Consider the following 113,377-nt stretch of genomic DNA (forward strand, 5'->3'; position numbering starts at 1 on the left):
CCTTCGTCACTACGACGAAGCCCAAACCCTCCTTAATTACAACCTCAAATCTGTGCCATGGGTGCTGACGGGGAACAATCAGACTGGCCGCACAATGAGGAATATCTCCATGAACCGCAGAAAAATGGCGATCATCGCCGGGATTGCCATTCTCGCTGCAGCGCTGCTGATGTTGCTCTGGCCTGACAGCGAAGCTGAAACCTACGCCGAGGGCGAAGCGCACGCAGGAGAAGAAGGCGGCGAAGCGGAGCAGCCTGAAGGACTGGTCCTGCTCACCGAAGAGCAGATCCGCACCGCGGAAATCGAGCTTGCCACTGTCCAGACAGGCGCCGCGGTCGAACTCGTCTTTCCAGCCACCGTCGCGGCGAGCCCCACCGCGAGCGCGCGGATCGATGCACGGGCATCGGGCGTCGTGCGCAGCATCGGCAAGACGCTCGGCGATTATGTCCGTCAGGGGGAAACAGTGGCACGCATCGAAAGCGCCGATGCTGCAGCGCTCGCCTCGCAACTGAGTACTGCCCGCGCGCGCGTTACCGAGCTTTCGGCCGCCTATGAGCGCGAGCGCCGCCTGTTCGAGGCCAATGTAACCGCACGGCAGGACCTGGAGGCCGCCCGCGCCAATCTCGATGTTGCCCGGTCCGAACTGAACCGCGCCCAGGCCGCGGTCGCCGCCGCTGGTGTCAGCGGCGATGGCCGTTCGCTCGCCGTAACAAGCCCGCTTTCAGGCCGCGTGACAGCAGCTCCGATCGTGCTCGGCTCTTTCGTCGATGCTGGTGAAGAACTCTACCGCGTGGTCAATCCAAACGGCCTGCAGATCGAGGTGGCGTTGCCTTCGGAAGATGCGGCGCGCATCCAACCGGGCGACGAGGCGGCGCTGATCGTCGGCGATGGCCGCGAGATCGGTGCGCGCGTGCGCTCGGTCACCCCTTCGCTCGATACGGAAAGCCGCAGTGCTACCGCCGTGCTCAGTCTGACGCGAGCAATACCGGGTCTTCAACCTGGCGCTTTCCTCCAGGCACGCATTCGCCCGTCCGGCGAAGTCGATCAGAGCCGCATCGCGGTTCCAGAGGACGCCGTGCAAGTGCTCGAAGGGCGCGATGTCGTTTTCGTGCGCACACAGCGCGGCTTCCAGGCGCGTGAAGTGGCCACAGGCAGCCGGTCCGCCGGAATGGTGACCATCCTTTCCGGTCTCCAGCCCGGTTGGCGGATCGCCAGCGACAATGCCTTCCTGCTGAAGGCCGAACTCGAGAAGGAGAACGTCGAAGATGACGACTGATCACAGTTCGACGCCATCAGGAGAGGGCGGCCACCGCCACGGTTTGATCGGGATAGTTCTTGATGTCGCCGTGCGCTTTCGCTGGGCGATTATCGCTCTCACCGGGCTCGCGGCCATTAATGGCGCGTTCAATCTGCTGCGACTACCGATCGACGCGGTTCCAGACATCACCAACACACAGGTGCAGATCAATACCACTGCGCCTGCTCTTTCGCCTTCGCAGGTGGAGACACAGGTGACCTTTCCCATCGAGACTGGGCTCGCCGGGATAGAGGGCCTGGAGATGACCCGCTCGATCTCGCGCAACGGCTTCAGCCAGGTCACCGCGATCTTCGAGGAAGGGACCGACCTCTATTTCGCCCGGCAACAGGTGAACGAACGCCTCGCGCCTATCGGTGCTACGCTGCCCGAAGGCGCCGAGCCTGCGATGGGGCCGATCTCGACGGGACTCGGCGAAGTCTTGATGTATACAATTGAATACGAGCATCCCGGAGGGCGCGGTGCCACCCCCGGCGGCCGTACCGGCTGGCAGTCAGATGGCAGCTTTATCACCGAACGCGGCGACCGGCTCGAAAGCGAGATCGCCAAGGCGGCCTATCTGCGGACCGTGCAGGACTGGGTCGTGGCACCGCTGATGCGTTCGATCGATGGGGTGGCGGGGGTCGATTCCATCGGCGGCTTCGAGAAGCAGTTCCTCGTTCAACCCGATCCGGCTCGCCTTACCGGTTATGGCCTGTCTTTCGATTCACTGATCGATGCACTTGAGGCTGCCAATCTTGCAGCGGGCGCGAACTTCGTGGATCGTGCGGACGAGGCTCTTCTCGTTCGGTTAGACGCGAGGCTCGGCAGCATTGCCGACATCGAAGAAGCAGTGGTCGCCACGCGCGAGGGTGTGCCTATCCGAATCGGCGATGTGGCCGATGTCGAAATTGGGGGCGACCTTCGAACCGGCGCGGCCTCACTGAACGGCGAAGAGGCTGTCGTTGGCACCGTGCTGATGCGTGCGGGCGAGAACAGCCGGACCGTCGCAGCCGGCGCTGCCGAGCGGCTCGAGGACGTTCGCGCGTCGCTTCCGGAGGGTGTGGTTGCCGAGATCGTCTACAACCGGTCTTCGCTCGTCGACGCGACGATCGCGACGGTCGAAAAGAACCTGCTCGAAGGCGCATTGCTGGTCATCGCTGTGCTGTTCCTTTTGCTTGGCAACATCCGCGCAGCCATCATCACAGCCCTGGTCATCCCGATATCGATGCTCATGGCGGCCATCGGCATGAACCGGCTGGGGGTCTCCGGTAATTTGATGAGCCTCGGGGCGCTGGATTTCGGTCTGATCGTCGATGGTGCCGTCATTATCGTCGAGAACAGTGTCGCACGTCTGGCGGCGCGACAGCATCACGAGGGGCGTCTGCTAACCTTGGGTGAACGGCTGGTTGAAACACGCCTTGCGGCGCAGGAAATGATCAAACCGACCGTCTACGGGCAGGCAATCATTTTTCTCGTCTTTGCACCACTGCTCACCTTTACCGGCGTCGAGGGCAAGACGTTCTCGCCGATGGCGATCACGATGATGCTCGCGCTTGCCTCGGCTTTCGTGCTGTCGCTGACCTTCGTGCCGGCGATGATCGCGGTGCTGCTCAACAAGAAGCTTACCGAGACGGAGGTAAAGCCGATCCGGCTCGCCAAGGAGCGCTACCGCCCGGCGCTGCGCAAAGCCATTGCACGACCCTGGCCGGTGATCGGCACCAGCGTCGGTATATTCGCCTTGGCGGCGTTCATATTCAGTTTTCTCGGCAGCGAGTTCACCCCGCAACTCGACGAGCGGGATCTGTTGATTCAGTCCATACGCATTCCCTCAACCCCGACAGAGCGCTCGGTGGACATGCAACGTCAGGTCGAGAAGCGGATCGTGCAGTTCCCCGAAGTGGCGTTGGTTTTCTCCAAAACCGGCACAGCTGAAGTCGCGAGTGATCCTATGCCGCCAAACATATCCGATGGCTTCGTGATTCTCAAACCACGCGAAGACTGGCCCGAGCCGTCCAAAAACAAGGAACAACTTGTTGCCGAGCTTGAGGACGCTCTTAACGGCTTGGTCGGCAATCTTTATGAGTTCACTCAGCCGATCGAGATGCGTTTCAACGAGTTGATTGCAGGAAGCCGTAGCGACCTCGCAGTTAAAATCTATGGTGATGACCTTACACAATTGACTGCTGCGGCTGACGATGTCGCTGACATACTGCGGGAGACCGAGGGCGCGGCCGATGTACGAGTGCAACAGGTCACGGGCTTTCCAACGCTTGACATCGCCTTCGACCGCCCGACCATTGCCCGATATGGCCTGACGGTAGAAGATGTCGCCCAGTCCGTTGCCATCGCACTCGGCGGGCGGCCTGCTGGTCTGGTCTTCGAAGGCGATCGCAGGTTCGAGGTTATCGTTCGTCTGAAAGCCGCCGCGCGTGACGATTTCGACCAGCTCGGGGCCCTTCCGATCGTCCTCGAAAACGGCGTCACAGTTCCACTGCGGGCGCTGGCCGATTTCCGCGTGGTCGACGGTCTGGCTGAAGTGCGCCGTGAACAGGGACGCCGGCTGGTGATCGTCTCGGCCAACGTGCGCGAGCGCGATCTCGGTTCGTTTGTCGAGGAAGCTCAGGAAAGCGTCGCTGCCCAGGTCGATATACCACCTGCCGCGTTCATCGAATGGGGTGGCCAGTACCAAAACTTGCAGGCGGCCCAGGCGCGGCTCGCTATCGTCGTGCCCGTGTGCTTCGCTCTCGTTCTGCTTCTGCTGTTCATGGCTCTCGGCGGCTGGGTTCCTGCCCTGGCGGTGTTCAGTGCCATTCCCATGGCCTTGGCGGGCGGCATCTTTGCACTTGCTTTGCGGGGACTGCCGTTCTCGGTATCGGCTGCAGTAGGCTTCATCGCGCTTTCGGGCGTGGCGGTGCTCAACGGCTTGGTGATGATGACTGCGATCCGGCAGCGTCTCGAGAGGGGCATGGAACTTGATGAGGCGATCGAGGACGGTGCCCTGGCACGCATGCGCCCCGTGCTGATGACCGCGCTGGTCGCGTCGCTTGGCTTCGTGCCGATGGCGATCGCGACCGGAACCGGTGCCGAAGTGCAGCGTCCGCTGGCCACCGTCGTCATTGGCGGGCTGATCACTGCGACGATCCTCACCTTGTTCGTCCTGCCGGCGATTGCGCGGCTCGTGCTGCACCGTTCCGACGACGATCTCAGCTGGCGCGAGAAGTGGTGGGATCGCTTGCGCCGCAATGTCACGGGGGAGGAACGCGACGAATTGCGAGAGGTTACATGAAGAAGAGGGGCCTCAAAGAATCGGACCGAAGAGGTTATTGTGCTGGAGACCGAAGAAGAGACTGGGCTGATCCGCGTTAAAGCCGGCGGAACCCTTGAAAGCTCGGACTACGACCGCTTCGTACCCCTGTTCGAGCGCATTGCTGCGCAAGAGCAGGGAGCGGTCCCAATGGTCATCGAGCTCGGGCCGGATTTCTTGGGATGGGACCTTGGCGGAATCTGGCGCGACCTCCGCTTCGACGTGAAGCACAAGGACCAGTTCGGCCGTATCGCCATCATCGGCACAAGAGACTGGCACGGATGGGCCACCAAACTATCCGACGTTCTCTTCCCGCCGGCCGAAATGCGCTGTTTCGATCCGGATGCCGGAGGGCGCGCCGAACGCTGGGCGCGGACCGGTGCCAAAGGTGAGGGGAAAATCGAATGAGCGAAACCGACCTCGATCTCGGCTCCGCCGACAAGCGCCGTACCCTGTGGATCGTCCTTTGGCTCAACGTCGCCATCGCAGTCGGCTTCTTCATCACCGGCGCGATAGGGGATTCCAACGCGCTGATTGCGAACGGCCTCGATAATACGTCCGACGCGGTGGTCTATGGGCTGACCTTATTTGCCCTCACCCGCTCGCGAGTTTGGAAGCGCGGGGCGGCGCGCGTTTCCGGTTTCATGCTCCTGATCTTTGCGGTCGGCGTCGTGCTCGATGCCATACGCCGTTTCCTCGAAGGATCGGAGCCTGCCGGCGTAATGATGATGGCGATGGCTGCCATCGCAGCGATTGTGAACCTTCTTTCGCTCTACCTGCTTAAGAAACTGCAGAACCGCGACGTGAACCTGCGCGCGGCCACTACCTTCAGTTTCAACGATTTCGTGGCCAACGGCGGCATCATCATTGCCGGCGTCGTCGTGCTTTTCACCGGTGCCAACTGGCCCGATCTTGTTGTCGGCATCGCAGTTGCCTGTATTGCGCTTTATGGCGGCATCGAGATCCTCCGCGATGCGCACATGGACATTCACGAGGAGAGGGGCACCAAACACCGCGGTTTCTGGAAAAAATGACAGCGGTCTGGGCAGGGGTTCTTCTAGCCGCCGTGTGGGCAGCGCACTGGGGCGCGGAACGGCTGTCTGGGCCCCTCAAAAAGCTTCGCAAGCAGTGGGGCTTCTCGGTTGCCGCGGGTGGCTCCTTTCTGGGCATCGCCGCAGCTTCGCCGGAAATCGGCATCAATCTCACGAGTGCGGCGCGCGGCGTCTCCGAGATCGGACTGGGCGCTATGCTCGGCTCGAACGTCCTCGCCATCCCGCTGATGGTGGCGACTGCCTACCTTGCCACCCGCAAGTCCGGCTTGAAGGAAACAGGGAGCAAGGATCACGAAGAGCACCGGCGAAAGCACTATGTTGCAGTCGATGAGGATGCCGTCACCGTCCAGGCGCTTCCTTATCTCGGCATCCTTGCCGCCTTCGCTCTGCTGACGCTGCCCGCCGCGTGGCGGGGCCTGCAACCGATCGATGGCTGGCTGCTGCTGATCGCCTATCTGGCCTACCTCGTCCAAGCTCTGGTGCGCGGCCGCGAGCAAGGCGAGAACGTCGATTGGAGCCGCAAGGAACGGTGGATGGCGATCGCAGGCGTCAGCGCTCTTGCAGTCGGTGCCTATTTCACCGTTTTCTCCAGCGAGAAGATCATCAGCGCACTGGGCATCCCCAATGTGGTGGGGGGCCTCTTCATCACTGCCACTGTCGCAGCCTTGCCGGAGGTCTTCGCAACTTGGAGCGTCGCCCGCTCCGGCCAGGTCACCTCGGCCAGCACCAGCGTGATTGGCGATCATGCGGTGACGATGACGCTCGCCTTTATACCGCTCACGATCATCGGCACGCCGATCGAGGATTTCCGCCTCTTCTGGGTCAGTCTGGCGTTCGTCGCGCTGATGCCGGTACTCTATGCGATGTTCATCCACTTTTCGGGCGAGCGGGCGAGGGGATTCCATCGCTGGACGATCTTCGGCTTCGCCGCGGCCTACGCAGCGTTCGTCGCGGTAGTCGTGTTCTGGGTGCAGCCGTTTCAAGGATCGGGAGGCGGAGCGTGAGCAGCTGAGACGTGCTCTCCACGCGAACTTAACGATCAGCTGTTTCCGCCCGCTCAGCGTCGAGGAGCACCGAGCGCTAATTGAGCCTGCTGTAGCGGCGTCTATGGAGCAGCCAAAACGAGCTCATGCGCGCTCGGCCACTGTCAGCCCTGCGCCAGCTCCCGGCGCGCCTGTGTGAAGACTTCGCTGCTGCCCCAGATGGCGAGGCCGGCCATGATGCCGGCGACAAGCAAGTCGGGCCACGCCTGCCCGGTGCCGAACACGCCCAGCGCGGCGGCAAGCACGGCGATGTTGCCGAGCGCATCGTTGCGCGAGCAGATCCAGACAGAACGCATGTTTGCGTCGCCTTCGCGATATCGGAACAGCAGCAGCGCGACCGCCGCATTGACGAGCAGCGCCAGCGTGCCGATCAGTCCCATCGTCTGCGGCTCCGGGCTCGAGCCGACAGCCAGGCCATAGATCGCAAAGCCGATCACCCACAGGCCGAAGGCGAGCATCGTGGCGGCTTTGAGCAATGCCGCTTTCGCTCGCCAGGCCAGAGCCATGCCCGCAACACCGAGACTGATCGCATAGTTGGCTGCATCGCCGAAGAAGTCGAGCGCATCGGCCTGGAGCGCGCGGGAATCGGCTGCGATACCCGCGACGATCTCCACCACAAACATTCCGGCGTTCGCTATCAGAGCGATCCACAGGATCAGCCGCCAGCGCGGATTGTTGTGCGCGCTCGGGTCGGTATCTGTCGTCTGGCAGCAGGACTTGCCCATGCCGCTCTCCTTGCAACGTTCGAGTCGCAGGGACATATGCACCTTGTAGCAGCTACAAGGTCAAGCCATGCGTATCGGCGAACTGGCGCAAGCAACCGGCACCAAGGCGGAGACGATCCGCTATTACGAGCGCGCAGGGATCCTGCCTGCCGCGGACCGCACCGACAGCAACTATCGCGACTACTCCGACGAGCATTTGGCGACGCTGACGTTCGTTCGGCGGGCCCGCGCGCTCGGCTTCAGCATGGCGCAGGTGCGTGAATTGCTGGCGTTGTCCGATCACGACGACAAGCCCTGCGAGAATGTCGACCAGCTTGTCCGGCAACAGCTGAGTGAGGTCGACAGCAAGATCGCCGATCTGACCGCGCTGCGTGAGGAATTAGGCCAGTTGCTACAATCCTGTGAGGCGGACCGTATCGGCGATTGCCGAATTGTAGAGAGCTTGAGTGCTTCGCGCGCCAGACCATAGCCAGCGCCGAAGGTCGCTTCTCGAAACCTGCAAAGGCCTGGATGCATGGTAAGAGAGATCAACTGGCGGTCGATATGTCAATTTCGGACAGGAAAGCGCCGGCAATCTAGGTGGCTGAAGAATAGTGCCTGACCGCGAAATCGCCAAGCGAAGCGGATCGTTCGATGCTCAATGTGATGGGGCCTCCGCGATGGCACCGATGACCTGGCAATCGGCCATGCGGCCGCCGTCGCAGTTGGCGGCCACTCTCTCCAGCTCACGCCGCATCAGCATCAGACGAGACATCCTCGCTTCTACAGCGAGAAGATGACGGCGTGCGATCGCAGCCGCCGCTCCGCAATCGAGGTCCGGGTGCTCCGAGAGAGCAATCAGTGACTTCAGCTCCTCCGTTGAAAAACCAAGGTCACGCCCGTTCCGTATGAACTTCAGGCGCTTTACATCCGCTTCGCTATAGGTGCGGCGGCCGGAATCGGTACGCGCCGCCTTCGGCATCAAGGCGATATCCTCGTAAAAGCGGATGGTGTTGACCTTGACGCCAGTGCGCCTCGCCAGCTCGCCGATCATCAGCATCGCCATAAGTCTTGATCCTCCAGTGACTGGAGGATGTATCCTGTGCCTTCTTGAGTCAATCGTCAGGAAGGCCGGATGGACCCCACGAACTTCACGCCGGCACTGGGCCGGCCAAAACTGACCGGCGCATACGATCTCGCCATCAGGCTGCTCACGCGCGAAAAGACATGGCGCTCAGCCCTGCTCGACCAGCTCGCTCCCTCCGGGGACGATGTGATCCTGGACGTCGGCTGCGGCACCGGGACGTTCGCTTTGCTCGTCAAGGAGGCGGTGCCGAACGCACGAGTTGTCGGACTAGATCCGGATCCCGCGGTGCTGGAGATCGCCGCCGGCAAGGCATCTGCAGCGGGCATCGAGATCGAGTGGCGGCAGGCGTTCGCGCATGAAGCGGATCGATATGGCGACCCCTTCACAAAGGTCGTCTCGAGCCTTGTCTTCCATCAAGTGCCAATGGAGGAAAAGAGGCGCGGGATCGCAGCCATGGTCGGTGCGGTAAGATCCGGCGGCGAAGTCCATATCGCCGACTATGCGCGACAGCGCTCCAGACTCATGCGCGCATTGTTCGGCTTGGTGCAGCGCTTGGACGGGTTTGAGAACACAGAACCGAACGCTCGCGGAGCAATGGAAGCGATCCTCGCTGATCTCGAGCCTGACAGCGGCCGCCCGCGCCGGGTCGTCCGCACGCCGACGGGGGAGATCAGCCTGTTTCGCCTCAAAGTAGGACCTGCGTTGCAAAAGAGGCTTGCTCCTCCAGTGACTGGAGGTTCTAGAGAGGCGTCATGACAGAATCGAAAGGAGAAACCGGCTGCGGCTGCCACGGGGATACAAATAGAGCTGCCGTCGATCCCGCCTATCGCCGCGCGCTCTGGATTGTCGTCATCCTCAATGCCGGGTTCGGGATCATTGAACTGTTTGGCGGCTTCCTTGCGAATAGCCAGGCACTGAAGGCGGATTCGCTCGATTTCCTGGGCGACGGGTCGATCACCTTTATCGGGCTGCTCGCGCTGGCCTGGGCCGCGTCCACTCGCGCGAAGGTTGCGCTCACCCAAGGCGTATTCCTCGCGTTGCTCGGTGTATGGGTGCTCGGGATGGCCGCATGGCGCGCGATGAACGCCGTCGCGCCCGAAGCGGAGCTGATGGGCGGCATCGGGATCGCGGCTCTGGCTGTTAACGTCACGGCTGCTCTCGTCCTGGCCCGCTTCCGGGATAGCGGCGATGCCCAAGCGCGAGCAATTTGGCTGTTCTCGCGCAACGATGCGATCAACAATGTCGCGGTCGTCATAGCCGCCGGCCTGGTCTACTGGCTGCAGAGCGCTTGGCCGGATCTAATCGTCGCAGCCATCATCGCCGTCATCTTCCTTCACTCGGCCTGGGAGATCATCCGTGGCGCCAGGCGGGAGCTTGCGGAGGAACGATGAGGGCTCAATAGACCCTTCGCGCCGGAGCCTGAACCTGCAACTCGTCTGCGCTGCGACACGTGCGAGGATCGTGTCTTTTCGTACCAACAACCATGCGAGATTGACAGTTACAAGCCGCCGATAGCGACCGCGCCGGGACTTTGGCGAACAGCTCGTACGCGGAGTTGCGCCGGCTGGACCGCAGCTGCGTGAACTTGGCTTTGGCCGCCCATTTTGCAATTGATTATCAGTCGCATCTTTTATAAGAGCTTTCCATGCCCGATCGCAGTTTGCCTTCCTGGGGCCGCAATGGCCGAGTGCTTGTCCTCATCGTTGTTCTCCTCCTAAGCGTTGTGGCTTCTGGCGCAGCGCGCGCTGGCGCACCGGGAGTCGCGACTACTTGGCGAATGCTTGACTATGTGGCTGTCGACTACGGCGCAGCGGTTACCGACGGTAAGGTGTCCAACCAGTTCGAATACGACGAGATGATCGAGTTCTCTGCGTCGGTCGCCGAGCGGATCGGCAGCCTTCCGGCCAGTCGGAACAAGAGCATTCTCCAAGAACGCGCCAGAGAATTGAGGGAAGCCATTGCGGCCAAGCGGCCGGCCGGCGAAGTCGCACAACTGGCGCGTAGTCTTGCCGCCGCCCTGCTCGCGGAACACCCGGTCCCGCTCGCCCCCAGCGAGGCGCCTGACCTGACGCGTGCAACAACTTTGTTCGCCCAGAACTGCGCCGCGTGCCACGGATCGGCTGGCGAGTCTCCGCCGTCGCAGCTGATGAACATCGATCCCCCTCCGATCGACTTCACCGATCAGGAGCGCGCGCGGGAGCGCAGCGCGTTCGGGCTCTACCAGGTCATCACCCAGGGTCTTGAAGGCACGACCATGCCGAGCTTTGCTTCCCTCCCGGATCAGGACCGATGGGCGCTGGCCCTCTACGCTGGCGGCATAGCCTTCCCGCACGAAGCAGAAGGCCAGCGCATCTGGGAGGAGAACGCCGAGATCCGCCGTCTCGTACCCGATCTCGAAGCGCTGGTCGCCTTGACGCCAGCGGCGTTGGCGCAGCAGATCGGGGAGGACCGGGCATTTGCCGTCATGGCTTACTTGCGAGCCAATCCGCAGGTTATGGAGACGGCCGAAGGCTCGGGGTCACTGGATTTCGTGCGCCAGAAACTCCAGGAAAGCCTTGCCGCGTACGGGCGTGGGGACCGCGCGCAAGCCAACGAACTCGCCCTTTCCGCCTATCTCGACGGGTTCGAACCGCTTGAGGCGGTTCTGTCTACCCGGGACGGAGATCTGATGCTGCAGGTTGAGCAAGCGCTTAGCGGCTTTCGCGCGAGCATCAACTCGGGTGTTCCGCCGGCGGACCTACGCAGCGAGCTCATGGAGATAGATCCACTGCTGGACCGGGCGGAGACCGCCTTGTCGCCCGAAGCGGCGACAGACATTTCGACGTTCCTCGGCGCCTTCACGATCCTGCTGCGCGAGGGGCTCGAGGCGCTGCTGGTGGTGATAGCGATGATCGCGTTTGTCCGGAAGTCGGAGCGAACCGAGGTCATGCCCTACGTCCACGGCGGGTGGATTTCTGCCCTGCTCGCCGGTGTGGCGACTTGGGCTGCTGCGACCTATTTCGTGACCATAAGCGGCGCCAGCCGTGAGCTTACCGAAGGGTTCGGCGCGCTACTGGCGGCCGTGGTGCTCGTTTCGGTCGGCATCTGGATGCACGGGAAAAGCCAGGCCGACGAGTGGCGGCGGTACATTCAGGAAAAGATGGGTAAGGCTCTTTCGCGCCGGTCTGCCTGGTTCCTGTTCGGGCTCGCCTTCGTGGTGGTCTACCGCGAGGTATTCGAGACGATCCTGTTCTACGCGGCCTTGTGGAATCCTCAGAACAGCGGGACCATTCTTGCCGGTGCGCTGTCAGCACTCGTCGTCCTCGCGGTCCTCGCCTGGATCATGCTCCGCTACAGCCGGAAACTCCCAATTACACAGTTCTTCAGGTACAGTGCGTGGCTGGTCGCAGTCCTCGCCGTAGTACTCGCCGGCAAGGGAATTGGCGCGCTTCAAGAAGCGGGGATGCTGGGCGTAACCCTCCTCGAAGGTCTCCCACGGGTCGATTTGATTGGGTTCTATCCAGCCGTCGAGCCGATTGCTGCGCAGGTGATCACCGCAGGAATCCTGTTTTTCGGGTTTCGGAGCAGCGGAGGCCAGCGAAGAGCTGCCGCGATGCAAGCCTAGTCAAGAAGATGAATGGCGGCGCTCGGTACATCGGTGCGAGCTTGCCCGGTGCTAATCTGCGCGCGCAGGCTTGTCGCCCGAACGATTACTTTGGATCGGCGCCGTGTCGCGATGTGTTTCCTCTGATGCGGCGTGCAGCAGCCATGGGTGGCGCGTTGCAAAAAACGACAAAAGCGACGCCGAGTCCCTAGTTCACTCCCATCCTGCGCGTCATCCACAGTGCCACCGTAGGAACGATGATCCACATGGCCACCGGGACCGCACCTATATCTAAGATGGGCACGAGCGGCATGGCCGGACTGTAGGTCCACCCCCAGTCGCTTCGCACGGCCAGCATCTCAATGGCCGCCGTGACGCTGAGGCCAATGATCAGATAGGCTACGAAGCGGGAAACCGGCCACGCGAGCAGCCAGGGAGTCTTTCCGCTGCCGATCGAAGCCCCGAGATACGCTGCCACCATGATTCCGGCATCGCCCAGCGCTGCAAGAGCGCAGCGACGCGCAGCCGCAGCAGGATTAAGATCGCCGGTCTCATAGAAGGGAAGTTGCAGCATTTCCCACGCAAACGCGATGAGCACTCCGAATATGGCGAGCCAAAGAGCGGGATGCGCGCCGCGCCAGGTCATTCGTTGTGGATCTCGGGTGCTGCGGTCCAGAGCCAGTGTCTCCTGTTCAAGTTCTGCCAAGTGCCCGAGAGTTCGATCCCCGGTTCCTACGCTGCTTATACAAGCATCTTAGACGACGAAGCGGTCCCAGCTCCCGTAATGCTCGTCGCTCCGGCGCCCTCTCGGCAGGCTCAGTCCTATCAGCAATGCTCCGAGTACCGTACCGACGATGTTGCCCGTGAAGCTTGTGCCTCCGCCCATCAGCCAGGGAGCCGCCATCAGCCAGAGACCAAACGCTACGTTCAGAAAACGCAGCGGTCTTGCAACTTCCGCCATCGCTATCACCGCAACCGTGATGACGAGCGCCCCCACCACATGGTCGCTGTCGGCCAGTGGTGGTTCTGTGCCGAGAACGAGCCTTGAAAACATGAGGAAAGCGCCGATCAGCACACTGATGGCCAATGTCCAGGGGACCGTGACCCCGCGCGCCGCCGAACCGCCGATCGCCGCGAGCGGGGCATCGAAGCCGGGATGCTTGTCCTTGCTACCGCCCGGCAACGCGTCGCCGCGGAAAAAAGAACGCCAGAACGGTCGCCCGCGCGGCGTGTTCAGAACGAGGAACTGACCCATCGCGACGAGTTCATCGAGCGAGTAGGGGATCATGATCAGCATCGCAGCGGCCGCCATGAGGCAGATCGTGCAGTAGGTCCCGATCATGATCGGCTGGATGATGATGAAATAGATGCTGATCACGCCCAGCGGCACCACGACGATACCGAACAGCGTCACCATCCACGGCATGGTCCGCCAGCGAGCGCGGCCGCCCATCACCCCCATCAGGATCTCGAACATGTAACTCATCGCGCCGATACCACCGTCGGCCACCGGCCAGGCTTTGGATACATCCGAAGTGATGATGTATTCGGTGCCGTTGAGCGCAATGGGCGAGGCGAAAAAGGGCTCCCACACGCCGTCGATATGGCCAAGCTGATACGCCGTGAGAATGCGTGAAAGGAAGAACCCGACGGCGCCAAGAGCAATGATCGGCATGCGCTGGACATAGGTCGAAGGCGAATAGGTCCAGCCCGGCGGCACGTCGCTGTCGTCCATCATGCCCTCCGGCGCCATGCCCGGCATCATCGGCACCAGGATGGTGAAAGCGATCACCAGCGCGCCGATGAAGGTGTCGTTGGCATAGACGGCCGCATCGGGCGTCCAGAACAGCAGCGGGGCGCCGAGCAGCCAGATGCCGATGCAGGTGTTCGCCCATTGCGCCCAGCCTCCGCGCGGCGAGAGCGAGATGGCCGCAAAGACCATGATCAAGATGCCGCTCACGACATCGTTCCAGGCTGTCAGCCAGCTCCGCAGCGCCGGATCCCAGAGATTGCGGTCCTCGGTTACACGCATGACCGCGGAGTCGAATTCGCTCTGGTCGAAGGTTCCGAAGACGAAGGGTGTGGTCGCGAGCCAGAGGCCGAGCGCCATGGTCAGCCAATGAACCCACAGCATGCTGAAGTGCATCTTGCGCATGTGGCTGGAATGGTCCGCCAGAGCGTTTTCGCTTAGCGGGGTTGGCTTTGCATTGTCGGCTTCCTCGAAATTGCTACCGGCCACGCGTGCGGAGTTGAGCTTGTTTTCGCCATACCAGGCTGCAGGGTCGGCTTTCAGACTTTCAACGATCCGCGGAAGCGTGGTCCTCAGCTTGTGTTGCGGGGTCCAGTCCAGCTTTTCCCGCGCGTTGCTGAGATCGAGTTCGTAGTGATCGTCCGAAATGTCGACCATCCAAGGACGGATGAAGGCCTCCTCGCCGAGCACTTCGTTTTCGACCCAGGCCCCCGTCTTGGCCAAACCCTTCGGGACCGAGCGGGTCGTCCAGTCCTCGTCGTGAATCAGGCGACCCAGCGCCTTTTGCAGATCGCCGTACGACATCACGTCGTCTTCGCCGAGAAGGACCGGCCATTCCTCCGGCAAGTCGCCTCGGCGGTCGACGATCCGCTCTAATGCATCGAGCAGGTCGTCGAGATGCAGATAGGGCTGCCCGGTGCCGAGATCGCCGGGATAGACACGCGCGCTGGGCCGCTTCTCGTAGATGCGTGCGACCTGCTGTGCGAGGAACGCAGAATGGCCTTCGTCGTCGTAGACGCCCGCAGGCCGTACGAAGACCGCATTGATGTCGCCGCGCTGCTTGCGGATCAGTTGCTCCGTACGGACCTTCGATTCCCGGTAGGGGAGATGCGTATCAAGTGGCGAGGCCTCATCAATCAGCTTGCCGCGTTCGACCGGCGCGTGGACCAGCATCGTGCTGACGAACACGAACTGGTCGATATCGAAATCCTGCAGCGCATCGAGCAGCCGGCCAGTCCCCTTGACCGTCACTTCGTCATATTTGGAATTGGGTTCGCCTGTGAGATCGAAATACGCGGCCAGATGGATGAAGGACGCAATTCTGGCGCCATAGGCAATGCGCACGCGTTCGAAGGCCGCATCGATGCTCGTCTGGTCGGTGACATCGACACAGACGCACTCGGCTTCCTTCGGCGGGTGCGGCGACGCATCGCGATCGAAGCCGATCACGCGATAGCGAGCTGCGAGTCTTTTTACGATCGAGGAGCCGATGTAGCCGCTCGAACCGGTGACGATTACGACAGGACTGTCGGAACTTTCATTCAAGATGTGATCCTTCCTCCGACTTTCTGCGACGCGCGGTCTTCCCTTCATACCATAGCGCTGGCGGCTTGAGCACACACGGAGACTGCGGCCGTTCCTTCTGCTACGGATTGACGGCCTGTTTCCCCTCATATCTGGCATGACTTTTTGGGACCGGCTTCGGCATGTGCTTCGTCTCGAGGACACCTTGGCGCTTCGGTCCAAGGTGAGGGTCCGAATCCGCTGGGCGACTGGATAAATCGCCGCAGACGGCCAACGGGTTGTCCTTCAAACCGGAACCGAGCGCGATGGCGCTTCATTCTCTTGTCGTATCCAAACTCGAATTTCTGAAAAGCAGGAGACACGACATGCAAGCGCAAGACGTAATGACCGCTAATCCCGCATGCTGCCGGCGTTCGAGCAGCGTAAAAGAGGCAGCGAGTCTCATGGTTGATAACGATTGCGGCGAAATCCCTGTCGTCGACGACGATGGCGCGCTCGTCGGCGTTGTCACCGATCGCGACATCGCCTGCCGCTGCGTCGCACAGGGCAAGGGTTCCGACACTCCGGTCGAGGAAGTCATCTCGGCTTCCCCCGTGACGGTGGGGCCGGAGGCAAGCGTGGACGAATGCTGCAGCAAGATGGAGGCGAACCAGATCCGCCGCCTTCCCGTCGTCGATCGCGAAGGAAAGTGCTGCGGCATCGTTTCGCAGGCGGACATCGCCCGCCACGCAGATAAGAAAGAAACCGGCGACCTCGTGCGGGAGGTTTCGGAACCAACGCTTTAAGCCGCGAGCGGCGGCTGCTGCTGACAGAGACTTAAGGCTGCAAGCGTTCGAGCGCATGGCGCAGGCGGTCGGCCGACTTGCACTTGGCTGGTAGCCGGACTATTTGCCTCGAGTGAGATTTCTTCGCGCCTTGGCATTTATATGTTTCAGCTTCGGCCTGTTCGTTCAGGTTGCGGCTCAGGCGGCTGTTCCGCGGAGCGAGCCGGCGGAGATGGCGGAATGCGCCGAAATGGCCCAAGCGTCAGCTGAGCACGGCATGGGCAGCCAGGATGAATCCGATCGCGAAGGGCCTTGCCCGGACATGGCGCTCGACTGTCTTGTCGCCATGAATTGCCTGCCGCCGCTGGCGCTTTCAGGTGGTGGTTCGATGCAAGCCGCGCCATTCCCGGCCGCCGCATCTTATCTCACCCGCGACGCTGTTCGGCTCGTAAGCGAACCGGTGCGGCCGGAGTCGCCGCCTCCACAAACCCGCCTCACCGTCTAGTTTTCGAATGGCGGCGCGCTGCGTCGCTAAGCGAGCTGGCTGGATGACTGCGTCTGGGCGCCGCGGCACGACCGCGATGGCATGTGCATCGTCTCACCGGCCCGCTCTGAACGAGCGAGGTTTATTCAATGTCTTGGCGGATTTGCTGGGTGCCTTTGGCAGCCATGATCGCCGCGCAGGCTGCACAGGCGCAGCCCGTCGGCTACGAGGAAGCGCTTGAAGCCGCGCGGGCGGAGCAGCCCGTTCTGGAGGCGGGCGCGTTGCGCGTGGAAGCAAGGCGGGTGGCGGCGGATGCTGCCGACGAACTGCCCGACCCGCGCCTCCGCGCTGGCGTCATGAATCTGCCGGTCACCGGGCCAGCCGCCTTCGAGATCGACCGGCAGCTTCCGAGCCAGATCGCGATCGGCATCGAGCAGGAAATCCCCAACCTCGCCCGCCGCCGCGCACGGTCGGGTCTCGCCGGTTCGGAGATCCGGCTCGCCGAAGCGCGTCTCGGCATGGCGGAACGCAATATTCTCGCTGATGCCGGAGGTGCCTGGATCAGCCTCTATTATGCACAGCGACGGATGGATCTTGCGCGCACCGCGCTGTCCGACCTTCGGGAGTTCGTTCCGGTCGCCAACAGCGCGGTCGCATCGGGATCGGCAAGGCCCGCCGAGAGCCTGATGATCCGGCGCGAACTGCTCGAGATCGAGGACGCCATAACTGCCATCGAGGCAAGCCGGGAAACGGCGCAGGCTCGCCTTTCGCGCTATATTGCCGCTGACCAACCCGTGGCGCAGGGCATCGCTCCCAGCGTCGATGTGGATTCGGAACGGCTACGGCTCGACCTGGAAACCAACCCCGAGCTGATCCTTGCGGACGCCGAGAGTGAGCGGTCCGAAGCGGGCGTCCGGTTGGCTCGCTCCGAAAAGCGGCCCGACTTCGGCGTGAGTGTAACCTACGGCCGCAGAAACCCCGATTTCGGCGATGTCGTGTCGGTCATGGGATCGGTCACGCTGCCGATCTTCACCGATCGGCGCCAGAACCCGCGTATCGCGGCAGCCGAGGCAGACGCAGCTGCCGCGCTGGCCGAGCGCGACGACCGCCTGCGCGGGGTCACTGCCCGGTTCGAGGCCGACCTTGCCGCCTGGCGCAGCGCGGTGCGGCAATGGGAGCGGGCGCGCGACGAGCTTCTCCCGCTCGCACGTGATCGAACCGCACTCGAGACGGCCAGCTTCGCCGCCGGCCGCGCCGATCTCGTCGACGTGATCGCGTCAAAATCTGCGCTAGCACTTCTCGAACTCGAGATTCTCGAACGCGAGCAGGCCGCGGTCGAGGCGGCTGCGACGCTGCGACTTACCTACGGGGAGGACAGGCCGTGAGAGCTATGTTCGAACGTCTGACGCCGCGCCAGCGCTCTTATGCGGCGGCGGCCGGTATTGCTTTGATCAGCCTAGGGGCCGGTTACGGTCTGTCGATGCTCGGCGAAGGTGGCGGTGCTAATGAAGATGCTGCTGCCGAGACCGGATGCGAGGAAGTCCTTTACTGGTACGATCCGATGGTGCCCGACCAGCGCTTCGACGAGCCGGGCAAATCTCCGTTCATGGACATGCAGCTGGTCCCGAAATGCGCCGGAGGCGAGGCGCAGGGCGGCGAAGGAGTCAGCATCGATTCCACGATGGTTCAGAATTTCGGGATCCGCACCGCCGAGGTCGAATTCGGCGTGCTGGAGCCGGAGACGACGGTTACCGGCACGCTCGCCTATAACGGGAGCGAAGTCGCAATCGTCCAGCCACGCGCGGGCGGCTATGTCCAGCGGACCTACGGCCACGCCCCGCAAGACCTGATCGCAAGGGGCGCGCCGATCGCCGATCTTCTGGTGCCCGAATGGGGCGGCGCGCAGAACGAATATCTGGCCGTCGCCGCGACCGGGGACCAAGCCTTGACCCGGGCCGCTCGCGAACGTCTGCGCCTCCTCGGCATGCCGGATTCGGTGATTGCTTCGGTCGCACGAAGCGGCAGGCCACAGTCGACGATTACAGTCACCGCGCCGCAATCCGGGGCGATCACTGCCCTTGGTGTGCGCCCGGGCATGACGGTCATGGCGGGCCAGACCCTCGCGGAAATCAGCGGCTACAGTCCGATCTGGCTCGAGGCAGCGGTGCCAGAGGCGCTGGCGGGGAGCGCCCGCGTTGGACAGCCGGTAAGTGCGACCCTCACCGCCTTTCCCGGCGAACGCTTCGCCGGCCGGATCATCGCCATCCTGCCCAGCGCGCAGGATGCCAGCCGGACGATCACCGTGCGCGCGGCGATGCCCAATCCCGGGCTGCGTCTGAAGCCGGGAATGTTCGCGCAGGTCACGCTTGCGCCCGAGCGGCAACAGGCCTTGCTGGTGCCGTCCGAAGCCGTGATCCGCACCGGCGAACGCACCCTGGTGATGATCACTCAGGAGCGTGGGGGCTACCGCCCTGCCGAGGTGCGGATCGGACGCGAAGCAGGCGGTCGGACCGAAGTGCTTGCGGGCCTCGCGGCGGGCGAAGAGGTGGTCGTTTCGGGCCAGTTCCTGCTCGACTCCGAGGCCAGCCTTGCCGGTATCGATGTGCGCGCCATTGACGAAGCGCCATCGACCGTCGGCGAAGGCGAAACGCAGAACGACGCGGATAGGCCGCGGACCTATCGCGCCACCGGCACGATCGAGCGGATCACTGCCCGCGGTGTCACCTTGCGGCACGGGCCGGTGCCCGCGCTCGAATGGCCGGCCATGACGATGGGGTTCGCCACCGAGGGTCCGGCGCAGCTGCGCGGGTTTCAACGCGGCGACCGGGTTGCCTTCACCTTTGTCCAGGCCAGAAGCGGACCTCAAATCGTCTCGATCCGGAAGACCGGCGAATGATCGCGCGGATCATCGACAGTTCCATTGCCAACCGCCTTTTCGTGGTTCTGGCTGCAATCGGTCTGGCGCTCGCCGGCTTCTGGGCGGTGCGGACCACCCCGGTCGATGCGCTGCCCGATCTCTCCGACGTGCAGGTGGTGATCCGCTCGAACTACGCCGGGCAGGCCCCGCGCATCGTCGAGGACCAGGTCACCTACCCGCTGGCGACGACGATGCTTTCGGTTCCGGGAGCGAAGACCGTGCGCGGCTATTCGTTTTTCGGCGACAGCTATGTCTATGTCATTTTCGAGGACGGGACCGATCTCTACTGGGCGCGTTCGCGCGTTCTGGAATATCTCAACCAGGTCCAGAACCGTCTGCCCGAAGGCGTCGAGAGTACACTCGGCCCGGATGCGACCGGGGTCGGGTGGATCTACGAATATGCGCTGGTCGATCGCAGTGGAGGGCACGATCTTGCAGGGCTGAGGAGTCTGCAGGACTGGTTCCTGCGCTACGAGCTGAAGACCATTCCCGGCATTGCCGAAGTCGCCAGCGTCGGCGGCATGGTCAAGCAGTACCAGATCGTACTCGATCCCTATCGCGTGGCCTCGCTCGGCGTGACCCACGCCGAGGTGGTGAGCGCGGTCCAGGCAGGCAACCAGGAGGCGGGCGGCTCCATCGTAGAGATGGGCGAAGCCGAATTCATGGTTCGCTCGTCGGGCTATCTCGGGAGCCTGGAGGATTTTCGCGTCATACCGCTGCGCACCGAAGCGGGCGGTGTTCCGATCACGCTGGGCGATGTCGCCAATGTCCAGATCGGGCCCGAACTCCGCCGCGGCATCGCCGAGCTTAACGGCCAGGGCGAAGTTGCAGGCGGGATCGTCATCCTGCGGCAGGGCGCAGACGCGCGCGGTGCGATCGAGGCGGTGGAAGCGAAGCTCGATCAGTTGCAAGCGAGCCTGCCCGAAGGGGTCGAGATCGTCACGACCTACGATCGCTCGCAGCTGATCGACGCCTCGGTCGAAAACCTCACCACCAAGCTGATCGAGGAGTTTATCGTCGTCGCGCTCGTCTGCCTGCTGTTCCTGTGGCATGCGCGCTCGGCGCTCGTGGCGGTCGTCACATTGCCGCTGGGCATCCTCGCCGCCTTTCTCGTGATGCGCTTCCAGGGCGTCAACGCCAACATCATGTCGCTGGGCGGCATCGCTATTGCGATCGGCGCGATGGTCGATGCGGCGGTGGTGATGATCGAGAATGCGCACAAGCATATCGAGCGCTGGACCGAGGAGAACCCGGATACCGTGCTTTCGGTTCAGGAGCGCTGGCGGATCGTCGCGGACGCATCGAAGGAGGTTGGGCCGGCGCTGTTCTTCAGCCTGCTGATCATCACGCTTTCGTTCCTGCCGGTCTTCACCCTGCAGGCGCAGGAGGGACGGCTGTTCGCCCCGCTCGCCTTCACCAAGACCTATGCCATGGCGGCGGCGGCGATCCTGTCGATCACGCTGGTGCCGGTTCTGATGGGCTGGCTGATCAGGGGCAAGATTCCCGCCGAAGACAGCAATCCGATCAACAGGGCGCTGACCCGCGCCTACCGGCCCGGGCTCGATTGGGTGATGCGCCGTCCGAAGGCAACGCTGGTCATCGCCGGGCTGATTTTCGCAACGACGCTCGTTCCTTTCTCGCGCCTTGGCGGCGAGTTCCTGCCCCCGCTCGATGAGGGCGATCTGCTCTACATGCCGAGCGCGCTTCCCGGTCTGTCTCCAGGCGAGGCCTCGGCACTGCTTCAGCGGACCGACCGCCTGATCAAGACGGTGCCAGAAGTCGACACCGTCTTCGGCAAGGCCGGCCGCGCCGACACGGCGACCGATCCGGCGCCGCTGACGATGTTCGAGACCACGATTCGCTTCAAGCCGCGCGAGGAATGGCGCGAGGGCATGACGACCGACAAGCTGGTCGAGGAGCTCGATCGCGTGGTGCGGGTGCCGGGTCTCGCCAACGTGTGGGTGCCCCCCATCCGCAACCGCATCGACATGCTCGCAACCGGCATCAAGAGCCCGATCGGGGTCAAGGTTTCGGGCGAGGATCTGGATGAGATCGAACGCGTCGCGCTCCAGGTCGAGCGGATCGCCAAGCAGGTGCCGGGGGTTAGCTCGGCGCTGGCTGAAAGGCTTTCGGGGGGCCGCTATGTCGATGTCGATATCAATCGCCTGGAAGCAGCGCGCTACGGGCTCAACATCGCCGACGTACAACAGATCGTCTCGGGCGCGATTGGCGGCGCGAATGTCGCGCGCACGGTCGAAGGGCTGGCACGCTATCCGGTCAATGTCCGCTATCCGCGCGAGATCCGCGACAGCGTCGATGAACTGCGCAATCTTCCGGTACTCACCCCTGCGGGACAGCAGATTACGCTTGGCACCGTCGCTGATGTTCGGGTGACCAGCGGCCCGCCCATGCTCAAGAGCGAGCAGGGACGCCCGACCAGCTTCGTCTACATCGATGTACGCGGGCGCGATCTGATCTCGGTGGTGAGCGACTTGCAGGAGGCGATCGCGGCCGAGGTCGATCTGCCCGCGGGCGTCAGCCTGTCTTACGCCGGGCAGTTCGAGTATCTGACCCGCGCCTATGAGCGCCTGAAGATTGTCGTGCCGGCGACGCTCGCGATCATCTTCCTGCTGCTTTATCTTATCTTCCGCCGCTTCGACGAGGCGCTGCTGATCATGGGTACGCTCCCATTTGCGCTGACCGGCGGGTTCTGGCTGCTCTACCTGATGGGGTACAACCAATCGGTCGCGACGGCCGTGGGGTTCATCGCGCTCGCAGGCGTGTCAGCAGAGTTCGGCGTGGTCATGCTGATCTACCTGAAAGCCGCGTTGGAGCGGCGCGAAGGCGACCTCGACGCCAATGAGGTATCGGCGGCGATCCGCGAAGGCGCCCTGCTGCGCGTCCGCCCCAAGGCGATGACCGTGGCGGTCATCCTCGCCGGCCTTTTTCCGATCCTGATCGGCACCGGCGCCGGGTCCGAAGTGATGAGCCGTATCGCGGCCCCAATGATCGGCGGCATGATCACCGCCCCGCTCTTGTCCATGTTCCTCTTACCTGCCGCATATCTGATGATGCGGCGTCCCCGGTCGGATCGGCCAAACCCCTCCCAAGGAGATGAAGAATGCGTTTTGCAACCCTCATGATAATGCTGGCCGCGCCGCTCGCGCTCGCTGCGTGCGATAATGGCAACGACAGCGCGGAAACCGCCGACATGCCTATGGCGGACGAAAAGATGGCCATGGGCGGCGAGGACATGCCCATGATGCAATCTGGCGAAAGCGCAGAAATAGGCCGCGGTGAAGGCACCGTCACAGCGGTGGATGCCGAAAAAATCACGATCGATCATGGCCCGATTCCCGAGGTGAACTGGCCAGCAATGACCATGGCCTTCGAGGCTGATGAAACAGCACGCGAGGCTGTGGCCGTGGGCGATGCCGTTACATTCGCTTTCCGCAAAACCGACAGCGGCGGAGAGATCACTTCGATCACCAAAAGATAGGCCTTTGAAAGCTCGAATGGCGGGCGATGCCCGTCGTTCGGGCTTTCTCGGGATATAAGCCGGCGTGACGACGTAGCTTCGACAAGGCGATGGCTTCGAAACCAACGGCGAGCTGGTCGATGCCGGCGATTTCCCCACGACCGCGAGGATTTCGGCATGAAACAGACAAACGACAGTCGCGGACCTGACGAGTCCAAAACGCCCGGCACGGCGATCGATCCGGTCTGCGGGATGAGCGTCAAGATCGATGGCGCTAAGCACGTGGCCGAGCACAAGGGCTCCGAGCACTATTTCTGCTCTTCGCGCTGCCACGACAAGTTCCGAGCGGATCCAGAAATCTATCTATCAGGCGCTCATCTCGATGCCGTGGAAGAGGTGCCCGAGGGCACGATCTACACCTGCCCGATGCATCCCGAGATTCGCCAGCCCGGACCTGGCTCCTGCCCGATCTGCGGCATGGCGCTCGAGCCGGAAACCGTCAGCCTCGACGAAGGCCCCGATCCCGAGCTTGTCGATATGCGCCGCCGCTTCTGGTGGAGCGCGCTCCTGACCGTGCCGCTATTCGTCTATGCGATGAGCGACATGGTTTCGGGGCTCAGCTTCGATCGGCTGATCGAGCCTGCCCGAGCACAATGGGCGCAATTGCTTCTCGCCACACCGGTGGTGCTCTGGGGCGGCTGGCCGTTTTTCGTGCGTGCCCTGCAATCGCTCAAGACGCGCAATCTCAACATGTTCACGCTGATCGGTATCGGCGTCGGCATTGCCTATCTGTTCAGCCTGGTGGCGACGGCGCTGCCGGACCTGTTCCCGCCGGCCTTTCGCGATCATTCGGGTCGGGTGGGCGTGTACTACGAGGCAGCGGCGGTCATCACCACGCTTGTCCTCTTGGGGCAGGTATTGGAATTGAAGGCGCGCGGCTCGACGTCAAGCGCCCTTCGCGCGCTGCTCGAGCTCGCGCCGCCCTCTACTGTGAAGATCTTCAGCGAAGGCGAGGAACGCGAGGTGCCGCTCGATGAGCTGGCCACCGGCGACCGCTTGCGCGTGCGGCCTGGTGACAAGGTCCCGGTCGATGGCGAAATCGAGGAGGGATCGAGCGCAATCGACGAGTCGATGGTGAGCGGCGAACCCCTGCCGGTGACCAAGCGCGCGGGCGACACGGTCATCGGCGGAACGGTCAACCAGACGGGGGGCTTCGTCATGCGGGCCACCAACGTCGGCAAGGACACCATGCTGTCCAAGATCGTCCAGATGGTCGCCGAAGCGCAGCGCAGCCGCGCGCCGATTCAGCGATTGGCCGATCAGGTCGCGGGCTGGTTCGTGCCCGCCGTCGTCGTGGTCGCAATCGTCACTTTCGTGGTCTGGGCGATCTGGGGGCCGGCACCGGCTTTCGCCTATGCGCTGGTCAACGCCATTGCGGTCCTGATCATTGCCTGCCCCTGTGCGCTGGGGCTCGCCACGCCGATGTCGGTGATGACCGGCACCGGCAAGGGCGCGCAGCACGGCATCCTGATCCGCAATGCCGAGGCGCTGGAGACGCTCGAGAAGATCGACACGCTTGTGGTCGACAAGACCGGCACGCTGACGATGGGCAAGCCCGATCTGGTGGCGGTCGATCCTGTGCAAGGCATCGATGAAACCGAGTTCCTTGCCGCGGTCGCGGGCGTCGAGCTGGGCAGCGAGCATCCGCTGGCGCATGCGATCGTCGAGGGCGCGCGGGCACGGGGGATCTCGCCCGCCAATGCGACGGACCTGGCGTCGACTACCGGCGAAGGCGTCGAAGCGACCGTGAATGCTCGCCGGGTGGCGATCGGGAACGAGAAGATGATGCGCCGCGTCGGGATCGACGACGAGACCTGGCTGGGCTCGGCCGAAGCCGGACGCGCGCAGGGGCAAACGGTGATGTTCGTTGCATTCGACGGGCGCCGTGCAGGTCTGATCGCCGTGGCCGACCCCATCAAGCCGACCAGCGCGGCGGCGATCGCTGCACTCCACGCGCGCGGTATTCGCGTGGTCATGCTGACCGGCGACAGCCGGGGCACGGCCGAAGCGGTGGCGCGGGAAATGGGCATCGACGAAGTGCACGCCAATGTCTCGCCCGAAGACAAGCATCGCGAGGTGGAGAGATTGAAGTCCGAGGGGCGCCGCGTTGCCATGGCCGGGGATGGGATCAACGATGCGCCCGCCCTGGCGGCCGCCGATGTCGGCATCGCCATGGGCACCGGCACCGACGTGGCGATCGAGAGCGCCGGCGTCACGCTGGTGCGCGGCGATCTGACGGGAGTGGTTCAGGCGATCGTCCTGTCGCGCGCGACCATGCGCAACATCCGGCAGAACCTGTTCTTTGCCTTCGCCTACAACACGCTGGGTATTCCGGTTGCCGCCGGTGTGCTGTTTCCCTTTACCGGCTTGCTGCTGAACCCGATGATCGCTGCGGCGGCGATGAGCCTGTCCTCGGTTTCGGTGATCGGCAACGCGCTGCGCCTGCGTGGTCTGCGATTGTCGGCCATCGACGGCGTCGCAGAACAGTCCTGAGGAAAGCGTTTGGCGAAACTCGATAGACCCGAAATCTGGCTGGCGATTCACGGCTACTTGATCGCGTTTCTCTGGGAGATGCTGCAGATGCCGTTCTACGCGATGGGCGAGCTTTCTGCATGGCAGGTCACCGTCAATTGCAGCCTCGCTTCATTCGGAGACGCGGGCATTATGGTTTTCGCCTATCTCATCGCATCCTGGGCGGCGAATGATCGCTACTGGCTGCACAGCCTGAAGCCGCGTCCGCTGATTGTCTTTCTGGGAACCGGACAACTACTCACGCTTGTCATAGAATTCATCGCGTTACGCGCGCCATGGGGTTGGAACTATTCCGAGCGGATGCCCGTATTGTTGGGGATTGGACTGATCCCCCTGATGATGTGGACGGTCGTCCCGCTGCTCGCGCTCGCCCTCGCTGCCCGCTCACTGCGTGAACCGCCTGTCGATCGATGAAATAAATGGCAAGGAGGTTGTATGGCAGAGCATAAAACGAAAGGCGGAGGCGGAGGAAACTACATCCGCTTCATGGCGATGATCGGCACCTCGACCGTCGTGATGTTCATCCTCATGTACCTGAACACCTACGATGCCGATCACATCTTCTGGAGCGAGACCCGCTTCTGGATGGCCTTCGTCATGGGCGCGGCGATGATGGTGGTGATGCTGCTCTTTATGTGGGGTATGTACAAAAGCACTGCCAAGAACTTCGTTATTCTGGGTGTCGCCGCGCTCGTCTTCGCGCTCGCGCTGTGGCTGGTGCGCAGCCAGACCACGATCACCGACAGCGAATATATGCAGGCGATGATCCCGCATCATTCGATCGCGATCATGACCAGCGAGCGCGCCCATATCCGCGATCCTCGCGTGCGCAAGCTTGCGCATGACATCATCCTCGCCCAGCGGCGCGAGATCGCGCAGATGAAATACCTGATAGCCGACATCGAGGAGAACGGTGTGCGAACCATCGAGCGCCTGCCCGAGGAGGCGGAACAATGAGAATACTCGCGACGATCGCCGCCCTGACGCTACCCCTGGTCGCGTGCAACCAGAACACCGCCGTCGGCAATGATCGCGAGTCGCAGCTCGAACCGGCCCCCACACCCGCGCCGATCATGGGTGCCGCGTCAGCCTTGGAGAACGTCGCCACCGCGATCATAAAGCCGGAAACGATGAGCGGTGTCGATATCGAAGCACTCGGCGGAAAGAACGGGCGCTGCGCCGTCAAGCTTACCGAGGTCGGATTTCCGTCATTCCTCTACGAGCCCGATGGGCCCGGTGCCATCAAGCTCAACGGAAAGTTGATCGTCCTGCCGCATACGGGCGACGGGCGCTACGAGGACGGCGGGCTCATCGTAACGCTCCGGTCTGTTGACGCGATCGGCAACGCCGGCCTGCAGGCGATGGATATGATCGTCGTCCCGCCGCAAGCCAGCGACGAAATCGGTTATCGCGGTTACGTCCGGTGCTACGAAGGTGCCGCGGCATGAGCAAGACCTGGCGAGGCGTCCTGCTAGGTGTCGTCGGCACCCTGCTGGTGCTGATTGTAATAGGCCTGCTGGTGATTCTCACTGGCAGTTACAACGTCGCGGCAACCGACCGGCACACCGCGCTGGGTGAGTGGGCGCTGACGACGTCCATGCGCAACGCAGTGCAGGGAGCTGCCGACGACATCGAGGCGCCTGCCGAACTTGCACCGGCGATGATAATGGCCGGCGCAGGGGAATACAAAGCCATGTGCGTTCAGTGCCATGGCGGTATCGGCGAAGGTCGCGCGGAATGGGCCGAAACGATGCGCCCCAAGCCGCCCGCCCTTGCGCATGCTGCCCGGGAATGGAGTTCGGAAGAGATTTTCTGGCTGGTCAAACACGGTGTGAAAATGAGCGGAATGCCAGCCTTCGGTCCGACGCATGATGATCGGACGTTGTGGAATATCGCTGCGTTCGTAAAGGCGATGCCGGAGATGAGCGAGCAGGAATACTCGAGCTATGCGGTTGGCCATGTGGATCCGCCCGGCGCAGCGCCGCATCAGCATTGAGGGGCGGCTGAGTTGGACTTGCACAACATCTCCTTGGCAGAAGTACCGAGATGAGCGTGTGTCCCGTATGTGATTTCAGCTGGCACGTGAGCTCGGTCGGCTGCCCGCCAGCTCCGCTTTATCGACGGGGGTCTCCACTGGTCGATCCTTGTCCTTCCGCTCCGAATACCTGTCGACCAGCCGCTCCGCATGCGGCCGCAGAAGAACAGTGAACCGGACCAGCTCCTCCATCACATCCACGATGCGATCGTAATAGCTGGATGGCTTCATTCGGCCTGCTTCATCGAATTCCTCGTAGGCCTTGGCGACCGACGATTGATTCGGGATCGTGAACATACGCATCCACCGACCAAGGACGCGCAGCGTATTGATCGAGTTGAAGCTCTGCGAGCCGGCGCTGACTTGCATGACCGCGAGCGTCCGGCCCTGCGTCGGCCTAAGCCCTTTATAGGCGAGCGGAAGATGGTCGATCTGGGCCTTCATGATGCCGGTCATCTGGCCGTGGCGTTCGGGGCTGCACCAAACGTGTCCTTCCGACCAAAGTGAATGCTCGCGCAGTTCATGAACCGCGGGATGGTCGTCATCCTCTATCTGGTCGGGCAGCGGCAGGTCAGACGGGTCGAAGATCCGCGTCTCGCAGCCGAACAGCTGCAGGAGGCGCGCGGCCTCTTCCACTGCGAGCCGCGAATAGGACCGCTCCCGCAGCGAGCCGTAGAGCAACAGGATGCGCAGGGGTGGATCGACCGCGCCCAGTCCGAGCGCTGGGCTGCGATGGACATATTCGGAGTGCAAAGCGGGAAGGTAATCGGGATCGGACAGGGTGCGCAGACGGGTCATGGGCTCGCTTGAATTCAGGAAGCAGGGAAGCGGTTGCGGGTTTGGTTGGCGATGGCCACCAGCGACAGCATCACCGGCACCTCCACCAGCACGCCAACGACGGTTGCAAGGGCAGCGCCGCTGGTCAGGCCGAACAGCCCGATGGCAACCGCGACGGCGAGTTCGAAGAAGTTGGACGTCCCGATCATCGCGCAGGGCGCGGCGATGTTGTGCGGAATTCTCCAAGCGAAAGCCCAGGCATAGGCGACGGCGAAAATGCCGTAGGACTGGATGATGATCGGGATTGCGATCAGCCCGATCAGCAGCGGGTTAGAAACGATGGTTTCCGCCTGGAAAGCAAAGAGCAGAACCACCGTGGCGAGCAGACCGATGATCGACCACGGCTTGAGACGCTCGGTAAAGGTGTCGACCGACGCCGTTTCGCCTCCGTGACGCGAGATTACCCTTTGCCGGGTCAGGGCACCCGCTGCCAGCGGGACGACCACGTAGAGCACCACTGAAAGGAGCAGCGTGTCCCACGGAACGACTATGTCGGTTACGCCGAGCAGCAGCGCCACAATCGGTGCGAAAGCGACAATCATAATGAGGTCGTTCACCGACACCTGCACCAGCGTGTAAGCCGGGTCGCCCCTTGTCAGCTGGGACCAGACGAACACCATCGCGGTGCAAGGGGCAGCGCCCAGGATGATCAGTCCGGCGATATACTGATCGGCATCGCCTTCCGACATCAGTCCGGCATAGATGTAATCGAAGAACAGCACCGCGAGCGCCGCCATCGTGAACGGCTTGACCAGCCAGTTCACGACGAGGGTGATCACCAGCCCCTTGGGCTTGCGGCCGATGTTCTTGATGCTCGAGAAGTCGACACCGACCATCATGGGATAGATCATCGCCCAGATCAGCACTGCGACGACGAGATTGACCGAACCGTATTCCAGCCCAGCCAGCACGCCGACGGCGTCGGGCGCCCCCAAGCCCAATGCAAGGCCTGCCAGGATCGCAAGCAGCACCCACAGCGACAGGAAGCGTTCGAAAGTACCGAGCGGCGAGGCCGCCGGAGCGGGGTCAGCGATGGTCTGAGTCAACTTTTGCTTGTCCTGTATCGGTCAGAGCGCGCGCTTGCCTGCGGCATCCACAACCTGTTCGCCATCTTCCTTGGCAAAGGCGCCTCGTTGCTCGGTCGGAATGAGATCGAGAACTTCTTCCGACGGACGGCACAGTTTGACTCCGAGCGGCGAGGCCACCAGCGGCCGATTGATCAGGATCGGGTGGTCCATCATGGCATCAATCAGCTGGGCATCGGACAGGGCAGGATCGTCGAGGCCGAGCTCGGTGAAAGGCGTTCCTTTGTCCCGCAGCAGGTCTCGCGGCGAAATGCCTGCACGAGCCAGGAGGCTTTCGAGCATGGCGCGGGAGGGCGGCGTCTTCAGATACTCGATGACGTGAGGTTCAATCCCGGCGTTACGGATCATGGCGAGCGCATTGCGCGAGGTTCCACATGCGGGATTGTGATAGATGACGATGTCGCAGGTCATTCGGATAGCTCTGCACCGAACAGGGTGGAGTAGAACGCGATCGACTGGCCAAGGTCGGCTGCGCCCACGTGCACGTGTAACCGTCTCATGCGGACTTCCTTCTTTCTGATTGGACTGCTTGGGTCCCTCTAGCCTTCGGGGAGGCGCAGTCCGCGCCGCCGCAGCAATTTTCCATCAGGAAGCCCACCAAGCCATTCATTGCGCCGTAGTCGGCGGTGTAGATGAGCGAGCGGCCTTCCCGGCGCTGCTGGATCAGCCCCGCGCGCGTAAGGTGGGCCAAGTGAAACGATAGCGAGGAGTTCGGAAGGTCGAGCGCTTCGGCGATGCCGCCCGCCGGCATGCCGTGTTCGCCCGCCTGAACGAGTAGGCGAAACAGTGCCAGGCGGTGCTCCTGGGCAAGGGCGCCAAGAGCCTTGACCGCCGAAGAAGAGTTCATTTCCATGAAACTAGAAATGTAGGATCGGACATTTGGCGTCAAGAATTATTTCGATAATGATCGAAATACGTGCGATGGCATCGGATCTTGATGGTTGAATCGGGGCCCGCAAGTACGCTCAGCTAACGCCAAAAAGCGCTTCAAAAATTGCTGTCGAGTCCCAAAAAAGGCATCGAACCAATACCTTAGTGGACGTTTGCGGGCCCTTTCCGGGCTTTTTCAGAAAGCCGAATTGGGGAAGCGCCTGTTATTACGGCAGAAAGTACCCTGAATTGGATGCCTCTTTTGTCATTCGCGTCGAGAGCGAAATTTATCGGAGAGAATTCGCCTCCCGTACTTCGCTTTTCATGATCCGGTCGATCCGATTTCCGATCTTTTGCATGAGCGCGGCGTGCTCTTCCCGATATCGCGACTTGTTATACCCAGCAATGAGCTGGCCTCCGATGTTGGAGTGCCCGAGCATTGCAGAAATGACGTGGGGCGGGGCACCTAAGTCGCCGGCAATTGTCGCTGCTGTCCGCCGCAACGCATGAGCCGACCATCCGGTTACGGCACCCCTTTCCGCATTTCCTCTTAGCCATCGGCTCCAATTGATGAGCGGGCCGCCCTGTTCAGTCGTGAAGATTCGATCGAAAGGCTCAGGCCCGATATGCCCATCATCTGCATTTTCACTCCTCGCGCGGAGGAGATGCTTCTGTTGCTTCAGGACCTTGAGCGCCTGCTCGGAAAGTGGGATCTCCAGAGCCTCCTTCGGTTTGCCCTTCCGCCGCACTTGCTCGCGTGTGTCTTTCCGGCCCTCGCCCGGGATGATCCAGATCTTCTTCTTGAGATCGATCTGGTCCCAAGTTGCATTGGCAGCTTCGCTTCGGCGTGCCGCCGTCAGCAGAAGGAACAGGCAACAGCGGCCATATGCGTCATCAAGCGTGGGGAGCAGCTTCTTGAGTTCAGCCTCCGATAGCACCCGCTGGTGCGGTGCACCGGTAATAGGCTTCTCCAGATTAAACGGGCCGCGCATCAGGTCACGCTTGCTCGCCCATTTTATGACCGGACCTATGTAACCGGCCGCGCGGGCGGCCGTCACCTTGGCTGGATGAGCGTCGATTGCCAACTGAATCTCGGCCGAGCGCAGGTCGATTGCAGGTCGAGCCAGCATGGATCCGAAGAATGAGCGAAGATGCTTTTGCTGCACCTTGCCGGTCTTGAGCCCCGCGCCATTGCCAATCGTGAAGTAGGCATCAATGACCGAGCCAAATGTGCCTACGCCTTCGACAGCAGACAGCGCCTTGAGCCGAGCCGTTCGTCTGTCGGCCGTGGGGTCTGCACCATCCTTGATTGCGAGCCGAAGTTCTTGGGCCTTCTTGCGTGCATCTCCAAGACCGAGGCCATTGCCAACATCAAACCGCCGCATGATGCCACTGGCGCGCATGGCGAGCGACCAGGACTTTCCGCCTGACGGCGCTATTCGCAATCGCAGACCCGGGACGGCGCCGTCCACGAGCTCTATCGTGCGACTGGGGTGCGGCCTAGTCTTCGAAATCTGAAGGGCTGTAAGTGGAGCAACGCGTCTGGCCATAAGGAGATCAGTGGGTCAAAAAAAGGATTCACCTAGGATTCACCGTATGCGCGATTGCCCGGAACAATGCAAGAACAATCGGGAATGGGCTGAGCACAAAAAGTGTGGTCATATCAGCAGACTAAGAGACAACCTGGGACGCTACGGGGCGAGCCGGAAAGTGCCTGACCTACGGCTTTTAATCAGTAGGTCGCTGGTTCGAACCCAGCAGGGCTCACCACTATATTTATGATTTTCAACGAAAATCTTGAAAATTCCCGAACAATCCAAGCGTGAGGTTCGCCTCTAGGTAGCTCCCTAGGTAGCTCTTGGCTTTCATAAAGTTTTTTGATCCCGACGCGTCCATATGGGGCGTTTGGCGGTTTTGCGGGCGGTCCGGTGTGTTTGATCGGAGTCTTTCCGACTCGGCGATCAATAAACGACAAGCTATTTCAGCTGCGCGAATGCCCGAACCAACTCTGGTCAGCTCTTACGATTGGATCGGCATCTGAATTTGCGATCAGGCGACCAGCATCAAGAATCAGCGTGGAACTTATGAGATCCGTGTGGTTCTACAGCCGCCAGTGACGCAACACGTCCCGCACATATCGCGGTGTTTCGCCATTCTTCGGAATCCCGCCAGCGCGCCGCACCGCACCGGGACCGGCATTGTAGGCGGCGAGGGCGAGGTGGACTACCCCGAACTCGTCGAGCATCTGCCGCAGATAGCGGGCCGATCCTTCGAGGTTGGCGCGCGGATCGAAGCGGTTGGCGACCCCCAATTCACGCGCCGTACCCGCCATCAGCTGACCCAGACCACCAGCCCCTGCCTTGCTGACGGCCAGTGGATTGTAGCGCGACTCGGTCCAGACGAGCGCGTCGAGAAGTCCGCCGGGAAGACCAAATCGCGCCTCCATGGCAGCGACCTGCGGCAGGTAGATTGCGCGTCGATAGCTTGTTGCCTTGCTGCTTCCTGAGGGCCGGGCAGCGACTGTCGCCAAGGGCTGGGTGGTAGGCAGGGTCGCGGCGCTCCCTTCGGCGTTGACCTGACTCTGTCGGCCCCAGATCCCATGCTCGACCAGCCGGAATTCTCCGTCGAGGCCTTTTACCCGATAGCCATCATCGGCGGACGCCGGGAAAGCCCAAGCTATGGCGACCCCGAGGGCCATTGCAAACAAGCAGTTTCGTGTGCGCATCTTTCCTGATCCCGACTGGACGACTCGAATTAGAACATATATAGAACATTGATTGTTGGAAAGACCATGCGAGCGTGCAGAGTGGAGGCTGCACCGGGACGGGCATCGCTCACTTCGAAAGGCGCGCCCATGTTCCGAAAGTCCTCGATTTCACCGCTCGAACGCCGTGCCAGGCAGATCGTCGAAAAACTCGATGGGACTTGGCGCGGCCGGAAGGGCATGTGCTGCTGCCCCGCCCATGACGACCGCACGCCGTCGCTGAGCGTGACCCTGGGACGCCAGGCAATCCTGTTCCACTGCTTTGCCGGCTGCAGCAACGATGCGGTCCTTGCCGCACTTAATCACACCGGCGTCCGGTCGCGGGACCTGTTTGATGCTGACCAGACCGTCGATGAGAGCGATATCCGGCAGTCGGGCCCTGACCGGAATGCCTGCCGCCTGTGGCGCGAGGCCAGTGCTCTCTCTGAATCCCCGGCTGAAGCCTACCTGTGGGCCCGCGCGATCAAGGTGGGCTCGTCCGACCTCCGCTATCACAAACGCACACCGCTCGGCCCGAAAGGCGAGGCTCTGTTCCTGCCAGCCATGCTGGCTGCGGTGCGCAACGATGAAGGCGTCATCGCAGTCCATCGGACCTTCCTCGATCCGCAGCGTCATCGTCTTGCGGCGTTCGACCGGCCCAAGCGCGCACTGGGCAGCTTGCAGACCGGCGCGGTCCGTCTTGCCATGGCCCGGGGCGGCAGGCTGGGCCTGGCCGAGGGCATCGAGACCGCGCTCGCCGCAACCCAGCTTTCGGGCATCTCATGCTGGGCGACACTCGGCAACGAACGCTTTGGCCTTGTCACGATCCCTGACAGCGTGCGCGAACTGTTTCTTTTTCTCGATGCCGATGAAGGCGGCAATCTCGCGCAGGAACGTGCCTGCGGTGCCTATGCGGCTCCTGGTCGCCGGATCGTGATCCGGCGCCCGCGCAAGGCGGGCTATGACTGGGCCGATGTCCTGTCGGCCAGGGAAGGCAAGACCCGGTCCCGACAGACCAGAGGGGAGGAAGCTCCTGCCTGATTGAGGCCCCGACGAGGTGAGGGGCTCTTTCCTCAGGAGATCCTTATGTCCCAATCAGCCCTGCAGTTCGAATTTTCCGAGCCTTCGGAACCACTGGACCTTTCGGCGGCGCGCCAGCTTGCCGCGTTTCTCGCATCGGGTGCGGCGCTGACCCGCCGCGTCATCAGCGATGCGCTGAGCGAACAATTCGGTGGTAGCGATGCCGACGGACGCTGGTCACTGACCGAAGCGCACGCCGCGCTCGAAATGGCACAGGTCCTCTGGCTGATGAGCAGATCCGACCTTGTGGTCACCACGCCGCCCGACTCCGCCGAACAGGTTTTTGCCGGACTCGAAGACCGTATTCCAACCCAAACGAACCGTAGCGAGGAGCAGGTCGAGCTCCAGCAGTTCGCGACGCCGCCACGACTAGCCTGGCTGGCTGCGCGCGCCTGTGCCATGAACAAGGGCGATCGCTTGCTCGAGCCTTCGGCCGGCACAGGTATGCTGGCGCTCTGGGTGGCAAAATCGGGCGCTACGCTCGATCTCAACGAAATTTCCGCATCGCGCCGCGCCTGTCTTGCCGCGTTTTTTCCGCAGGCGACGGTGACCAGTCACGATGGCGAACTGATCGACGAACTGCTGTCGCCCGATTGCTCGTCAAGCGTGGTACTTATGAACCCGCCCTTTTCATGGAGCGCCGAACGCGGCCATGACGGCCGGACCGGTGCACGCCATCTGCGTTCGGCCTTTGCCCGCCTCCGGCCCGGCGGGCGTCTGGTTGCGATCATGCCCGAATGGTTCGACCTGCACCGGTTCGTGGCGAAACTGCGCGGCCCGGTCGTACCTCTGCTCAACGTCACGATCGACGGCGGTTTCCGAAAGTCCGGCACAGGGATCGCAACGCGCCTGCTGGTGATCGAAAAGGCCGACCGCGATGTCGCGATCGCCACGGCCCGCACAAGCAATTTCGCCGAGCTTGCGGAGATGATCGATGCACTCCCCGTTCGGGAGCAGCCGGGTTCCACACTGCCTCTCATCCCGGTCCGTCCGATGGGTGCGCTCCGGTTGGTTCCGCTGGCGCGACGAACGACGCTAGCTCCTCCCGTTCGTTCTGCGCCAACCTCGGAAGCGGCACCGGTCTGTTACGAGGCGCTTGCCGAACCTGCGCCGATTGACGAACAGGTCGGGCATTACCTGCCCTATCGCCCGAGCCGGGTCGTCATCGCAGATTCGGCCATGCACCCCACCGCACTGGTGGAATCGGTCGCGATGGGCTCGATCGCCGCGCCGATCGCCGAAGCAGTGCCGCAATTGCCGGCGGGCCTTATCGCCAAGGGCCTGCTCTCGGCAGCCCAGGCCGAAACGCTGATCTACGCCGCCAATGCCCATGCGCGCGATATCGCCGGAACCTTCGAACCCGACGACGAGGGTTGCGTTCTCAAACCCAGTGCCGATGGCAAGGCCTTTCGCATGGGCTATTTCCTCGGCGACGGAACCGGTGCCGGCAAGGGCCGACAGGTCGCCAGTATCATTGTCGATCGCTGGGTGCGCGGCGAGCGCCGCCATATCTGGATCTCGAAGCACGAGGCCTTGCTGGAAGACGCACGCCGCGACTGGAGCGCGCTCGGCGGCTTGCCGCTCGATATCCAGCCGCTTGCCACCTGGAAACTCGGTACATCCATCACGATGCCCGAAGGCATACTGTTCGTCACCTATCCGACGCTGCGTTCGGGCCGCGGCGATGCCACGCGGCTCGAACAGATCCTCGCCTGGGCGGGCGATGACTTCGATGGCGTCATCGTGTTCGATGAAGCCCATGCCATGGCGGGCGCAGCGGGCGGCGAGGGCGCGCGCGGCAAGGTCAAGGGATCCGAGCAGGGCATTGCCGGCATTCGCCTGCAGAACCTGCTCCCGCGCGCCCGCGTCGTCTATGCCTCCGCCACGGGTGCGTCGGACGTCAACAATCTCGCTTATGCCACCCGGCTCGGTCTCTGGGGTCCCGAGACCGCGTTTCCCGATCGCACGAGCTTCGTCGCCGAAATCCGCCAGGGCGGGATCGCGGCGATGGAACTGGTTGCCCGCGACCTGAAGGCGCTCGGTCTCTATACGGCGCGTGCACTGTCGTTCGCCGGCGTCGAATACGACGTGCTCGAGCAATGCCTGACGCCGGACCAGATCGCGGTCTACGATGCCTATGCCGATGCCTGGGCGATCATTCATGCGAACCTCAAGGACGCGCTCGAGGCCACACGGATCGTCGATGCGGACAGCGGCGACACGCTCAATGGCGGCGCCAAGGCTGCCGCACTATCGGTCTTCGAGGGAACCAAGCAGCGCTTCTTTGCCCAACTGCTGCTCTCGATGAAATTGCCAAGCCTGCTCCCGGCCATCGAACAGGCGCTTGCGGCGGACAATTCGGTCGTCATCCAGCTGGTCTCGACGTCGGAGGCCATGCTCGATCGCCGGCTTGCCGAACTGTCCGATGCCGAACGCGCTTCACCCGAGATTGATCTGAGCCCGGCATCCTTCGTGATCGACTACCTCGAAAAGAGTTTTCCGGTTCGCCTGATGGCGGTCTTCACCGACGAGAACGGTACCCCACGGTCCGAGCCGATGAGCGCCGAGGAGGGCCATCCGGTGCTGTGCCGCAGCGCGCTTGCGGCCCGCGACCGCATGATCGAGCAGCTCTGCGCCCTGCCGCCGATCGCCACCGCGCTCGACACAATTCTTGAGCGCTTCGGTACCGACAAGGTCGCCGAAGTGACCGGGCGCAGCCGCCGCCTCGTCATCGGACCGGACGGGAGCCAGGTTCTCCAGTCGCGCTCGGCCCGCTCCAATGTCGCAGAGACGCGCGCCTTCATGCATGGCACGAAGCGTATCCTGGTATTTTCCGATGCGGGCGGAACGGGGCGGTCTTACCATGCCGATCTCGATTGCCCAAACCAGGAACGCCGGGTGCATTTCCTGCTCGAGCCGGGCTGGCGTGCTGATGCCGCGATCCAGGGTCTTGGTCGCACCAACCGCACCAACCAGGCCTCGGCCCCGCTGTTCCGCCCCGTCACCACCGATGTGCGCGGCGAGCGCCGCTTCATCTCGACGATTGCACGCCGGCTCGACAGTCTGGGTGCGCTCACCCGCGGCCAGCGCCAGACCGGCGGGCAGAACCTGTTCGATCCCGCCGACAATCTCGAAAGTTCTTATGCAAGGGAAGCGCTGGTCCGCTGGTTCGGCCTCCTGTTCGAAGGCAAACTCGACGCCGTCAGCCTCGACCGCTTCGAGGAATTGACGGGCTTGCGCATTGCGGCACCCGACGGCGGCATGGTCGACGACCTGCCGCCGATCCAGCGCTGGCTCAACCGGATCCTCGCCCTGCCGATCGGCTTGCAGAACGCGATCTTCGATGAATACCTTGCCCTCGTCGAAGCGCGCGTCGATGCGGCGCGACAGGCCGGCACGCTCGACCTTGGCGTCGAGACGATCCCGGTCGAAAGCTTCGACATCCTGTCCGATACGTTGCTGCGCACCGATCGCGTGTCCGGCGCCACCACGCATCTTCTCGAAATCGAAATCGCCCGTGCGCTTCGCCCGTTGTCGCTCGACCGGCTCGATGCGTTTCACGGGATTGGCGACAAGCACCATCGCTGTTTGCGCAACGCGCGTTCGGGCCGGGTTGCGCTCCTCGTGCCCGCCCGCAGCCTGCTGACCGACGAGGGCGAACGCATCCGCCGTCACGAACTGATCCGCCCGCTGAAGCGCACCTACCTGTCCGACGAGGCTCTGGCTGAAAGCAGCTGGGAGGATATAGGCGTTGCCGCGTTCCGGACAGCATGGAACGAGGAGGTGGCCGAGGCCGGCGCCAGCCTGAAGCGCGAGCGGCTTTATCTTGCCACCGGCCTGCTACTGCAGGTCTGGGACAAGCTTCCCGCCGAACATGTGCGGGTCAGCCGGATTGCGGCGAGCGATGGCCGCTCGCTGATCGGCCGCGAGGTGCCGGTCGCTTTCGTTGCCGACTTGTGCCAGGCCCTCGGTATCGAGGGCCGGCAGGCGCTGCCGGTCGGCGAGGTTGTCACGGCTGTCCTGCAATCCGGGCGCCGACAGGACATCGCCGGACCCGATGACCTCATGTTGAAGCGCAGCCTCGTCAACGGTTCGCAGCGGCTCGAGGTTACCGGGTGGTCGGCCGCGCGGCTCGACTGGTACAAGGCGCAAGGCTGCTTCACCGAGATCATCCGCTACAAAACACGGCTCTTCGTGCCGACCGACGGGGCAGCCCAGATCATCGAGCGGCTTGCCGTTCGCTAGTTCGCATGTCGGGGGGATTGGCTGTTACTCGCAGCCGATCCCGTCATTGTCGCGGTCAAGGTGCCGCCCGTAACCGGGATCACCCCGCCTGACCGGTGCTGCGCCTGCCGCCCGTGCGGCGGCGCAGTTCGGAAAATAGGTGCTCGATCCACTGCTTCGTTGCGGCGGACTGGCCGGCGCGGCGCTGGATCCGCGATGGCAGTGCCGGGTTCCGGCCTTGCGGTCGTAGTGGCAGCCATCCGCGGCAAGGCCGCCGCCATGCGCCTGAACCGGACCCGCGTTGCCGAGCGTGGCAAGCGGGGCCGCGAAGAGCAGGGCGAGCGGCCAGGCCTTCATGTCATTTCTTGCAGGTCGTGCAGACGACCGACGATGTGACCGCAACGGGTGCCGCCGACGCCTGAAGAGCAGCGCCTTCACCGGGTACGGCCTGCACAACCGGCTGTGCTTTCAGCACGGAGGGTGCGACCGGTGCCGCAACGGGCAGGGCTGGTGCAGCCGCTGCGACCGGCAGCTCGATCGCCAGCGGAATGTCGCTCTTCGTATAGGCCATGAGTTCGCGGCCCTTGGGGATCGTCCCGCTCTTGCCGGTAATGAAAGCGGCAAAGACACCGGCCGCGACCACGCCGCCCACGGTAGCGAGCGTATTGCCATCGCCTTCCTGGCGATATTCGCCGGAGACATCGATACGTTGCCCTGCAACTTCGACATATTCGAGTTCGATGTTCATCTTGCCCGACTTGCCGAATGCGCCCTTGTTGGTGAGCCAGGTAATCCGGCCAACACCCCGGCTGCCCCGCGGGATCACGATGTAGTCGCCGTAGCGCACGTCATGAACGACGCTCATGTTGAAGGTGTCGCCTTCGGACCAGCCCTTGCCCTTGGTGGTCACGTCCTGGTTCATCGAGAGCAGGATTTCGGTATTGGCCGGCAGAACCGCGCGCGGTTTCTGCTCGCTGGCGACCGCAACCGGAAGCGGCGTGATTTCCTCGGCCATGGCCGGAGACGCAAGCAGGATAGCCGCGGCAAGCGGCGCAAACAATTTCATGGATATTTCCCCCCAAATGCGATGACGAATCGCAAGATGATGCTAGCTCTAGCCCACTAACGCATGATGAAGACAGGAAAATACCGAACCCATGGGGCCAAAGCGGCAGATTGCAGGAGCGCTCTTCATGTTGCTGGCGCTGACCGCGATGATGCTCGTTATTGGTGAAGGGTGGATCCCGATGAGGAAGTAGACGCGATGTCGAGAGAACCCGAGCCGAAGAAGAGCTTCGCGCTTCGCGTCGAGTTTTGCCTTTTGCTAACCGCATGGATCCTATCGCTGGTCTGGATGATCGCGAACGTGGTGCACTGGCTGAACTGAATGCGGCAGGATAATCCGATCTGCAGTCACCGTATCACGGCTTTCTGCAACTGGCTCGAGACGGTGCCGTTCGGCGACGAGTTCGACGAGCGGCCCGAATATGCCTTCTTCACCGACCTCACCGAAGACGAGCTGGTTGCTGCCGAGCATGAACTCGTGCGCCGCTATGCCCGTCTCGCCCACCGCGAGGACTTCAAAGCGCTGACTGCCCAAATGGCGGGATTGCGCGCGCTTGCCTCCGACAACGACCCCTGACGGTCCGATAGACAGATGCGCTCACGCTAACGGCGGTTCGCGGGACCAATATTAGAGGGGAGGGGGCTTTGCCCTGATTGCGCCCAAGGCTGCCGGTTGTCGGCACGCCCGGTCGCCCAATCAGGAGTATATGCCATGATCAAGACCATCCCGCTCAACAAGCTCGCCCCTTCGCCGCGCAATGTACGGAAACATGCCGATCCTGCCGCCGATGCCGAGCTGAAAGCCAGCATCGCCGCCAGCGGCCTGTTGCAGAACCTGATCGTGCGTGCCGGTTCCAAGGGCAAGTTCGAGGTCGAGGCCGGCGAACGTCGCCGCCGCGCGCTCGTCGCTCTTGCCGATGACAAGGTCCTGCCGCGCACGCACCCGGTGACCTGCCTGGTGCTCGACGAGACGGCGAGCGATGCGGTCGAGACCAGCCTTGCTGAAAACTTCCATCGCCTCGCGATGAACCCGGCCGACGAAGCCCAGGCATTTGCCTCGCTCGTCGAAGCCGGCGCCAGTAGCGAAGAGGTGGCGCGCCGCTTCGGTCTGACCGTCCGTTTCGTCGAAGGTCGCCTCAGGCTCGCCAATCTTGCCGAACCGGTCCTGACCGCCCTGGCATCGGGCGACATTACTCTCGATATCGCCAAGGCCTATGGCGCGACGTCGGACCAGGCCATCCAGGCCCGGGTCTTCGAGCAGGTACCCTCGGCCTATTATGCGCCCAGTCCCGACAGCATCCGCCGCATGGTGCTGACCGGCACCGTGCGGGGCAGCGATCCGCGCGCGCGGTTTGTCGGACGCGATGCCTATGTCGAGGCTGGCGGCCGGATCGAACGCGAGCTCTTCGACGACGATGACAGCGAAAGCTGGGTCGACGTTGCCCTGCTCGAGGATCTTGCGCGTGCCAGGATGGAAGAGCAGGCCAAAGTTCTCGCCGCCGAATATGAGATCGCCTGGGTGCGCCCGACGCTCGACAACTACGTTAGCCATGACGTTCTCGAGGGTCTGCACCGCCTGCCAGCCGAACCCGCTCCTCTGAGCGAGGCGGAACTGGCGCGGCTCGACGAGCTCGACAAGTCGTTCGACGAGCATGCCGCGATCCTCGAATGCGAGGACAGCGCCGAGGAGGCGATCGCCGCCGCCGAAGCGACAATCGATGCGATCGAACGCGAGACCGACGAGATCCGCAACCGGCCGCTGGTGCTCGATCCTGACCTCAGGCCCGATGCCGGGATGATCCTGACTCTTAGCCGTGACGGCACGCCGGTGCTCCAGCCGCACTATTATACCGAGAATGCCCAAGTGCTGGCACCGGAGGACGATGCGGTCGAAGTGGTCTCGGATGGCACGGGCGATGCCCCGCGTCGTGCGACCTTGTCGAAGCGGCTTGTCGACGAGCTTGCGATGCAGCGGCGCGATGTCCTCGCGCTCCATGTCGCGTCCGATCCGGCCCTGGCGCTCCATCTCCTCGTCTTCACGCTGGCCGATGCCGACACGCACGACTGGCGCGCACGCTCGGCAACGACCTTGCGCGGCCCGATCGCGGCAGGGCCGGTCATCGGCTTCGAGGCGAAGGATGCGCCGGCCACGGCGGCCTTGGCCGAATTGAGGAGCGGTCTTGATGAAAGCTGGCGAGCCGGTGACGACATCGTCGCCCGCTTCAAGGCGTTCCGCTGCCTCGACGAGGAAGCACGCGCGTCCTGGCTCGGCTTTGTCGTCGCCCGCACTTTCGAGGCGAGCCTCAACATGGCGGGTGACCGAGCGATCGCACTCCATGATCACCTGGGTTCGGATATCGGCATCGAGATCGCGCGCTGGTGGCGACCGACCGCGGCGAACTACTTCGACCGGGTGTCGAAGTCGGTGATCCTCGAGGCATTATCCGAAGTTGGTGGATCGGACCTCGTCGCGCGCTTTGCCGCCTCGAAGAAGGGCGAACTGGCCGAGAGCGCCGAACGCGTGTTCTCTGGCAATTTCATCACCGATGCGGCGGTGCGCGAGGCAGCGCTTGGCTGGGTTCCCGAGGTCATGCGCTTTGCCGCGCCCGTGAGCGACGCCGATGATCAGGCGGTCGAGGTCGACGTTGATGAACATGCGTCGGATGCTGTCGCCGGCGATTTCGCCGCCGACGATGTCTCCTCCGACGACGACGGTCCCCGCGAGATGGCCGCCTGACCTCCTCCTGACAGGACAGGCCATCTGGCAACAGGGTGAGGCGGTCCCTTCCACTGGGAAGGGGCCGCCTCTTCTCGTGCCTGCGCTGGAAGAGAGGGGAGGGTGCCTTGACTCCTTGCGGACCGGGCGATGCCTTTGTCGTCCCGGCCGGATCAGGAGAACAGCCATGCCCCGCAATTCCCGCAAGTCGCGCACCCGTTCGCGTGCCGAGACCGTCTCGCCCGCGCAGCGCATCACCGCCGAAATCATCAAGCGCCTCGAGGAAGGTACGCGTCCCTGGGTCAAGCCGTGGCGCGGCGTACCTTCGGCGCGTCCCTTGCGCGCCTGCGGCATTCCCTACCAGGGCATCAACGTGTTCTGGCTGTGGCTGGTCGCCGATATGTGCGGCTTCGCCTCGCCCTACTGGATGACCTATCGCCAGGCCAAGGAGCTGGGCGGACAGGTCCGCAAGGGCGAGAAGGCGACGATCGCGGTCTTCTACAAGAGCTATACCAAAGAGGTCGCAGATCCCGCCACCGGCGAGAAGGAAGACCAGGCGCGCCGGGTCCTCAAGAGCTTTCCGGTGTTCAACGCCGACCAGGTCGATGACCTGCCCGTGCGTTTTCGCCCCGCACCGCCGGTCCAGCCGGTGGCGCCTGCCGGACAGCGCGACGAACTCGACGCTTTCATTGCGAAGATTCCGGCCAAGCTACGGCATCAGGGCGCCGAAGCCTATTATGAACCCGTGGCCGATCGCGTCACCATGCCGCCGGTCGAGCTCTTCACAGGCTACGACCACTATTATGCGACGCTTGCCCATGAGCTATCGCACTGGACGGGTCATGCCAGCCGGCTTGCGCGTGATCTTAAGAACCGGTTCGGTACGGAGAGCTATGCCGCCGAGGAACTGGTGGCCGAATTGTCGAGCGCGATGCTCGGGGCCGAACTCGGGCTGCCGGTCGCGCATCTCGACAACCACACCAGCTATATCGACCACTGGCTGCAGCTCCTGAAAAAGGACGATCGCGCGATCCTGACCGCCGCCGCGCGCGCCGAGGCGGCCTCCTCGCTGCTGTTGCAGCTGGGCGGACGCAAAGTCGATGGCGGCGATGCCGGTGATGCCAGTGATGATGATCATGGTCATGACCACTGTGGTGACGATGAACGCGGCGATGCCGCGCTCGCGGCCTGAGGGAGGCGGATAATGGGACGTTCCGTCAGCTACCCCACAGGCGCGATTGTCACCTTTCGTCTGATCAGTGCCGACGACGATGACGATCTCGACTGGGAATACGAATGCCTCGTCGACTGGATCCGCGTCGAAGCGGCTCGCGCCTTTCCATCACTCCGCGAGCATGATGGCTGGCGCGGCCGCGAGGATCGCATCCTTCTGCGCAACGCTTACGCCGATTGCGGGATTTCGACTTATTGCGGGCTTGCCGCGGTCTGGCTCGTCGAGCGCAACGATGGTGCCTATTGGGATGCCGATGCATCGACCGCCCGTTCGCCTCGCGCGCAGCGCTGGCTCGGCCAGGTCGCGGACAAGTTCACGGGCCTATTCGGCGAACTGGAATGCCTCGGGCGCTTTTCGAACGGTGAGGCGATCTACCAGCGCCGCGTCGTTGCCTAGTCGCACCCTTTCCAATTGAACGGATATGCACTATATCGTGCATATGAAAGGAGCGACGTGATGGCGACCCTGGCCCCGGAAGCTGCCGACCGCGGTGCGGTGCTGACCGCTGCCGTCGCGCGCATCGCCGATCTCTGGCAGTGGAACAACGGCAGGCTTGGGCAAGTGCTCGGCCTGTCGCCGGCCACCGTGTCGCGCCTGCGGCATGGGCAGGCGCGGCTCGATCCCGCTTCCAAGTCCTTCGAGGCGGGACAGTTCCTGCTGCGCCTGTTCCGCAGTCTCGATGCCCTGCTGGGCAGTGACGACGATGCCGCCCGGCGATGGCTCGAGGCCGACAATCTCGACCTTGGTGGCAAGCCGATCGACCAGGTCACAACGATGCGCGGGCTCATGGGGCTATGCGACTATGTGGACGCCTGGCGCGCTCGCGTCTGAACACCGGGCCTATCGAGGGCGCGTCTGGCGGGTGGTCGAAGCCCAGCACCGGATTTCGACCGGTCGGCTCGCATCCGATCCTTTCGCCCAGGCTCTCCTCGAGGACCTTGCCGAAGAGGTGAAGCCGGCCTTGCCGGCGAGTGCCGTTCGTCTCGATTACCTGCTCGCCTCGCCATTCCGCTACGGACACTGGCAGGCCAGCCGCTTCCGCCGGGCCGATGAACGTCCCGGGATTTTCTATGCAAGCGAGGCCGAGCCGACAGCGATTGCCGAGACAGCCTATTGGCGGCTCAAATTCTTCTCGCGTTCGCCGGGCTTTGTCCCGCCCTCGACGACCAGCGAACATTCGAGCATTTCGGTTCTCGTTGCCAGCCAGGCCGCGCTCGATCTGACCGAGCCGCCGTTTGCTTCTCATGAAGCCGACTGGATCGAACCTGCCGACTATACCGCCTGCCAAGACCTTGCCGTTGTCGCCCGAGAAGCAGCGACCGTGCTGATCCGCACGCTGTCGGCGCGCGATCCCGAACGCGGCTGCAATGTCGTCGTGCTCGATCCGGCGGCCTTTGCCGAGCGTCGTCCGAAGCCGGGACGGACCTGGCACCTCCGCTTCGAGAACGGCCGGCTCGTGGCGCTGGCGGCATTTCCAGCACGCGACCGGTTCGAATTTACCGCTGCGGGGTTCGGGCTCTGATCCGGTCGGACCTGAAGCATATGGGGTGATGCCCCTGCCGGTCCGTCATTCCCGTGGGAGAGGCCGGAGCGAGAGAGGCCCTGGGCCGGTCGGCTGAGGCCGCAACCCGCCAGCGGCAGGCCCGTGTTGGTCGGCTGTGATCGGTCCCATCCAATCCCAACGTGTTCGGCATTTGTCTGGTCTGGCTCTGCACGCGATGTCCCCCATGGCCGACCTGCCCGCACCAGCCTGCCGCTTGGGGTTTCCCGCTTGCGCGGTGCGTCCCCAGCCTTGTCCCGGCCCTGACGGGCTCTCGCCGGCGCTCCCCATCGGGTCCTGCCGGCACCAACCGTCAGGAGGATTTTTCCATGCATCCGCAATTCCACGACCAGCTGGCCGGCCTCGACCTTTCCGGCTTCTCGATCGGTCCGGCGCCCGTTGGCGACGCCGATTTCCCGACCACCGAGCAGGTCAGCCAGACTTTGGAAGCGATCTGGTCCGATCTCTTCGCGATGTTTTCGGGCACCGCGCTCGAGGCCGATGCCGAGGATATCGGCTGGGCCTTCGTCAACCTCTTCCACCGCTCGGCACAGCGCAAGTCCAGCGCGCTCGACAGGGCCAGCGACGAGGTTCGCGCGCTCCTCGCCAGTGCCGATGGTTCGGAAGTCCATAGCAGCGATCTGGAAGACCAGGTCGAGCGCGCCCAATGCGCCGAAGCCTCGATGCTGGCGCTGGAGGAAATGCGCGAGATCGCTGCCACTCTTTACCTCAACGAGTTCGGTTCCTCGTGGAAGCCGGTCTCGAGTTCGCGGTTCAATCATGGCGCGATGCTGACCTCGGCACTCGTCGAAGGCCGCGAATTCCTGCGCGCACGCGCTGCCTCCAAACGCCGCGCGGCGATGCCCGAAGGCACGCCCGTGGTCTTTGCAGGTGGGCGTCCCAAGTTTGCCACCGACGAGGATGCCAAGGCTTTTGCCAGCAACGTCTGGGCGACCCTCGACAAGGTGCGCGACCGGGTTCCCGACATGGTTCTCGTCCACGGAGGCGACACCAAGGGCTGCGACCGGCTTGCCGCATCCTGGGCCGAACGCCGCGACATTGCCCAGGTCACGTTCTCGCTCGACCGGCGCATGGGCGCACGTGCCGGGTTCCAGCGCAACGAGCGCATGCTGTCACTCGATCCGCGCTACGTCGTTGCCTTTCCCGGCAATGGTGTCCTTGAACGGCTTGTCATCGAGGCCAAGGCACAGCGGATTACCGTTGTCGATCGCCGCGGCCCGCTGGGCACCAGCCCCAAGGCGGTACAGCAGGTTCACCAATGACCCATGTCCGACGGCTGCGTTGCTCCCCTGCAGCGCAGCCGTTTCCTGTCCGATTTCGGCCAGCGTGATGATGTTGGGCGTGCATTTGCTGGTGGGGCCGACCGTCTCAGGCTGACGGTCGGCTACCTTGCGAAGCGGCATGGAGGAGATGGGTGAAGTCACCCTTCTTCGCGAGCACATCCGCCAGGGAATAGCGGCCGAGGATATCGAGGAACGCACCGAGCGCCTCGTCGAGCACGCTGGTGAGGCCGCAAGCGGGCGCAATGACGCATTCCCCGCATTCGACGAGATCGAAATCGTCCTCGGTATATCGGATCAGTTCGCCAACGTTGATCTGTTTGGTCGGCATCGCGAGGCGAATCCCGCCCGACCGTCCCCGAACGCTTTCCAGATAGCCCGCACCGACGAGGTCGCTCACCACTTTCATCAGGTGGTTTTGCGAAATGCCATAGGCGGTCGCGATCTCCGAAATCGAGCACAAACGGTCGGGCCGCGAGCCCAGGTAGAGCAGCACGCGCATCGCATAATCGGTGTAGCGGGTGAGCCGCATTCCCCGTTCTCCAAAAGATGCATTCCTATTGCATGTTTTTGCAGCGCCGCATAGATGCGCTGTGAATGTATGTTTTGGAGTTGATGCTATGGAACTCGAACGGATCGACGACGAGGGCCTCGGCCACCTTGTCGAAGCGTTCTATGCGCGCGTGCGAGCCGACGAAGAACTCGGTCCAATCTTCAACGATGCGATTTCGGACTGGCCCGAGCATCTCGGCAAGCTCACCGACTTCTGGTCGTCGGTCATGCTGACCACGGGGCGCTACAAGGGGCAGCCCGTGCCCGCGCACATGAAGCACCGGTCGAAGATCACCCCCGCACTTTTCGAACGCTGGCTCGGTCTCTGGGCCGAGACGACGGACGCGATAATGGAACCTGCTGCCGCCAGGGCGCTTCAGGACAAGGCACGGCGCATCGCACAAAGCCTGCAGCTGGCGATGTTCTTTCGTATCGACGCCGACCAGCCGGCCGGCCGTGCGAATATCCCCGAACGGGTTGCGGCATCATGAGTAGCGCCGAGGCTCAGGTTGGCCGACCCGAACCCTATCGTTCGACGCCGATCTTCGCGAAAACTCGTTGCCGGCAGCCTTGCGCGAACGGCACGATACCAAGCCCGGGGTCTGGGGGCTGATCCGCGTTCTGGAAGGACGTCTGAAGCTCACGATCCTGGATCCCCATCGTGAAACGGTGCTCGAGCCGGCAAATCCCGGTGTCGTCCTTCCCGGGCAGCCGCATTTCGTAACGCCTCTGGGTGCGATGAAAATGCAGGTTGATTTCTACAAAGAGCCTCCGCCGCCCGCCCGATAGCGCAATCACACCCCAATCCTGTTCGCCTGCCACGACAGGCATTTCCGACCTGAAGGTGCTTCGTGCTCAAATTCCTGATCTCGCGATCGGCCAGTCTCCTGCCGCAGGGCGCGATTGGTCACCTCGGTTGGCTGCGCGGCGCAATCGGTGGTGGACTGGCCATCCTCGCCTCGGGCCTTGTCGCCATTGTGCTGCTGGGGGCCAACAGCGCCGCCCTCCCTGTTTTGGTCGCGCCGCTCGGCGCCTCCGCAGTCCTGGTCTTTGCCGTGCCCGCCAGTCCACTGGCCCAGCCTCGTTCGGTCATCGGCGGAAACCTCCTGTCAGCTGCGATCGGACTGGCATTGGGTCATGCCATCGGGGAGCCGATGCTGGCGGCAGGCCTCGCAGTCGGCATCGCGATCGCGGCCATGTCGGTGACCCGATGCCTCCATCCTCCGGGCGGCGCCTGCGCGCTTCTATGCGCGCTGGGAGCAGTCGGGCCGGAAGCCTGGGGCTGGGCATACCTGTGGCCGATTGCCATGAATGTCCTCGCCCTTTCGGCAGCGGGTTGGCTCTACAACAACCTGACGGGCCACCCCTGGCCGCACCATGCCGTTGTCCCGGCTGCGCCCCCGACGGCATCCGGTTTCGCCTATACCCATGACGACCTCGAGGCGGTCCTTGCCGACTGGAACGAAGTGCTCGATGTCGATATCGATGACCTCGATGCCATCTACCAGGCCCTGCATCGGCGCGTAGCGAGCCGCCATTCCGTTCGACCGCGCTGAGCAGGATATTCTCTCGCCCTTGACGCCCGAAAAGCTAAGCAGGGCCGGCCTCTCGAACCAGATGCACGATAAGCGCCAGACGGCATTATCAACATGTTAATCATGTGGCAGGCTTTGCCTGTTATCACTTTGACTAATTTCCTCTCCCTCACTTGGCCTCGCCTTCGGCGGGGCCTTTTCTTTGCCGCGATCGGCACTAGCTATCCGGCAAGGAGAGGAAACCCGACATGCCGCTTCGGATCACCATGCATCGTCACAACCAGGAACTGATCGAATGCGTCTGCCTCGGCGATCTGGCCGAGGCGATCGCGGTCGCACGCGAGGCAAGGAACGTCGAGGGCTACATTGCCGTGCAAGTCTGGAGTCCCGACGGGAAGCTGCTTCACGAAGACGGCGAACTCGGGTAAATCTTTGGTCATTATATCGATTGCAAACGCGCCCAGAAAAACCTCTTGGCAAACATAAATGCCAATTCCGCAGTCGCCGTTTTCCAGCAAGCACCCATTGTGCTGATGTGCAAAGGCAGTGGATACTGATGCCAGACCAAGCTACCTGTCCTCGATGAATCATCTGTTTTCCGATCGCTCCGTTCGCGAGCAGGCGCTGGCGCGAGCCGATGTCGAGAGCCTGCTCGTATCATCGTGGCCGTCCCATCTGATCGACTGCGATTTGGAGGAAGCTGACCTTGCGGGGTTGGACCTATCCCGCTGGACGTTCGAGCGATGCAATCTGCGCCGCGCTGATTTCACCGGGTCGAAGCTGGAAGGGACGGTCTGGCGATCCTGCCGCGCCGCTCTGACCCAATTCACCGGGGCCGAACTGAGCGAGGCCACCTTTGTCGCCAGCGACTTCAACAATTGCGTTTTGCGAGGATCGACGCTCGCCTCTGCGACATTCGAGCGGTGTAAACTGACGGGCGGGGACCTGTCGGAAGCCAAAGCCCTCGACGTTCGCTTTGAGGAAACCCTGTTGGTCCACGCCAAACTGTCGGGATATTCATTCCGAAAGCAAACCTTGAAGAAGATTGACTTCGGGCAAGCCGATCTGCGCAAGTGCGATTTCCGCGCTACGATTTTCGAGGGGTGCAGCCTGCGGGATGCGATTATGACGGGTTCGCGCTTCGAGGGCGCAGATTTGCGAGGTGCTGACCTAGGAGGCTTGCGACTTGTGGACGCCAGCCTGTTCCGGGGCGCAACCATCTCACGCGAGCAGGCCGGACAGCTCTTGAGCGAATTGGGGCTTGATGTCCGGTGAAGCGGGGTCATACTCGCCAGTTATGTCTCCTGTTCGATCGATCCCACTCGGGGCCGATCGAGTCGAGCCAATCAAATCAAGACATCCGCCGCGTTTCCGTTTGCAAAGGATATAGTCGCCGAATCTTTGCACATCCCCGTCGTGAGAGGTTGTGACGATGCCACGGCATCGTTAGCCCGGATCGAGACATCAGGGGGGCAAGACCATGTCGAACTATTCCACGCAGAAGGACAAGCCGGACCGGTGGTCGCACCCGGTCCAGAACCTCGACCCGTCGATGCGCCGCGCGCGATACGGGCGGCTGCAGCCGCTCGAAACCCCGTCGCTGTTCGAGCGCATTTTCCGCCGCCAGGGCTGACCCGGCGTCCAGCACGAGGTGCTGCCGGGAAGGACGACGGCGTGACCATCGACCCCGGTAAGCCGTTGTGCGATTGGCGGACCTTTCACGAGATGATGCGGGCCGTTCACTGCCGATCATGCCCTGACTGATTATCGCAGATTGACCCGATCGAGGACCATGGTCGGCGCGAATGGGCGGCCCGGCTGCTGGTCCATCTGGCGTTCCATCCCGGTCCCGGGCTTGTCCCTAATCGCGGCCGCCCTCCTGCCGACACCGGACGCCAATCCGGCTTTGTCGCGAACATTCCTGAACCAGGTCAGCTGATCCCTGCAACCCGCAGCCCTGCCGGCCGTGTTGGCAGCGTCTCCTCCGTGCGATTGCGGTGCAATCGCCGGGGCGCTGCCTGCCCGCACCACCCGGCGTCTGCGGGTTCCCCTTGGGTCTTCGACCCTGCGGTGCAGGTCTCCCATGCCCTGTTTCTGACCGGAGTTCGCAAGCCGGAAATGGTTTCCGGTTTGAGAGCAGAAGGAAATCTACCCATGACCAATATCGCAATCCTCGTCGGCCGCATCGCCCGCGATCCCGAAACCCGCACCACGCAAGGCGGAACCACCGTCACCACGATCTCGCTGGTCACCGACCGTCCGGCCCGCGACAAGGAAGGCAAGACCTACAAGGACGAGAACGGCTACACCGCCAAGGACAGCGAGTTCCACCGTGTCACCTGCTTCAACGGCCTCGGCCAGAACGTCGCCAAGTACTGCAGCAAGGGCCAGCTCGTCAGCCTCGAAGGCCGCATCCACTACACGCAGTGGAACGACCAGGACGGTAACAAGCGCTACGGCTGCGAGATCCTCGCCGACAAGGTCGATTTCCTGTCGCGCCCGAACCGTTCGGACAACCAGGATGCCCCGCCGATCGATGAAGACTGACCGGCATCGCACCAACGACAAGGCCCCGCTGGCATATGCCAACGGGGCCTTTCTTTTGTTTGTCCTGCTACAATTGCGGGGCAGGTTTGGCAGAAATTCAACTCAGTCTCACACCATCAAGGCGTTGCACCCAGGCGCTCGAGCGCGGCATCGAGACCCATCGCCGAAGCCTGCTTGACGAGCCGCTTGAGCTTGCCGGCCTCGAGCGTTTCGGCTCCGCATTCGAGCAGCATCGCGCCCAATTCCTGCGCTGCCTTGTCGCGTAGTTCCGCTTCCCTTGCATCGAGCTCGGCGCGCTGTTCACGCAGGCGGGTGAGCGCATCGCGCGCATTTCTGGACCTTGCCATGTTCGTTTCATCCTCTGGCTGAAGGTCCCCTCGCGGTGCATCCTGCCACAACGCAAATGTTCTGCAAAGGTTCTTGTTGGCGGAGAGGCGAGGTTACCTATCTGCCGAGAGGTTGGGAGGTCTCTCTCGCAGTCCCTGTCATGGTGATGGAGGCTTGAGGGCCCGCGTCAAGGACGGCGGGGCCCCACCATTTTGCCCGCCACCGGATTGTATCCGGCAGCGAACAAAATCGTTGCCCCCACCGCCGCTTCGCGGCCGCGTGTTCACGCGGTCCCTGACCCGGTCCGTCGCCCCCATCGAGCGCTCCTGACGATGCGAAGCATCGAACTTCAGGAGGAATTGTCATGCACACTTGCAGCCATCATTCGTACAGGGCCGATGCCGACCAGGCAGCATTCATAGCGGCCATGGACAAGGCCAATGCCCGGGCCCAGCATAGCTACTTTACCCAATATGTCCTGACCGACAGCGAGGCAGGATACGTCACCATCGACGAGGGCGATTACGGTGCCTTGCCCGACCTGCTGATGGCCCGGGTCGTGGACGCAGTGCCGGGCCGGTTCAGCGACGAATTCTAATCGGGCGAATACACATCACACGAGGAGGAAGTCCGGTCAGGGCTTCCTCCTAAATTTTTGCTCGGATGCCTGGTGTCGCATCACCTCGATCGAACGACGGCATTGCAAACTCTCAAGCCTTCGAGTTTGCGGCCTCGAAACGCTGCAACCGTTCGGGCATGGCGAGCATCTTACATGCAGCCGCCGCCAGTGCTTCGGCTTCGCTTGGCTAGGTCTCGGCGGACGATATCGACACGCCGCTCGAGTAGCTGACCGTCGCCTGGAAGCCATTGCCGCTGGGTGACGCGCTGAGTGTCACGCTGGTCATCATCGCACTCCCATCCTGCATCAGCAATCGGAGCGGACCATACCCCGATTGATCGCCAGGAGCCATTTCTAACGGTTCCGAAAACCGGGAATCGTAGAGCCGCAGCCGCACCCACGGGAGGTAGCGGAAAGTCCCTCCATCCAGATTACGCTCCTATCACTGGACCACGCCTTCGAAGCTGGGAACAGGGAGCACACCCCACGCGACTGGTCGCACTGGTTTGAAGCGGGAAAGTTCATTCAAAACAGCTATTTGATGACGAAACTGGCAAAATGGCAGCTTTCCCATTTCTTTTCATGACCGGGTCAAACGTCCTGCATTGTTCATGAGGCGGAGAAGCGGAGGCGCGCAACTCTGCGGGTTTCGCATGTTCTTGACATGTTCTCATTGTTCCTGTAGTTCGGAGGTGCCTTTCGCAGCGTGAATCCAGGCTTCCTGACCGAAGGAACCCGGATCTATGACCCGCCCCGTACCCATTCAGGTCTATGTTTCGCCCGAGCTTGCGGACCGCGTTCGCAAGGTCGCCGAGCGCCATGACATGACCGTCAGTGCCTGGCTGCGCGCACTGCTGTCGCGCGCCTGCGACGAGCAGGAACTGGCCTTCCAGCACGACACATCGATCACCCGTATCCTGCGCATGATGGTCTTTGTCCGAGTCGGCGTCGATGGCCTGCTGGCCGGCCATGCCGACCCCGCGCTGCGCGATCGGATCTACAAGGTCTATCGGCGCCAGTGCGCGGCGATCGGCCTGCCTTCCCCCGCAGCCGAGGGAGGCCGCGATGAAGCGTAATCTTGGGAACTTCACCCGCGGCAGCCAGCTCTTGGGGCACTTCGGATTCATGTTTGCCGCAGGGCTAAAATGGCCGATTATTATCGCCGCCGTCGCGTTTGGCGCGTTGGCCTCGTGGCTGGTCGCGCATGGCCTCGACGACCACCATATCTACCTCGTCTGGATGCGGATCTATGCCATGGGCTACATGTTCATGGAGTTCGATCCCGCCAAGACCGTGAGCATGGAAACGGTGTTCGGCGGCACCTTCCAGCTCCCAATCTCGCGCGTCGAAACCTACCCGCCGGTGGTGCGCGCGTGGGACACGATGCTGGACCTTGTCGGGACCGCATTTGCCTGGACCATGTTCGCGCTCGTGCCTGTCTTCGCGCTGTTCTACTGGATCGCCGAGCGCTTCGGCAGCCACTCGAAGGAACGCCGCCACGAGCGCGGTGCATCGCTGGTTCCACTGGCGGAATTGACCCGTGACATCCGTGACCACAACCGCGCCGAACGCCGCTGCGAGCTGATCGAGACGTTGGGCTGGCGCCGCCATCTGTGCCTGCCGTCCGAGCTGCAGGAGGTGCTGCCCTACCGCCCATCGCATATCGCGAAGCTTTCCTATCCCTGGCGGCTCGAACAGAGCCATGCGATGCTTATCGGTACCACCGGCATGGGCAAGACCGTGGCGCTGTCCGAGATGGTGGAAGAGGCGCGCGAGCGCCGACAACGCGCGGTCATCTTCGATCTGACCGGTGCCTTCATCGAGCATTTCTACGACCCCGACCGCGACGTCATCCTGAACCCATTGGATGCCCGCTGTCCGCGCTGGAACATCTTCGACGAATGCCGCTCCGAAGGAGAATTCTGGGCCGCGTCGGAAGCGCTCGTGCCGCATGACGGCGGCGGTGAAGCCCAGTTCTGGGTCATTGCGGCGCGCGCGCTGTTCGTCGAGTTCTGCCTCAAACTGGTGGAAGCGGGCGATGCCAGCAACGAGGCCTTGGCGCGGCGGTTGATGAGCGCAGACCTCGCCAAGGTCCACGCCATGCTGCGCGGGACGATCGCCGATCCGATTACCGCGCCCGAGGCCGCGCGCATGGCGGAATCGGTGCGCGCCGTGTTCAACGTCAATGCCCGCGCGCTGAAGCTTCTGCCGCGCGAAGGCGCGCACTTCTCGATCCGCGAATGGGTCGAAGAGGACGATGGCGAGGGCGGCTTCGTGTTCCTCTCGGCGCGTTATGTCGACCTCAGCGTCTGCACCCAACTGCTCACACTCTGGCTCGATCTTGCCATGAACACGCTGATGACGACGGCGCGGTCAAACGATCTCAAGATGTGGTTCTTCATCGACGAACTGGGGGCGCTCCACCGTCTTCCCGCACTCGAAACCGGCCTACAAACCGCGCGCAACTATGGCGGCGCGATCGTCACCGGAATCCATGCCTATGCCAAGCTGCAGGAGGTCTACGGTGAGCATATGGCCGAGACCTTGTCGTCGCTCGCCAAGACCAAGCTGATCCTCGGCACCGGTGATTACAAGACCGCGACCTGGTGCTCCGAAGCCATCGGTCATGCCGAAGTCACCGACAAGGACGAGGCGCATACCTATGCCTACAACAATGCGCGCGATGCGGTCAGCCTGACGCCGAGAAAGCACATCGAGGCGCTGGTCCTGCCCGACCAGTTGAAGGACATGCCGAGTCTCACCGGCTTTATTAAATTCCCCGACGGGTTTCCCGCAGCGCCGGTCACGCTGGTCCCAACAAAGCGCGTGCGATGCGCCGAAGGTTTTGTTCCTCGCGTCGAAAATCGGGCATCGGCGACAGCTCGGAAGACGACCGGTACGAGCGGCAAACCCGTTGCTCCCGGCGTGGCCAATACAGGTGAACATCCCTCGTCGAACGACGACGGGGTCGGCAAGCCGAGCGTACCGAGAGAGAGCGCATCGAAGCAAGGCGAACTGCAATTCGGTGACAGCTACGAGGATAGCCGCAAGGGTGAGGTAGGCACACGCGAAAATCGCACCGTGCAACAAGTCGATCCCTTCGATGCTGGCAACCGTGCGGGCGTGCGGGTGGGGAAGGATGCCGTCGATCGCACGGCATCGGGCACGCCGGACGCGGGACTTTCCGATGGACGCCAGCCAGGCCCCGAACCGAAGCTGGCAAACAGGGCGACGCGAGCCGACGGGGCACGGGAAGGCGAGCGCGAGGTGCCTGATGCATCCCGGCCCGACCGCGCCACCAGAGCCGATGGACTCAAGGGTGAGCGCGCCAACGATGCACGACCGGATGGGCGCATGCAGCGCGATGCGCGGCGCATCGTCCTCGAGGAAGGGCTCGGCGACCCGGGCGGGAAAGCCAGCGATGCGCCGCCGCTCGACGATTTCGATTTCGACATTTGATGACGCCGGAGGGGACCCGGAAAGGGTGATGACCCATGCTCTCGCTTGCCAATGTCCGGACCGCCTCGGGTGCTGCCGGCTACTTCGCCAAGGACAATTACTACACCCGCGCCGATGCCGACCGCACGGGCGAATGGTTCGGCGAAGGCGCGGCAGCGCTGGGCCTCAAGGGCACCGTCGATGCCAGGACCTTCGAGGAAGTTTTGAAAGGGAATCTCCCCGACGGATCCCGCGTCGGCAGCGATAACCGCTATCACCGCGCGGGCACCGACCTGACCTTTTCGCTCCCCAAGAGCTGGTCGATCCTCGCCTTGGTCGGCGGCGACAGCCGCATTCTCGATGCCTATGCCGGTGCGGTGAAGGAGAGCCTGGCCTGGGCCGAGAAGAACCTTGCCGAGACCCGCCTCCAGCATAAGGCCAAGGAGAAAATCGTCCAGACCGGTAATCTTGTCGCCGCGCTGTTCCGGCACGACACCAACCGCAACCAGGAACCCCAGGCGCATGTCCATGCGGTCATCGCTAATGTCACCCAGGGCCCCGACGGCAAGTGGCGCGCGCTTCGCAACGACAAGCTCTGGGAGCATCATACGCTCTTGAATGCCATGGCGATGGCGCGCTTCCGGATCGAGGTCGAAAAGCTCGGCTACGAGATCGGCGAATTGGGCAAGCACGGGAATTTCGAGGGCGTGGGCGTGCCCAAGGCCGTGCGTGAGGCCTTCTCCACACGCCGTGCTGAAGTGCTCGAGAAGGTCGCCGAATTGGCGAGCCGGAGCCCCGCCGCGCACGATGCCGCGACGCTGATGACCCGGGCGGACAAGGCGCCGGTCGCCGATCGCGGGGCCCTGCTTGATGGCTGGAAGGCAAAGGCCGAGGAACTCGGCTTCACCCCGGCGATGTCATCGCGCGTGCCAACGCCCGGGCCGCGACGGAGCTTGGCGAGGAGCGCGGCGCGCGCAGCACTGTTCGTAATCTCGGCGATGCGATGCGCGCTTTTGCCGCCGATCTTGCCGAGCGCTTGGGGCTGAAACAGGGCGATCCGCTGATCCCAACCCGGTTCGGCAATCGATCGGTCGAGGATGTCGCCGCGATCCATGCCGTCGCCTCGGCGGTACGCCATCTGTCGGAGCGAGAGGCGGCATTCGATCGTCTCGCGGTCTACAAGGCCGCGCTGTCGTTCGGGCTTCCGGCGAGCATTCCTGCCATCGAGAAGCGCGTCGACCAGTTGCTGCGTCAGGGCCATCTCGTGCGCGGCAAGGGCGCCGACAAGGGGATGGTGACGACCCGCGATGCCATTGCAGCCGAACAGCGCATCCTTTCTGAAGTCGAGGCGGGGCGGGGACGGGGCGCGGCGCTGATGACTCCCGAAAGCGCCGGCGAACGGTTGCAGGCTCTGGCACAGGAGCGCCACGGCCTGACCCTCAATCCGGGGCAGGAAGGGGCGGGCCGGATGCTGCTTTCCTCATCCAATCGCATCCTGGCCATCCAGGGCGTGGCGGGGGCGGGGAAGAGCACCGTGCTCAAACCCGTTGCGGAAGTGCTGCGCTCCGAAGGCCGAAAGGTAACGGGGCTTGCCGTGCAGAACACGCTTGTCCAGATGCTCGAGCGCGAGACCGGGATTGCATCGATGAGCGTCGCGCGTTTTCTGGGGCGCTATGCCCCTTTGCTCGATGGCGGCGACCCGCAGGCATTGGCCGAAGCGCGCAGCGAGTGGAAGGGCAGCACGGTCCTTCTCGACGAAGCCTCAATGGTCGGCAACGCCGACAAGGAGAAGCTGGTCCGGCTCGCCAATCTGCTCGAGCTCGGACGCTTCGCCGCGATCGGCGATCGCAAGCAACTGGGCGCGGTCGATGCCGGAAAACCCTTCGATGTCATGCAGCAGGCTGGCATCGAGACTTCGGGCATGCGCATCAATATCCGCGCGCGCAGTGCCGTCTTGCGCGATGCGCAGCACGCCGCGCAGGCAGGCCATATCGAGGAAGCGTTGCGGCATCTGGGTGATAACGTGGTCGAAGTTTCTGAAGGTGCGGCGCTATCCGCGGCAGCGGCCTGGCTCGAACTGACGCCTGGCGAACGCGAGCGCACCGCAATCTATGCTTCGGGCCGGGCTCTACGCGGTGCGGTCAACGAAGCAGTGCAGACAGGGCTCAAGGCCAATGGCGAACTGGGAGAACGCGCCCTGCCGCTCAAGACATTGTCGCGGGTCAATCTGACCCGCGAGGAACTGCGTCATTCCAAGAGCTATGCCCCGGGCATGATTGTCGAGGTCGACCGCCGCCAGCGCGCGCAACACCTCGCTCCGGGGCGCTACAGTGTCGTGGCGAGCGATCCGCACCAGGAACAGGTCACGCTGGAAAATGTGCGCGGCAGGACGTTCGCGTTCCGCCCCGACAAATTGCGGCCGCAGGCCGAGCGCGATCCTCTGCGGCTCTACGAGATCAAGCCCGTCACCATCCATGTCGGAGATCGTATCCGCTGGACCAAGACCGATCACCGGCGCGGGCTCTTGAATGCCGACCAGGCCAGGATCGTCGCGATCGGCGAGAAGGCCGTGACGGTAATGACCTCGAGCGGGATCGAGCACAAACTGGCCCATGACGACCCGATGCTGGAGCGGCTCGATCTTGCCTATGCCTTGAATGCCCACATGGCGCAGGGACTGACCTCGGATCGCGGCATTGCGGTCATGGACAGCCGCGAGAAGAACCTGTCGAACCAGCAGACCTTTCTCGTCACCGTCACCCGGCTGCGCGATGGCCTCAATCTCTACGTCGATAATGCCCGCAAGCTCGAGGCCGCGGTCGAGCGCAACAGCGGCATGAAGCGTTCGGCGCTCGAGACCACGAAAATGCTCGGCGCCGCGGCCGCGCGGGGGACCGGGCAGGCCAATGAGACCAATAAGACCAGGGAGGCAGTCGAGGAGAAGAAGTTGCCCCAACTCGAACTTGCGAAGGTCAAACCGTTCGAGATCGGGATCTGATGTGCGTCATGCGATCCTACTGCCGGGTTGCAGGTGCTTCGGTCTCGGTGAGGGTTGCCATGCGTCTTGCGATGGCCTTCCAGGTCGCGACTCCGTCGCTGTCGCCTGCAAGCGCCAACGCGCCGATCCGTTCGGCGACATGGCGCGGCGCATTAGCCCCTTGGGTCTTGAGGACATGGGCGGCGCAGGCCCACAGTTCGCGGTCGCTGATCGTGCTCATGGGCTTGATCTATCTTTTTCGGCCCTCAACGACAGCGGTGGTTGCCCCAGTAGCGATCCCATTTGAGCACCGTGCCGGTTGCCACCATCGCGCAGCTGAGATCCGCGCCCGAGGGCAGCGTGCTACCCAAGCACCTGTGCGGCTGCCGCCGGCCGATCCCGTTGACACGCAGCGCATGGGGCCGCTTGCCACAATGACATGGCCGGTCGGCGTCGTGCCGCGCGGGCCACCGAGAATATCGACCAGCGCATCGCGCGCTGCAATCGCGCTTGCATCGGGGCAGGGCTGGTTCGTGCGGCACGTGCCGTCCATCTCGCGCGCGGCTATCCCGGAAATACGCAGGCGCGGACCTTCCGCGCACCAGACCGGGCCATCGCCATCCCAGACCCGGGTCGGGGTGCAGGTGAAGGTCTGTCCGGCGGCAACGATCGAGGCGGCAAGGGCAAGAAGCATGGGTCCGCGCCTACTACAGCTGCCTTCCGAACCAAAGCACGCGGCCCACGATGTTCACATTGCGCCGGTCGAGGCCGTTCCAGCTCGGATAAGTGGGATTGTCGCTCGTCACCGAGATCCTGCGCCCGCTGGGTTCGATCGCGATGCGTTTGACCGACAGCGCATCGTCCATGCGCAGTACGTAGATCCCATCACGCAGGCGTGATTGCCCGTCGCCGAGGTCGACCAGCACTTCGTCGCCGTCGTGCAGCGTCGGTTCCATCGAATCGCCAAGGACATGGATGATCGAGAGGCTCGAGGCCTTGCTGGCGGTGAGGCGCCTGAGCCACTTCTCCTCGAACCCGAACTGCGAGGACTTGGCTTCCATCTCGGCCAAGGCGCCGTGGCCCGCCGACGCATCGACGTCGAGTATCGGAACTTGCACCAGTTCGACCACGGGACCGGACCGGCGGGCAGGGGCGCCCAGCACTTTCTCATCGACCCCGAAGAAGCGAGCGAGCACCAACCTGTCCTTCTCATCGAGATGGCGCGGGCTGTTCCGCTTGATGTACTGCTGGATATAGGCCGCGTTGCGGCCCAAGAGGCGCGACACCGAGGAATAGTTGACGCCCCGCTCCTGGATCAGGCGTTCGAGGTTTTCGCGGGCTTGGTCCATGAGCGTGCGTCCGTTGGGGATCCTACAAGGGAATCATTCTAGGAGATAGGAAGTCATTCCTAGATTGAACGTAACGGGAACGCAAGAGGTTTCGCCGTAAAGGCATGGAGAGGCCAGAAAGGTCGCAGGGGCATTAAGGTAATATCCGGAAAATGTATCACAGTTTCGGATTCGGATGTGCTCGCTAACCATTTGACGATAACTGCACATGATATCAGACGTTTTTTAAAGCCGATTGCCCGCTCGTAGGTCTCGAGGGCAGCGGTTGATGGGGTGTGCAGGCATCTGCCTTCCAGCAGCACTGCCAAATGTCTGGGACAATGGGTGTTCGGAGCGTAAACAGCATCCCATCATGTCGCTACCGCCCGAATATCTTGCCGCCCTTGGTCCCCTTGCCGACGCTTTTTCTGCTTACGAAAAGGCAACCGGTAGAGAGGCGGTATTGGTTGGAGGGGCGGCCGCTGCGATCCATACGGACGGAGCCTTCATGTCGGCGGATTTCGACGTGGTCGCAGGCGATGACACTGCCTTTGACTTAGCTATGGCTGCAGCAGGCTTTGTGGATGACGAAAAGGCCCTGCACGGGCAGGGCGGGTGGTATCATCCAGGTCACCCTCAATTTGCTGTCGAGCAGGTGTCCGGTGGCTATTTCGATGGACGCGCGGACAAGGCGCGGTGTCTCAAGCTCACGGTTCGCGACGATGCGGCAATTGTCCTGCCGGCTATCGAAGACATGATTGCAGACCGGCTTGGTCAGCACGAAGTGGCCGGCAGTGACATGTCCATGCTGGAGCAGGCACGGGCACTCTATGCTCTCGCCGAGGGTTTAGACCTTGCTTACCTCTATCGCCGTATAGTCGAAGAATCTGGTAATCCGGCGCATTTGGGGCTATCTGAGGGGTGATGAAGACGCTTGAACTCAACGGCTACCTTGCAGGCGTGAAGGCGCGCAAGGCAAAGCTGGCACCCACTGTCGCGGTGCCGGCGGTTGAGTCCTGCCGTAATAGCGGTGCACGGCGTACTGCCGAAAAGCGGTCCGCGCTAAAGCGCGCCGATGCCCGTGCAAAAGTTGCAGGCGTGCAGCCCGTCCTCTCAAATTACTGATTGAGCGCATACTTGCGGCGTTGATGCATCACGCCGGGGCCACTACGCTTGATGTCCTGTCGCTAAAATTCGGAACGAAGGAGTCTGGAAAGCCAGGGTTCTTCAGTCTAATGCCCCATGGCATTTCTCCCTTTATCAGAACGGGCCACCGGCATGATCCCGCGCTTGAGGCTGCTACGCCGCATGTTATGACGTGCGTATGAAAGCTAGCCTCAAGATCACCAGGATCGGCACTCTGCCGGCATTGTCCTTCCCAAGGAACTCCTTGCGAAGCTGCGTGCAGGCGTGGGCGATACTCTTTATGTTACGGAGACGCCGGAAGGCATTCGCCTTACCGCCGCAGATCCTTCATTCGCAGCCAGGATGGCTTTGGCAGAAAAGATCATGCGTGAAGACAGATGCATCCTGCGCGCGCTAGAGAAGTAACATGGCAAAATCATCCGAACCGGTCTGGATCGAGCCGAGTTGACGCTTGCCATCTATGTTCGGCAACTGGCTGAGCATGGCGGCCCCATAGGTTTGCACGACGCAGATGCATTGGAATCGACGCTGGCACGCCCCCGCAATCAATGGGCCTACGACGAGGCGGGTCTGTGCAAACTCGCTGCCGCCTAACTAAGAGTTGGCTCGATTGTCTACTTCGCCGGCCATCTTGACCCTTCGCCTTAGGCCAAGTTTCTGCTTACTTTAGCGTATCTTCGCGCTACGCTTGTTGGTGGGGTAAGATCGATGGGGGCAAGTTGAGCGAGCAGAGCACAGAACAAAGCCCGGACTTGGATGCGGTTCTGGCGGCTCTTCGTCGCGACTATTCCAAGCTAGGGCCGAGGATAAGAGAGTTACAGCATGAGGTATTGTGTGAGTGCACAGGCGTCACTCTTCGACTGCATTTCCCGGCATTCCGGCAGGGCAAAACTACGGTTCACGAACTGGTGGAACTGGCATGGCTTCATCTGACCCCTTTCGCGCTGACGCGAAAGGAAATTGATGCAGTGAGAGCGCTGCAGTCGATCTTGCCGTTCGACGATTTCCTGGTAAAAACCACTCAACTTAATGATGCGGCCGCCAAGCTCTTCATCAAGGCACACAAGGCAACAAACCGGAATGGCGAAGCCGGCGAGCTACTGTTGTACCTCCTGACAGAATGGATTTTAGGCGCTCCACAGGTCATCGCGAAGATGACCTTAAAAACCAATCCGCAGATGCCCGTTCACGGCGCGGACGGGGTCCATGTTCGATACTGCCCCGATACCGCGCGGCTTTTTCTCTATTGGGGAGAGTCGAAAATGTATGGCGACGTCGGTGCAGCCATAATGTCCGCCGCGAAATCGATCGCAAAATCGTTGGAGCCGGACGAGCTGGACCACGAACTGCAGCTTGTTCAGCGAAATATCGATTTCACAGGATTGGGCACCGAAGGCAAGGATGCCCTTCTGCGATACCTGGATCCTCATGAGGAAGAATATAACGAGCGCAAAGACGTCATCACCTGCCTGATCGGCTTCGATTTCGACGGCTTCCAGAAGGCCAGCGCCGCCGGCGACCAAGGCGCGGAGGATGCCTTTAGAGCGCTGGCGAAGGAGCATCTTAAAGCGGTCGCTCCCAAGGTTGCTGCTGCGCTAGAGGCGGCGGGACTGGAATCTCAGGATGTGGAGCTCTTCTTCTTCCCGCTCCCCTCCGTCCAGGAATTTCGCGATCTCTTCCAGACCCGGATTGGCTGGCTGCCATGATGCAGGAACTGGCTGACAAAGTTTGGGGAAATCCCAGATTTCACGACGCGGCGCACCGCATCGAGCTCGCATGGCTCACTAAAGAGATCGGCGGCGTCGATGCCGGCCCCGCAGACATTACAGATGCCACGCGGTTGATGCGTTCAGCGGCCATCCTGGCTTGCTCGGAGACAGCAAATCATCGACGCGCCGCCTTCAGGGTGGCGACTTATGCATACGATCTGTTTGGCACCGAACAGGTGCCCTTGGATCAGGCCCTGCGCGTCGTGCTTATGCGTCTAGGCAACTTCCCATCCATCGGCACTAGAGCAGACGTAGATTCCGCACAGCCCAGCCTTCCCTTCGCGCTTATCGCTGAAGAAATCGCGTCGGCCGATGCGCATGAGGTGACGATAAACGGGCACAAGGTGTTGCTGACAGACTTCCAGCAGAAGCTTTGGCTTAGCCTTATGCAGAGCCGCCGAATCGCGCTGGCCGCTCCCACATCGGCGGGAAAATCCTTTGTATTGCAGGGGTATCTTTCGGCGCTCTTTGGTAACGACTGGGCAAAATCGGTTGTCTACATCGTCCCGACTCGTGCCTTGATCGCTCAGGTCGCGGAGGATCTGAAGACCCAGTTCGAGGGAACGACACGCGATGTTCCCGACATTGTCACGGTGCCGGTCGACGCGGACACCACGCTTGCCGAGCGCGCCATTTATGTGATGACGCAAGAGAGGGTGCAACTCGCTCTCGGCGCCCATCCTGACTTTAGCGCCAGCGTGATTATCGTCGATGAAGCGCATTCGATCGAGGACGGATCGCGTGGAGTTCTGCTTCAATGGGTTATCGATGATCTGCTTGTCCGCAATCCGACATCCCAGATCCTCTTCGCCAGTCCGGCAATCCGCAATCTCGATATCTTCGGCCGGCTATTTGGCTTGGACGACGTGAACGAGTTATCGTCTGTAGAGCCGACCGTTGCCCAGAACTTCCTGGTCACCACCATCGAGTCAGCGACCAAGGGCAAACTTTCAATCAAGACCGCCGGGGATGGATCAAAGGCGCTACAGCCAGTCGCGACGCTGCAGCTGGATCGAACTGTCGCGAGCCGAACAGAGAAACTCGTCCATATCCCGGCGGAACTCGGGCGCGGACATTCGAACATCATCTATGCAAACGGCGCAGCTGAGGCCGAGAGCGTTGCGCTCCAACTGGCCGAGCTGATGTCTGATCGCGAGCCGACCGTCGCGCGCTTGGCTCTGTCGGAGCTGGCTAAAGAAGCGGTCCATGCCAACTACGCGTTGGTTGAGTGCGTCAAGTTCGGCGTCGCGTTTCACTATTCCAACATCCCCACTCAGCTTCGACGCGCAATTGAAGCGGCAGTATCGTCCGGTGAGGTTGACTTCCTCGTGTGCACGAGCACGCTGCTGCAAGGCGTCAATCTGCCTGCCAAAAACATCTTCATGTTTGCTCCGGAGAAGGGGCGGACCAAAGCTTTGGAGTCGACCGACTTCTGGAATCTTGCCGGTCGCGCTGGCAGACTGAAACGAGAATTCCAAGGCAACATCTTCCTCATCGACTACGACAAATGGAAGAAGAAGCCGCTCGAAGGGCCAAAGGACTCAATCATCACTCCGGCGATTGAAACCAGCCTGAACCACCATCACGATCAGCTCATTACCGTTATCGCCGGCACGCCGAGCGCTGGCCGCTTCGATGAAACCGATCTCGAGACCACCTTCGTCCGCCTTTATACCGATTTCAAAGGCGGAGACCTCAGTCAGACATTCGAACGAGCGGGCCTCGCTGCAGGCGATGCTCAGTCGGGCCTGCTAGAGGCTGCGCTCGCCACCGCCAGTGAAAAACTCACCCTCCCAGCGGCGGTTATCCGCCGGACTCCAAACATATCCGCACACAAACAACAGCGGCTCTACGACCGGATAAGCGCGAAAGTGGCCCAAGGCCCCGACGTCGCTCGGACCCTGATTCCGCTGCACCCCCGCGAGAGTGAAGCTTTCCAGTCCTATGCGGATGTCTTGGAGCTTTGCCACGAGATCATTCTCGGCATCGACACCTCCAAGAATCTGCATCGGTTCCACGCTCTGATCGCGCGACGCTGGATGCTCGGCCTGCCGCTTCCTCAGATCATCGACGAGCAAATTGCACGAAATGCGTCGAAGGCTGTCCGCACGACGATTAGAAACACTCTCGATTTGATCGAGGGCGACATCCGTTTCCAAGCCGTTCGGCTGTTTGGTTGCTATAGCGCCCTTCTTGTCTACGCCCTCGACAGCGCGGGATTGGTTGACATGGTCTCGAGCATTCCGTCTTTGCCCCTTTATCTGGAGATCGGCGCATCCGACAAAACCATGATCAGCTTTATCTCGCTGGGCTTGTCGCGTGTAACCGCTATGAAACTGAACGAAATGTCCGCCCGTAAGGACCTCGACACCGCCAGTGCGCTACAGTGGCTGCGTACCCGGCCGCTAGAGACGTTAGGGCTTTCCCCACTCCTGCTCGCCGAGGTACGCGCCATCGCGACTGTCTCCTTGCCAAATTGAACAATCGACTGGCTACAAACTCATGAGCTGAACGGAGGGCTGGAGGTGACCTTCACTAGAAAGCTGTTGTTCTGTTAACCACCGAAGGGTTCTGGTCGGCCTTACTTGAGCGAACGTCGATTGTCGGGACATGCTGCAGTCGCAGAACGGTCAAGGTTGGGACGCACTGCTTCCAGTCCGCTCAATTATGTGCGTATCGCGTGCCTCGGCAGGAACAGCCGTTCTGGCATCGGTCGGGGAACGGCTCGAGTTGCTCGAGTGCCGCCATCTGCGTGGAGCGGCTTAAGTCGCCGACAGAGCGGCCATTGCCGCTCTCGGTTTAATCTATCAGAAGCTGCCGTCGGTTCAGGCTTTCGGTAACGCCCGGAACTGGGCCGATTGCTGAATGTCGCGTTTCAGGTGTAGAACAGCGATAAGCTGCCATTGCGCAGCTGACCCGTTATCAGCAAATCCTAGGTTCGAACCCAACTGAGTCCATCATTTTCTCACTGATTACTAGAGCTTCCGTAAATCTCTCATAGATGCGGCCTCAAAGGCAATAGGGCGCATATTTTGAACTTGACCTCTGCGCTGAGTTCAACGTGCTAGCCAGCTTGAAAGGGTCACTGCCGTATTTTTTCGGCGGTCAAGGACCATCCAGACCTTCTTCTCGTGGCCCTGAAGGTCGCCCCACACGATCCTATCATACAGGCCGAGATACTTCCAATTCGTCCACGAGGTATCTCGCTGATTCTCGACTGCTGGAAGGATAGCGGTCTTATCTAGACCCTTGTATCCGTCGGCCAGGCCCAGCTCCCACGGCACCCACCTACTCTCTTTGCTATTTTCCGAAGCTAGCAAAACGAATTTGCCGCTCTGATTAATTCGGTTTTTTAAGCCCTTGGCGGTGTCCTTGTTGGTGTAAGGTGGAAGAGTGGGATCCTTCTTGTCGAGGTAGACCGTCGCGCCATGCCCCTCCAATAAGCGGATGGCTCCCGTCACAAGATCTTTGTCTTTGCTGGAATGCGAAAGGAAAGTCGCACCTGCCGGAGCGCGGTCCTCGGCACGCTTGCGGAGAGATGCCTGCTCATTAATCCCGATCTTATCTGCGAAGCCAACAAAATCACCTCTTGTAGCAAACTCAATCATTCACTTGCTCACGCTTGCCTGTGACCAGTTCGTGCATACGAGTGCGATAGGTGCGCAGTCGCTGATTTACTTCGAGAAGATCAGCACTGAGTGCGTCGTAGCTAGGGAACTCCTTCTGCACATCTTGCGGACATATATCGTCCTTGCTCTCCATCTTTAGGTCATACCAATGGCGGAAACGAACCTGCCACTTCGTCAGATGGGGACGGAGTCCCTCATTGAGCACTTCGATTGAAAGACTGATGATCTTTCCAGTACTGTCATGCCGAACCTTCGAAACCGGAATGTCTTTAATGAGTTCGCGCGTCACGGCAAAGAATGCGTACCAAGAGTCGTAAACCTCAGCGATCACGTCATCGTCCAGATCTATCGGTAGGCCGACCTTCCGTGTACTCAGTTCGACCCAGATGGAATAGGCGATTTGACGATCCACATTGTTTGGTTTGAACGACACCTTATGGTCACCGAAACCAAACTCCGCCGCGTCGATCTCGAACTGCGGAAACCTACGACCCATCCACCTTCGGACCAAGAACCATCCGATGATGATAGCCAGGATCACTGCCACGAGCGGAAGCGTGTCCAAGTGTAGGCTAACTTCCCAATCCTCCGAGAGAACGAAGGATATGAGTGAAGAGTCCTCAGCGGATTGATTAGCCGTCGTCGTCACTGGCACTGTCTGTTGTAAGACATCCGTGCTCGCGGGTTGACGATAAGATTCTGATGCGTGGTCCGCCTTTGATAGGCAGCTTCGATGGCGTTCACCAAACCGGCGGTCGTGGACGGATATTCCATGTGGCGCGCGTAGCAATCAATGCGAGGAAAATCCGAGGATAGGTTTCGGTTGAACCGATCAGGAAAGCTACCGCTGTAAGACGGAAGCTTGATCCCTAGCAGGCCGTTGGGTGTAGAATATTGCCCCCGCCGCAGCGACGACTGAATTTCCCAATCTACGTATCGCCTAGCCCACGTGTATCGGCCCAATAAGACAATGGTGACAGTAGAGTCGGCTAAAAACCGCTCTCGAATCTTCGACATGACGTAATCGGTGTTGTTACTGTTGATGATATCGCCCGGCATTTCCTCGCCAAGCCCTCGAGCAATAAAGCAGTCATGTGCGTGATCAAAATCACGAACGAACTGATTGACCGCCTCTTGGTCAGCATGATGATAGGAAATGAAACACTTTCGGCGCACGGTCGCCATAAGCCAGCCCCCTGATTTCTTGGCTTGTTCATAATCAAAAGAACCGTTAGATGACTAGCCTCGCACCGAAATTATCCCAGCACGTGGGTCGGCTCGCTTGCGATTGGTTGTTTAAGACAACTGCCTGCAGGGCAGTACGAAAGAGTCTGTCCGCGTGAAGCCGGGCGCCCTTCCGGAAATCCGCGAGGCTCCCTCCTTTGTCCTCCGTCCCAGCACTGGTCCATGAGCCCGGGCCATCGGTTGAGAAGTCCGGCGAGACCTACGACATCTTCATCTCGCACGCAGCAGCAGGGTCGGGTTGGTGGTCCTCTCGCCGGCGTTCGTCGACAAGGGCTGGACCAACTACGAAGTCGACGGGATCGTGACGCGGACGATCTCCGGCGGACAGATCCTTCTCCCCTTCTGGCCCGATATCACGAAGCAGGAGGTGATCGTTTTCAGTCCGTCGCTGGCGAACAAGATCGCCCGCAGTACCGGAATGCACACGGTGGGTGAGATTGCCGAGGAGATTGCAGAGCTCCTCCACGACAAATGGCGCCCGGAGCGCTTAAGCGCGGGTGAAACCGCATGGCGCCGATCAAGCCTTGATTTGATCTAGCCGCGTCCAGTCCGCCGGAGTTCCCTTGAGGCCGCTTCCCAACCCCATTCCCCATTCGATCACCGCTTCCGCCAGTCCCGCCGCGAAATGTCTGCGATACCCCCTCTTGCCGCAGACATCGTCACCTTTCCAATCGCGGAACTCGGCCGGAACGAGAGGGCCGTCTCCACCAAAGTAGACGAATTCCCTACCGATCAGCACTTTCCTCGAATGGGTATCATGCTCCCGGTTGTAGGGGTTCGGACTGCCATCGGGAAAGGTGTGAAGCGAATTCGCCTGCTGCCAGCTTCCATCGGCGTCACGGTGATAGATGTTGTCGCCGAACCCATGCGCGATACCTCTATGGAGGGTCGGCCGCTTCTTCTTGAAGCGTTCGTCAGCCCAGTAATCGTCGTACTCGATGATCTCGTCTATCCGCATCATGTAGACGAACCTGCCGGATCTCCCCCTCTTGGCGCATCCCGTCCCCATGACGTGATCACCCGAGGAGGCCCGTTCGCGAATCTGCGGCTTGCAGGTGGCTAGGGTGCATGCCCCGAAGAACGGATTGGGCGCAAAGCCGAAGTCATGATCGATCACGTAGCTGTAGAGGGCCACCTCAGCACCTGTACCGCGGGATCGACCGTGGGGTCATAGGATCGCCCTGAGGGTCCCGCCAGCCGTCCATCCGATCGAAGATCGCATCGACGATCTGGTCACCGTCCCACGGCACCATATGGTCGGCCACCTGCTCCAGCGCGTCGGGCAGTTCGCACCCGGTGTGCTGATCATCCCAGACGCCTACGATGTTCTTGCCCTGCTCGTGTGCGTAGGTAATCTCCTTGTTGACCCAGTCACTATCCTTGGTGTCGGGCGTGACCAGGACCACCAAGGTGCCGGCCCAATCAATGGCCGGCTTCAGGATACCGTTCATGATGTAGTCCGGATCCTTCGCCCTGTTCGGCTTCTCCGATGTGATGGAGCTGTCGCGCGCCTCGCAACCCTTGGACTTCAGCAGGTCCTTCAGCGGCTGCAACCGATGATCATCCTCGTGGATGTGGCTGATGAAGACGTTGCAGACCCTGTCCGACATGATGCTCCCCGCGGATTCACGTAATGTTCCCTCGGTTAGCGCAATTAGTCACATCACGCCACCTCGAACCACGATACGCTCTTCAGAAATCCGGGTAAGCCACCGGCCGAAAGGTGTCGCCGGCCGCTGAAAGGGGTATGGAGACCGACCCAACCCGTCTTCTAGTGGAGTAATCACTGGCCATGAAGCCGACGGAGGTCTTCGATACCTACTGGCGGTTCGCCGCGGAGCGCCAGGCACTTTACCTGAGGCGGCTCACCGGGAGGGAAGAGCCCTGGACGACTGATCCGGTACTTCGGACTTACCGGTTCACCAATGCCTACCGGGCCAGTGACCGGGTGAGCCAGTTCCTAATCAATGACGTCCAGTATTCGGAACACCGTTCCCAGGCACCCGCTGAACTCTTCTACAGGACCATCCTGTTCAAGATCTTCAACAGGATCGACACTTGGTCTCTCCTCGAGCGGAAATTGGGCCCGCTTTCATGGCAAGCCACCCCGCCCGCGATGATCACAAAGGTGATGGATGACGCATTCGGAGCGGGTCACCGGCTCTATTCGGCGGCCTACATCATGCCTTCACCGCCGTTGGGCTACAAGCGCAAGCACGAGAACCACCTGGCGCTGATCGGACGCATGATGGATGACGACTTACCGGGTCGGATGATGTCGGCGCGCTCGCTCGGGGAAGTGTTCGAATTGCTCCTGTCCTATCCAGGTATCGGGCGGTTCCTCGCGTTCCAGTACGCCATCGATCTCAACTATTCAGCGCTGCTCGACTTCAGCGAAGAGGATTTTGTCGTCGCCGGACCTGGGGCGATCGACGGCATCTCGAAATGCTTCTCCGACCTTGGCGGGGCCGGTCCTGAAGAACTCATATTTTGGGTCACGGAGAATCAGGATCGCGAATTCTCTCGGCGGGGGATCGAGTTCCCGGGACTGTTCGGGCGGCCGCTCATGCCGATAGACTGCCAGAACCTCTTCTGCGAGATATCCAAGTACGCACGGGTCGCCCATCCCGACATCGCGGGGGTGAGTGGCCGCACCAGGATCAAGCAGAGTTACAGGCCGAGCCCCAACCCGCTGCCCAGACCGCAGTTTCCCTCCCGCTGGGACCTGAACGTCCCCGAAGACCTCACAACGCCCCGCGACCTAGTCGCGATGATGGAGGACGCATGCTGAGCAAGACGATCCATGCCTGAACTCGATACGATTCGATCAGATTTCGGGAACGGGGCAAGCGGGCCGCTCGCGCTCGACGAGTACCAGGAATTCGCGCGGCGAACATACAAGGGTGATCTTGACGGAGAGGAACTGTTCCGGTTCCTCCTCCTAGGCCTGCATGGCGAGGTCGGGAGCCTTCTCAGCGAACTGAAAAAGAAGCAGCGCGACCGAAGTGCCTACGTCGCTTATTCGCGGTCGGCAGTCGAAGAGACGGGCGATGTGCTGTGGTACCTCGCCAACGTAGCGTTGGTCGCCGGAATCCCCTTGTCTGCGCTCGCCGGGACAACCGAGCTCGACACCGGCTCAGGCGCGGCGACGACATTTGCCGACCTCGAACCGCAGGCAGCACTGTTTGAGGAGCCCGCGTCGAATGCCGCAGTACACGAGGCGCTGCTGGTCCTGGCGGCGCGCACCGGGGACATCGTGTCACGTTTCGGAGAAGGACCCGCAGGAAGCGAGCTACACGCTAGACTGGCCTTGGTATTCGCCGCCCTGGTGAATGCGGCTAAGCAGGCGCATGTGAGTATCGAGGGGGCCGCGACCGCAAACCTGTCGAAACTGCTCGGTCGCTGGCCGATAACGCGTGATCACGGGAAGCTCTACGACGAGGATTTCCATCCCGACGAGCAGATCCCTAGACGTTTCGCGGTGGAATTCCGGGAGAGGCAGGTAGGCGGTACAACCTATGCTTTCCAGTCCATCAACGGCGTCAACCTAGGTGACCGGTTGACCGACAACAGCGCGGGGGACGACGACTATCGCTTCCACGACGTCTTCCATCTCGCATTCGCGGGCATCCTTGGTTGGTCGCCCGTCCTTCGCTCGCTCCTCAAGGTCAAGCGCAAGAGCGACGGTCGGATCGACGAGATCGAGGACGGCGCAAGGGCTCAAATTACGGAAGAGGGCATCTCCAACTGGATATTCGCGCATGGCCTTCGCCATGGTGCATTCGAACATGTCGACAGTCTGGACTTCGCGCTCCTCAAGACCGTGCAGGAGATGGTGCGCGAATACGAGGTGAATGACCGACCCCTCTGGATGTGGGAGGAGGCCATTCTCGCAGGGTTCTCCGTGTTCCGCGATCTCAAGCGAAACCGCGGTGGCACGGTCGAAGTAGACCTTCACAAACGGAGCATCGAATATTCGGAGGCGGCCGCATCAGGCGGCGGATGAGCGCAGAAAGCCGCTCATAGAGCTGCCGGGCCACGGCGCAGACGCATAAGTCCGCGAAGGACGAGAGCAACCGCTTCGTCGATGTGAGGAGTGACCGCAAGCGTACGGTTCTCCTCCGGAATCAATCCGTTCGACAGGTCAGCCGTCGAAACATTCGCGAAGATGTCGCGCTGGCCCCAGTCGCGCGCCGTGACACCGGGGACCTCAGCGAGGCCCAAGGTCGAGGCGATATCCGCCGCGCAGCCTCCAAAGCCGCCCAGAATGTAGAGCGGTCGGCGCTCATCCAGGGCCACCTGCGCCTCTTCGGCAATCCCCGGCATCGCACCGAGATATCCATCCACTTTCCCGCCTGCGATGATGCGGGCGGAAGTATCGCGACCCATACGGCGCCGCATCATCGTCAATCCTTCGATCCACTCGCCGGGCTCTGCCTCACGGGTCTGGAGGTCGCGGCGCTGATCCTTCGCCAGCGGTGTCCCGTCCTGAGCGAGGAAGAGCAATTCGGCCATGCCCTCCAATTCCTGAGAATACCGCTCGAGATCGTGGAATGGTTTCGAGATGTGCACGGGCCATGCGAGGTAGCTTACGACAGCCGCACGTTGGTCGCCCTCGTCAGCATCGCGGCGATGCCGCGCGACGAGCTCGAACAGGATTTCCGTAAACCCGTCCGCCCGCAGATCGCCACCATAGGCAACCCGTGCGCCCAGGGCGAGGAGATGGCGCGCCATCTCCGCGGTGGCATCCCGCAGGTGGGCCTCTCCCATGCCGAGCGCACCGAGGTCAGGGCTCTCGGAAACGGAGATCGCGACCGCTTGGTCGGAGAGAGCTTCACTATATGCCATCACGCCTTCTCCGCCAGCCACTCGGTGAAGCTCCTTAGCTCCACCTGCGGTGCAACCGCTTCGAAGAGCCTCTGCTCCTCTCGACTGAGCGGAGGGTCGGGATACACCATCATCGGGTCCCCTGCCATCCCGGACTTCGGAAGCGCGGCCAGGGAAATGAGTTCGGGCGGCCGCGGGATGAACGTGACCCCGGGATCGCTCACTCTAGTCACCTCGATCCGGCACTTCCACAGGAAATCCCGCAAAACCTCGTCGAGGATCCGCCCGATGACATCGTCAAGGCGGTCCATGCCCACCGGATCCATGCGGACGATCGGGACATTCCCGAGATACGGAAATCCCCGCTCGTCACGGTCCCCGATGCAGTTCGCCACGATGAGCGGCACATTGTGGCGCTTCGCCTCTATGATCTCGCGACGACACCACTCCCGCGATGAGAAGCTGTCCGTATGAATGGCAACGACCGCGCTCTGTCGCACCCTGTTGAGAAGCACCCTGTCGAAGGGAACGCCGGCGGGGATGTCATTGACATCGAAGAACGACGAGAGACCCTTTCCATAGTGGAGGTGGCCCCGGAGCGCCTTGGCGATCGCTTCACCATTACCGGCGTGCTTGGAGTGGCTGAGAAAGATCGTCACTTTTTCGAGGTAGGTGTCAAGCGCCTCCTCGCTGTCGTCGCCGTGCTCCATCCGTACCAGGTAGTGGCGAAGCATCCGACACAGCTCGAGCGTGAGCTCAGAAATGAGTCTAGATGTCTTGGCTTCACTCGAACCCGTGAACTTGTCGAAGCGGATGGCCTGCTCACTCGTCAACGCCGTCGCCGAACGCTCGAAGGCGACGGGTAGCACCCGCATGCGCAGACCCCGCGCTTCGGCTTCTTTGGACAGGCTCTCGACATAGCGACGCCAAGCCGGATCGTCGACCATGTGCTCGTCACCGAGAACGATCACCGCAGTCGTCTCCGCGCTTTCGGGATCGATGGGCAGTGGGGACGGCTCGCCCGGTGCGGCCTCAGAGCGGAAGAGAACGCTGAGCCCCGTTCCTCCGGCAACGCTGTCGAACAATTCTCTTCTGAAGTGCGACATCAGCGTCTTCGCCATCGCATCTCCGGCAGTAAACGAAGGGTGCCAAGCCAAGTAGAGTGCGAGCAGCGGTCGTGTGGGAACTGTCATCGCAAAATGACTAGCTCGGATCGCCAGAGTCATCAATCACGAGAACAGGCCGGTTAAGAACCGCGCCTCGATGCCAGAACCGCATCTCAAGAAAAATCTTCAAATTTTGTAAAAACTTCTAAGGCTCGTCCGCGAAGAGAAACGAGCCAGCCCCGCTGCTACCGACCCAGTGCGCCGAAAAGCTGGTGTTGAGAAATTCGCTTCCCTGTCCTGACTGCTTGCAGCATGATGTGACCGAAACTGGATCCAGCTAAGCGCGGCCGACTGATTAAGCAGCTGGGACGGCGGCAAAGTCCATATCTTGAACACTCGACCGGGGCCTGAACGAATGGCGGCTTTCCAGCAAACGCTATGCCGTCGCGAATGGCCGTAATCGGGCGCGTTGCTGACGCCCGGATAATTCGGCTGGAATGTCCGCTATCCGGATCTGTAGCCCGAAAGCCGCCGTTCCGGTTTGTCCGACGTGGTCGACCCGATCCAACCAATTCCACATCGCCTGTTGCTTCTTCGGATGTTGATGGAAATCTCCAAAACCGGGTGTGATGGTGGTTCATTGAAGCGCCCGAGATAAGTTGCCAACGAGGTCAGAGAGTAGAGGGTGCAAAATATCGGCGAACCCTCAGGGGCCAAATTTTCCCCTCCCAATCCCATTCCGTTTCCGCTATGTTCTAAGGAGTAGCCGGATGAACGCCCTGATGCCCAATTTCGATTTCGATCCCAGAAACAAGCCTCACCGCGAGGAATGGCAGGGTTTTGCCGAAGTCGACGAGGCGATCCGCGAAAATCGCCTCATGGAATATCGCTTCCGCAAATCCTGGGCCGATCCCTGGGGTCGTAAACTTAATCTGTTTGTCGGCTTCATCATGGTGACTGGATTCGCATATCTTGGCGGCGCGCTCGCTGGATGGTGGTAGATCGCCAGCCGGTATTACCACTTCTTCACGTCATCCGCCGCGTCAGCGCTGGCCCCGCGTGCATCTTTCGTGGATTGCCGTAGCGCATCGCGAACCTTGCCGGCACGTTCGTCCCCGTTTGACTGCACGCGGCCTACTTCATTCTGGATTGGACCAATATCCGGGGCGCGTGGGACAGATCCGCCGATATTGCCGCCAACCCCTGATCGGCTGCGCACATCAGCCGACCCAGACACGTCGGGTCGCGCAACTGCCGGACCGGATTTCAGCACAAGCTGGTCCTCGATATTGTCACGCAGGACATCGGCGTAGCTTTCGATAAAGCGGGTCTGGAGTGCCCGGCCTTCGCTGCCGAGCTGGAACGCGACATCGTCGAAGCGCGCATTGCCGTAGAAATCGCGGTTTCGGTCGATCTCCGCCATCCCCCATTCGCGATAGGCCTGCGACAGGTTAAGCGTGCCCGAAGCACTGCCGCTGTCGAAGAGCGAGGCCTGCTGTTCTAGGCGATTGGCAATCTCTTCTGATCTCCGCGCTTCTCTTGAATAGCTTTGCGCTTCCGTTAGCGAAGCATTCATTCCGCTTGCCGACGTGGAGACCGACGAACTCGAATCCGTCCCAACGGTGCGAACAAATCCGTCGCGGGTGCTGGTCCAATTCCGGCTATCGGATAGCTGGCGAAGGCTACCGAGGATTCGCGACCGGTCTTCCGAGGCGATCCCGATATCGCTGTCCGTCCATGTGCGTTGTGCACCGCCTTTCAGACCTGCCTTTGCAGATGCGACGCCGCTCGTAGCCGCGGCACCCACGCCCGCATCACCGCCAATGAAGAATGACGTCGTGATATCGTCTGCCGCCCGCCGTGACAGTCCGAACTGGCGCTGCAGCGCGAGCGAGGCCTGGTCGACCTCGGAAAAGGCGGTCTGGATGCTGTCGGAATTCGACTGCCCGGTGGCGGTCTCGAAGGCGCGGCCCTGGCTGTACTGATCGCGCAGTTCGCGAAACCGCGAGACGGCGCTGCTGGTCGATTGCGCGGCGATATTGGCGAGGCTTTCGGAATTCGCGCGGGCCTCGCTCGCCCTGGTGGCAAGCCGGCTCGAGACTTCCTGGCCGACCGAGGGCGTGAAGGGGTAGTTCGAATTCGGGAGCTGGTCGTAGCTGGCTTCGGGATAGCTGGTCTCGACAGAGCCTGTGCCGCTGACGGTGCGGGTCTGCGCCGCGCCATAGGCAAAGGACGGCGCAACGGTCCCTTGCGCGAACTGGCGGGTGAGGACGTTCGAATTCTCGAAACTGGTATTGCCGAGGGCAACATTGCCGGTGCTCGCCTCGCGCGCGGCCTCCTCGGCGGCGTTCTGGCTGGGGTTCAGATAGCTTGTCGCATGATGCGAGATCGCCATGGCGCCGCGCGCGACCCCGCCGGCGAGGAACGGCACCGAAGCGATGAGATAGCCGGCAAGAATACCGATGTCGCTGTTGACGTCGGCCATGCCGGTAAAGCTGGCGAGCGTCAGGCCGTTCGATCCGGCGACCGCGCTCATGTCGGCCGCGCCCTTGGCCATCAGCATCATGTGGAGGATGACGAACAAGGGCCCCCAGGCGGCAAGATAGAAGAAGCCGGTGACATAACCTTTCAGGGCAACCGGACCCGACCGCGGCATCAGGAACAGCGGGTAGAGGACGGGGAATAGCGCGTAGAACAGGACGGTCAGGACCACGTTCAACAGTGGCACCCATTTCATGGCATTGCTGGCAATCGAGGAATAGGTGCGCTCGGTCTGGATATCGGCGCGGGTCTGGGCATAGACATCGACGCTCCCAGCGCCGCTCGCCCCCGACATCGAATGCATGGCGCTTTCCATCGCGTTGATGGTCAGCGTCTGCTGGAAAATCTCGGTCGCATTGGCCGAGACCCCGGCGAGATACTGGTAAGCGATGGGCAGATCAGCAAAGAGCTTGGCCTTGGCGAGCGCGGCGGACTGGTTGGGATAAAGCTGCCGCCCGAAGACACTGCCCATGTCATCGATCAGCCCGGCCCATTGCGTGGACAGCGCGTTATAGGCCTCGCGGCAGGTGACGATGTCCGAAGTGACCATGCCGCTGCCACTGTCGCGCACGAGAAAACGCTGCGCGCGCGCCTGGCTGCCGGGCGCGATCGTCGCCCAGATATCGCTGCTTTCGGCAAGGTCCTTCATCGACATGCGGCCGAGCAGGACATCGTAGAACACGCATTGCTTGAAATGCTCGTCGAGATTGGCGGCAAATTCCGGATCGGAAATCCGCAAGGATCGCGTCGCATCGTAAAGCCGCGCGCCGTAAATCATGCCGTTCTTTGAATAGTCGAGATCGCCGGGAAGCCCGAAGACGACTTCGGCCGAGCCTGTCAGGTAGTCGCCGACCTGGCTGGTGAAACTCGCCATGAGCGCAAGTCCGAGTGGCACATTGGCGACTTCTGCCGGCGCCAGGCCCGGGTTCAGCCGGTCGGTCACATGGACGTCGATCCGCGGCACCATCAGGCAGGAATAGATGAGGGTGGCGCCCAGGAACCAGTTGATCCAGGCGCGCCAGTCCTGGTTGAAGGCAAGGGTGAGGGCGGAGAGCCCCAGCCCCATGACCATGACAACCTGGATCAGGCTCTTGTAGCCGCCGTTTCCGGTCCAGGCGGCGACGGCCTGGAAGGTGCTGACGAGATAGTCGCCGCCGCCGATGGTGAAGATCTCGACCATGGGAAAGTCCCGATCAGTGGGTGAGCGCGCGGGTGCGAACACCGCGCGACCAGTCGAGCGAGGCGGCCATGCCGGGCGACATCGAGGCGGCGAGCACGTTCTCGATAAAGGCGGTCTTCTCGATGATCTGCAGGACGGCATTGACGCGTAAATGCGTATTGGCCTGCCGGTCGGCCAATGCGGTGCGCACGTCCCTGACCTGGCGCTGCCACATCGCAAGCTTGGCCTCGTCGGCGCCGATAAAGCTGGTCATCGAGCGGCCCGCTTCGCCGGTAATGCGCTCGAGGATCGCGAAGAGGAGGTCGACGCTGGCGATCTCGGCGAGGGTTTCGCGGTCGTCGGTCGGCATGCCGCGCCCATAAGCGGCCTGGACGGTGAGAACCTTGTAAAGCGGGACCGAGGAAACCTGCAGCAGTTCCTTCTGCGCATCGGAGATCGCGGTGTCGTCGCGGATCGCATCGACCATGCCGGTGATGAGCGCGGCGACGCGCGGGCGAAGCGCCTTCGAGGCAGGCAGGTTCAGCGTCTTGAAGCTGGGGTTCAAACACTCGGCGGGTTCGTTGCAATCGAACACGCGCACATCGCCTGCCGCGGTGCCATCGAGCAGCGCGGTGACGAGCGTCGAGGAGGCATCGCCGGCAAAGGGCACGAACTTGCCGGGTTCGTCGTCCTTGGGCGGGATATAGATGACGGTGCCGATCAGCGTCATCGCGTATTCGGCGAGTTCGCGATCGAAACTGCCGCCCGGATTGAAGAAGGCGCTCTTCTTGAGGATTGTCCAGGTGTAGTTGCGGGGCACGCCGGGATTGACGTCGTCGTACTTGCCCGCGCCTGCTGCGGTGGTGCTGGCGCGCTCGCCCTTCGTGCCGCAGCCGTGCTTCGCCGCGGCATAGTCGGTGAACACGCCCTCGCTATTGCCGATGGCTTCGCAGATCGCCTTGTCGGCAAGATCGCCCTTGGGCCAGACGCCGCCGACCAATCCTTGCGCCATTTCGCAGGAATTGATGTTCAGATTGTTCATCAGCTGCGCTTTTTGCGAAAATTCCTGCATGATCTTCGAGCATTCGGGGCAGACGGTGTCGATCGCGAGGGAGAAGGCAAAGCCGATCGAATTGTTGGCGACGGCTTTTAAAAGCGCGACGATCTCGCTCGCATTGATGAACGAGAAGGAGCCAGCAAAGATGTCGATGCCGCCGCAGCCTGCGCGGGCGCGCGGCAATTGCAGGTTGGCGATATTGGTCGTTTTCTGCGGAAAGCGCGTCCAGACATTACCAAGACTGTAATAGCCCGCCGACTGGCCCTCGAACGCCGTAGGCCCGGTGACATTCGATGCCCCGCCGAGATCGCCGAGGAAGGTATCCATTGATGAGCCGACATCGGCCAAAGCCGGGTCGGGGAGCGTGGCGCCCATGAGCGCGAGGGCGGCAAGCGCGCCCGTCCATGGCTTGCGGCTAAAAATCATGTCCGGCGTCCTTGCTTGTGAGGAGGTAGATGCGGTCCTGGAGTTCGTCGGCGCTCATCACGCCGTAGCCGATTGGAATGGCGCGCTGGTTTTTCGCGTCCCAGAGGACGACCGCAGGCGTGACCTTGGGCTCGAGGCCCATGCGGGCGCGCTGGTTGGTCTCGACGGTGTAGTCGGGAAACTGCTTCGACGGCCCGCCATCGGTCGAGATCGCGCGTACGGTAATGTTCCAGGTCGATGTCACCGAGCGCACGATCGGGCTCATGACCTCGCAGGCGCCGCAGCTCTGCGCGAAGAAGTAGAACAGGCCATAGCGCGCCGATAGCGAGCGCATGGCAGCATCGCGTTCGGCTTTCCTTGCATCCTGCCATTGCCGCTTGCCGAGCGTCGAGACCGGGCGTTGCAGGGTATAGTCGAGCTCGGGATCCTGCCAGATCGCGCGTTGCCAGACATCGGAAAAGAGCGCGGCCTGGTCGAGCTGGCGGCGCTGGAAGCGGATATAGGCGGTGACATTGGCCGGCGTGGGCTCGATGATCGCGCGCGCCTTCAACTCGCGCAAGGTCATGGTGATTGCATCGAGCTTTTCTACCGCGCTCGATGCGGGCGGCTTGGCAGCGTCGGCATCGTCCTCGACCGGTTCGGGTCGGGCGCAGTAGAACCAGTAGCCGAGCCTCCGCTCCTCGCAATAGAAGGCGTCGGCGCCGTCGCCGGTCGCGACGAAGGGTGCGTCGGTCGACTTTCCGTTGGCCAAGGCAACCTTTGGTGCCGCGACAATAATCGCGGCGAGAAGCGTCAGGGCGACGGCGAGGCGCCGCCAGGTCTCAGGAGCCGGAACGGGCATAGTAGTCCTCGATTTTCTGCTGGATGTCGCTCGCTGCCTCGAGCTCGTCGGGAAGGCGCGCGGCGTCGGTGAACTCGGCGTAGACTTCGGAGAAATCCATCCGGCTCAAATCGAGCCGCGCGAATTCGTCAATGGTGAAGCCTTCGCATTGCTCGCGCTTGGGACTGTCCCAGGGCTTGTTCAGCTGCACCCGGCCCTGTTCCTGGAGGATCCGGCTGAGCTTCGATTCAAAGCAGCAATAGACCTTCTTCTTGGTGAGGCAGACGCCCAGAAAACTGTCCGAGCAATAGCTCCCGACATAGGCGCACAGGCCCTGCGCATCGCGTTCATGGAGCAGCACTTCCTCGCTACTGCAGCCCAAGGCCACGAGGAGCTGCGAGCCGGGCAGCAGGGGGAAACCCTTGCCCTTGCAACAGTTGAGGACGCCGAAGACCTTCGACGAGCAGGTGTTGCGCGTGCCTTCGAAGAGGCGGAGTGTATCAGGATCGAATTCGCGGCGGGCCTGGTCCATGGCGTTCAGCGCTACGACCGCATCCTTGAATTCGTCATTCGGTGTGCGCTCGATCGTCTCGCACGAACCATCGATGCAATAGACATCCCCGTCGCAGATATACTGGGTGGTGCCTGTTTCTTCGTCGGGCAGCGGACAATCGTAGACGCGCTCCCAGGTCCGGCAGGGTTCGCCCGAGAGGCAATCCTCGCGCACCAGCGTGCAACCGGGTGTCGTCTCGAGCGTGACGCAATCCTCGGCGGCTGCATATCTGTTGCAGGTGTAGCTGCGTTCCCAGGCCCAGCAGGGTTTCGTCACCGATTGGCCATCGATGATCCGCGTCACCGGATCGGAATCGGTGCAGGTCTCGACTTCGCGCGCGCAGGTATCGTCAGCTTCGAGCCCGGCGCAGGCGCTCTCGTTGCGCGTGGTGACGAGCACGTCCTCGAGGCTGGTCGCGTAGGGCTCGAGCGGCGGGACGGGCGCGCTGCATGAGAGCACGTCGACGCGCAAGGTGCCGTAGCAGCCCCAGTAATAGCCCGACCAGTAGCCACAGATCGGGATCGACTGCGTGACCGTGTAGGTGTCAGCCGAAAAATTGCTGCAGTAGTACGGGCTGGTGGGATCAATGCCTGACCCTTCGACGCAGTAATACTGGTAGCGCGTCTGCTGCTCGATCCGGGCTTCCAGCGTAATCGGGCAGGTGAGCAGGTCCTGCTTCGCGGTGTAACCGGCATTACAGGTGGCGTAATAGCGCCCCGGCGACGCGGTCCCGCCGGGGAGCGGAACGCAGGCCCCTTGGCTGCCGGTGACCGACATGCCGCTGGTATAGGACAAGGGATCCTCGCTGATGGTCGTGCTGCGCGCGAGCACGGCCTCGATATCGGCGGGATCGAAAGTGGCGCGGCTCTCCATGGACTCGCGCATGACGCGGTAGCCGGTGTGGGCGGGCGCGGCGCTGGCGGCGCGGGATGTAAGGTTGTCGGGATCATCGCCATAAGTGCTTTCGATGGGATCGGCATCGTAATTGGGTATCAGCGACGGATCGGGCGTGGTGGTGGCAGCCTCCTGCGCGCGACTGGCGAGCGATCCGGCAAAAGCCTTGCCGTCGGCTTTCGCGTCGCCGGTCGTGGTTTGGGCCATGCCGGGCTCGATGGCGCCAAGACCCGAGACGAGTACGACCGACAGTGCGATGGCGGCGGCGGTTGGCACGCGCATCATGGTTGGACTCCCTCAAGCCGGGCAAGATGCTGCGCGGCGATCCGCGCGCCGGGGCCGTTCCCTTGCGCGAAGGTCTCGAGGACATGGGCGAGCGTGACATTGCCGCACATCCGGTCGTGCGGCGGGACGTTGGTGGTGCAGTCGAACCCGTCGCAAAGATCGAAGTCGCTCGCGGCAACGACATAGGTCGGCACGGCCTCGACGCCGAAGGCGCGGAACAGGCGCGGGTCGATGCCGACATGCTCGAGATGGGCGCTGCCCTCAGCAATCGGCGCGAGCGCGGCGGTAAGGCGTTTGACGCTCCCTTGCGGAAATCCGCGTAGCACGACCACACCGCCCGCCTTGCCAACATCGGCGATCATCGCGGCGAGCGCCGCTTTGGGCATCGACGTGCTGGCAAAGGCGATCAGCCGGGGCTGGCCGGCCAGTTCGGCCTCGGCCATCTCGCCCGCATCGACGATCATCCGGTCGAAATCGAAGGTCTGGCTGTCATCGGGCTTGGCGGCACTTGTTTTTGCCGCGGCGGTATAACGCGCGCCGTTGTCGGCGCCGTCTTGCGCGGCCGCCTTGGCTTGCTCGGTCACCGCTTCGGCGCGGCGGCGCGCCTCGGCGGCGAGCGTTTCGGCATCGCTGGCCTGCGCCCTGGCCTTGGCGCGGATCGCAGCGAGATCGAGTTCGGGGTCATGGACTTGCGCCGAGGCGGCGGCAAGGCCTGCGGTCACCGCGAGGCTGGCGAGCATGGCGAGGGAGATTTTGCTGGTCATAAAGCGCAACAGTTCCGCTTGCGCCAGACGAGGTAGCCCATGTCCTCGCCGATGGCGGGATAGACCTGGCCAGCGGACATAAAGGTGGTCGAGGCACCGATGGGGGCGCAGGCATAGCGTCCGCTCGTCTGGGGGTTGGGATTGGTGGCCTGGAAGCGGTATTGCTGCTTGCGCATCACCGGCATCAGGTATTTGCCGCACAGGCCCTTCGAACCCATCGTGCCCCAGGCGGCGAGTTCGCGGTGGAGCTTGTAGGCAAAGCGCGAGAGCACGAGGCGCGAGGCCTGAACATGGCCGATCGTCGCCGAGACATTGCCGTTAAGCGGATACATCGAGCCCTGGCAGCCCGCGCACCAGAACAGCTTATCAGATGGCAGTTTCCGGGTCGCCTCGACGCAATCGGCGGCACAGGCCGCCAGCGCCAGCGGATTGGCGAAAAGCACGGCCTCGGGATTGATGATCGCGGTGAGTTCGGAATCCTGCCAGAGCGGATCGAGCTCGGAGATATAGAGGATGTCGACCGAGCCTGTTTCCAGGCACAGGAAATCGGCGACGAGCTCCATCCAGTAGATCAGCGGATAGGCGTACCAGTGGACGTGCCACTGCGAATGGTACTGCGTCGCGCCGCCCACCGCCGATGGCCCGGCCATGGTCTTGAAGCCGATGTCGAAACCGGGATCGAGCTTCATTCCGCCGAGATTCACGAAGCACCAGGGCTTCATCGACACATCGGCGAGCCGGACCGGCTCCCAGAAACCCATGGCGATGCCGGGGCGCAGACCGCAGAGGCACACCGGCAAGTCGGGATTGTCGGGATCGGGCCGGTTCGACGGCCAGATTTTCAGGCTCCCGACCGAGATCGGGAACAGGCAGGACCAACAGATATCGGTGATCGGGTTGACGAAACTCCCGGTGCAGCGCCCGGGCCCGGCATCGGCGCGCGCCGGCGTGGCGGCCAGCGTTAGGCAGGCGAGCATGACGACCAGAAGCCGGACGATCATAGGGAAAGGGCGACGCGTCATGGCTGCCGCTCCCGTTTGGATGGCAGCGCGTGTTCGCGGATCTGGAGCTGACGACCCTGCTGTTCGACGACGGCGGGCATCGCGCGGATGCCGAAGCGGCGCACCAGCTTGCCCTCCTGGTCGAACCAGAACCGGCGTTGCCGGGCCTTCATCAGCTCGAGCGGCGCGCCGGCCACCAGGATGAATTTCGCCTTGTTGCCGGCGTAAGTCTTTGTCGCCCAGGCGAGCTGCTCGGGATCGTCGCCATCGAGAAAGACGAGCGCTTGGCGCAGCGGCACGCTGTCCAGCGGATTGACCCTGGTGCCTGCGGCAATGATGACGCGGCCCTTGTCGTCGGTGATGTTGTCGGCGACCGCAATCGTCGGATCGAACAGCCAGGTCCGCGGGGCTTCGGCACGCACGAGTCCGGCGACCGGGCTCGGCCGATTGACGCGGGCGATCGTGCGCTGCTTAAGGCGTTCGTTGAGTTTTTTCGTGGCGCCGCTGGCCTCGAGCGCAGCAAGGCGCGCGTGGATCTGCGAGAGCAGGTCGGGTTCGGCGATGGCCCAGACCGTGCCCTGCTGGCCATAGTCGCGCGCCGCCGCGGGCATTGCGGCGGCAAGGCCGGCCAGCGCGAGCGGTAGCAGGAGGGTAAGGCCGGGCATCCGGATCACAGGATCGGCCTCCCGACCCCAAGGATGCGGTCCTGGCAAATCCATCCGATCGGGGCATAGCGGCTGTCGAAGGAATCGGGATGGTCGGTGCCAACGTAGTAGCAGCCGGCGGGGATCGTGCCCGTCGGCCCCAAGGCGAGCGCTTCGCCCTTGCGGCTTTTGGGCTTGGCCGTGGCGACGACCTCACCGTTAATCGCGAACGTCCGGCCCTGCCGCGTCACCACGTCGCCGGGCATGCCGAGCACGCGCTTGCCGAAGGGCTGCGGCCTTTTTCCGAAATGCGCGGTCAGGAGTTTTGACGGCGGCGGCGCAAACAGCACGATTGCGCCGCGCGTCGGCACGGCGTCTTTCTCCAGCCAGATCGCCCAATGCGGCAGCGAAGGGCTGGCATTGATCAGCAGCGCATGGCTCTGGGCAAAACCTTGGAGCGCGGTGAGCGCCAGCGTGCCGGCGCCCAGACCTGCCAGCAGCGTCAGGCGCGGCCAGATCCGGCTTGAGCGGGGTCGGGGCCGAAGACGAGGGATGAGACGATCAGCGCGCGGCATGGTCCAATTCCTGCATCCGCCGCGCGACATCGGCGCGCACGATGGGCGTCATGTCGCGGGCCTGGCCCGCGAGCACGGCCTCTCCGACCAATACGGTGCGGCCGTTGCGCCCCTGCGCATCGACCGAGGCATCGATGGCTTCGAGATAGGCCGCGACACGCCGCTGGCTTGCTTCGGGGTCGGCGCCGCTCCTGGCTTCGGCCTCGACGAAAGCGCCGATCAGCCCCGAGAGTTCGACGGTCACGACCTCGCGGCTTTGCAGCGCGAGCAGCGTGCGCGTTGTCCAGGCGCCCCAGAGCAGCGCTGCGAGGAGCAGCACGCCAAGCCCGAGCGAGGCGAGCGGAACGCCGAAGACCTGCCGGCGCGCCGCGAATGGGACGAGGCCGCTCATTGTGCGTTATCCTGGTGTGCGGTGTTGCCGGTGACGTCTGCCAGAAAGGCCGGCAGACGCCACATCGCGATCAGCGTCGTGCTCGAGATCAGCACGATTTGGATCATCTGCGAAAAAGCGAGCTTGCGCGCTTCGCCGGCGGCGATCCAGCGTGCGGCGAGATTGTCGACCTGCCAGAACAGCACGTCGAGATTGCCGCCCGAAATCGCCAGGAAGAACAGCAGCGGCAGGCCGAAGGCCATGAGCCAGCAGGTGCCGAGAAAGCCGCAGGCCTTGAGGCTGATGTACGCGATCTCGGCGCCATGCCGGCGCCAGCGCGCGAGGCGTTTGGACAGGATTGCGTTCGGATGCTTGTCCCGTGTTGGCGGCGCGGCCAGCGCGCGATCGACGGGGGTGGAGATATGCATGTTCATGAGAAAAATCGGTCCTTCAATCGGGAGTGTGCGTGTCGGGAAAGGCGATGCGTTCGATGGCATCGGCCAGCTGATGGCCGCGCGCGATCTCGTGTTCGATCGCGGCGAAGGTTCCAGGCGAGCTTGAAAACAGCGTCGCCGAAAAAGGATCGAGGACGAGCCGACCGATGGCCTCGGTCTCGGGGCCCTTGATGAAGACTTCGGAATAGTCGGTGCCCGAGCGCTTGAGGCTGCGGATCAGCGTTTCGGAGCGGTCGTCCATGTCGAGGCGCTTCGACGCCTTGAAGTCGGCGATCGTCTCGCTCTTCTGCTGGAGGATCAGCATCCAGTCGCTGTTCTCGAGCGCGGCGGTCGCGCCATCCGACTTGTAGTAGTCGTTCAAGGACTGGGTCGCGGTGGCGAGCGCGCCGCCATATTTGCGGCAGGTGCGGGCATAGGTTTCGACGAACTCGCCCATCGACCCGCCCTTGAGGAGGCTCCAGGCCTCGTCGATCAAGAGCAGCTTCTTCACCGACCGGTCGCTGCGGGTCATTGCCTGGCTGGTCATGAACATGATCGCCGAGAGCACGACCGCGCGCAGTTCCTCGCGCGCCGCCAGATCGCTCATCTCGTAGACGATGAAGGGGGCACCGACCTCGAGGCTTGCCTGGCCCTCGAAGAAGGCGCCGTAGGTGCCGCCTCGCATGAAAGGCGTGAGCGCGGTCGCAAGATCGTGCGCGGCGGGTTTGTCCGAGGCAGCCAGCGCTTCGCCGACCGCGGTGACGCTGGCGGCAGAGCCGTGTGCGGTCCAAACCTCGTTCACCGCCTTGTCGATGAGGCCGCGTTCAGTATCGTTGAGCGGCGCGCTGTAGCGCGCCATCTGACCGATAATGGCTTTCACCATTGCGAAGCAGTCGAGGCGGTAATCCTCGTCGTCTTCGGCACGAGTTCCATCGATCATCGAAAAGGGATTGAGGCAGAACCCCGAGGCGAGGGTGAACTCGACGAAGCGGCCGCCCTGCAATTTGACCGAATGCTCGAAGCTGCGCCCATCGTCGATGACGACGACTTCGGCGCCCGCGCCTCGCAGCGCCGCGCACATTTCCTGGAGCAGGACGGATTTCCCCGATCCCGACTTGCCGCAGATCGCGACATTGTGATTCCCCGCCTCGTTCTCGAAGGGCGACCAGTAGAAAGGCTGGCCGCGCCGCCCGACCAGCAGGAGGTGCGGCAGCGGGCCACCGAGATACTCGCCCTGCATCGGCGCGATATGCGCCGCCGTCGTCGACAGCAGCGTGCGCATGCGCTTCAAACGCGCCATGTCGGTGGCCAATCCATCGGCGAGCGTCAGCGGCAGCGCGGCGACAAGCCCCTGGATTTGCAGGAAGCGCTCGTCGGCGAGGTCCCATCCGGCCGCCTTGTAGATCGACTTGATCGCGCGCTCGTGCCGGTCGCCTTCGCCCAGTGGCGAAAAGCTGGTGAGCCCGTAGAAGACTTTGACGAGCCGTCGTCCTTGCTGGAGCTCGGCCTGAACATGCTGCCATTCGGCCGACTGTTCGGCGAGACGGGGCAGGAAGCGCGCGCTTTTGGAGCCTGCGAGCGTCGTCGTGCGCATGAATTTGTAGCCAGCTTTCGCTTCGGCGGCCTGGCGGTCGGGATAGACAAGGCAGAGCGTGGTCGCGACCGGACAGGGAAAGCGCAGCTTGTCGGTGAAGAGATCGCCGATGAGCCGCGCGCATTCCCAAGGGGCCCAGCGAGCGGGCATGTTGCGCACCGCGTAGTGGCGCACGTCGAACGCGTCGGGATAGACGGTGCCAATCTCGGGCACACCGTCGTGCTCCTCGCCGGTTGCGCGGAACCGTTCGGTCGCGAGCACCATGCGATCGTCCTCGACCGTCAATTCGATATCGCGGCGCAGGATTTGCGAGGCTATCGGATCGTGCGGGTTATAGGCCAACGCATCGTCCTGCGGGGCGGTGGTGGGCGAAGTCAAATCGTCGACCAGCGCGATCAGCGCTTCGGGGCCCATTTCGCTGACGCCGAGGTTCAAGGATTTGAGCATCGAGACCAGCCCGTCGCGCGCCTGGGCGAGTTCGTCGTTCGGAACCTCGCTCTTCGACGGGACGCCGACCGAAATCACCACCTGGTGATGGCGGGCATGGAAGGGCGCATCGGCAGAGCCCGATTTCCAGACGAGGCCGTAGAGCCGGCGCGCGCGGTGGCGCGCGATCGCTTCGTAGACTCTGCCCTGCAGGTAGCGCGGAGCAAACCAGGGCGCGACGATCCGGCTGATGCGCGGGCTCGCATAGTGGAGAATCTGGACGCAGGCGCCTTCGGGCAACCCTTCGGAAAACCAGGCGCCGAGGATTTCGCCGGTGCGCTCGTCGGCGCCGATCAGCGGGGTGACGGCAAGAACGAAGCCCTTCGAACGCGCGTTCACATAGAGGCGCGATGCGGGATCGAAGACCCGGTAGGGTAGCCAGTCCGAGAGCATGTCGAGCATGAGCGCGGGACGCGCGGCTTCGCCATGTTCTGCATCGCCGAGGAGGCCGGTGAGCACACGGTCGGCCAAAGTTCCGATCGAGAGCGCCATTTATTTGGACTCCTTTTGTTCTTCTGCGCTTTGCGCGGCGACCACGGCATCGAGGTTTGGGAAGCCGGGTCGGATGAGGTGCGTCGGGATGGGCGCGGGAATAAATTGCCGGGAGACCCGATCGGGCGGGACGGTGCCGTCTCGAAGTCCCCCGGCTGCCGGCAGGGGTGGGCCGGCATCTGCCTCGCGCGCCTCGGAGGGGACCGGGGGAGGAAGCGGCGAGGTAGCGGTAAAAGGTTGTGCGACGAACGGATCGCCTGCTGGCGGCGCAGCGATCTCGGCGCGGGCATCGGCGTGTGGATCGCCAGCGCCTTCGGCATCGCGGATCTGGCGCCTGATCGCGCGCAGCAGCGTTGCCGGGCGGCCCCTGGCCGTGCTGCCCTGAAGCTCGGCGGCCCAGCGCGGGGTCTCGACAACAATCCAGGCGACGGCTTCTTCGTGCAGTGTGCCCGACTGGTCGATATGCGCGGGGAAAATCACTTTCAGGCGCCGTTCGGCGGTACGCGAGCTATCGCCCGGCGTGACCGCACCGGCGGCAAAGGCTCGGCTCTCCGGGGCTGGTTCAGTGCTGGCGATCCCGGCCACCGCATCCTTGTCGGTTACCGCGGTGGGCGCGCAGGTGCCTTTCAAGGCGCGGCAGGAGAAATCGCCTTCGATATTGGTGCCAAGCCCGACGCAGCCGCTGGCGGCGAAAATCATGGGCAGTAGCGCGAGGGGGCGGAGGGAATAGGTCATGGATTGCACTCCTCAGCGCGTCTTCGGGGTGGCGGTGAGAAAGGCGCGCAGCGCTTCGGCGGGGCGATAGCCTTCGAGCACCGCGCCGTCGGAGGGACGGACGATGACCGGCGTGCCGCCGTACCCGTGCGCCCTGGCAAAAGCCTCGTTCTCGTCGAGCCCGGTGACATCGCAGGGTTTGGCGCTGGCCAGCGCCACGCCAGCATAGGCCATGTGCAGCGAGACCTCGGGTCTCTTCGCGCAAAGCACCTGTTCGGCGAGCTTGCGGCTCTCGGCGCCGAAGATCGAGATCGGGCGTTCCTCGACCCGTGCGCCGATCGCTTTCAACTCGGCTTCGAGCTTCTTGCAGTAGCTGCAGTGGAAATCGGAAAAGACGGTCACGCGCGGGCCATCCTTGGGACCCCAATGGATCGCGCCCTTGTCCGACAGTTTGGACAGGTCGACCGTAGTGGGTGCTGCCGCGCGCGACGGGGCGGGAGCATTGTCGCCGTCCGCTTCGCTGCGCCTTGCCGCACCGGCAGCCAGCAGGTCGGGATTGAGTTCGAGCAGCCGCGCCGCGGTGAGGTCCTGGCGCGTTTCCATGTCGTAGACCCGGCCGATCACGAGATAGCGTGCTGTCCTGTCGACATAGAACAGCGTCTGCTTCGAGGCGACTTCGCACAGGCCTCCCAGCCCCTTGCAGACAATCGCGTCGATCGCGGTCTTCGGCAGCCGGACTTTCAGCGCCTCGCGCACGGCTTCGGTCGCCGTGGCACTGGTCCCTTGCGCGAAGCTTGCCACGCCCCATCCTGTCGCGCCCGAAAGCGCGAGGACGGCGAGCGTTGCCGCGGCGGGTTTGGTCCAGCGGGAACGACCGAGCGTTCGGGCGCGGGTGCGCAGGCGTTCGGCAAACTGGGGCTTCGGGGTCATTGGGCATTCCTCACGAAGGCGCCGTCGAGAAAGACGATCTCGACTTCAATGCCGGTCGGCATCTCGACGACAGGTTGGTATTGTTCGGCGCGTTCGATGAGATACTTGCTCACCGTATCGGCGGCATCGCCCGCGCCCTGGCCAAGTCCGCCGGCGAGGATGTCGGTGCCCGAGAGCTTCGAGCGCGTGCCGTCGGAATTGGCGGTGATCCCCGAAAACACCGAGTTGGCATTGGCGGAAAAGCCGCGCCCGAACCCGCCGACGATCCCGGCCAGCAGCGCCTGGCTGATCAGCGATCCCTCGCGGCTGACGATCCTTCCGCGCACCCCCGACTTGCCGGCAAAGGCGATGAAGCCCTTGACCTCGGAAACCGCGACGCGGCCGCCTGGCTGGTCGCAGGTCATGCGCGCCAGCTTGACGTAGACCTTTTCCGAGGAGAGATCGCCGCGCGCCGCGCCATTGACGACGCAGCCCTCGATCCGGGTGGTGAGCACGCGCCCGTCCTGCAGCACCGAGCGGGCGGGGCCGGTGATGCGCAGCACCACAGGGAGCGGATCGGTCTGCGAGGCAACGCCCGCCGAGGCATCGACGCCGACGATGACCCGCGCCGGCGCATAGGAATTGGGCGGCAGGTATTCAGGGGAATCCTCGATGACCAGCGGCGGCGCTTCGGCGCGCCGCACCGAGGCGCCGGCAGCACTTTTGTCCGAGGTAAAATTGAGCAACCGGACGCCAGAAGGCGCATTGCCATCGAGACCCGTCGCAGCGCCCGATTGCGACGGACCGGCGGGCGATCCGAGGCCGCGCGCATCGTAGCCGCCCGCTTGCGGGCCATAGGCCGGCGGTGGCGGTGTGGCAGCCGCCGTAGTCTCGGCCGCCGCGAGCCGGGTCTTCAGCTCCGCGTTCTCCGCCGAGATCGCATCGATCGCCGCTTCGCCATCGGCGCGCATCATTTCGTTCTCGGCGCGGATCGCCTGAAGCTGGGCTTCGAGTTCGCTGCGCGGCAGCTGGCTTTCGGCAAGCTTCTTCTGCTGCTGTTCGACATTGCCGACGCGGTTGTCGAAGACCGAGACGAACTCGCGGTTGGCGAGGTCGCGATTAACGAGGCCCGCCGTTTCGATCGTGCGCGCGCCATCGGTATCGGTGGAACTGCCGTCCTCGCCCCCGAAGATGATCCAGCTGCCGCCCAATAGCGCAACGGCGCCAATCGAAGCGAAGAGCATCTTCTGCCGGCGCTGGGTGCGCTCGTTGATATTGCTGGCGGCGGCGGTCTTACCCGGCGCGGATGCGCTGGGCACCTTGGTAGCGTTGGCGTTGGGAGCGCTGGTTTGCGGCTTCGTCGCGTCAGTCATGGGAAAACACTCCTGCGCCGGTGACGAGATAGGCACTGGTCGCTTCGCCGGGCGCGAGTTCGTCCTTGCCGAAGGCGAGGGCGAGCGTGCCCACAGGCGCTAGCGCGTCGGCATCGAGCGTGACGGGTGCGTTGGTGCGGTTGGCGATCCGCAGCACCTTGCCGGTGAAAGCCGCGCCGCGATAATCGCTGACCAGCTGGATCTCGAAATCGCCGACCCGCGCCGGCAGCCCGCCAAGGCTGCGGATCTCGTAGCCTTCGACGAGTTCAGCGCTCGCCATCGCGCGGATCAGCCGCACGGCGGTTTCTTCGGGCGCGGTCGCCTCCTCGAAACGCGCGGCAGCGTTTTGGCCGAGCGCCGGATTTGTGATGAAAACCTGCTGCGCGCCGATCGCCTCGATCCGGCAGGCGAACTTGTAGACCTGGCCTTTCTTCGTCGTCGCAAAGAAGCTGATCGAGCGGGCGGCAAAGGTTTCGGGGATCGAGACGTAGATGTCGCCGCGCAGCGGTTCGTTGCTCACCGCGAAATCGCTATAGGGATAGCCGCTCGAGATCTTCGAGACGCTGGCGAACTGGTCCTCGACCAGGGCGAAGCGGGTGAGTTCGCGCTGCGACACCGTGCAGTCGATCGCGGCGCCATCGGCGGCCTGCTTGAACTGGTCGGCCAATGCGGGCGTCGTGCCCGCAAGAGCAGCGGCAATCGCGAGACCTGCCAACGGCAGGCGCGGAATGGGATTGGGCCAAGGCATCAGCCAGCCTCCTTCTGGTCTTTGTCCGTGGAAACCTGGGCGAACCCGGCGAGCGCAAGCCTGAGGCCGCGATAGGTCCAGCTGAGGCGGAACCGGCGTTCGTCGCTCGCAATCACTTGCGAACCGACGAAGGTCTTGAGCTTCCCCGATACTTCGGACGTCATACCCTTGGGATCGACGGTCATCTGGGTGATGACGAAAGCCTGGCTGACATCGGAACCGCGCTGCTCGGCAACGATCTTGACGAGGTCGGCCTTCAATCTCCCGCGATGTGCGGGATCGGCGACATCGAGGATCGTCTCCATCCAGTAGTCGAGACCTTCGGGACTGCGATTGAGGAGCATCAGCGCGACATCGCGGGTGACAAGCTCGAGATAGTCGGCTTCGACCCCGGCACTCGAAACCGTCAGCGGACGCTCGAGCGTCGGCAGCAGCACGACTTCGCGGGCGCGGGTCATGGCAAGGCCGGTCGCGACGACGAGCGCGGCGGCAAGCCCGGCGCTCGCAAGCGCGAACATGTTGCGCTGGCGCAGCAGCACCTGCTGGTGCTCGTGGGCAAAATCATGGAGCATGGCTTTTCCTCCTCAGCCTGCCAGGCGGCGGCAGTGGGAGGGCGGCGTTGCGACAAGGCCGGTAAAGCCTGCCGGCAGATACCAATAGGCGGCATGGAGAAGCCAGGAGCTTGTGCGTCCTGCCTTTGCCTTTCGCAGAGCGAACCAGGCTCCCATGGCAAGCGCAATGCCGATCAGTATGTGCTGGGCAAGGATCCCCCAGGCGAAGGGGACGATCATCCCGGCGAACTCGTCGATGGTCCAGAAGCCGATCAGCTCCGGATCGTCGAGACGCCGTGGGATCATGTACCGGTCTGCCATCGTGGCCGCCCTCCCGTCGAAACCGCAGGTGCCGTCAGATCACCGCGGTCACGACAGAGGTGACGATGGGAACGCCCGTGCCGACGCCAATCCCAACGCCGACCGGCACCGCGACCTGGCCGAGCGCAAAGCGGCCCGAAGCGAGCGCGATCAGGCCGCCCGCGAGGCTGAGGACGGTAATGATCTTGCCGCCCGAGCCTTCGAGGAAGTCGGTGAACATGGTGAGCGCCGGATTGAAGGTGGTGTCGGCGCCGGCATAGGCGGTGCCGCCCACAAGGGCGGCCAGTGCAATCGGCAGCGCAAGGTTCGCGACCTTGGCGAGGACGGGCTTGCCGCGTGCCGAACGGGGGGCTGCGGCGGGGAGGGAAGGGGTGTGCATGAAGGAAACTCCGGTTCTTTGAGCATCGGTGAGCCAGCGGTCGACCCGCTGTGTGATCCTTCATGCGGCTAGGAAATCGGTGTAGGAAAGAGGAAAGCGTGATCCGGACAATGCTACGGACGGATATGGACCATCAATGGAGTTGGTGACGGCGTTCGGTGACGATAATGTAAGCTGAAATCGACTGTACTGCCGCAGAATCACGCGCTTTCTGTCGACGAATCACGACATCATCTTGTTCTCGTCATCATTCAACGAAAAACAAGATGTTCCGTTAATGTTCTTTCTTGTTTCCTACAGGCAGCCGGGTCGTTATGTCTGCGAGTCGCGATAACGACAGCGAGGCATGACGATGGACAGGCAGGCGAAAGATCAGGGTGCGGACAACGACCGGATTGCGCGGGTCCTGGCCCACGCCGTTGATAGCGCCGGGCGTTCGCGGGCCGATCTCGCCGCCGAGGCTGGCATGCACCGCGAAACCCTGACCCGGCTCATACGCGGCGAGCGACCGATCAAGCTTGAGGATGCCGCGCGGATCCTGTCGGTCTGCGGCGTGCCGGTCCGTTCGACGCTGATCCTTGCGCTGAGCGGCGAAGATGAACGCGCCTGCCAGTGGATGCGGCATGATGTTGGGGCGTTTCTGGAAGAATTCCTGGTGACGCTGCCTGGTGCGCTCGAGACGACGTTGGGCGAACGCTGCGACGAATTGCGGCCGCGTTGGGCGAAAGGCACGTCGCAGCTCGTCGCGCGCATGCTCGCCAATCATATCGACGACTTTGCCGCGCGCGATGTAACGGCGCAGCTGGTGCGGTAAGCGGGGTTCAGCCTGTTTCGGAGGGGACCGCTTCCGAACGAGGTGAATGACGATGAAAACGAACGATGTTGCGACGCTTGAGGATGATGCAGTTCAGGCTGCTGCCGCTCGGCCGCAGCGGTTGCTGCGGCTGCCCGAGGTGATGCACCGGGTTGGGCTCAAGCGCTCGGCGATCTACCAGTGGATGAGCGAGGGGCGGTTTCCGAAGTCGCGGTCGCTCGGACCAAAGTGCGCGGTCTGGGTGGAGAGCGAGGTGGAGGAGTGGATATTGACTGTAACTGCTTTCGAGGGATAGTCGAAGTAGTGATGAGTTGAAATGCCCCCCTCGGCCCTATCGTGCCGTGGCGTTCTGCATCCCTCCCCTGCTATCAGGATTACTGAGTTAATACAGTATACTGGGCTCAGAATTGTCATTATTTGCTGTATACTCTGCCTCTGAAAACTCGGCACCTGTGCGTTCGCTGTCTGTCCTTTCCTCGATTGATCGGTGGGATGTAGGAAAGCGGAAAAGTGCCGGGGGCAAGTGATCGCCACGGAAAATTGACGATCTTGGCTCTTATAGCAGGCGTTTGAGCAGGAAAAGTGGGATTTTGGCAGCGGCACATCGGAATTTGCGCCGGCGCTGACGGATTTTGCGCAAGCGGTGCTGGAAGCTGCACCAACGCACGGGAATGGGTGGTCGTTGTCCTTCCTAAATACTTCTTGGAAAGAAGATCGGTGCGCGCAACGCGATCCATAAGGATGCCATGCGTCGAATCCTGTCTGGCATGCGTTCACTTTTGCAGAAAGAAGCCCTGTCGATTCTCGAGGCAGCGGGACTGCAGGCCACCTGATGGCATCCACGCGCCTCATTCCGATAGGTTGTACCAGCCTGCGATGAGGCTGACTCATTTGGGGATTCCCAAGGCGACAAAAGTCTGACTCAATAGCGTCCTGCATCAGAAGGACGCGATAATGGGTCGGGCGATTGGCTTGCGGGATGATTTCGACGGACCAGCGCTTCGGCGACTGGCACGGAACTCAAAGAGCGCGCCACAAGCCCGGCGATTGCTGGCACTGGCCCAGATCTACGAGGGTGGTAGCCAGAGTGAGGCAGCGCGGATCGGCGGTGTCACCCTTCAGATCGTCCGCGACTGGGTGATCCGCTTCAATACCCGCGGTCCTGACGGGCTGCTGGGCAAGGCCCCAGGCAAGGCATCGATCCTCAATGATGCGCAGCGACGCGCACTGGCCGAGGCGGTCGAGCGCGGGCCTATCCCCGCGATCCATGGCGTCGTGCGCTGGCGGCTGATCGACCTGTCGCATTGGCTCTACGAAGAGTTCGCGGTGTCGCTCGACGAGACTACTGTCAGCCGCGAACTGAAGAAACTGGGCTATGTGAAGCTGACCGCCCGGCCCCGTCACCATGCGCAGAACGGACACGCCATGGAGGCATTCAAAAAGGGGGCTTTGCCTCGGCGGTGGCAGAGATCCGAGCCAACCTCCCGCAGGGCACGCCCATAGAGATCTGGTTCCAGGACGAGGCGCGCGTCGGGCAGAAGAACACCATCGCCCGCCGCTGGGCGCAGCGCGGCACGCGGCCATCTGCCCCCAAGGACCAGCGCACCAGATCAGCCTATATCTTCGGAGCCATCTGTCCCGAGGAGGGCAAGGGTGCCGGACTGGTTCTGCCCTTCTGCAGCACCCAAACAGTCACACTGCACCTGGCCGAGATCGCGTTTGCGGTGGCACCCGGCGCGCATGCTGTCGTGCTAGTGGATCCGGCCGGTTAGCACATGACCGGCAAGCTCAAGGTGCCTGCCAACATCAGCATCGTCGCGCTGCCAGCCAAATGCCCCGAGTTGAACCCGGTCGAGAACGTCTGGCAGCTCATGCGCGAAAATTGGCTCTCCAACCGCATCTTTACCTCTCACGACAACATCATCGATCATTGCTGCGAGGCTTGAAACAAGCTCGTCGTTCAGCCGTGGCGCATCATGACCATCGGCCGCCGCAAATGGGTCCGTGGGTTCGGATCATTGCAGGTTGGTATTAGCCGAGCCGTATTGGGACAAAGTTGGAAGGGTAGTGTCCCTGTAGATGGGGAATGAGCGGCGGCACAAAACTTATCACTAGAGACGCCGGAAATGAACATCCTTCAATATCAAAGTGAGTCACCGGCCCCATCACTCGCGTGACCCCGATTTTCGATATGAAGAAATATTCGGATGCCTGATATGATCAAAATCTTTGCAAAACTGAGAGATGGAAGCACCACGGCCATCTCCACAAAGCCTGACGGTTCTCTGATGGAGGCGATCCGGGATTCCGGTATCGATGAGCTCCTTGCCCTCTGCGGAGGATGCTGTTCCTGCGCTACGTGTCATGTTCACGTGGATGAAAGCTGGCTCTCCAGGCTCCCGGACATGAGCGAAGACGAGGACGACCTTCTGGAGAGCTCCGAACATCGAGACAACCAGTCTCGGCTTTCCTGCCAGATCCTGCTCACAGATGACTTGGACGGGCTGAAGGTCACAATCGCCCAAGCAGATTGAAGACGCAAACGCCGAGGATCTGTCTTCGGACGAATTGCAACAGTTGGTAGGGCGGGGATTTCCATGAGAATGTATGACGTCGTAATAGTCGGCTCGGGGCATGGCGGTGCTCAGGCAGCCATTAGCCTCCGCCAGTTTGGCTTCGAAGGCTCTATCCTGATGGTGAGCCGCGATACCGAACTGCCGTACGAACGGCCTCCGCTATCAAAGGAATATCTTGCTGGCGAAAAGCCATTTGAACGATTGTTGATCCGACCAGCTGAGTTCTGGAACAGCAAGAACATCGAGATCGAGCTGGACTGCGACATGGTGTCGATCGATGCTGAATCCCATGTTGCCTCATCGGCTGACGGCAGACAGTTCGCTTACGGCTCGCTTGTCTGGGCTGCAGGGGGCGAACCGCGAATGCTAAGCTGCCCGGGAGCCGATCTCCAAGGGGTGCATGGAGTTCGCAGCCGTGCCGATGTCGACCATATTGCAGCCAGCCTGCGCTCTGGGGCAAATCGCATTGTAGTGATTGGCGGCGGCTATATCGGTCTCGAAGCGGCTGCCGTGCTTCGCAAAATGAGACGCGAAGTCGTCCTTGTCGAAGCATTGCCGCGGGTGCTGTCACGCGTCGCCGGTGAAACCATCAGTCACTTCGTGCAATCCATGCATAAAGGGCAGGGCGTCGATCTGCGGCTCGGCGTGGGTGTAAAGCGTCTCGTTGGCGATGGTTCCAATGTTTCGGGAGTGGAGTTGACCGATGGAACCCATATCCCCGCCGACATGGTAATCGTGGGTATCGGTATTATTCCGTCCGTCGAACCGGTAAAGCGGGCCGGAGTTTCCGGAGAAAACGGTGTCGACGTTGACGAACAATGCAAGACCAGCGTCGCCGACATCTACGCTATCGGCGATTGCGCCTGCCACACCAATGCCTGGGCTGGCGGTGCGCACCTGAGAGTTGAATCGGTGCAGAATGCGAGCGACATGGCGACCACTGTCGCGAAAGTGCTCTGCGGACAGGACGCAGCTTATGACGCAATCCCGTGGTTCTGGTCCAATCAATACGATTGCCGTATGCAGACTGCCGGCCTTTCAGTCGATTACGACCAAACCGTTGTGCGAGGGTTAGTTGCCGAAGCCAAGTTCTCACTGGTGTATTGCAAAGACGGCCGAATCAGCGCCATTGATTGTATCAACAACACGAAGGATTACGTCCAGGCTCGAAAGTTGATCGAGACGCGCAAGGTGGTCGACTCTGTCCGCCTTGCTGATGCTTCCGTTCCGCTCAAGGCACTCGGTGATTTGTGATCGATCCGGATTGTCACCTGCCATAGGGACAGACGGTCAAACCGCCACGCCCTATCGCAAAAATCAACTAATCCCCAAAGCGGGATGTGTCTGGGAGGATTTATGCGGCAGAATTATCGTTGTTCAGTGGCTTGGAGCGTTCTCGCTGGGGTTTTGGCTTCCTTTCCCGTCGCTGCTTTTGGGCAAGATGTATCTGACGAGCAACCTGCTGCCGACGGACAGGCCGTTACCGAAATTATTGTAACGGCTCAAAAGCGCGAAGAAAGATTGAGTGACGTGCCGGTCTCGGTCGTTGCTGCTACCGCAGAAACCCTTCAGGCTTCCGGTGTGATCGATGCAACCGACCTGGGGGCTGTCGTTCCCGGGTTTACCGCATCCACCTCGGTCTTCGGACCACCGGTCTTTTCGCTTCGCGGCGTCAACTTCAACTCGTTCCAGGCATCGGCGCCTCCGACCGTCAGTTCTTACATTGACGAAGCCTCGATTCCCTATCCGATCATGGGTCAGGCGCTGTTCCTCGATGTCGAGCGTGTTGAAGTGCTCAAGGGGCCGCAGGGAACGCTGTTTGGACAGAACGCGACCGGGGGATCGATCAACGTGATCGCGGCGAAACCTACTTATTCCCTCGAGGCGGGTTTCCGGGTCGATGTGAACCATTGGGGTGAAACAAACGCCGAGGCATATGTCAGCGGACCGCTGAGCGACACGCTACGTGCGCGTGTGGCTGCACAAACCTCACAATTTGGTGGCTGGCAGCGCGGGTATTTTCTCAACGACCAGAAAAATGGCGATCAGAACAAACTCGCAGGCAGGCTGCTCCTCGACTGGACTCCGACAGATCGCCTGACGGTCGCGCTGAACGTCAATGCTTCTTACGATAAGAGCGAGCAGCAGCAGGCGCAGGCAATCCTGTTCACGCCGGTCAACCCGGGAGCTCCTGCCGCAGGTCCGTTCCTCACTTATGTCGGAAACGAGCCCGACGACGCGCGCGACGCTGATTTCGACTTGGGGTACGATACGCGTGCGGATAGCAATACCGTTCAGGCGATCTTGCGGGCCGACTATGAAATTACCGATAACCTGACTTTCACGTCGATAACGAACTATATCGACACGCGTTTTCGCTCTCCTCACGATCAGGACGGCACGGCAGTTCCAATGCAGCCGGCCCTTTCAAAGGCCGATATCGAATCGATCAACCAGGAAGTTCGGCTAGCCGGCGAATTGGCTGATGGTCGGGTCAACTTCGTCATCGGTGGCAGCTATGCCGACGATGACATCACGGAAGGCGTAGCGAACGAGTATATCGGATATACAGGCTTTCCGCCCAACTCGCCGGCCGAATGGCGGTATGACCTTACGCAGAAAGCTCTCGCCGTCTTTGGTAATGTCGATTTCGAGATTGTCGATGGTCTCACGCTGAGTGCGGGTGCGCGCTACACCGACACCGAACAATCGATCTTCGGATGTACGTTCGATGGCGGGGGCACGCCGGGCATTCGGGCAGTTAGCCAGGCGATCGTTTCGGGCATCGATCCGGCTTTGGCGGCAGCCTACGTATCGGGCGGGTGTATCACCATTGATGACGGGCCCCCCAATTTCTCGTTCCTTCCAGTCTTCGCAGATCAAACCCAGAAGGAAGATAACGTCGCATGGCGCGGGGTCGTAAGCTACGAGCCCTCGGACCAGGTGCTTCTCTACGGGTCTGTCAGCCGCGGCTACAAGGCCGGTACTTTTCCGGTTATCGTCAACCTCTTCAATTCGGTCATTCAGCCTGTCACACAGGAAGAGCTGACGTCGTTTGAAGCTGGCGCAAAGCTCACTTTGGCCGACGGCAGGGTTCAGCTCAATGCAGCGGCGTTCCATTACGACTATAAGGACAAACAGTTCTTCGGGTTCCTCCCAGTCCTTCAGGGTGCGCTAGTTACCGCCACGCTTGTCAATATTCCTGAGTCGACGGTGGATGGCATTGAATTCGACATTACTGCAGAGCCGATTGACGGACTCCGGATCACGGGCGGGGCGACCTACATCAAGACTGAGGTCAAGGATTTCGTCGGTTTCGATTTCGCCGGCCAACCACTCGATTATTCTGGCAAGGAATTCAGCTACGCTCCGCCGTGGTCGGCCAATCTCGATGCCGAGTACGAGTTCCAGACCGGCGGTAGTGTCCGGCCATTCATTGGCGGCAGCGTCACATATCGTGATGACACCTTCGCTGATCTCGGCGAGCCGGCAAGTTTTGCGATGCCATCCTACACGCTCCTCGATGCGCGCGTTGGCCTGATCTCCGACAAAGGCTGGAGGCTCAGCATCTATGGCCGCAACCTGACCGACGAGTATTACTGGAACTCGGTCGCATCCGCAGGTGACGGTGTTGTTCGATTTACCGGTGAGCCCCGGACCTTCGGTGCATCTTTCAGTTTCCGATACTGAGTTGACGAGAGGGGTTTAGCGGGGTGCGAGGTTCGTACCCCGCTGGAGGTCGGACACCTGTCAGCGGAAAAGATGAGGATATGCAGAACCTTACAGGCCAGAATGTCATTGTCACCGGCGGAGCGAGCGGAATTGGTGCCGCGACCGCTCGCGCGGCGATCAAGGCTGGCGCTACGGTTGCGATCACCGATCTTTCCGAAGATCAGGGTAGCGAACTCGCGGTGCAGCTCGGCAAAGGGGCATCGTTCTTCCGACATGATGTCACAAAGGAAGGCGAGTGGCGGGACATCGTCACCAAATTCGAAAACATTGCAGGTCCAGTCACCGGATTAGTAAACTGCGCTGGGACAGCAGCCGTACCGGCTCCACTCGACCAGGTCGACGAGCAGTCATTCCGCCGGATATTCGAAGTCAATCAGCTGGCTTGCTTTCTGGGTATGAAGGCGGTTGTTCCTTCCATGCGCAAGGCGGGTGGGGGTTCGATCGTAAATGTGTCATCGGTTGCCGGACTGAAGGCCGTTCAGGGTGCGATTGGCTACGTCGGTAGCAAATTCGCTGTAACCGGGATGACAAAGGTTGCAGCTCTGGACCTTGCTGCAGATCGGATCCGGGTAAACTCCGTTCACCCTGGTTTGATCGACACGCCCATGGTGCGGCCGGACGGTGATGATGACGCTTTCGCGCCGATCCTCCAGTTTGCGCAGACATTGCCGGTCCCACGGCCCGGAGAGCCGGGAGAAGTGGCTTCGGTCATCGCGTTCCTTCTATCCGACGACGCCAGCTTCGTCACCGGCAGCGCATATGCGGTGGACGGAGGCTGGACCACCGGATGATGCCAGCCGATAAACGCCTTGAAGGCCGGGTGGCGATCATCACGGGCGCTGCGAGCGGCATCGGGGAAGCCACTGCCAAGCGGTTGGCCGATGAAGGCGCAAGCATTGTCTGCGTCGATATTTCCGAAAAGGTTCACGACCTTTCAGACGAACTTGGCGACTGTGCATTCGCCGAAATCGCAGACGTCGCCGATGACGCACAGGTAGAACGCTTCGTCCGCTCGGCGCTCGATCGCTGGAACCGGATCGATGTCCTAATCAATAACGCGGGCATCGACGGCCAACTCGCTTTGCTCGCCGATGGCGATCAGGAGAATTACCAGCGTGTCATGGACGTCAACCTGCGTTCCTGCTGGTCGACGATGAAGGCGGTCCTGCCATCCATGGTTGCGGAGAGTTCGGGATCGATCATCAACATGTCTTCGGTCGGCGCGCTCATCGGCTTCGAGAACCTGTCGGTCTATTCCGCGGCCAAAGCGGGTTTGATCGGTATGACACGTGGGGCGGCGCTGGAATACGGAGCGCATGGGATTAGGGTCAATGCAATCTGTCCCGGCGGGGTGCTTACGCCCTTGGCGGAATCGTTCATGGACGAAGGAACGTACAAGGCATGGGCCGACAAGCACGCCTTGAAACGCTTTGCCAGACCCGAAGAAATTGCTGCCGTCGTATCGTTTCTCGCAAGCGACGAGGCCTCGTTCATCACAGGCTCTTCGCTTGTCGTAGACGGCGGGATGACCGCCTCCTGAAATTGTACGGATTAAGGACCTCAACCAATGCCGAAAGTGACCGCAAGCAGGGTGATCAAGGCACCAGTGTCGAAAGTTTGGGGTGCTATTCGTGATTTCGAATCCCATTCTCGCTGGATCGAACACCATCCCGAAATAACCGTTACGGGCGGCACCGGTCTGACCATCGGTACCCAGCGCCGAGTCACCTATGGCGACGGTTCGTTCTTCGACGAAATCCTCACGACACAGGACGATCGCGGATTCTTCCAAGAGTACGATGTTATCGGCGAGCTGCCATTGCCGGTTTACAATGTCAGGGGAGCGATGAAGCTGCACCCGGTGACGGCTGACGATACCACTCTGGTCGTCCGGACGCTGACCTATGACACCCCGCTTGAGCCTGCCGAAGCGAAGGATTTCGAAAAGACCCGCTACCACCTGTTGGCGACAAGCCTCGACCTGCTTGCAGACCTTTTCGAATAACGATGGAGATCCCTCTTTCTCCTTTCGATATCACACCAGAACTCATGACCGGGATCGTGCGCCGGCGTTACCCCGAAGCGCTGGTCACTGCTGTCGAAATCGTCCGGGCACACGAGTACGGGGAGGGCGATGTATCCACCTCGTCCCGCGCCACCGCCCGATTGACCTATTCCGACTTCGCGTGCGAGCTACCGCAGGACATAGTCCTGAAGCTGTCCTTCGATCCGCGCGTCGAGGGAACGGATGCGTGGTTTTGCAATCTGACCGGGTTGTTCGCCAACGAGGTCGATTTCTACAATCGCATTCGTCCCGAACTCGCTCTGGAAGCGCCGCTCTCGCTTGGAGGGTACTTCGACGAGGCCAGCGGACGATACATCCCCGCGATGGAGGACATCACCAAAAGGGGTGCGCGGTTCCCGAGCAATCAGGACGACATCGAGCTCGACCACGTCAAGCGGATCATCTCGACTGTAGCACGGCTTCATGCGCAATTCTGGGAAAGTGAACGCTTCCAGGATGATCTATCCTGGGTCGAGACGCACCTGTCCGGACGCGTCGAAACTCATATGCGCAGCGTGATCCCGGAAAAGGGCATCGCAAGCGAACTGGGGCAGCACAAGTTCAAGCGGGAAATTCTTGAGCGGCTGGGCACCAGCGAACGCGAACTCTTCGCGGGCATGTGCGCAAGCAAGCTGCATCAATCCAGGCTGCCCCAAACCTTGCTGCATGGCGATTTGCATGTCGGGAATACCTATCTGATGCCTGATGGAACCGTGGGACTGCATGACTGGCAATTGTGCGTGAAGGGGTTCGCCCTCCACGATGTGACATATATCATCAACACGGCTCTCTCCGTTTCACAGCGTCGCATGCACGAGCGGGACTTGATGGAGCACTATCGTGATTGCCTTGTCGCCAATGGCGTCGCCAGTCCGCCCGATATGGACATGCTGTGGCGCGAGCATCGCCGTGCCGCGCTGTGGACACTCTATATCGGTTGGCTAACCTGTCCACCGCTCAGCTATGGCTGGGACACGCTAGCCGTCGCCTTGCTGCGTGTCTCAACAGCAGTCGAGGATCATGAAACGCTTGCCCTGGTCAGGGAAGGTCTGTGAATGCCAAGCCTGCAGCCTTGCTGGTAGGGGCGAATGGCGGAATGGGAAGGGCAGTCGCGCAGGCGCTGCTTGATGCCGACTATGCGCTCGCAGCAACCGTGTCGCGCCAGGCCGCTATCGATCCCTTCCTTGCGGATTATCCCTCTTGCAAGGCAGTTGAGGCTGTCGATCTTTCCGATGCTGTCGCGGTGAGGAAGAGGATCGCGGGCCTTTCGGATCAGTTGGAACGGATTGATGCCGTTGTCGTCTGCTCTGCGATTGCGCCGTGTGCTCCGGCAGAAATGGTCGCCATCGAAGAATTTCGACGCACAATCGAGATCAACTGCACCTCCGCACTTGCCATCTATCAGGCGACCATTCCGCATCTTCGCAAAACCGGGGGAAGGTTCGTGCTGACCGGTTCTTACTCCGGTAAGGTGGCGACCCCTGTCATGGCCTCCTACGTCGCGTCGAAATTTGCTCTTGAAGGGCTTACGGATGTCCTGCGACAGGAAGCAAAGGGGTGGGACGTCGAGATAGTGCTGATCCAGCCGGGTGCACTCGATACACAGATGATGCATAGGACTCAGGAGGATCTTGGTCACACCATCGCTAACCTGTCACCCGAGCAGGAAGACCGTTACGGAGACCTCTATCGCCAGATGAAGTATCGAGCCGATGAAGCGCTAGCCAACGGCACGTACTCGTCGCCCCAGGCAGCTGCTGCCGGCGTCCTGCAGGCGTTGCAAGACAATCCACCTTCGACACGCTACGCCATCGGCGATGATGCAAGGTCCATGTTGAACCTAGCGAAGACTTGTTCCGATCGCGAAATCGACACCATTATTCTCGACATCTATCGGTCTCCGCCGGTTTAAAAGACAATTCGCTCTTGTCCCGCCCTTCGGTGACTGAACTCGTCGGGATGCTCTGGTAGCTCTTGCCTCAAAGCACGACCTGCCCAGCCATGACCAGCGATGGTTTGAGGTAGTTCGGCGGCCAAGCTAGAGGAGCGGACTATGACATCTTTAACAAAGGATCTCGGGACCTGGGCGTCCCCGGAGGTGCAGCGCTGCCCAATTCCGCACCTCAACCGCTTACTCGAGGAGGCTCCGGTCTATCGTGACGAAGGCACCGGCATGGTCTGGGTCAGCCGCTACGAAGACATCAATTTCGTGAACAGCAATCCGGATATTTTTTCCAGCCGCACGCCAATCATGATCAACCGGAAAACCTCAGTTTCCGAAGAGGTGGCCCGCCGATACAAGGAGCGGGGATGGCCCGAAGAGCATGTTCTGGCATTCGCCGATCCGCCCGAACACACCTTGCATCGTGCGCTTGTCGATAAGGTTTTTACGCCAAGTTATACCAAGCAGCTTGAGCCCTACGCCCTCGACATCGTAGATCAGTTGATCGATGGCTTTATCGAGGATGGCGAAACTGATCTCAGCGCCGGTTTTGCTGTCCACCTGCCCATGTATATCATCTCGGATCAGCTGGGAGTCGATCGCAAGGATTACGAGCAGTTCAAGTTATGGTCCAACGCCTGGGTCGATCGCAACGACCCGAACTGTCCGCCCGATCGCGAGCTCATGCTGACCGATCGCATGATCGACATGCAAATTTACCTCGCCGAGCGGGCACGATACTACGAGGCGAATCCCAGCGACAATCTGATTTCGCGCTTGGTTCGGGCCGATGTCGACGGCAAGCGCCTGACCATGGGGCAGCTGCTGATGGTTGCGCAGTTGATCCTCGTAGCTGGCAACGAAACGACCACCACCGGTATTACAAGTGCCATGTGGATGATCCTGAAGGATCCTGTACTGCAAGAACGGGTGATGGCGGACGAGAAGGCCATCCCGGCCGTCATTGAAGAGATGCTGCGTGCCCATGCCCCTGTGCCTCAGCAGTACCGCTACACGACACAGGATACCGAAATTGGCGGCGTCAAGGTCCCCAAGAATACCATTATCGCGGTGAGCTATCTCGCCGGCAATTACGACAAAGCCAAATGGCAGTGTCCGGAAACCATCGACATAGACCGCAAGGGGGTCCGCAACCACCTCGCTTTCGGCCGCGGTATCCATTTTTGCGTCGGCAACCAGCTTGCGCGCATGGAAATGCGGGTTGCCATTCGGCGCCTACTCGAGCGCCTGAAGGATCTGAGACTGTCCGAAAAGCACCCTGCGCCGCAGTGGATGGCGAATTTCCAGGTCCATGCTCTCGAAAGCTTACACGTGCAGTTCACGCCCGGTGCGAAGCAGGCGGGTTGAATGGCTGACGCGGAGCCAGCCGCCGCCGAAGGTGCTGCGCCGCATAGCTGCGGCGTCGGCATTATCGGATTGAGCGCGAACGGAGGGTGGGCGAGCCTAGCTCATCTTCCGGCACTGCGCTCGATGCCCGACAAATTCGACGTTGTTGCTCTCTCGGCGAGTTCGGACAAATCCGCTGAAGCTGCCGCAAAGGCGCACGCAGTCTCGACGGCGACTGGCGATGCGCTGGTCTTGGCCTCAAGCTCCGATGTCGAGCTGGTGGTCGTGGCCGTGAAGGTGCCGGAGCACCGTGATCTGGTGCAGAAGGCACTTGATAGCCGAAAGGATGTCTACTGCGAATGGCCGCTGGGCCGCGACACGGCTCAAGCGGAAGTGATGCTGGACGCTGCGCGCCAGTCAGGCGTGCGCCACTTCGTCGGCTTGCAGGCACGCAGCTCTCCGGCATTGCGCTACATCCGCGATCTCGTGAAGGAGGGATATGTCGGCAGGATCATTTCGACCCGAGTGACGGGCTCCGGCGGATTTCCGTGGGGCGGTCACGCGATTTCTCCGATGGCCTACACGCTTGACGACGGTCTGGGGGCTACTCTCTTCACCATCCCTTTCGGTCACATGGTGGACGGTTTCACTTGGGTTCTGGGTGATTTCGCGGCACTCAACGCGACCATGGCGGTGCAATTTCCTCAGGTAAAGCTCACCGACACCGGGAAGACAATCGCAGCCAATGGACCCGATGAGGTAGTCGTATCGGGCACCCTTGAATCGGGCGCGGTCGCTTCGCTGCATTACACCGGCCCAGAGTCTCCGGCAGGCAATCTGCGATGGGAAATTTCGGGCGAAGCTGGAACGCTCCTGATCGAATCCGGCAGCGGTCATCTGCAATACGGACATCTGAAAATTAGCGGGCGGCAAGGCGAGGGAGAGCTGCGAAAGCTTGAGGTTCCTCCATCCTATCGCCGTTGCACCACTGCGGAGAACAGTCACGCCGATAGCGTGGCGCACGCCTATCACGCAGTTTTCGAAGATCTGAGGACCGGTGCCGACAGCGTGCCGGATTTTGCCGATGCCGTGAAGCTGCACCGGTTGCTTGATCGGATCAGAAACGCGGCCGGCTGGAACATGGAGAGCGGTATATGAGCATGACCAGAGAAGAGATGGAAACGAAGCTGACCTATCTCATGGATCGTCAGGAAATCTACGACGTCGTTGTGCGCTATTGCCGGGGTTGCGACCGTCTCGACAGGGAAATGGTCATGTCGGCCTATCATGCCGATGCGCTGGACGATCACGGCAGTTTTGTTGGGCCGCCTGACGCGTTCTGCGACTGGGTCAAGAACCTGCACGGCCAATATCAGAGCGCAACCCAGCACATGATCGGGAATCATCATGTCGAGATCGACGGAGAGGTCGCTCATTGCGAGACCTATCTCTCCTACTCGGCAATGAACACGACCGGCGCCCCGTTCAGTGCGATCGGCGGTCGCTATATCGACCGGATGGAGAAGCGCGACGGCAAGTGGGCAATCGCCCATCGCAAATATATCGTCGACTGGATCGCTCCCTCGATTAACACGATCGAGGGCAGCAAGACGCCGGAAGGAGCCCCCAACTTCGACTGTATCGCGCCGCATGAGTTCGCCGTGGCCGAAACGGGACAGCAATCCAGCCGCGACCAAAGCGACCCTTCCTATGAACGCCCGCTGACGGTCGATCCCGCGCGTGTAGAGCGATACGACCGCCTTACGAAGGAAGCGCAGGACGCTGCCTCGTGAGCGAGAACGGTAACATACCCGGCGTTCTCGACGGTATCAGAGTGCTTGAGATCGGCCATTTCGTGGCAGCACCCTTCTGTACCCGCTTGCTGGCAGATCTCGGGGCGGAGGTGATCAAGATAGAACCTCTGCGTGGCGATCCGGTCCGGCAGTGGGGTGCTCAGGTAGACGGAAAGTCCCTCTGGTGGTCGGTCCACGGTCGCAACAAGAAAAGCATCGCCCTCGATCTGAAGACCGAGGAAGGCCGGAGCATCGCAATCGATCTGGCGAGAGAATGCGATGTTGTGGTCGAGAATTTCCGCCCCGGCCAGCTCACGAAGATGGGGCTGGGTCCGGATGTTCTGCGGGAAGGAAATCCCGAACTCATTATCGCGCATATCTCCGGGTACGGTCAGACTGGTCCCGGCAAGGACCGAGCGGCTTTCGGCGTCATCGGGGAGGCCGTTGGGGGGCTGCGATATCTCACCGACCACCCGCCCGGAACATCGGATCTTCCGCCCGTCCGGGTTGGCATTAGCGTCGGCGACTCGCTCGCGGGGCTTTATGCAGCGCTGGGCATCGTCTCAGCGCTGTGGCGGCGCGAGCGCAAGGGCGGCGATGAGCGATATCAGACCGTCGATGTCGCGCTGACGGAGAGCGTATTGAGCCTGATGGAAGGCATGCTGCCCGAATTTGGCGCGCTTGGGCGGGTAAAGCAGCCGACTGGCGGGGCCATCGCCACGGCGGCACCCTCCAACGCCTACCCTTCGAAGCAGGGCGAATTCGTCCTGATCGCGGCGAACTCGGAGCCGTTGTTCGCGGCCCTTGCAGAACTGATGGAACGCAGGGATTTGATCGGGGACGAACGCTTTGCGGGCAATGCCGAACGGGTCGCGAACGCGGCTGAGCTCGATCGGATCATCTCCGGGTGGTCGCAGTCGCTCGATACGCAGCAACTGCTCGATAGGCTGGAAGCTGCAGGCATACCTTCGTCAAAGGTATACACTGCGAAAGATATCGCGACCGACGAACAATACCGTGCGCGCGGAATGGTACAGGAGGTCGCTGATCCCCGGTTCGGAGATGTCCTCCATCCAGGAATCGTGCCGCATTTTCCCGGCGCACCTGGCAGCGTGCGCAATACCGGCCCCGAGACCGGTGCCGACGGCGTGCGAATCGTGCGCGAACTACTTGGCTACGATGCCGGGAAGATCGCGCAATTGCAGCAGAGCGGAGTGCTCAAGTGACAATGCGTAAGATCCAGATTGTCGAGGTCGGACCTCGTGACGGTTTCCAACCGATCAAGGACTTCATTCCGACCGAGCAAAAGTTCGAATTCATCGATCGCCTCTATGCAGCAGGCATCAGGCGGATGGAGGCGGGCGCCTTTGTCAGCACCAGCGCGGTTCCGCAGATGGCCGACGCGCCCGAAATTATCGCGCACTGCGCCAGATACGCCGATCTTGATGTCCAGATGCTGGTTCCTACCGGGCGTCAAGCCGAGCGGGCGCTCCAGGCCGGTGCCGGGCATATCGCCTTCGTGATGTCCGCATCGCCGGCGCACAACCAGAGCAATGTGCGTCGTAATCCAGAAGAATCGGTTGAGGAGTTTGCGCTGCTGTTCAGCGAATTGCCGTCCGAAGTGAAGGTCAGGATTAATCTGGCCACATCCTTCGACTGTCCCTTCGACGGGCCGGTAGCACAGGACGCGGTTCTGCAAATCCTCGCGCGATTGTCGGAGATTGCACCTGCAGCCGAAATCGCCCTTTGCGACACGACCGGGCGGGTCACCCCAGACAGGGTCTCTGCATTGTTCGCCCGCGCAGTCTCCGAAATCCCGCAAGTCGGCGGCTGGGCGTTCCATGGTCATGATACCTATGGACTAGGGGTGGCGAATGCACTTGCGGCTATCGGCGAGGGTGTGACGGTGATCGATTCAGCCTTCGCCGGCCTCGGCGGCTGCCCATTCGCTCCGGGAGCAACCGGCAATGTTGCAACCGAGGATCTCGTCTGGACGCTGAAGGCTATGGAGTTCGAAACCGGGATCGATCTTGATCGACTGTTGACCGCATCATTACAGGCCGAGCGCATACCGGGCGCGGCAACCGGTGGGCGAGTGCGCAATGCCCTGCGTGCAAAACTGACGGAGGCGGTGTGATGCCGTCCCGGACGATGTACGAAAAAATCTGGGATGCTCATGCCATTCTGGAGATGGACGACGGGACGTGGCTCCTTCACATCGATCGGCACCTCGTGAACGAAGTCACGAGCCCTCAGGCATTCGAGGGTCTGCGCACGCAAGACCGAACCGTCGCACATCCTGAGCTGACGATCGCAGTGGCTGACCACAATGTGCCCACCGATAACCGTGACGGACCAATTGAAGACCCGGCCAGCCGGCTCCAGGTCGAAACGCTGGAGCGCAATGTCAAGCAATTCAAAGTCCCCTACATTCCCTTGCGAAGCGTGCGGCAGGGCATCGTGCATGTCGTCGGACCGGAACTTGGCCTGACCCAACCCGGCATGACTATCGTTTGTGGAGACAGCCATACATCGACCCATGGAGCATTTGGCGCCTTGGCATTCGGGATCGGAACCAGTGAAGTTGAGCACGTACTTGCTACGCAAACCCTGCGTCAGAGGCCGTCAAAAACGATGCTTGTTCGGATCGACAACGCCTTATGCGCGGCTGCCTCGGCAAAGGATCTTGCCCTACATGTAATCGGGACACTCGGAACGGCAGGCGGCACCGGATACGTCATCGAATATGCCGGAGCTGCTGTCGAAGCGCTCGATATGGCCGGGCGAATGACGCTATGTAATCTCACGATCGAAGCAGGTGCTCGCGCAGGCATGGTTGCGCCGGACCGAAAGACTTTTGATTGGTTGCGTGGCCGCCCGAATGTTGCGCAAGGTGCGGAATTCGACGCAGCAGTGAAAAGATGGCGTGCGCTGAGATCCGACGCTTCGGCGAAATTTGACAAGACCGTCATCATCGACGCCCAGGATGTGGCGCCCATGGTCACATGGGGAACAAGCCCTGATGCGGTCGTACCTATCGATGGTGTGGTTCCCGATCCCGAAAACTTTTCCGAACAGCAGAGGCCGCAGATACGCGCGATGCTCGAGTACATGGACCTCGCGCCCGGTCAGGCAATTGAGGGCCTCCCGATAGACGTTGTTTTCATCGGCAGCTGTACCAACGGACGGTTGGAGGACCTGGCCGCAGCAGCGGAGGTCGTCCGTGGGAAAAAGGTCGCTAGCGGCGTACGCGCCCTGATCGTGCCAGGTTCCGGCCAGGTCCGTCTGCAGGCGGAGGATCTGGGGCTCGACCTCGTATTTCGTGACGCGGGATTTGAGTGGCGGGAAGCTGGCTGCTCGATGTGCCTTGGCATGAATCCGGATCGACTGGCGCCTGGCGAACGGTGTGCCTCCACCTCGAACCGCAATTTCGAAGGCCGCCAGGGCACCGGCGGACGTACCCACCTTGTCTCGCCCGCGGTCGCGGCGGCAAGTGCGTTGTCGGGCAAGATCGCCGATCCCAGAAAGCTTGATCGATGAACCGTTTCGAAAGCCTTGAAGCGCTGGCGGCCCCCATACCGATCGACAATATCGACACCGACAAGATTCTTCCCGGAGAGTTTTTGAAAACCGTCGAGCGAAAGGGTCTCGGCCGCGCGCTGTTTGCGAGGATGCGATATCGTGCCGACGGTTCACTCAATCCCGACTTCGTTCTCAACCGTGTGCCATGGGCCAGTGCCGGAATTCTCGTGGCAGGGGCAAACTTCGGGTGCGGCTCGAGCAGGGAGCATGCGCCATGGGCCCTGCTGGATTTTGGCATTCGTTGCATCATAGCCGAAAGCTTTGCCGAAATCTTTTACAACAACTGCTTCAAGAATGGCATATTACCGATCGTTCTTGCAGTTCCTGAAATTTCGGCGCTTAGAGAAACAGTGGAAGATGCTGGGCGGGCGCGGGTACGGGTTGATCTGGTTGGTCAGACAGTGACCTACGGCGCCAGAATCGAGCTGCCCTTCGATATCGCCGAAGGACGCAAGCGCGCTCTGATCGAAGGCCGGGACGAGATTGCCGAAACGTTGAGTTACCGGTCCACCTTGTTGGCCTGGCAGCAGGCCAACTGCCGCGAATTGCCGCCAATATTACTGGACGTTGAGTAGCCTGTGGCTACCTGTCCCAATCGCTGGGGACATAGGTTCTGGCGCCGATAGTTTAATTCCTCACCCTATCCAATGCGGGGAATGTTTGAAATGACCGATCACAAAACCCAGTCAACAAAACTTACACCGCTCATGCTCAACCACGCAGCGTGGGTGACGCACGATGTCGAGGCCACCGCTGACTTCTACATGAACGTCATGGGGATGGATCTCGCGAGTACGGTGGTTGGCAATTCAGTGCCTTCGACTGGCGACGAATTTCCCTACTTTCATATCTTCTTTCGCATGAAAGACGGGTCGACAATCGCGTTCTTCGAAGCCCCGGGACTGCCAGAGCGACCCGCCGTCTCACACCCGGCATACGAGATATTCGATCATATCGCGCTTCAGGCTGAGAGTCGGGAGGAGGTCGATGAATGGTTCGATTGGCTGACGTCGAAGGGCCTGGAGGTTGTGGGGCCAACCGAGCACGATGGCCTCATCTACAGTGTCTATTTCAAGGATCCGAATGGGATCAGGCTGGAAATCACCTATCCTACGGATCCCGACTGGAACCATCATTCGGAGAAGGGCATCGCGCATCTCAAAGCATGGAAAGACGGCAAGCAGCGCGCAATAGAGATGGGTATGGACATCGTCCAATCGATGACGAACGTCATCAACGATATCAAGCGAGTGCGTTGATCGAAAGGAGCTATCTAGCTTCGCCGAAGACCAGTCTGGAGTCGCGAGCAAAGATGAATTGCCGAAGGTTCTAGGCCGCCGCGCTTTCCTGCGAGCTTACCGTCTTGCGAGACACCCTGGTCGTGTTCGCGCCGAGCAGCTTCCTGCCTGGGTCCCTGCCTGAATTAGACAGCGTAAGATCACACTCGCGCGTCGATCGGTTTTGCCACTTACTCCAGAGTTCAAGGTACCAAAGAAGGAGCTCGCGCTGCGTTGCGATCTCCAATCGCTGATACGAGCGTTTGCGATAGGTCATGACTGTCTCGTCACTGATCTCGAGCTCCAGGCCGATCCCCGTCGTGGTCATGCCGAATATTATACGAGCCGATACCTGAGCCTCGCGCCGAGGCAGTTCGCTTGCGCATTCATCGATGCAAGCTTCGATTTCCTCGAGTGAGGTGAGGGCGACCGAGACATCGGGGCCATTCCAGGTCAGATTGATGTGCTTCGCGACGACCGCAAAAATCGAGTTCGAAATTGACCGGATCGATTCCACATCCTCAATGGTGAATGGACCTTTTTTGGATGTTCTGAGGACACTTAATCCCAAAATGTTATCACCATTCCGTGCGCAAATAAGCAGTCGGTCCTGCACATGTGGTTCACCATAGACCAGATCTCGCAAAGCCTGGTTTGAAAGGTGCTCTACATCAGTCCGGACAACCGCGGCATCCTCGAGACGAAGTTGCTGTCGCGCTTCGTCCAGAGAAGGGTCTTTGCGCCACAGGCCTTCCTTCAGGTAGATTTCCACTTGGCGGTGCGCCGTGTCCGAGCCGTCGATACTCACTGCCGTAATTTCTACGAGATCGTCTTTAGTGAGATTGAAGACTGATGCGTGTTCCGCTTCGCAAGTTGCGTTAAGAAGGCGAAGCAAGTGGGCGCCGAAAGACTTTTGACCGATCGACATGATCAGTTTCGGAAACTCCGCCTCCAATTGCATGAGCTTCGTCTCGGACAATTGGGTCCAAAAAGGCATGTTCTCTCTCCAATCCAGCGGTCATTTCCGGTTCCGTCCCGCGCGCAGGGGACATCGGCAGACGCGGCTGTTCGGTAAAGCATAGACTTTAAGAGGTTAACGGGCAAGTTTCGCGCTGACCCTGCCTCAAAGTGTGAGGGGATAAACCGAAATGCCGCAGCGCTTCAAACTGGAATTCGAATGGCTTCATCTCGCCTATGACGAGAGCCAGGCATTCACCGAAACATATGGCTTTGCTGGAAACCAAGGCGCGGTGAACGTCGAAGGAATTTTGATTCGACCACGCAACCAGCCGAGCAACACGCTGCAGGTCTACATGCATCCCGCTTCGACCCTGCAATTGCTTCCGGTTCCGCGCGAAGCTGCGCATCGCGGCGCGCACGTCCTTTGTGCAGGCAGCCGTTATGCAAGGAACGATACCGCCTGCATTCTCGAAAAGGTATTGCTCGATCTGGGCGCGTATATCCGGCACGCCAAGGAAGTGCTTGGCTACAAGCATGTGGTGCTCGTCGGATGGAGCGGTGGTGGTTCCCTCTCGTTGTTCTATCAGTCTCAGGCCGAAAATCCTTCGATCACGGCGACGCCTGCCGGGGATCCCATAGACCTCGCAGGGGCGCGGCTGATTCCGGCTGATGGAGTAGTTTTCCAGGCGGCACACAGTTCCCGCGCCCAACTCCTGCTCGATGTCATAGACCCTTCCGTCATCGATGAAGACGATCCTGATACGCGGGACCCGTCGCTCGACATCTACGGCGGCCTGGTAAACCCGCCATTCGACACCGCTTTCATAGAGCGCTACCGAGCAGCG

At 61.8% G+C, this 113,377-nt stretch carries 111 protein-coding genes and 4 pseudogenes (1 of these 115 cut by a window edge); 71 read left to right on the top strand and 44 right to left on the bottom strand.

The window, feature by feature from the left end:
* The 5 genes from Q0897_RS11565 to Q0897_RS11585 all read left to right on the top strand — a co-directional run.
* Positions 1–1,276: efflux RND transporter periplasmic adaptor subunit (locus Q0897_RS11565; protein WP_299309612.1), on the top strand; the 1,276-nt coding region annotated here is incomplete at its 5' end.
* Positions 1,277–1,319: 43 nt separating this feature from the next.
* Positions 1,320–4,583, top strand: coding sequence for a CusA/CzcA family heavy metal efflux RND transporter (locus Q0897_RS11570; protein WP_299309737.1), 3,264 nt, complete (start codon positions 1,320–1,322; stop codon positions 4,581–4,583).
* A gap of 39 nt (positions 4,584–4,622) precedes the next feature.
* Positions 4,623–5,009 carry an STAS/SEC14 domain-containing protein gene (locus tag Q0897_RS11575; protein ID WP_299309613.1) on the top strand — a complete coding sequence of 129 codons (387 nt, stop codon included), beginning with the start codon at positions 4,623–4,625 and terminating at the stop codon, positions 5,007–5,009.
* Positions 5,006–5,635 (top strand): cation diffusion facilitator family transporter, encoded by a 630-nt coding sequence (locus Q0897_RS11580; RefSeq protein WP_299309614.1) that lies wholly within the window; start codon positions 5,006–5,008, stop codon positions 5,633–5,635. The genes Q0897_RS11575 and Q0897_RS11580 overlap by 4 nt, the downstream gene beginning before the upstream one ends.
* The gene (locus Q0897_RS11585) at positions 5,632–6,657 is read left to right on the top strand and encodes a hypothetical protein (RefSeq protein ID WP_299309615.1); all 1,026 of its coding nucleotides are present in this window, start codon (positions 5,632–5,634) and stop codon (positions 6,655–6,657) included. Before Q0897_RS11580 ends, Q0897_RS11585 begins: the two co-directional genes overlap by 4 nt.
* Before the next feature lie 143 nt (positions 6,658–6,800).
* Here the strand turns inward: Q0897_RS11585 and Q0897_RS11590 are convergent, their stop codons facing one another.
* The gene (locus Q0897_RS11590) at positions 6,801–7,421 is read right to left on the bottom strand and encodes a cation transporter (protein ID WP_299309616.1); all 621 of its coding nucleotides are present in this window, start codon (positions 7,419–7,421) and stop codon (positions 6,801–6,803) included.
* 67 nt (positions 7,422–7,488) lie between these two features.
* On the opposite strand from Q0897_RS11590, the gene Q0897_RS11595 reads away from it, so the two are divergent.
* Positions 7,489–7,890: a helix-turn-helix domain-containing protein gene (locus Q0897_RS11595; RefSeq protein WP_299309617.1), complete on the top strand. Its 402-nt coding sequence runs from the start codon at positions 7,489–7,491 to the stop codon at positions 7,888–7,890.
* 168 nt (positions 7,891–8,058) lie between these two features.
* On the opposite strand, the gene Q0897_RS11600 is transcribed toward Q0897_RS11595, so the two are convergent.
* Positions 8,059–8,460, bottom strand: a complete 402-nt coding sequence (locus Q0897_RS11600) for a helix-turn-helix domain-containing protein (RefSeq protein WP_299309738.1) — start codon at positions 8,458–8,460, stop codon at positions 8,059–8,061.
* A gap of 75 nt (positions 8,461–8,535) precedes the next feature.
* On the opposite strand from Q0897_RS11600, the gene Q0897_RS11605 reads away from it, so the two are divergent.
* The 3 genes from Q0897_RS11605 (at position 8,536) to Q0897_RS11615 (ending at position 12,091) form a co-directional block, all read left to right on the top strand.
* On the top strand, positions 8,536–9,243 hold the full coding sequence (locus Q0897_RS11605) for a class I SAM-dependent methyltransferase (protein ID WP_299309618.1): 708 nt from the start codon (positions 8,536–8,538) through the stop codon (positions 9,241–9,243).
* A complete protein-coding gene (locus Q0897_RS11610; protein ID WP_299309619.1) occupies positions 9,240–9,878 on the top strand; it encodes a cation transporter in 639 nt (212 codons plus the stop codon). Before Q0897_RS11605 ends, Q0897_RS11610 begins: the two co-directional genes overlap by 4 nt.
* A 398-nt stretch (positions 9,879–10,276) precedes the next feature.
* On the top strand, positions 10,277–12,091 hold the full coding sequence (locus tag Q0897_RS11615) for an FTR1 family protein (protein ID WP_299309620.1): 1,815 nt from the start codon (positions 10,277–10,279) through the stop codon (positions 12,089–12,091).
* 187 nt (positions 12,092–12,278) lie between these two features.
* On the opposite strand, the gene Q0897_RS11620 is transcribed toward Q0897_RS11615, so the two are convergent.
* Both Q0897_RS11620 and Q0897_RS11625 read right to left on the bottom strand, forming a co-directional pair.
* Positions 12,279–12,776, bottom strand: coding sequence for a hypothetical protein (locus Q0897_RS11620; protein WP_299309621.1), 498 nt, complete (start codon positions 12,774–12,776; stop codon positions 12,279–12,281).
* A 48-nt stretch (positions 12,777–12,824) separates the two neighbouring features.
* Positions 12,825–15,566: an NAD-dependent epimerase/dehydratase family protein gene (locus Q0897_RS11625; RefSeq protein ID WP_299309622.1), complete on the bottom strand. Its 2,742-nt coding sequence runs from the start codon at positions 15,564–15,566 to the stop codon at positions 12,825–12,827.
* Between the two features lie 83 nt (positions 15,567–15,649).
* On the opposite strand from Q0897_RS11625, the gene Q0897_RS11630 reads away from it, so the two are divergent.
* The 11 genes from Q0897_RS11630 to Q0897_RS11680 all read left to right on the top strand — a co-directional run bounded on the left by Q0897_RS11630 (position 15,650) and on the right by Q0897_RS11680 (position 27,575).
* A complete protein-coding gene (locus Q0897_RS11630; protein ID WP_299309623.1) occupies positions 15,650–16,129 on the top strand; it encodes a CBS domain-containing protein in 480 nt (159 codons plus the stop codon).
* Between the two features lie 112 nt (positions 16,130–16,241).
* Positions 16,242–16,613, top strand: coding sequence for a hypothetical protein (locus tag Q0897_RS11635; protein WP_299309624.1), 372 nt, complete (start codon positions 16,242–16,244; stop codon positions 16,611–16,613).
* 164 nt (positions 16,614–16,777) lie between these two features.
* Positions 16,778–17,977, top strand: coding sequence for a TolC family protein (locus Q0897_RS11640; protein WP_299309739.1), 1,200 nt, complete (start codon positions 16,778–16,780; stop codon positions 17,975–17,977).
* Positions 17,974–19,488: an efflux RND transporter periplasmic adaptor subunit gene (locus Q0897_RS11645; protein WP_299309625.1), complete on the top strand. Its 1,515-nt coding sequence runs from the start codon at positions 17,974–17,976 to the stop codon at positions 19,486–19,488. Before Q0897_RS11640 ends, Q0897_RS11645 begins: the two co-directional genes overlap by 4 nt.
* Positions 19,485–22,652, top strand: a complete 3,168-nt coding sequence (locus Q0897_RS11650; protein WP_299309626.1) for an efflux RND transporter permease subunit — start codon at positions 19,485–19,487, stop codon at positions 22,650–22,652. Before Q0897_RS11645 ends, Q0897_RS11650 begins: the two co-directional genes overlap by 4 nt.
* Entirely contained in the window at positions 22,631–23,008 is a 378-nt protein-coding gene (locus tag Q0897_RS11655) for a copper-binding protein (RefSeq protein WP_299309627.1), read from the top strand. Before Q0897_RS11650 ends, Q0897_RS11655 begins: the two co-directional genes overlap by 22 nt.
* A 156-nt stretch (positions 23,009–23,164) precedes the next feature.
* Positions 23,165–25,540 (top strand): heavy metal translocating P-type ATPase, encoded by a 2,376-nt coding sequence (locus Q0897_RS11660; RefSeq protein ID WP_299309628.1) that lies wholly within the window; start codon positions 23,165–23,167, stop codon positions 25,538–25,540.
* A 9-nt stretch (positions 25,541–25,549) separates the two neighbouring features.
* Complete coding sequence (locus Q0897_RS11665) at positions 25,550–25,993, top strand: hypothetical protein (protein ID WP_299309629.1); 444 nt, start codon at positions 25,550–25,552, stop codon at positions 25,991–25,993.
* A 78-nt stretch (positions 25,994–26,071) separates the two neighbouring features.
* Positions 26,072–26,536: a DUF305 domain-containing protein gene (locus tag Q0897_RS11670; protein WP_299309740.1), complete on the top strand. Its 465-nt coding sequence runs from the start codon at positions 26,072–26,074 to the stop codon at positions 26,534–26,536.
* Positions 26,533–27,027 (top strand): DUF6692 family protein, encoded by a 495-nt coding sequence (locus Q0897_RS11675; RefSeq protein ID WP_299309630.1) that lies wholly within the window; start codon positions 26,533–26,535, stop codon positions 27,025–27,027. The genes Q0897_RS11670 and Q0897_RS11675 overlap by 4 nt, the downstream gene beginning before the upstream one ends.
* Complete coding sequence (locus Q0897_RS11680; RefSeq protein WP_299309631.1) at positions 27,024–27,575, top strand: cytochrome c; 552 nt, start codon at positions 27,024–27,026, stop codon at positions 27,573–27,575. The genes Q0897_RS11675 and Q0897_RS11680 overlap by 4 nt, the downstream gene beginning before the upstream one ends.
* Positions 27,576–27,650: 75 nt before the next feature.
* On the opposite strand, the gene arsH is transcribed toward Q0897_RS11680, so the two are convergent.
* The 6 genes from arsH to Q0897_RS11710 form a co-directional block, all read right to left on the bottom strand.
* On the bottom strand, positions 27,651–28,412 hold the full coding sequence (gene arsH, locus Q0897_RS11685) for an arsenical resistance protein ArsH (RefSeq protein ID WP_299309632.1): 762 nt from the start codon (positions 28,410–28,412) through the stop codon (positions 27,651–27,653).
* 14 nt (positions 28,413–28,426) lie between these two features.
* Complete coding sequence (gene arsB, locus Q0897_RS11690) at positions 28,427–29,497, bottom strand: ACR3 family arsenite efflux transporter (protein WP_299309633.1); 1,071 nt, start codon at positions 29,495–29,497, stop codon at positions 28,427–28,429.
* A 21-nt stretch (positions 29,498–29,518) separates the two neighbouring features.
* Positions 29,519–29,947 (bottom strand): arsenate reductase (glutaredoxin), encoded by a 429-nt coding sequence (gene arsC / locus Q0897_RS11695; RefSeq protein ID WP_299309634.1) that lies wholly within the window; start codon positions 29,945–29,947, stop codon positions 29,519–29,521.
* An 85-nt stretch (positions 29,948–30,032) separates the two neighbouring features.
* Positions 30,033–30,383: a metalloregulator ArsR/SmtB family transcription factor gene (locus Q0897_RS11700; protein WP_299309741.1), complete on the bottom strand. Its 351-nt coding sequence runs from the start codon at positions 30,381–30,383 to the stop codon at positions 30,033–30,035.
* A gap of 310 nt (positions 30,384–30,693) precedes the next feature.
* Entirely contained in the window at positions 30,694–31,956 is a 1,263-nt protein-coding gene (locus Q0897_RS11705) for a tyrosine-type recombinase/integrase (RefSeq protein ID WP_299309635.1), read from the bottom strand.
* A gap of 551 nt (positions 31,957–32,507) precedes the next feature.
* Positions 32,508–33,104, bottom strand: coding sequence for a lytic transglycosylase domain-containing protein (locus tag Q0897_RS11710; protein ID WP_299309636.1), 597 nt, complete (start codon positions 33,102–33,104; stop codon positions 32,508–32,510).
* Between the two features lie 156 nt (positions 33,105–33,260).
* Here Q0897_RS11710 and Q0897_RS11715 point away from each other — a divergent pair, with 156 nt between their 5' ends.
* On the top strand, positions 33,261–34,190 hold the full coding sequence (locus Q0897_RS11715; protein ID WP_299309637.1) for a toprim domain-containing protein: 930 nt from the start codon (positions 33,261–33,263) through the stop codon (positions 34,188–34,190).
* A gap of 45 nt (positions 34,191–34,235) precedes the next feature.
* Positions 34,236–38,474, top strand: coding sequence for a bifunctional class I SAM-dependent methyltransferase/DEAD/DEAH box helicase (locus tag Q0897_RS11720; protein ID WP_299309638.1), 4,239 nt, complete (start codon positions 34,236–34,238; stop codon positions 38,472–38,474).
* A gap of 24 nt (positions 38,475–38,498) precedes the next feature.
* On the opposite strand, the gene Q0897_RS11725 is transcribed toward Q0897_RS11720, so the two are convergent.
* Together Q0897_RS11725 and Q0897_RS11730 are read right to left on the bottom strand one after the other, a co-directional pair.
* Positions 38,499–38,810: an excalibur calcium-binding domain-containing protein gene (locus tag Q0897_RS11725; RefSeq protein WP_299309639.1), complete on the bottom strand. Its 312-nt coding sequence runs from the start codon at positions 38,808–38,810 to the stop codon at positions 38,499–38,501.
* Position 38,811: 1 nt separating this feature from the next.
* Positions 38,812–39,519: a hypothetical protein gene (locus Q0897_RS11730; RefSeq protein ID WP_299309640.1), complete on the bottom strand. Its 708-nt coding sequence runs from the start codon at positions 39,517–39,519 to the stop codon at positions 38,812–38,814.
* A gap of 198 nt (positions 39,520–39,717) precedes the next feature.
* Between Q0897_RS11730 and Q0897_RS11735 the strand changes: the two genes are divergently transcribed.
* From Q0897_RS11735 to Q0897_RS11770, 8 genes are all read left to right on the top strand, one after another.
* Entirely contained in the window at positions 39,718–39,840 is a 123-nt protein-coding gene (locus Q0897_RS11735) for a hypothetical protein (RefSeq protein ID WP_299309641.1), read from the top strand.
* The gene (locus tag Q0897_RS11740; RefSeq protein WP_299309642.1) at positions 39,841–40,095 is read left to right on the top strand and encodes a hypothetical protein; all 255 of its coding nucleotides are present in this window, start codon (positions 39,841–39,843) and stop codon (positions 40,093–40,095) included. It abuts the gene before it with no gap.
* A 135-nt stretch (positions 40,096–40,230) separates the two neighbouring features.
* Positions 40,231–42,255 carry a ParB/RepB/Spo0J family partition protein gene (locus Q0897_RS11745; protein ID WP_299309643.1) on the top strand — a complete coding sequence of 675 codons (2,025 nt, stop codon included), beginning with the start codon at positions 40,231–40,233 and terminating at the stop codon, positions 42,253–42,255.
* Positions 42,256–42,421: 166 nt separating this feature from the next.
* Complete coding sequence (locus tag Q0897_RS11750; RefSeq protein WP_299309644.1) at positions 42,422–43,426, top strand: zincin-like metallopeptidase domain-containing protein; 1,005 nt, start codon at positions 42,422–42,424, stop codon at positions 43,424–43,426.
* A 12-nt stretch (positions 43,427–43,438) separates the two neighbouring features.
* Positions 43,439–43,864 carry a hypothetical protein gene (locus Q0897_RS11755; RefSeq protein WP_299309645.1) on the top strand — a complete coding sequence of 142 codons (426 nt, stop codon included), beginning with the start codon at positions 43,439–43,441 and terminating at the stop codon, positions 43,862–43,864.
* Positions 43,865–43,924: 60 nt separating this feature from the next.
* Positions 43,925–44,299, top strand: coding sequence for an MbcA/ParS/Xre antitoxin family protein (locus Q0897_RS11760; protein ID WP_066842083.1), 375 nt, complete (start codon positions 43,925–43,927; stop codon positions 44,297–44,299).
* 31 nt (positions 44,300–44,330) lie between these two features.
* The gene (locus tag Q0897_RS11765; RefSeq protein ID WP_299309646.1) at positions 44,331–44,990 is read left to right on the top strand and encodes an RES family NAD+ phosphorylase; all 660 of its coding nucleotides are present in this window, start codon (positions 44,331–44,333) and stop codon (positions 44,988–44,990) included.
* Positions 44,991–45,337: 347 nt separating this feature from the next.
* Complete coding sequence (locus Q0897_RS11770) at positions 45,338–46,291, top strand: DUF2493 domain-containing protein (RefSeq protein ID WP_299309647.1); 954 nt, start codon at positions 45,338–45,340, stop codon at positions 46,289–46,291.
* Between the two features lie 106 nt (positions 46,292–46,397).
* Here Q0897_RS11770 and Q0897_RS11775 read toward each other — a convergent pair whose 3' ends face one another.
* On the bottom strand, positions 46,398–46,841 hold the full coding sequence (locus Q0897_RS11775; protein ID WP_299309648.1) for an Rrf2 family transcriptional regulator: 444 nt from the start codon (positions 46,839–46,841) through the stop codon (positions 46,398–46,400).
* Between the two features lie 88 nt (positions 46,842–46,929).
* On the opposite strand from Q0897_RS11775, the gene Q0897_RS11780 reads away from it, so the two are divergent.
* The 7 genes and pseudogenes from Q0897_RS11780 (at position 46,930) to Q0897_RS11810 (ending at position 50,943) form a co-directional block, all read left to right on the top strand.
* On the top strand, positions 46,930–47,352 hold the full coding sequence (locus Q0897_RS11780) for a group III truncated hemoglobin (protein WP_299309649.1): 423 nt from the start codon (positions 46,930–46,932) through the stop codon (positions 47,350–47,352).
* Positions 47,349–47,650, top strand: a pseudogene (locus tag Q0897_RS11785) (DUF1971 domain-containing protein). Before Q0897_RS11780 ends, Q0897_RS11785 begins: the two are co-directional and overlap by 4 nt.
* 62 nt (positions 47,651–47,712) lie before the next feature.
* Positions 47,713–48,417, top strand: coding sequence for an HPP family protein (locus tag Q0897_RS11790; RefSeq protein WP_299309650.1), 705 nt, complete (start codon positions 47,713–47,715; stop codon positions 48,415–48,417).
* A 227-nt stretch (positions 48,418–48,644) separates the two neighbouring features.
* Positions 48,645–48,824 (top strand): hypothetical protein, encoded by a 180-nt coding sequence (locus Q0897_RS11795; RefSeq protein ID WP_299309651.1) that lies wholly within the window; start codon positions 48,645–48,647, stop codon positions 48,822–48,824.
* Positions 48,825–48,978: 154 nt separating this feature from the next.
* Positions 48,979–49,671: a pentapeptide repeat-containing protein gene (locus Q0897_RS11800; RefSeq protein ID WP_299309652.1), complete on the top strand. Its 693-nt coding sequence runs from the start codon at positions 48,979–48,981 to the stop codon at positions 49,669–49,671.
* Between the two features lie 205 nt (positions 49,672–49,876).
* Entirely contained in the window at positions 49,877–50,029 is a 153-nt protein-coding gene (locus tag Q0897_RS11805) for a hypothetical protein (RefSeq protein ID WP_299309653.1), read from the top strand.
* Between the two features lie 521 nt (positions 50,030–50,550).
* Positions 50,551–50,943, top strand: a complete 393-nt coding sequence (locus Q0897_RS11810) for a single-stranded DNA-binding protein (protein ID WP_066768330.1) — start codon at positions 50,551–50,553, stop codon at positions 50,941–50,943.
* Positions 50,944–51,059: 116 nt separating this feature from the next.
* Here the strand turns inward: Q0897_RS11810 and Q0897_RS11815 are convergent, their stop codons facing one another.
* Positions 51,060–51,290, bottom strand: coding sequence for a DUF6437 family protein (locus Q0897_RS11815; RefSeq protein ID WP_299309654.1), 231 nt, complete (start codon positions 51,288–51,290; stop codon positions 51,060–51,062).
* Positions 51,291–51,634: 344 nt separating this feature from the next.
* Between Q0897_RS11815 and Q0897_RS11820 the strand changes: the two genes are divergently transcribed.
* On the top strand, positions 51,635–51,868 hold the full coding sequence (locus tag Q0897_RS11820; protein ID WP_299309655.1) for a hypothetical protein: 234 nt from the start codon (positions 51,635–51,637) through the stop codon (positions 51,866–51,868).
* 208 nt (positions 51,869–52,076) lie between these two features.
* Here the strand turns inward: Q0897_RS11820 and Q0897_RS11825 are convergent, their stop codons facing one another.
* Complete coding sequence (locus tag Q0897_RS11825) at positions 52,077–52,241, bottom strand: hypothetical protein (RefSeq protein ID WP_299309656.1); 165 nt, start codon at positions 52,239–52,241, stop codon at positions 52,077–52,079.
* Positions 52,242–52,632: 391 nt separating this feature from the next.
* Between Q0897_RS11825 and Q0897_RS11830 the strand changes: the two genes are divergently transcribed.
* Genes Q0897_RS11830 through Q0897_RS11845 form a run of 4 tightly spaced genes read left to right on the top strand, consistent with a single transcriptional unit; the run spans position 52,633 to position 58,325 of the window.
* Positions 52,633–52,965 carry a hypothetical protein gene (locus tag Q0897_RS11830; protein WP_299309657.1) on the top strand — a complete coding sequence of 111 codons (333 nt, stop codon included), beginning with the start codon at positions 52,633–52,635 and terminating at the stop codon, positions 52,963–52,965.
* A complete protein-coding gene (locus Q0897_RS11835) occupies positions 52,955–55,348 on the top strand; it encodes a type IV secretion system DNA-binding domain-containing protein (RefSeq protein WP_299309658.1) in 2,394 nt (797 codons plus the stop codon). The genes Q0897_RS11830 and Q0897_RS11835 overlap by 11 nt, the downstream gene beginning before the upstream one ends.
* Before the next feature lie 35 nt (positions 55,349–55,383).
* The gene (gene mobF / locus Q0897_RS11840) at positions 55,384–56,373 is read left to right on the top strand and encodes a MobF family relaxase (protein ID WP_299309659.1); all 990 of its coding nucleotides are present in this window, start codon (positions 55,384–55,386) and stop codon (positions 56,371–56,373) included.
* Positions 56,331–58,325, top strand: coding sequence for an AAA family ATPase (locus Q0897_RS11845; RefSeq protein WP_299309660.1), 1,995 nt, complete (start codon positions 56,331–56,333; stop codon positions 58,323–58,325). Before mobF ends, Q0897_RS11845 begins: the two co-directional genes overlap by 43 nt.
* A 16-nt stretch (positions 58,326–58,341) precedes the next feature.
* Here Q0897_RS11845 and Q0897_RS11850 read toward each other — a convergent pair whose 3' ends face one another.
* The 3 genes and pseudogenes from Q0897_RS11850 to Q0897_RS11860 all read right to left on the bottom strand — a co-directional run bounded on the left by Q0897_RS11850 (position 58,342) and on the right by Q0897_RS11860 (position 59,653).
* Complete coding sequence (locus tag Q0897_RS11850) at positions 58,342–58,545, bottom strand: hypothetical protein (RefSeq protein ID WP_299309661.1); 204 nt, start codon at positions 58,543–58,545, stop codon at positions 58,342–58,344.
* 25 nt (positions 58,546–58,570) lie between these two features.
* Positions 58,571–58,998 (bottom strand): annotated as a pseudogene (locus tag Q0897_RS11855) (hypothetical protein).
* 13 nt (positions 58,999–59,011) lie between these two features.
* Positions 59,012–59,653 (bottom strand): S24 family peptidase, encoded by a 642-nt coding sequence (locus tag Q0897_RS11860; protein WP_066768314.1) that lies wholly within the window; start codon positions 59,651–59,653, stop codon positions 59,012–59,014.
* 268 nt (positions 59,654–59,921) lie between these two features.
* On the opposite strand from Q0897_RS11860, the gene Q0897_RS11865 reads away from it, so the two are divergent.
* The 5 genes and pseudogenes from Q0897_RS11865 (at position 59,922) to Q0897_RS11885 (ending at position 65,027) form a co-directional block, all read left to right on the top strand.
* The gene (locus Q0897_RS11865; protein ID WP_299309662.1) at positions 59,922–60,557 is read left to right on the top strand and encodes a hypothetical protein; all 636 of its coding nucleotides are present in this window, start codon (positions 59,922–59,924) and stop codon (positions 60,555–60,557) included.
* A complete protein-coding gene (locus tag Q0897_RS11870; RefSeq protein ID WP_299309663.1) occupies positions 60,557–60,757 on the top strand; it encodes a hypothetical protein in 201 nt (66 codons plus the stop codon). Before Q0897_RS11865 ends, Q0897_RS11870 begins: the two co-directional genes overlap by 1 nt.
* 199 nt (positions 60,758–60,956) lie before the next feature.
* Positions 60,957–61,183: pseudogene (locus tag Q0897_RS11875) on the top strand (AbrB/MazE/SpoVT family DNA-binding domain-containing protein).
* 314 nt (positions 61,184–61,497) lie between these two features.
* Positions 61,498–62,484 (top strand): DUF1837 domain-containing protein, encoded by a 987-nt coding sequence (locus tag Q0897_RS11880; protein ID WP_299309664.1) that lies wholly within the window; start codon positions 61,498–61,500, stop codon positions 62,482–62,484.
* Positions 62,481–65,027, top strand: a complete 2,547-nt coding sequence (locus Q0897_RS11885) for a DEAD/DEAH box helicase (protein ID WP_299309665.1) — start codon at positions 62,481–62,483, stop codon at positions 65,025–65,027. The genes Q0897_RS11880 and Q0897_RS11885 overlap by 4 nt, the downstream gene beginning before the upstream one ends.
* Positions 65,028–65,603: 576 nt before the next feature.
* Here Q0897_RS11885 and Q0897_RS11890 read toward each other — a convergent pair.
* The 3 genes from Q0897_RS11890 to Q0897_RS11900 form a co-directional block, all read right to left on the bottom strand.
* The gene (locus tag Q0897_RS11890; RefSeq protein ID WP_299309666.1) at positions 65,604–66,155 is read right to left on the bottom strand and encodes a toll/interleukin-1 receptor domain-containing protein; all 552 of its coding nucleotides are present in this window, start codon (positions 66,153–66,155) and stop codon (positions 65,604–65,606) included.
* Positions 66,148–66,723 carry a hypothetical protein gene (locus Q0897_RS11895; RefSeq protein WP_299309667.1) on the bottom strand — a complete coding sequence of 192 codons (576 nt, stop codon included), beginning with the start codon at positions 66,721–66,723 and terminating at the stop codon, positions 66,148–66,150. Before Q0897_RS11895 ends, Q0897_RS11890 begins: the two co-directional genes overlap by 8 nt.
* 98 nt (positions 66,724–66,821) lie before the next feature.
* Entirely contained in the window at positions 66,822–67,361 is a 540-nt protein-coding gene (locus Q0897_RS11900) for a TIR domain-containing protein (protein WP_299309668.1), read from the bottom strand.
* A 301-nt stretch (positions 67,362–67,662) separates the two neighbouring features.
* Between Q0897_RS11900 and Q0897_RS11905 the strand changes: the two genes are divergently transcribed.
* The gene (locus tag Q0897_RS11905) at positions 67,663–67,959 is read left to right on the top strand and encodes a hypothetical protein (RefSeq protein ID WP_299309669.1); all 297 of its coding nucleotides are present in this window, start codon (positions 67,663–67,665) and stop codon (positions 67,957–67,959) included.
* Here Q0897_RS11905 and Q0897_RS11910 read toward each other — a convergent pair.
* Positions 67,939–68,556 carry a hypothetical protein gene (locus Q0897_RS11910; protein WP_299309670.1) on the bottom strand — a complete coding sequence of 206 codons (618 nt, stop codon included), beginning with the start codon at positions 68,554–68,556 and terminating at the stop codon, positions 67,939–67,941. The two genes, Q0897_RS11905 and Q0897_RS11910, sit on opposite strands and share 21 nt — an antisense overlap.
* A gap of 1 nt (position 68,557) precedes the next feature.
* Positions 68,558–69,031 (bottom strand): TIR domain-containing protein, encoded by a 474-nt coding sequence (locus Q0897_RS11915; RefSeq protein ID WP_299309671.1) that lies wholly within the window; start codon positions 69,029–69,031, stop codon positions 68,558–68,560.
* 182 nt (positions 69,032–69,213) lie between these two features.
* Between Q0897_RS11915 and Q0897_RS11920 the strand changes: the two genes are divergently transcribed.
* Positions 69,214–70,212 (top strand): nucleotide kinase domain-containing protein, encoded by a 999-nt coding sequence (locus Q0897_RS11920; RefSeq protein ID WP_299309672.1) that lies wholly within the window; start codon positions 69,214–69,216, stop codon positions 70,210–70,212.
* 12 nt (positions 70,213–70,224) lie between these two features.
* Positions 70,225–71,427 (top strand): nucleoside triphosphate pyrophosphohydrolase family protein, encoded by a 1,203-nt coding sequence (locus tag Q0897_RS11925; RefSeq protein WP_299309673.1) that lies wholly within the window; start codon positions 70,225–70,227, stop codon positions 71,425–71,427.
* 14 nt (positions 71,428–71,441) lie between these two features.
* On the opposite strand, the gene Q0897_RS11930 is transcribed toward Q0897_RS11925, so the two are convergent.
* On the bottom strand, positions 71,442–72,269 hold the full coding sequence (locus tag Q0897_RS11930; protein WP_299309674.1) for a hypothetical protein: 828 nt from the start codon (positions 72,267–72,269) through the stop codon (positions 71,442–71,444).
* Entirely contained in the window at positions 72,269–73,369 is a 1,101-nt protein-coding gene (locus Q0897_RS11935) for a TIR domain-containing protein (protein WP_299309675.1), read from the bottom strand. The genes Q0897_RS11930 and Q0897_RS11935 overlap by 1 nt, the downstream gene beginning before the upstream one ends.
* Positions 73,370–74,124: 755 nt before the next feature.
* Between Q0897_RS11935 and Q0897_RS11940 the strand changes: the two genes are divergently transcribed.
* On the top strand, positions 74,125–74,355 hold the full coding sequence (locus Q0897_RS11940; protein ID WP_299309676.1) for a hypothetical protein: 231 nt from the start codon (positions 74,125–74,127) through the stop codon (positions 74,353–74,355).
* A gap of 14 nt (positions 74,356–74,369) precedes the next feature.
* On the opposite strand, the gene Q0897_RS11945 is transcribed toward Q0897_RS11940, so the two are convergent.
* The 18 genes from Q0897_RS11945 to Q0897_RS12030 all read right to left on the bottom strand — a co-directional run bounded on the left by Q0897_RS11945 (position 74,370) and on the right by Q0897_RS12030 (position 92,444).
* Positions 74,370–77,075, bottom strand: a complete 2,706-nt coding sequence (locus tag Q0897_RS11945; RefSeq protein WP_299309677.1) for a conjugal transfer protein TraG N-terminal domain-containing protein — start codon at positions 77,073–77,075, stop codon at positions 74,370–74,372.
* A gap of 13 nt (positions 77,076–77,088) precedes the next feature.
* On the bottom strand, positions 77,089–78,486 hold the full coding sequence (locus Q0897_RS11950) for a conjugal transfer protein TraH (protein ID WP_299309742.1): 1,398 nt from the start codon (positions 78,484–78,486) through the stop codon (positions 77,089–77,091).
* A gap of 40 nt (positions 78,487–78,526) precedes the next feature.
* On the bottom strand, positions 78,527–79,378 hold the full coding sequence (locus Q0897_RS11955; RefSeq protein WP_299309678.1) for a conjugal transfer protein TraF: 852 nt from the start codon (positions 79,376–79,378) through the stop codon (positions 78,527–78,529).
* Positions 79,359–81,011, bottom strand: coding sequence for a conjugal transfer protein TraN (locus Q0897_RS11960; RefSeq protein WP_299309743.1), 1,653 nt, complete (start codon positions 81,009–81,011; stop codon positions 79,359–79,361). The genes Q0897_RS11955 and Q0897_RS11960 overlap by 20 nt, the downstream gene beginning before the upstream one ends.
* Before the next feature lie 74 nt (positions 81,012–81,085).
* Complete coding sequence (gene trbC, locus Q0897_RS11965; RefSeq protein ID WP_299309679.1) at positions 81,086–81,853, bottom strand: type-F conjugative transfer system pilin assembly protein TrbC; 768 nt, start codon at positions 81,851–81,853, stop codon at positions 81,086–81,088.
* The gene (gene traU, locus Q0897_RS11970; protein WP_299309744.1) at positions 81,850–82,830 is read right to left on the bottom strand and encodes a conjugal transfer pilus assembly protein TraU; all 981 of its coding nucleotides are present in this window, start codon (positions 82,828–82,830) and stop codon (positions 81,850–81,852) included. The genes trbC and traU overlap by 4 nt, the downstream gene beginning before the upstream one ends.
* Positions 82,831–82,871: 41 nt before the next feature.
* Positions 82,872–83,519, bottom strand: a complete 648-nt coding sequence (traW, locus tag Q0897_RS11975) for a type-F conjugative transfer system protein TraW (RefSeq protein ID WP_299309745.1) — start codon at positions 83,517–83,519, stop codon at positions 82,872–82,874.
* A gap of 5 nt (positions 83,520–83,524) precedes the next feature.
* Positions 83,525–84,073, bottom strand: coding sequence for a S26 family signal peptidase (locus Q0897_RS11980; RefSeq protein ID WP_299309680.1), 549 nt, complete (start codon positions 84,071–84,073; stop codon positions 83,525–83,527).
* On the bottom strand, positions 84,060–84,464 hold the full coding sequence (locus Q0897_RS11985; RefSeq protein ID WP_299309681.1) for a TrbI F-type domain-containing protein: 405 nt from the start codon (positions 84,462–84,464) through the stop codon (positions 84,060–84,062). Before Q0897_RS11985 ends, Q0897_RS11980 begins: the two co-directional genes overlap by 14 nt.
* Positions 84,461–84,871, bottom strand: coding sequence for a hypothetical protein (locus Q0897_RS11990; RefSeq protein ID WP_299309682.1), 411 nt, complete (start codon positions 84,869–84,871; stop codon positions 84,461–84,463). The genes Q0897_RS11985 and Q0897_RS11990 overlap by 4 nt, the downstream gene beginning before the upstream one ends.
* Positions 84,872–84,893: 22 nt before the next feature.
* Entirely contained in the window at positions 84,894–87,449 is a 2,556-nt protein-coding gene (gene traC, locus Q0897_RS11995) for a type IV secretion system protein TraC (protein ID WP_299309683.1), read from the bottom strand.
* Positions 87,450–88,184 (bottom strand): conjugal transfer protein TraV, encoded by a 735-nt coding sequence (locus Q0897_RS12000; protein ID WP_299309684.1) that lies wholly within the window; start codon positions 88,182–88,184, stop codon positions 87,450–87,452. It lies immediately after the preceding gene.
* A gap of 12 nt (positions 88,185–88,196) precedes the next feature.
* Positions 88,197–89,093, bottom strand: a complete 897-nt coding sequence (locus tag Q0897_RS12005; RefSeq protein ID WP_299309685.1) for a DsbC family protein — start codon at positions 89,091–89,093, stop codon at positions 88,197–88,199.
* Entirely contained in the window at positions 89,090–90,445 is a 1,356-nt protein-coding gene (locus Q0897_RS12010; protein ID WP_299309686.1) for a TrbI/VirB10 family protein, read from the bottom strand. The genes Q0897_RS12005 and Q0897_RS12010 overlap by 4 nt, the downstream gene beginning before the upstream one ends.
* Positions 90,438–91,193 (bottom strand): type-F conjugative transfer system secretin TraK, encoded by a 756-nt coding sequence (locus Q0897_RS12015; protein WP_299309687.1) that lies wholly within the window; start codon positions 91,191–91,193, stop codon positions 90,438–90,440. Before Q0897_RS12015 ends, Q0897_RS12010 begins: the two co-directional genes overlap by 8 nt.
* Positions 91,193–91,765, bottom strand: coding sequence for a type IV conjugative transfer system protein TraE (locus Q0897_RS12020; RefSeq protein ID WP_299309688.1), 573 nt, complete (start codon positions 91,763–91,765; stop codon positions 91,193–91,195). Before Q0897_RS12020 ends, Q0897_RS12015 begins: the two co-directional genes overlap by 1 nt.
* A gap of 12 nt (positions 91,766–91,777) precedes the next feature.
* Positions 91,778–92,065, bottom strand: a complete 288-nt coding sequence (traL, locus tag Q0897_RS12025) for a type IV conjugative transfer system protein TraL (protein WP_299309689.1) — start codon at positions 92,063–92,065, stop codon at positions 91,778–91,780.
* Positions 92,066–92,099: 34 nt separating this feature from the next.
* Positions 92,100–92,444 carry a hypothetical protein gene (locus tag Q0897_RS12030; protein WP_299309690.1) on the bottom strand — a complete coding sequence of 115 codons (345 nt, stop codon included), beginning with the start codon at positions 92,442–92,444 and terminating at the stop codon, positions 92,100–92,102.
* Between the two features lie 346 nt (positions 92,445–92,790).
* Here Q0897_RS12030 and Q0897_RS12035 point away from each other — a divergent pair, with 346 nt between their 5' ends.
* The 19 genes and pseudogenes from Q0897_RS12035 (at position 92,791) to Q0897_RS12125 (ending at position 111,554) form a co-directional block, all read left to right on the top strand.
* On the top strand, positions 92,791–93,258 hold the full coding sequence (locus Q0897_RS12035) for a helix-turn-helix transcriptional regulator (RefSeq protein WP_299309691.1): 468 nt from the start codon (positions 92,791–92,793) through the stop codon (positions 93,256–93,258).
* 46 nt (positions 93,259–93,304) lie between these two features.
* Positions 93,305–93,553: an AlpA family transcriptional regulator gene (locus tag Q0897_RS12040; protein WP_299309692.1), complete on the top strand. Its 249-nt coding sequence runs from the start codon at positions 93,305–93,307 to the stop codon at positions 93,551–93,553.
* A 659-nt stretch (positions 93,554–94,212) separates the two neighbouring features.
* Positions 94,213–95,270, top strand: a pseudogene (locus tag Q0897_RS12045) (IS630 family transposase); the annotation flags it as partial.
* A 204-nt stretch (positions 95,271–95,474) separates the two neighbouring features.
* The gene (locus Q0897_RS12050) at positions 95,475–95,792 is read left to right on the top strand and encodes a 2Fe-2S iron-sulfur cluster-binding protein (RefSeq protein ID WP_299309746.1); all 318 of its coding nucleotides are present in this window, start codon (positions 95,475–95,477) and stop codon (positions 95,790–95,792) included.
* A 63-nt stretch (positions 95,793–95,855) separates the two neighbouring features.
* Positions 95,856–97,088, top strand: a complete 1,233-nt coding sequence (locus Q0897_RS12055; RefSeq protein ID WP_299309693.1) for an FAD-dependent oxidoreductase — start codon at positions 95,856–95,858, stop codon at positions 97,086–97,088.
* Positions 97,089–97,190: 102 nt separating this feature from the next.
* Positions 97,191–99,524 carry a TonB-dependent receptor gene (locus Q0897_RS12060; protein WP_299309694.1) on the top strand — a complete coding sequence of 778 codons (2,334 nt, stop codon included), beginning with the start codon at positions 97,191–97,193 and terminating at the stop codon, positions 99,522–99,524.
* 80 nt (positions 99,525–99,604) lie between these two features.
* Positions 99,605–100,357: a glucose 1-dehydrogenase gene (locus Q0897_RS12065; protein ID WP_299309695.1), complete on the top strand. Its 753-nt coding sequence runs from the start codon at positions 99,605–99,607 to the stop codon at positions 100,355–100,357.
* Entirely contained in the window at positions 100,354–101,106 is a 753-nt protein-coding gene (locus tag Q0897_RS12070) for an SDR family oxidoreductase (RefSeq protein WP_299309696.1), read from the top strand. The genes Q0897_RS12065 and Q0897_RS12070 overlap by 4 nt, the downstream gene beginning before the upstream one ends.
* Before the next feature lie 27 nt (positions 101,107–101,133).
* Positions 101,134–101,571: an SRPBCC family protein gene (locus tag Q0897_RS12075; protein WP_299309697.1), complete on the top strand. Its 438-nt coding sequence runs from the start codon at positions 101,134–101,136 to the stop codon at positions 101,569–101,571.
* A gap of 44 nt (positions 101,572–101,615) precedes the next feature.
* On the top strand, positions 101,616–102,686 hold the full coding sequence (locus Q0897_RS12080; RefSeq protein ID WP_299309698.1) for a phosphotransferase: 1,071 nt from the start codon (positions 101,616–101,618) through the stop codon (positions 102,684–102,686).
* Positions 102,683–103,543: an SDR family NAD(P)-dependent oxidoreductase gene (locus Q0897_RS12085; protein ID WP_299309699.1), complete on the top strand. Its 861-nt coding sequence runs from the start codon at positions 102,683–102,685 to the stop codon at positions 103,541–103,543. Before Q0897_RS12080 ends, Q0897_RS12085 begins: the two co-directional genes overlap by 4 nt.
* A gap of 141 nt (positions 103,544–103,684) precedes the next feature.
* Positions 103,685–104,941 (top strand): cytochrome P450, encoded by a 1,257-nt coding sequence (locus Q0897_RS12090; RefSeq protein ID WP_299309700.1) that lies wholly within the window; start codon positions 103,685–103,687, stop codon positions 104,939–104,941.
* On the top strand, positions 104,942–106,078 hold the full coding sequence (locus tag Q0897_RS12095) for a Gfo/Idh/MocA family oxidoreductase (protein ID WP_299309701.1): 1,137 nt from the start codon (positions 104,942–104,944) through the stop codon (positions 106,076–106,078).
* Positions 106,075–106,713 (top strand): nuclear transport factor 2 family protein, encoded by a 639-nt coding sequence (locus Q0897_RS12100; protein WP_299309702.1) that lies wholly within the window; start codon positions 106,075–106,077, stop codon positions 106,711–106,713. The genes Q0897_RS12095 and Q0897_RS12100 overlap by 4 nt, the downstream gene beginning before the upstream one ends.
* Positions 106,710–107,939: a CoA transferase gene (locus Q0897_RS12105; protein WP_299309703.1), complete on the top strand. Its 1,230-nt coding sequence runs from the start codon at positions 106,710–106,712 to the stop codon at positions 107,937–107,939. The genes Q0897_RS12100 and Q0897_RS12105 overlap by 4 nt, the downstream gene beginning before the upstream one ends.
* Before the next feature lie 2 nt (positions 107,940–107,941).
* Positions 107,942–108,850 carry a hydroxymethylglutaryl-CoA lyase gene (locus Q0897_RS12110; RefSeq protein ID WP_299309704.1) on the top strand — a complete coding sequence of 303 codons (909 nt, stop codon included), beginning with the start codon at positions 107,942–107,944 and terminating at the stop codon, positions 108,848–108,850.
* On the top strand, positions 108,850–110,253 hold the full coding sequence (leuC, locus tag Q0897_RS12115; protein ID WP_299309705.1) for a 3-isopropylmalate dehydratase large subunit: 1,404 nt from the start codon (positions 108,850–108,852) through the stop codon (positions 110,251–110,253). Before Q0897_RS12110 ends, leuC begins: the two co-directional genes overlap by 1 nt.
* A complete protein-coding gene (gene leuD / locus Q0897_RS12120; RefSeq protein ID WP_299309706.1) occupies positions 110,250–110,870 on the top strand; it encodes a 3-isopropylmalate dehydratase small subunit in 621 nt (206 codons plus the stop codon). The genes leuC and leuD overlap by 4 nt, the downstream gene beginning before the upstream one ends.
* A 90-nt stretch (positions 110,871–110,960) precedes the next feature.
* Positions 110,961–111,554, top strand: coding sequence for a VOC family protein (locus Q0897_RS12125; RefSeq protein WP_299309707.1), 594 nt, complete (start codon positions 110,961–110,963; stop codon positions 111,552–111,554).
* A 70-nt stretch (positions 111,555–111,624) separates the two neighbouring features.
* On the opposite strand, the gene Q0897_RS12130 is transcribed toward Q0897_RS12125, so the two are convergent.
* On the bottom strand, positions 111,625–112,569 hold the full coding sequence (locus Q0897_RS12130) for a LuxR C-terminal-related transcriptional regulator (RefSeq protein ID WP_299309708.1): 945 nt from the start codon (positions 112,567–112,569) through the stop codon (positions 111,625–111,627).
* A 151-nt stretch (positions 112,570–112,720) separates the two neighbouring features.
* On the opposite strand from Q0897_RS12130, the gene Q0897_RS12135 reads away from it, so the two are divergent.
* Positions 112,721–113,377: the 5' portion of an alpha/beta hydrolase gene (locus tag Q0897_RS12135; RefSeq protein ID WP_299309709.1), read on the top strand. Its footprint extends 516 nt past the window's final position; the window shows 657 of its 1,173 coding nt (coding positions 1–657); the start codon lies at positions 112,721–112,723; the stop codon falls past the right edge of the window.

This window comes from uncultured Croceicoccus sp. (genome assembly GCF_947496385.1).
GTDB lineage: Bacteria > Pseudomonadota > Alphaproteobacteria > Sphingomonadales > Sphingomonadaceae > Croceicoccus.

Excerpts from the sequence above, each read along its gene's own strand:
- Q0897_RS11580 (WP_299309614.1), top strand. The coding sequence starts at position 5,006 with ATGAGCGAAACCGACCTCGATCTCGGCTCCGCCGACAAGCGCCGTACC.
- Q0897_RS11585 (WP_299309615.1), top strand. The coding sequence starts at position 5,632 with ATGACAGCGGTCTGGGCAGGGGTTCTTCTAGCCGCCGTGTGGGCAGCG.
- Q0897_RS11590 (WP_299309616.1), bottom strand. The coding sequence starts at position 7,421 with ATGGGCAAGTCCTGCTGCCAGACGACAGATACCGACCCGAGCGCGCAC.
- Q0897_RS11595 (WP_299309617.1), top strand. The coding sequence starts at position 7,489 with ATGCGTATCGGCGAACTGGCGCAAGCAACCGGCACCAAGGCGGAGACG.
- Q0897_RS11600 (WP_299309738.1), bottom strand. The coding sequence starts at position 8,460 with ATGCTGATGATCGGCGAGCTGGCGAGGCGCACTGGCGTCAAGGTCAAC.
- Q0897_RS11605 (WP_299309618.1), top strand. The coding sequence starts at position 8,536 with ATGGACCCCACGAACTTCACGCCGGCACTGGGCCGGCCAAAACTGACC.
- Q0897_RS11610 (WP_299309619.1), top strand. The coding sequence starts at position 9,240 with ATGACAGAATCGAAAGGAGAAACCGGCTGCGGCTGCCACGGGGATACA.
- Q0897_RS11630 (WP_299309623.1), top strand. The coding sequence starts at position 15,650 with ATGGCGCTTCATTCTCTTGTCGTATCCAAACTCGAATTTCTGAAAAGC.
- Q0897_RS11640 (WP_299309739.1), top strand. The coding sequence starts at position 16,778 with ATGATCGCCGCGCAGGCTGCACAGGCGCAGCCCGTCGGCTACGAGGAA.
- Q0897_RS11650 (WP_299309626.1), top strand. The coding sequence starts at position 19,485 with ATGATCGCGCGGATCATCGACAGTTCCATTGCCAACCGCCTTTTCGTG.
- Q0897_RS11655 (WP_299309627.1), top strand. The coding sequence starts at position 22,631 with ATGCGTTTTGCAACCCTCATGATAATGCTGGCCGCGCCGCTCGCGCTC.
- Q0897_RS11660 (WP_299309628.1), top strand. The coding sequence starts at position 23,165 with ATGAAACAGACAAACGACAGTCGCGGACCTGACGAGTCCAAAACGCCC.
- Q0897_RS11670 (WP_299309740.1), top strand. The coding sequence starts at position 26,072 with ATGATCGGCACCTCGACCGTCGTGATGTTCATCCTCATGTACCTGAAC.
- Q0897_RS11675 (WP_299309630.1), top strand. The coding sequence starts at position 26,533 with ATGAGAATACTCGCGACGATCGCCGCCCTGACGCTACCCCTGGTCGCG.
- Q0897_RS11680 (WP_299309631.1), top strand. The coding sequence starts at position 27,024 with ATGAGCAAGACCTGGCGAGGCGTCCTGCTAGGTGTCGTCGGCACCCTG.
- arsH (WP_299309632.1), bottom strand. The coding sequence starts at position 28,412 with ATGACCCGTCTGCGCACCCTGTCCGATCCCGATTACCTTCCCGCTTTG.
- arsC (WP_299309634.1), bottom strand. The coding sequence starts at position 29,947 with ATGACCTGCGACATCGTCATCTATCACAATCCCGCATGTGGAACCTCG.
- Q0897_RS11700 (WP_299309741.1), bottom strand. The coding sequence starts at position 30,383 with ATGAACTCTTCTTCGGCGGTCAAGGCTCTTGGCGCCCTTGCCCAGGAG.
- Q0897_RS11705 (WP_299309635.1), bottom strand. The coding sequence starts at position 31,956 with ATGGCCAGACGCGTTGCTCCACTTACAGCCCTTCAGATTTCGAAGACT.
- Q0897_RS11710 (WP_299309636.1), bottom strand. The coding sequence starts at position 33,104 with ATGGCCCTCGGGGTCGCCATAGCTTGGGCTTTCCCGGCGTCCGCCGAT.
- Q0897_RS11715 (WP_299309637.1), top strand. The coding sequence starts at position 33,261 with ATGTTCCGAAAGTCCTCGATTTCACCGCTCGAACGCCGTGCCAGGCAG.
- Q0897_RS11720 (WP_299309638.1), top strand. The coding sequence starts at position 34,236 with ATGTCCCAATCAGCCCTGCAGTTCGAATTTTCCGAGCCTTCGGAACCA.
- Q0897_RS11725 (WP_299309639.1), bottom strand. The coding sequence starts at position 38,810 with ATGAAGGCCTGGCCGCTCGCCCTGCTCTTCGCGGCCCCGCTTGCCACG.
- Q0897_RS11730 (WP_299309640.1), bottom strand. The coding sequence starts at position 39,519 with ATGAAATTGTTTGCGCCGCTTGCCGCGGCTATCCTGCTTGCGTCTCCG.
- Q0897_RS11735 (WP_299309641.1), top strand. The coding sequence starts at position 39,718 with ATGTCGAGAGAACCCGAGCCGAAGAAGAGCTTCGCGCTTCGCGTCGAG.
- Q0897_RS11740 (WP_299309642.1), top strand. The coding sequence starts at position 39,841 with ATGCGGCAGGATAATCCGATCTGCAGTCACCGTATCACGGCTTTCTGC.
- Q0897_RS11745 (WP_299309643.1), top strand. The coding sequence starts at position 40,231 with ATGATCAAGACCATCCCGCTCAACAAGCTCGCCCCTTCGCCGCGCAAT.
- Q0897_RS11750 (WP_299309644.1), top strand. The coding sequence starts at position 42,422 with ATGCCCCGCAATTCCCGCAAGTCGCGCACCCGTTCGCGTGCCGAGACC.
- Q0897_RS11755 (WP_299309645.1), top strand. The coding sequence starts at position 43,439 with ATGGGACGTTCCGTCAGCTACCCCACAGGCGCGATTGTCACCTTTCGT.
- Q0897_RS11760 (WP_066842083.1), top strand. The coding sequence starts at position 43,925 with ATGGCGACCCTGGCCCCGGAAGCTGCCGACCGCGGTGCGGTGCTGACC.
- Q0897_RS11770 (WP_299309647.1), top strand. The coding sequence starts at position 45,338 with ATGCATCCGCAATTCCACGACCAGCTGGCCGGCCTCGACCTTTCCGGC.
- Q0897_RS11775 (WP_299309648.1), bottom strand. The coding sequence starts at position 46,841 with ATGCGGCTCACCCGCTACACCGATTATGCGATGCGCGTGCTGCTCTAC.
- Q0897_RS11780 (WP_299309649.1), top strand. The coding sequence starts at position 46,930 with ATGGAACTCGAACGGATCGACGACGAGGGCCTCGGCCACCTTGTCGAA.
- Q0897_RS11795 (WP_299309651.1), top strand. The coding sequence starts at position 48,645 with ATGCCGCTTCGGATCACCATGCATCGTCACAACCAGGAACTGATCGAA.
- Q0897_RS11800 (WP_299309652.1), top strand. The coding sequence starts at position 48,979 with ATGAATCATCTGTTTTCCGATCGCTCCGTTCGCGAGCAGGCGCTGGCG.
- Q0897_RS11805 (WP_299309653.1), top strand. The coding sequence starts at position 49,877 with ATGTCGAACTATTCCACGCAGAAGGACAAGCCGGACCGGTGGTCGCAC.
- Q0897_RS11810 (WP_066768330.1), top strand. The coding sequence starts at position 50,551 with ATGACCAATATCGCAATCCTCGTCGGCCGCATCGCCCGCGATCCCGAA.
- Q0897_RS11815 (WP_299309654.1), bottom strand. The coding sequence starts at position 51,290 with ATGGCAAGGTCCAGAAATGCGCGCGATGCGCTCACCCGCCTGCGTGAA.
- Q0897_RS11820 (WP_299309655.1), top strand. The coding sequence starts at position 51,635 with ATGCACACTTGCAGCCATCATTCGTACAGGGCCGATGCCGACCAGGCA.
- Q0897_RS11825 (WP_299309656.1), bottom strand. The coding sequence starts at position 52,241 with ATGGCTCCTGGCGATCAATCGGGGTATGGTCCGCTCCGATTGCTGATG.
- Q0897_RS11830 (WP_299309657.1), top strand. The coding sequence starts at position 52,633 with ATGACCCGCCCCGTACCCATTCAGGTCTATGTTTCGCCCGAGCTTGCG.
- Q0897_RS11835 (WP_299309658.1), top strand. The coding sequence starts at position 52,955 with ATGAAGCGTAATCTTGGGAACTTCACCCGCGGCAGCCAGCTCTTGGGG.
- mobF (WP_299309659.1), top strand. The coding sequence starts at position 55,384 with ATGCTCTCGCTTGCCAATGTCCGGACCGCCTCGGGTGCTGCCGGCTAC.
- Q0897_RS11845 (WP_299309660.1), top strand. The coding sequence starts at position 56,331 with ATGCGCGCTTTTGCCGCCGATCTTGCCGAGCGCTTGGGGCTGAAACAG.
- Q0897_RS11850 (WP_299309661.1), bottom strand. The coding sequence starts at position 58,545 with ATGAGCACGATCAGCGACCGCGAACTGTGGGCCTGCGCCGCCCATGTC.
- Q0897_RS11860 (WP_066768314.1), bottom strand. The coding sequence starts at position 59,653 with ATGGACCAAGCCCGCGAAAACCTCGAACGCCTGATCCAGGAGCGGGGC.
- Q0897_RS11865 (WP_299309662.1), top strand. The coding sequence starts at position 59,922 with ATGGGGTGTGCAGGCATCTGCCTTCCAGCAGCACTGCCAAATGTCTGG.
- Q0897_RS11870 (WP_299309663.1), top strand. The coding sequence starts at position 60,557 with ATGAAGACGCTTGAACTCAACGGCTACCTTGCAGGCGTGAAGGCGCGC.
- Q0897_RS11885 (WP_299309665.1), top strand. The coding sequence starts at position 62,481 with ATGATGCAGGAACTGGCTGACAAAGTTTGGGGAAATCCCAGATTTCAC.
- Q0897_RS11890 (WP_299309666.1), bottom strand. The coding sequence starts at position 66,155 with ATGATTGAGTTTGCTACAAGAGGTGATTTTGTTGGCTTCGCAGATAAG.
- Q0897_RS11900 (WP_299309668.1), bottom strand. The coding sequence starts at position 67,361 with ATGGCGACCGTGCGCCGAAAGTGTTTCATTTCCTATCATCATGCTGAC.
- Q0897_RS11915 (WP_299309671.1), bottom strand. The coding sequence starts at position 69,031 with ATGTCGGACAGGGTCTGCAACGTCTTCATCAGCCACATCCACGAGGAT.
- Q0897_RS11920 (WP_299309672.1), top strand. The coding sequence starts at position 69,214 with ATGAAGCCGACGGAGGTCTTCGATACCTACTGGCGGTTCGCCGCGGAG.
- Q0897_RS11925 (WP_299309673.1), top strand. The coding sequence starts at position 70,225 with ATGCCTGAACTCGATACGATTCGATCAGATTTCGGGAACGGGGCAAGC.
- Q0897_RS11930 (WP_299309674.1), bottom strand. The coding sequence starts at position 72,269 with ATGGCATATAGTGAAGCTCTCTCCGACCAAGCGGTCGCGATCTCCGTT.
- Q0897_RS11935 (WP_299309675.1), bottom strand. The coding sequence starts at position 73,369 with ATGGCGAAGACGCTGATGTCGCACTTCAGAAGAGAATTGTTCGACAGC.
- Q0897_RS11940 (WP_299309676.1), top strand. The coding sequence starts at position 74,125 with ATGAACGCCCTGATGCCCAATTTCGATTTCGATCCCAGAAACAAGCCT.
- Q0897_RS11945 (WP_299309677.1), bottom strand. The coding sequence starts at position 77,075 with ATGGTCGAGATCTTCACCATCGGCGGCGGCGACTATCTCGTCAGCACC.
- Q0897_RS11950 (WP_299309742.1), bottom strand. The coding sequence starts at position 78,486 with ATGGGCGCCACGCTCCCCGACCCGGCTTTGGCCGATGTCGGCTCATCA.
- Q0897_RS11955 (WP_299309678.1), bottom strand. The coding sequence starts at position 79,378 with ATGCCCGTTCCGGCTCCTGAGACCTGGCGGCGCCTCGCCGTCGCCCTG.
- Q0897_RS11960 (WP_299309743.1), bottom strand. The coding sequence starts at position 81,011 with ATGGCCCAAACCACGACCGGCGACGCGAAAGCCGACGGCAAGGCTTTT.
- trbC (WP_299309679.1), bottom strand. The coding sequence starts at position 81,853 with ATGACCAGCAAAATCTCCCTCGCCATGCTCGCCAGCCTCGCGGTGACC.
- traU (WP_299309744.1), bottom strand. The coding sequence starts at position 82,830 with ATGCTCGCCTGCCTAACGCTGGCCGCCACGCCGGCGCGCGCCGATGCC.
- traW (WP_299309745.1), bottom strand. The coding sequence starts at position 83,519 with ATGCCCGGCCTTACCCTCCTGCTACCGCTCGCGCTGGCCGGCCTTGCC.
- Q0897_RS11980 (WP_299309680.1), bottom strand. The coding sequence starts at position 84,073 with ATGCCGCGCGCTGATCGTCTCATCCCTCGTCTTCGGCCCCGACCCCGC.
- Q0897_RS11985 (WP_299309681.1), bottom strand. The coding sequence starts at position 84,464 with ATGAGCGGCCTCGTCCCATTCGCGGCGCGCCGGCAGGTCTTCGGCGTT.
- Q0897_RS11990 (WP_299309682.1), bottom strand. The coding sequence starts at position 84,871 with ATGCATATCTCCACCCCCGTCGATCGCGCGCTGGCCGCGCCGCCAACA.
- traC (WP_299309683.1), bottom strand. The coding sequence starts at position 87,449 with ATGGCGCTCTCGATCGGAACTTTGGCCGACCGTGTGCTCACCGGCCTC.
- Q0897_RS12000 (WP_299309684.1), bottom strand. The coding sequence starts at position 88,184 with ATGACCTATTCCCTCCGCCCCCTCGCGCTACTGCCCATGATTTTCGCC.
- Q0897_RS12005 (WP_299309685.1), bottom strand. The coding sequence starts at position 89,093 with ATGACCCCGAAGCCCCAGTTTGCCGAACGCCTGCGCACCCGCGCCCGA.
- Q0897_RS12010 (WP_299309686.1), bottom strand. The coding sequence starts at position 90,445 with ATGACTGACGCGACGAAGCCGCAAACCAGCGCTCCCAACGCCAACGCT.
- Q0897_RS12015 (WP_299309687.1), bottom strand. The coding sequence starts at position 91,193 with ATGCCTTGGCCCAATCCCATTCCGCGCCTGCCGTTGGCAGGTCTCGCG.
- Q0897_RS12020 (WP_299309688.1), bottom strand. The coding sequence starts at position 91,765 with ATGCTCCATGATTTTGCCCACGAGCACCAGCAGGTGCTGCTGCGCCAG.
- traL (WP_299309689.1), bottom strand. The coding sequence starts at position 92,065 with ATGGCAGACCGGTACATGATCCCACGGCGTCTCGACGATCCGGAGCTG.
- Q0897_RS12030 (WP_299309690.1), bottom strand. The coding sequence starts at position 92,444 with ATGCACACCCCTTCCCTCCCCGCCGCAGCCCCCCGTTCGGCACGCGGC.
- Q0897_RS12035 (WP_299309691.1), top strand. The coding sequence starts at position 92,791 with ATGACGATGGACAGGCAGGCGAAAGATCAGGGTGCGGACAACGACCGG.
- Q0897_RS12040 (WP_299309692.1), top strand. The coding sequence starts at position 93,305 with ATGACGATGAAAACGAACGATGTTGCGACGCTTGAGGATGATGCAGTT.
- Q0897_RS12050 (WP_299309746.1), top strand. The coding sequence starts at position 95,475 with ATGATCAAAATCTTTGCAAAACTGAGAGATGGAAGCACCACGGCCATC.
- Q0897_RS12055 (WP_299309693.1), top strand. The coding sequence starts at position 95,856 with ATGAGAATGTATGACGTCGTAATAGTCGGCTCGGGGCATGGCGGTGCT.
- Q0897_RS12060 (WP_299309694.1), top strand. The coding sequence starts at position 97,191 with ATGCGGCAGAATTATCGTTGTTCAGTGGCTTGGAGCGTTCTCGCTGGG.
- Q0897_RS12065 (WP_299309695.1), top strand. The coding sequence starts at position 99,605 with ATGCAGAACCTTACAGGCCAGAATGTCATTGTCACCGGCGGAGCGAGC.
- Q0897_RS12070 (WP_299309696.1), top strand. The coding sequence starts at position 100,354 with ATGATGCCAGCCGATAAACGCCTTGAAGGCCGGGTGGCGATCATCACG.
- Q0897_RS12075 (WP_299309697.1), top strand. The coding sequence starts at position 101,134 with ATGCCGAAAGTGACCGCAAGCAGGGTGATCAAGGCACCAGTGTCGAAA.
- Q0897_RS12080 (WP_299309698.1), top strand. The coding sequence starts at position 101,616 with ATGACCGGGATCGTGCGCCGGCGTTACCCCGAAGCGCTGGTCACTGCT.
- Q0897_RS12090 (WP_299309700.1), top strand. The coding sequence starts at position 103,685 with ATGACATCTTTAACAAAGGATCTCGGGACCTGGGCGTCCCCGGAGGTG.
- Q0897_RS12095 (WP_299309701.1), top strand. The coding sequence starts at position 104,942 with ATGGCTGACGCGGAGCCAGCCGCCGCCGAAGGTGCTGCGCCGCATAGC.
- Q0897_RS12100 (WP_299309702.1), top strand. The coding sequence starts at position 106,075 with ATGAGCATGACCAGAGAAGAGATGGAAACGAAGCTGACCTATCTCATG.
- Q0897_RS12110 (WP_299309704.1), top strand. The coding sequence starts at position 107,942 with ATGCGTAAGATCCAGATTGTCGAGGTCGGACCTCGTGACGGTTTCCAA.
- leuC (WP_299309705.1), top strand. The coding sequence starts at position 108,850 with ATGCCGTCCCGGACGATGTACGAAAAAATCTGGGATGCTCATGCCATT.
- leuD (WP_299309706.1), top strand. The coding sequence starts at position 110,250 with ATGAACCGTTTCGAAAGCCTTGAAGCGCTGGCGGCCCCCATACCGATC.
- Q0897_RS12125 (WP_299309707.1), top strand. The coding sequence starts at position 110,961 with ATGACCGATCACAAAACCCAGTCAACAAAACTTACACCGCTCATGCTC.
- Q0897_RS12130 (WP_299309708.1), bottom strand. The coding sequence starts at position 112,569 with ATGCCTTTTTGGACCCAATTGTCCGAGACGAAGCTCATGCAATTGGAG.